This window comes from Specibacter sp. NPDC078692 (genome assembly GCF_040686835.1).
GTDB lineage: Bacteria > Actinomycetota > Actinomycetes > Actinomycetales > Micrococcaceae > Specibacter.
In genome coordinates, this window is the sequence record NZ_JBFBLV010000007.1 from 56986 (window position 1) to 160920 (window position 103935).

At 59.4% G+C, this 103935-nt stretch carries 84 protein-coding genes and 1 pseudogene; 21 read left to right on the forward strand and 64 right to left on the reverse strand.

All coding sequences use genetic code 11. The features are described from left to right. Positions 1-108: 108 nt before the first annotated feature. The 14 genes and pseudogenes from AB0O97_RS07225 to AB0O97_RS07290 form a co-directional block, all read right to left on the reverse strand. Entirely contained in the window at positions 109-1392 is a 1284-nt protein-coding gene (locus AB0O97_RS07225; protein WP_363881324.1) for a glycoside hydrolase family 3 N-terminal domain-containing protein, read from the reverse strand. Between the two features lie 112 nt (positions 1393-1504). Continuing rightward, positions 1505-1981, reverse strand: coding sequence for an SsrA-binding protein SmpB (gene smpB, locus AB0O97_RS07230; RefSeq protein ID WP_363838416.1), 477 nt, complete (start codon positions 1979-1981; stop codon positions 1505-1507). Between the two features lie 186 nt (positions 1982-2167). Beyond that, positions 2168-3586 (reverse strand): peptidoglycan DD-metalloendopeptidase family protein, encoded by a 1419-nt coding sequence (locus tag AB0O97_RS07235; RefSeq protein ID WP_363881462.1) that lies wholly within the window; start codon positions 3584-3586, stop codon positions 2168-2170. A 136-nt stretch (positions 3587-3722) separates the two neighbouring features. After that, positions 3723-4637, reverse strand: a complete 915-nt coding sequence (ftsX, locus tag AB0O97_RS07240) for a permease-like cell division protein FtsX (protein WP_363881326.1) — start codon at positions 4635-4637, stop codon at positions 3723-3725. Continuing rightward, a complete protein-coding gene (gene ftsE, locus AB0O97_RS07245) occupies positions 4634-5545 on the reverse strand; it encodes a cell division ATP-binding protein FtsE (RefSeq protein ID WP_363881328.1) in 912 nt (303 codons plus the stop codon). Before ftsE ends, ftsX begins: the two co-directional genes overlap by 4 nt. Before the next feature lie 394 nt (positions 5546-5939). Next, complete coding sequence (locus AB0O97_RS07250) at positions 5940-6386, reverse strand: hypothetical protein (protein WP_363881470.1); 447 nt, start codon at positions 6384-6386, stop codon at positions 5940-5942. 36 nt (positions 6387-6422) lie between these two features. Then, positions 6423-6632 (reverse strand): annotated as a pseudogene (locus tag AB0O97_RS07255) (Fic family protein); the annotation flags it as partial. Between the two features lie 60 nt (positions 6633-6692). Beyond that, a complete protein-coding gene (gene prfB, locus AB0O97_RS07260) occupies positions 6693-7811 on the reverse strand; it encodes a peptide chain release factor 2 (protein ID WP_363881330.1) in 1119 nt (372 codons plus the stop codon). A 56-nt stretch (positions 7812-7867) separates the two neighbouring features. Continuing rightward, entirely contained in the window at positions 7868-8308 is a 441-nt protein-coding gene (locus AB0O97_RS07265; RefSeq protein ID WP_363881332.1) for a pilus assembly protein TadG-related protein, read from the reverse strand. Beyond that, on the reverse strand, positions 8305-8790 hold the full coding sequence (locus AB0O97_RS07270) for a hypothetical protein (RefSeq protein WP_363881334.1): 486 nt from the start codon (positions 8788-8790) through the stop codon (positions 8305-8307). The genes AB0O97_RS07265 and AB0O97_RS07270 overlap by 4 nt, the downstream gene beginning before the upstream one ends. Then, on the reverse strand, positions 8771-9205 hold the full coding sequence (locus tag AB0O97_RS07275; RefSeq protein WP_363881336.1) for a TadE/TadG family type IV pilus assembly protein: 435 nt from the start codon (positions 9203-9205) through the stop codon (positions 8771-8773). Before AB0O97_RS07275 ends, AB0O97_RS07270 begins: the two co-directional genes overlap by 20 nt. A gap of 408 nt (positions 9206-9613) precedes the next feature. Further along, positions 9614-10552 carry a type II secretion system F family protein gene (locus AB0O97_RS07280; protein ID WP_363881338.1) on the reverse strand — a complete coding sequence of 313 codons (939 nt, stop codon included), beginning with the start codon at positions 10550-10552 and terminating at the stop codon, positions 9614-9616. Continuing rightward, positions 10549-11403: a type II secretion system F family protein gene (locus AB0O97_RS07285; protein WP_363881340.1), complete on the reverse strand. Its 855-nt coding sequence runs from the start codon at positions 11401-11403 to the stop codon at positions 10549-10551. Before AB0O97_RS07285 ends, AB0O97_RS07280 begins: the two co-directional genes overlap by 4 nt. Then, on the reverse strand, positions 11403-12626 hold the full coding sequence (locus AB0O97_RS07290; RefSeq protein WP_363881342.1) for an ATPase, T2SS/T4P/T4SS family: 1224 nt from the start codon (positions 12624-12626) through the stop codon (positions 11403-11405). The genes AB0O97_RS07285 and AB0O97_RS07290 overlap by 1 nt, the downstream gene beginning before the upstream one ends. A 584-nt stretch (positions 12627-13210) precedes the next feature. On the opposite strand from AB0O97_RS07290, the gene AB0O97_RS07295 reads away from it, so the two are divergent. Then, complete coding sequence (locus tag AB0O97_RS07295) at positions 13211-14545, forward strand: hypothetical protein (RefSeq protein ID WP_363881344.1); 1335 nt, start codon at positions 13211-13213, stop codon at positions 14543-14545. 261 nt (positions 14546-14806) lie between these two features. Here AB0O97_RS07295 and AB0O97_RS07300 read toward each other — a convergent pair whose 3' ends face one another. The 3 genes from AB0O97_RS07300 to AB0O97_RS07310 form a co-directional block, all read right to left on the reverse strand. Then, positions 14807-15280, reverse strand: a complete 474-nt coding sequence (locus tag AB0O97_RS07300) for an SGNH hydrolase domain-containing protein (RefSeq protein WP_363881464.1) — start codon at positions 15278-15280, stop codon at positions 14807-14809. A gap of 748 nt (positions 15281-16028) precedes the next feature. Beyond that, positions 16029-16334, reverse strand: coding sequence for a hypothetical protein (locus AB0O97_RS07305; protein WP_363881346.1), 306 nt, complete (start codon positions 16332-16334; stop codon positions 16029-16031). 165 nt (positions 16335-16499) lie between these two features. Beyond that, complete coding sequence (locus AB0O97_RS07310) at positions 16500-17645, reverse strand: D-alanyl-D-alanine carboxypeptidase family protein (RefSeq protein ID WP_363881347.1); 1146 nt, start codon at positions 17643-17645, stop codon at positions 16500-16502. A 377-nt stretch (positions 17646-18022) separates the two neighbouring features. Here AB0O97_RS07310 and AB0O97_RS07315 point away from each other — a divergent pair, with 377 nt between their 5' ends. Beyond that, a complete protein-coding gene (locus AB0O97_RS07315) occupies positions 18023-20026 on the forward strand; it encodes a DUF6541 family protein (RefSeq protein ID WP_363881349.1) in 2004 nt (667 codons plus the stop codon). Between the two features lie 60 nt (positions 20027-20086). Here the strand turns inward: AB0O97_RS07315 and galE are convergent, their stop codons facing one another. The 13 genes from galE to AB0O97_RS07380 form a co-directional block, all read right to left on the reverse strand. Next, positions 20087-21103, reverse strand: a complete 1017-nt coding sequence (galE, locus tag AB0O97_RS07320; protein ID WP_363881351.1) for a UDP-glucose 4-epimerase GalE — start codon at positions 21101-21103, stop codon at positions 20087-20089. A 186-nt stretch (positions 21104-21289) separates the two neighbouring features. After that, a complete protein-coding gene (locus AB0O97_RS07325; RefSeq protein WP_363881353.1) occupies positions 21290-24169 on the reverse strand; it encodes a GH25 family lysozyme in 2880 nt (959 codons plus the stop codon). A gap of 496 nt (positions 24170-24665) precedes the next feature. Continuing rightward, positions 24666-25754 carry a glycosyltransferase gene (locus AB0O97_RS07330; RefSeq protein ID WP_363881355.1) on the reverse strand — a complete coding sequence of 363 codons (1089 nt, stop codon included), beginning with the start codon at positions 25752-25754 and terminating at the stop codon, positions 24666-24668. Between the two features lie 32 nt (positions 25755-25786). Continuing rightward, positions 25787-26917 carry a glycosyltransferase gene (locus AB0O97_RS07335; RefSeq protein WP_363881357.1) on the reverse strand — a complete coding sequence of 377 codons (1131 nt, stop codon included), beginning with the start codon at positions 26915-26917 and terminating at the stop codon, positions 25787-25789. A gap of 13 nt (positions 26918-26930) precedes the next feature. Then, positions 26931-28100, reverse strand: a complete 1170-nt coding sequence (locus AB0O97_RS07340) for a hypothetical protein (protein WP_363881358.1) — start codon at positions 28098-28100, stop codon at positions 26931-26933. A gap of 60 nt (positions 28101-28160) precedes the next feature. Then, positions 28161-29615 (reverse strand): lipopolysaccharide biosynthesis protein, encoded by a 1455-nt coding sequence (locus tag AB0O97_RS07345; protein WP_363881360.1) that lies wholly within the window; start codon positions 29613-29615, stop codon positions 28161-28163. Positions 29616-29760: 145 nt separating this feature from the next. After that, positions 29761-30111 (reverse strand): DUF2304 domain-containing protein, encoded by a 351-nt coding sequence (locus AB0O97_RS07350; RefSeq protein WP_363881361.1) that lies wholly within the window; start codon positions 30109-30111, stop codon positions 29761-29763. A 4-nt stretch (positions 30112-30115) separates the two neighbouring features. Beyond that, a complete protein-coding gene (locus AB0O97_RS07355; protein WP_363881363.1) occupies positions 30116-30754 on the reverse strand; it encodes a glycosyltransferase family 2 protein in 639 nt (212 codons plus the stop codon). A 92-nt stretch (positions 30755-30846) separates the two neighbouring features. Further along, a complete protein-coding gene (locus tag AB0O97_RS07360) occupies positions 30847-31986 on the reverse strand; it encodes a glycosyltransferase (RefSeq protein ID WP_363881364.1) in 1140 nt (379 codons plus the stop codon). A gap of 20 nt (positions 31987-32006) precedes the next feature. Next, on the reverse strand, positions 32007-33002 hold the full coding sequence (locus AB0O97_RS07365) for a Gfo/Idh/MocA family oxidoreductase (protein ID WP_363881366.1): 996 nt from the start codon (positions 33000-33002) through the stop codon (positions 32007-32009). Positions 33003-33004: 2 nt separating this feature from the next. After that, positions 33005-34096 carry a DegT/DnrJ/EryC1/StrS family aminotransferase gene (locus tag AB0O97_RS07370; protein WP_363881368.1) on the reverse strand — a complete coding sequence of 364 codons (1092 nt, stop codon included), beginning with the start codon at positions 34094-34096 and terminating at the stop codon, positions 33005-33007. Then, positions 34093-34689 carry an acyltransferase gene (locus AB0O97_RS07375; protein ID WP_363881369.1) on the reverse strand — a complete coding sequence of 199 codons (597 nt, stop codon included), beginning with the start codon at positions 34687-34689 and terminating at the stop codon, positions 34093-34095. The genes AB0O97_RS07370 and AB0O97_RS07375 overlap by 4 nt, the downstream gene beginning before the upstream one ends. A 46-nt stretch (positions 34690-34735) precedes the next feature. Beyond that, entirely contained in the window at positions 34736-36025 is a 1290-nt protein-coding gene (locus tag AB0O97_RS07380; protein ID WP_363881371.1) for a nucleotide sugar dehydrogenase, read from the reverse strand. 321 nt (positions 36026-36346) lie between these two features. Between AB0O97_RS07380 and AB0O97_RS07385 the strand changes: the two genes are divergently transcribed. Continuing rightward, positions 36347-38347, forward strand: a complete 2001-nt coding sequence (locus AB0O97_RS07385; protein ID WP_363881373.1) for a DUF6541 family protein — start codon at positions 36347-36349, stop codon at positions 38345-38347. Positions 38348-38594: 247 nt separating this feature from the next. Here the strand turns inward: AB0O97_RS07385 and AB0O97_RS07390 are convergent, their stop codons facing one another. The 5 genes from AB0O97_RS07390 to glf all read right to left on the reverse strand — a co-directional run bounded on the left by AB0O97_RS07390 (position 38595) and on the right by glf (position 45481). Continuing rightward, on the reverse strand, positions 38595-40673 hold the full coding sequence (locus AB0O97_RS07390; protein ID WP_363881375.1) for an acyltransferase family protein: 2079 nt from the start codon (positions 40671-40673) through the stop codon (positions 38595-38597). Then, entirely contained in the window at positions 40670-41398 is a 729-nt protein-coding gene (locus AB0O97_RS07395; protein ID WP_363881376.1) for an ABC transporter ATP-binding protein, read from the reverse strand. The genes AB0O97_RS07390 and AB0O97_RS07395 overlap by 4 nt, the downstream gene beginning before the upstream one ends. A gap of 1 nt (position 41399) precedes the next feature. Then, positions 41400-42278 (reverse strand): ABC transporter permease, encoded by an 879-nt coding sequence (locus AB0O97_RS07400; protein WP_363881378.1) that lies wholly within the window; start codon positions 42276-42278, stop codon positions 41400-41402. A 6-nt stretch (positions 42279-42284) separates the two neighbouring features. Then, positions 42285-44204, reverse strand: coding sequence for a glycosyltransferase (locus tag AB0O97_RS07405; protein WP_363881466.1), 1920 nt, complete (start codon positions 44202-44204; stop codon positions 42285-42287). Positions 44205-44296: 92 nt separating this feature from the next. Continuing rightward, the gene (gene glf, locus AB0O97_RS07410) at positions 44297-45481 is read right to left on the reverse strand and encodes a UDP-galactopyranose mutase (protein WP_363881380.1); all 1185 of its coding nucleotides are present in this window, start codon (positions 45479-45481) and stop codon (positions 44297-44299) included. Positions 45482-45757: 276 nt separating this feature from the next. On the opposite strand from glf, the gene AB0O97_RS07415 reads away from it, so the two are divergent. Then, complete coding sequence (locus AB0O97_RS07415) at positions 45758-50017, forward strand: FtsK/SpoIIIE domain-containing protein (protein ID WP_363881382.1); 4260 nt, start codon at positions 45758-45760, stop codon at positions 50015-50017. Between the two features lie 59 nt (positions 50018-50076). Here AB0O97_RS07415 and AB0O97_RS07420 read toward each other — a convergent pair whose 3' ends face one another. Continuing rightward, the gene (locus AB0O97_RS07420; protein ID WP_363881384.1) at positions 50077-50586 is read right to left on the reverse strand and encodes a hypothetical protein; all 510 of its coding nucleotides are present in this window, start codon (positions 50584-50586) and stop codon (positions 50077-50079) included. A 233-nt stretch (positions 50587-50819) separates the two neighbouring features. Between AB0O97_RS07420 and AB0O97_RS07425 the strand changes: the two genes are divergently transcribed. Beyond that, positions 50820-51068 carry a WhiB family transcriptional regulator gene (locus AB0O97_RS07425; RefSeq protein WP_038469266.1) on the forward strand — a complete coding sequence of 83 codons (249 nt, stop codon included), beginning with the start codon at positions 50820-50822 and terminating at the stop codon, positions 51066-51068. A 241-nt stretch (positions 51069-51309) separates the two neighbouring features. Here the strand turns inward: AB0O97_RS07425 and AB0O97_RS07430 are convergent, their stop codons facing one another. From AB0O97_RS07430 to AB0O97_RS07445, 4 genes are all read right to left on the reverse strand, one after another. Then, positions 51310-52788: a histidine kinase N-terminal domain-containing protein gene (locus AB0O97_RS07430; protein ID WP_363881386.1), complete on the reverse strand. Its 1479-nt coding sequence runs from the start codon at positions 52786-52788 to the stop codon at positions 51310-51312. A gap of 118 nt (positions 52789-52906) precedes the next feature. Continuing rightward, positions 52907-57778 carry an NAD-glutamate dehydrogenase gene (locus AB0O97_RS07435; protein WP_363881388.1) on the reverse strand — a complete coding sequence of 1624 codons (4872 nt, stop codon included), beginning with the start codon at positions 57776-57778 and terminating at the stop codon, positions 52907-52909. A 68-nt stretch (positions 57779-57846) separates the two neighbouring features. Continuing rightward, the gene (locus AB0O97_RS07440; protein WP_363881390.1) at positions 57847-59439 is read right to left on the reverse strand and encodes a chromosome partitioning protein; all 1593 of its coding nucleotides are present in this window, start codon (positions 59437-59439) and stop codon (positions 57847-57849) included. Between the two features lie 29 nt (positions 59440-59468). Beyond that, positions 59469-60110 carry an SAF domain-containing protein gene (locus tag AB0O97_RS07445; protein WP_363881392.1) on the reverse strand — a complete coding sequence of 214 codons (642 nt, stop codon included), beginning with the start codon at positions 60108-60110 and terminating at the stop codon, positions 59469-59471. A 196-nt stretch (positions 60111-60306) separates the two neighbouring features. Between AB0O97_RS07445 and AB0O97_RS07450 the strand changes: the two genes are divergently transcribed. Beyond that, complete coding sequence (locus tag AB0O97_RS07450; RefSeq protein ID WP_363838304.1) at positions 60307-60525, forward strand: helix-turn-helix domain-containing protein; 219 nt, start codon at positions 60307-60309, stop codon at positions 60523-60525. A gap of 59 nt (positions 60526-60584) precedes the next feature. On the opposite strand, the gene AB0O97_RS07455 is transcribed toward AB0O97_RS07450, so the two are convergent. Then, positions 60585-61160, reverse strand: coding sequence for a hypothetical protein (locus AB0O97_RS07455; protein WP_363881394.1), 576 nt, complete (start codon positions 61158-61160; stop codon positions 60585-60587). Between the two features lie 174 nt (positions 61161-61334). Here AB0O97_RS07455 and AB0O97_RS07460 point away from each other — a divergent pair, with 174 nt between their 5' ends. Together AB0O97_RS07460 and AB0O97_RS07465 are read left to right on the forward strand one after the other, a co-directional pair. Beyond that, positions 61335-62123 carry a LysM domain-containing protein gene (locus AB0O97_RS07460; protein WP_363881396.1) on the forward strand — a complete coding sequence of 263 codons (789 nt, stop codon included), beginning with the start codon at positions 61335-61337 and terminating at the stop codon, positions 62121-62123. 91 nt (positions 62124-62214) lie between these two features. After that, a complete protein-coding gene (locus AB0O97_RS07465) occupies positions 62215-62871 on the forward strand; it encodes an Rv3235 family protein (RefSeq protein ID WP_363881398.1) in 657 nt (218 codons plus the stop codon). A gap of 151 nt (positions 62872-63022) precedes the next feature. On the opposite strand, the gene secA is transcribed toward AB0O97_RS07465, so the two are convergent. The 7 genes from secA to mtrA all read right to left on the reverse strand — a co-directional run bounded on the left by secA (position 63023) and on the right by mtrA (position 73547). Beyond that, positions 63023-65815, reverse strand: a complete 2793-nt coding sequence (gene secA, locus AB0O97_RS07470; RefSeq protein ID WP_363881400.1) for a preprotein translocase subunit SecA — start codon at positions 65813-65815, stop codon at positions 63023-63025. Positions 65816-65891: 76 nt separating this feature from the next. Next, positions 65892-67118, reverse strand: a complete 1227-nt coding sequence (locus AB0O97_RS07475) for a crosslink repair DNA glycosylase YcaQ family protein (RefSeq protein ID WP_363881402.1) — start codon at positions 67116-67118, stop codon at positions 65892-65894. Between the two features lie 49 nt (positions 67119-67167). After that, a complete protein-coding gene (raiA, locus tag AB0O97_RS07480) occupies positions 67168-67863 on the reverse strand; it encodes a ribosome-associated translation inhibitor RaiA (RefSeq protein WP_363881404.1) in 696 nt (231 codons plus the stop codon). Between the two features lie 128 nt (positions 67864-67991). After that, positions 67992-68885: a ComF family protein gene (locus AB0O97_RS07485; RefSeq protein ID WP_363881406.1), complete on the reverse strand. Its 894-nt coding sequence runs from the start codon at positions 68883-68885 to the stop codon at positions 67992-67994. Between the two features lie 162 nt (positions 68886-69047). After that, the gene (locus tag AB0O97_RS07490) at positions 69048-70829 is read right to left on the reverse strand and encodes an LpqB family beta-propeller domain-containing protein (RefSeq protein WP_363881408.1); all 1782 of its coding nucleotides are present in this window, start codon (positions 70827-70829) and stop codon (positions 69048-69050) included. After that, positions 70829-72838: an MtrAB system histidine kinase MtrB gene (gene mtrB, locus AB0O97_RS07495; protein ID WP_363881410.1), complete on the reverse strand. Its 2010-nt coding sequence runs from the start codon at positions 72836-72838 to the stop codon at positions 70829-70831. Before mtrB ends, AB0O97_RS07490 begins: the two co-directional genes overlap by 1 nt. Before the next feature lie 34 nt (positions 72839-72872). Continuing rightward, entirely contained in the window at positions 72873-73547 is a 675-nt protein-coding gene (gene mtrA, locus AB0O97_RS07500; RefSeq protein WP_062286912.1) for an MtrAB system response regulator MtrA, read from the reverse strand. Positions 73548-73795: 248 nt separating this feature from the next. Here mtrA and AB0O97_RS07505 point away from each other — a divergent pair, with 248 nt between their 5' ends. The 5 genes from AB0O97_RS07505 (at position 73796) to AB0O97_RS07525 (ending at position 79805) form a co-directional block, all read left to right on the forward strand. Further along, a complete protein-coding gene (locus tag AB0O97_RS07505; RefSeq protein ID WP_363881412.1) occupies positions 73796-75340 on the forward strand; it encodes a hypothetical protein in 1545 nt (514 codons plus the stop codon). 15 nt (positions 75341-75355) lie between these two features. Then, the gene (locus AB0O97_RS07510; protein ID WP_363881414.1) at positions 75356-76030 is read left to right on the forward strand and encodes a DUF4129 domain-containing protein; all 675 of its coding nucleotides are present in this window, start codon (positions 75356-75358) and stop codon (positions 76028-76030) included. Between the two features lie 29 nt (positions 76031-76059). Beyond that, positions 76060-77346: a DUF4350 domain-containing protein gene (locus tag AB0O97_RS07515; RefSeq protein ID WP_363881416.1), complete on the forward strand. Its 1287-nt coding sequence runs from the start codon at positions 76060-76062 to the stop codon at positions 77344-77346. A gap of 188 nt (positions 77347-77534) precedes the next feature. Continuing rightward, positions 77535-78497, forward strand: coding sequence for a MoxR family ATPase (locus tag AB0O97_RS07520; protein ID WP_363881468.1), 963 nt, complete (start codon positions 77535-77537; stop codon positions 78495-78497). A gap of 15 nt (positions 78498-78512) precedes the next feature. Next, positions 78513-79805 carry a DUF58 domain-containing protein gene (locus tag AB0O97_RS07525; RefSeq protein WP_363881418.1) on the forward strand — a complete coding sequence of 431 codons (1293 nt, stop codon included), beginning with the start codon at positions 78513-78515 and terminating at the stop codon, positions 79803-79805. 26 nt (positions 79806-79831) lie between these two features. Here the strand turns inward: AB0O97_RS07525 and AB0O97_RS07530 are convergent, their stop codons facing one another. The 11 genes from AB0O97_RS07530 to AB0O97_RS07580 all read right to left on the reverse strand — a co-directional run bounded on the left by AB0O97_RS07530 (position 79832) and on the right by AB0O97_RS07580 (position 91684). Beyond that, a complete protein-coding gene (locus AB0O97_RS07530; protein ID WP_363881420.1) occupies positions 79832-80029 on the reverse strand; it encodes a hypothetical protein in 198 nt (65 codons plus the stop codon). Between the two features lie 96 nt (positions 80030-80125). Beyond that, positions 80126-80761 carry an SGNH/GDSL hydrolase family protein gene (locus AB0O97_RS07535; RefSeq protein WP_363881422.1) on the reverse strand — a complete coding sequence of 212 codons (636 nt, stop codon included), beginning with the start codon at positions 80759-80761 and terminating at the stop codon, positions 80126-80128. 119 nt (positions 80762-80880) lie between these two features. Further along, positions 80881-82041: a hypothetical protein gene (locus tag AB0O97_RS07540; protein WP_363881423.1), complete on the reverse strand. Its 1161-nt coding sequence runs from the start codon at positions 82039-82041 to the stop codon at positions 80881-80883. After that, complete coding sequence (locus AB0O97_RS07545; protein ID WP_363881425.1) at positions 82038-82523, reverse strand: chorismate mutase; 486 nt, start codon at positions 82521-82523, stop codon at positions 82038-82040. The genes AB0O97_RS07540 and AB0O97_RS07545 overlap by 4 nt, the downstream gene beginning before the upstream one ends. 112 nt (positions 82524-82635) lie before the next feature. Further along, positions 82636-84345: an ABC transporter ATP-binding protein gene (locus AB0O97_RS07550; RefSeq protein ID WP_363881427.1), complete on the reverse strand. Its 1710-nt coding sequence runs from the start codon at positions 84343-84345 to the stop codon at positions 82636-82638. Continuing rightward, positions 84342-85292 (reverse strand): ABC transporter permease, encoded by a 951-nt coding sequence (locus AB0O97_RS07555; RefSeq protein WP_363881429.1) that lies wholly within the window; start codon positions 85290-85292, stop codon positions 84342-84344. The genes AB0O97_RS07550 and AB0O97_RS07555 overlap by 4 nt, the downstream gene beginning before the upstream one ends. Positions 85293-85295: 3 nt before the next feature. Further along, positions 85296-86387, reverse strand: a complete 1092-nt coding sequence (locus AB0O97_RS07560) for an ABC transporter permease (protein WP_363881431.1) — start codon at positions 86385-86387, stop codon at positions 85296-85298. A 122-nt stretch (positions 86388-86509) separates the two neighbouring features. Beyond that, the gene (locus tag AB0O97_RS07565; RefSeq protein WP_363881433.1) at positions 86510-88138 is read right to left on the reverse strand and encodes an ABC transporter substrate-binding protein; all 1629 of its coding nucleotides are present in this window, start codon (positions 88136-88138) and stop codon (positions 86510-86512) included. A gap of 260 nt (positions 88139-88398) precedes the next feature. Then, a complete protein-coding gene (locus AB0O97_RS07570; protein ID WP_363881435.1) occupies positions 88399-89022 on the reverse strand; it encodes a TIGR03086 family metal-binding protein in 624 nt (207 codons plus the stop codon). 218 nt (positions 89023-89240) lie between these two features. Further along, positions 89241-90380 (reverse strand): tRNA 2-thiouridine(34) synthase MnmA, encoded by a 1140-nt coding sequence (gene mnmA, locus AB0O97_RS07575; RefSeq protein WP_363881437.1) that lies wholly within the window; start codon positions 90378-90380, stop codon positions 89241-89243. Between the two features lie 74 nt (positions 90381-90454). After that, positions 90455-91684 carry a cysteine desulfurase family protein gene (locus AB0O97_RS07580; RefSeq protein WP_363881439.1) on the reverse strand — a complete coding sequence of 410 codons (1230 nt, stop codon included), beginning with the start codon at positions 91682-91684 and terminating at the stop codon, positions 90455-90457. A gap of 178 nt (positions 91685-91862) precedes the next feature. Here AB0O97_RS07580 and AB0O97_RS07585 point away from each other — a divergent pair, with 178 nt between their 5' ends. Next, on the forward strand, positions 91863-93377 hold the full coding sequence (locus AB0O97_RS07585; protein ID WP_363881441.1) for a S8 family serine peptidase: 1515 nt from the start codon (positions 91863-91865) through the stop codon (positions 93375-93377). A gap of 77 nt (positions 93378-93454) precedes the next feature. Here the strand turns inward: AB0O97_RS07585 and AB0O97_RS07590 are convergent, their stop codons facing one another. Continuing rightward, on the reverse strand, positions 93455-94198 hold the full coding sequence (locus AB0O97_RS07590; RefSeq protein ID WP_363881443.1) for a helix-turn-helix domain-containing protein: 744 nt from the start codon (positions 94196-94198) through the stop codon (positions 93455-93457). Positions 94199-94339: 141 nt separating this feature from the next. Here AB0O97_RS07590 and folE point away from each other — a divergent pair, with 141 nt between their 5' ends. The 4 genes from folE (at position 94340) to AB0O97_RS07610 (ending at position 98136) form a co-directional block, all read left to right on the forward strand. Continuing rightward, positions 94340-94945, forward strand: coding sequence for a GTP cyclohydrolase I (gene folE, locus AB0O97_RS07595; protein ID WP_363881445.1), 606 nt, complete (start codon positions 94340-94342; stop codon positions 94943-94945). A gap of 106 nt (positions 94946-95051) precedes the next feature. Next, on the forward strand, positions 95052-96323 hold the full coding sequence (locus AB0O97_RS07600) for an FAD-dependent oxidoreductase (protein WP_363881447.1): 1272 nt from the start codon (positions 95052-95054) through the stop codon (positions 96321-96323). Positions 96324-96331: 8 nt separating this feature from the next. Beyond that, positions 96332-97321: a dihydropteroate synthase gene (gene folP / locus AB0O97_RS07605; RefSeq protein WP_363881449.1), complete on the forward strand. Its 990-nt coding sequence runs from the start codon at positions 96332-96334 to the stop codon at positions 97319-97321. Next, positions 97318-98136, forward strand: a complete 819-nt coding sequence (locus AB0O97_RS07610; protein WP_363838216.1) for a pyrimidine reductase family protein — start codon at positions 97318-97320, stop codon at positions 98134-98136. Before folP ends, AB0O97_RS07610 begins: the two co-directional genes overlap by 4 nt. Before the next feature lie 54 nt (positions 98137-98190). On the opposite strand, the gene AB0O97_RS07615 is transcribed toward AB0O97_RS07610, so the two are convergent. Further along, positions 98191-98904, reverse strand: a complete 714-nt coding sequence (locus tag AB0O97_RS07615; protein ID WP_363838214.1) for a hypothetical protein — start codon at positions 98902-98904, stop codon at positions 98191-98193. A 95-nt stretch (positions 98905-98999) separates the two neighbouring features. Continuing rightward, complete coding sequence (locus tag AB0O97_RS07620; protein ID WP_363838211.1) at positions 99000-99941, reverse strand: diacylglycerol kinase family protein; 942 nt, start codon at positions 99939-99941, stop codon at positions 99000-99002. A 175-nt stretch (positions 99942-100116) separates the two neighbouring features. On the opposite strand from AB0O97_RS07620, the gene AB0O97_RS07625 reads away from it, so the two are divergent. From AB0O97_RS07625 to AB0O97_RS07635, 3 genes are all read left to right on the forward strand, one after another. Beyond that, positions 100117-101148 carry a J domain-containing protein gene (locus tag AB0O97_RS07625; RefSeq protein WP_363881450.1) on the forward strand — a complete coding sequence of 344 codons (1032 nt, stop codon included), beginning with the start codon at positions 100117-100119 and terminating at the stop codon, positions 101146-101148. Between the two features lie 72 nt (positions 101149-101220). Continuing rightward, a complete protein-coding gene (locus tag AB0O97_RS07630) occupies positions 101221-101694 on the forward strand; it encodes a tRNA (cytidine(34)-2'-O)-methyltransferase (protein WP_363881452.1) in 474 nt (157 codons plus the stop codon). Positions 101695-101766: 72 nt separating this feature from the next. Next, entirely contained in the window at positions 101767-102573 is an 807-nt protein-coding gene (locus AB0O97_RS07635; RefSeq protein WP_363881454.1) for a class I SAM-dependent methyltransferase, read from the forward strand. Between the two features lie 73 nt (positions 102574-102646). On the opposite strand, the gene AB0O97_RS07640 is transcribed toward AB0O97_RS07635, so the two are convergent. Next, on the reverse strand, positions 102647-103693 hold the full coding sequence (locus AB0O97_RS07640; protein WP_363881456.1) for a type IV toxin-antitoxin system AbiEi family antitoxin domain-containing protein: 1047 nt from the start codon (positions 103691-103693) through the stop codon (positions 102647-102649). Continuing rightward, positions 103690-103935: hypothetical protein (locus tag AB0O97_RS07645; protein ID WP_363881458.1), on the reverse strand; the 246-nt coding region annotated here is incomplete at its 5' end. The genes AB0O97_RS07640 and AB0O97_RS07645, both read right to left, overlap by 4 nt.

Sequence of the window (103935 nt, forward strand, 5' to 3'; positions counted from 1 at the left end):
TTTTTTCAACTCCACTCACTGATGCCCGAGAGCAACTGTTCGTGGACTACCCATAATAGCGCATAGTGGCATAGATATATTCCCGCGAAGACCCGCGGCTACCCCTGGCTAGTCGATGAGCCCCTTGGCTTCTTTAGCCTGCAGCACTAGCAGGGCTGCGGCGTCGACCTTCTCAGCAAAGCCAGGGTCGGTTTGGGCCCGCTCAAGCAGCCCGGAATACATTTGCGGCAGCAGAGCCTGGTTCGTACACAAGGCCATGGTTCCACCAGCCGCAATGAACTCCACGCCGCGCTGCGCCACGGGAAGCGCCGAGACTTGAACGGCGTCGCAAATATCGTCACTGACAATGACGCCCTTGAAGCCTAAGTCGCCACGCACCATGTCATGAACCATCACCTTGGAGAACGGTGCCATCGCTGACGGGTCGATTTTGGGATACCAGGCGTTGGACATCATGAGCCACGGCACTCCGGCCTGCACGGCGTCACGGAACGGGGCCACGTAGGGGTCATTGCGCACCGTGATGTCATCCGTGACACCGTCGGCGACATCGGTGTTCAGAGTGACCCGGCCGAGCCCCGGAAAGTGTTTGATGGTCGGCTCAACACCGGAGGCCATCATGCCTTGAGCAAACGCCAGCCCGTGACTCGAGACGGCGGCTGGCGTGTAGCCATATTCCCGGCCGAAGGTGCCAATAGGTGCATTCTGCGGGGCAAACTCCGCACTAGGCACGGTGTCCAGCACCGGAGCTAGGTTGACGTTGACGCCCACGGACGCCAGTTGCTGCCCCCAGCGGGTCGACTCACTGAGCAAGGCTGCTGGTGAAAGCTGCCCCTGTTCAATGGCCTGAGGCATTTCATCGAACCCGGGTCCACGCATGATCTGTACAAAGCCGCCCTCTTGATCGGTCGCCACAAACGGTCTCACCCCCACGGTGCGCGATCCGGAAATGTGGGCCGTAATTGCAGCCACTTCTGCCCCGATCCCGGCCTGGCCGGCGGTGCTACGCCCCTTCATGAAGACATTTCCGACAAAGAGGGTGTCCAGCGCGTACAGCGAATTCTGATCCGCTCCGGTCACGGCTGAGGAGACCATCAGTACCTGGCCCACTCTTTGTTCTAGGGTCATGGCGGCCAGTTTTTCCGCAGCCAATCCCTTCACTCCAGAGGAAGGTGACGCACTGGAAGACGCTGACGCGGACGACGTCGGAGCCGAGGTGGCGCTGGAAGGCGGTGCCGACGTCGTGCTTGAAGATGGAGACGAGGGCGCCGAAGAGGAGCCAGCTAGGGGCGCATTGCCGCCGAAAATCTGCACCATGGCGACGGCGATCAGTGCCGCCGCTGCCAAGCAGGCTCCCACGATCCACCAGCGTTTACCACTCACCGCAGCCACGATCCGCCTTTCAGCCTTCAATTTCTCGGCTTCCCTTGCTTTAGCTGCCAGCTTAGGACACAGCTCTGACAAAGTGACAGGGACAGAGCTAAAAGGTACAAGAGAAGAAAATCTAGGCGGTGCCGCGGTTCTTTTCACGCATGGCACGCAGCGCCTCGCGGTTGTCCTGCTGCTCACGCAGTGTGTGGCGTTTGTCGTAATCCTTCTTACCGCGGGCAATGGCGATCTCTACCTTGGCGCGGCTGTCCTTGAAGTACAGCTGCAAGGGCACAATGGTGAAACCGGATTCGCGGGTCTTACGCTCAATTTTTTCCAGCTCTTCGCGGTGCAGCAGGAGCTTGCGGCGGCGGCGGGCCGTATGGTTGGTCCAGCTGCCGTTGAGGTATTCGGGGATGTAGACGCCTTCGAGCCACAGCTCATCGTTGTAGAACGTGGCGAAGCCGTCCACCAATGAGGCGCGGCCTTCACGCAGCGATTTCACTTCGGTTCCCATCAAGACCAGACCGGCCTCAAAGGTATCCATGATGTGGTAATCATGCCGGGCCTTGCGATTGGTGGCCACTACCTTCAGGCCACTTTCCTTAGGCACAGCAGGCTCCTTCTCGGATGGTTGGACGCACCAGCGGTGGCGCGAGGTTCAAGTCTAGCAACGTTCAGTCGCTAGCAAGGTTCTAGCAAGGTTAGAGTCTAGCAACGACAGGCCCGGCAACGGTCTTAGAACCGTCGGCCGAGCCTGGCGTGTGGTGCGGTAAGTAGTACTGAAAACAGATTCTAGCTAGAGCAGCGTCATGGGATCCACGGCTACGCCGTTGAGCCACGTTTCAAAGTGAGCGTGGCAGCCGGTGGAGTTACCCGTGCCGCCGGAGATCGCGATCAACTGGCCGCGGGTGACCTGCTGGCCTTGGGAGACCTGAACACTGGTGTTGTGATAGTACGCCGTCAACAAGGCGTTGCCCTGGATGACGCCGTGGCTGATCTTCACGCCGTTACCGCCGCCCCATACATCCCAGCCGGCGAAAATTACGGTGCCGGAGGCCGCCGCGTAAACGGGGGTGCCACACCAGGCGCCGAAGTCGATCCCGGTGTGAACGTAGCCGCCGGTGCCGTTGAAGTCGATGGTACCGGCAGGGGTCTGCCGCCAGCCGAAGCCGGAGGTGATGGGAACGTTGACGGCGAACGGGTGCTGCAAACCAAATGCGGACGGGTTTCCCGGCGCCGGCGGCACATAAGCCGGTGGTACATAGGGCGGCGGCACATAGTTACTGCCATTGTTCTTGGCAGCCTCAGCCGCGGCGGCTGCGGCGGCGGCAGCCTGTTCCCGGGCAATCCGTTCAGCCTCGGCCTTTGCCGCGGCTGCAGCAGCCTCGCGTTCCTTACGCTGAATCTCTGCGATTTCGGCGGCAACAGCAGACTTTTGCGCCTGTACTTCCTTGAGCTTGGCCTGGATCCGCGGCTTTTCAGCTTCGAGTTTGGCGTTCAAGGTTGCAGAATCGCTGATGAGCTTATCAACGGTGGCTTTTTGCGTGGCGGCAGCATCGCGCGCCGCTTGCTCAGCGGCCAGCGCAGCCTCCGCCTGAGTCTTCAGGTCCGTGATCTCAGCTTCCACAGCCACCAGCCGCGCCTGAGCGTTTTGGTTAGTAGCTTTTTGTGCCGTTAGCTGTTCCAGCGCAGCGGTCTGGCTGCGCAGGGCCTGCTCGGCCAAATCAATGGAGCTGGCCAAGTCTGTGCCGGAGTCTGTGCCGAGGATCAAAGTCAGGCTCGGCGACAGTCCGCCGGCCTTGTAGGACTGGGCGGCAATCTGGCCGATCATTTCCTTGGTCTCGGTGGCTTTTTTGGCATCAGCAGCAATTTGGGTGGTGATCTTGTCTTTGTTCTGCTGGGCGATGTCGATCCGGGCTGCAAGCGAATTGACCGTGGCGGTTGCAGCGCTGACGCGACCTTGGGCCTCGGTCAACGCTTGCTGAGCTCCGGGTAGTTGCCCCTGATACAGCACCAGGTCTGCGGCTGACTTTGCCAGGCCGGAATCCACAAACTCCAACGACGCCTGAACGTCATGGGCCTGCTGCTCCAAGGCGTTGGCCTTGTCATTGAGATCGTCTGCCTGGGCTGGCGGCACAAGGCCCAACAGTCCCACGGCAAGGAGGCCAACCACAACAGCACCGACGCGGTGACGCAGTTGACGGACGCCGGGCATGCTACGCCCAAGCCGGGGGGATTTCACGGTTCCAATTCCCCCGCTTGATTTCGAATTCATGCCTCGAGCTCCTTGAAGATTGACATCAATAACACCAGTCACATAGGCATCTTGAGTAACAAGACCCCTACCTACCTTACACTTTCAGGTTTTTGCGCAGGGAAACGGCCGATGATACTCCGGCCAACACCACACCGAGCAGGATCAGCACGGGGTAAATCACAAAGGCATCGCCCGTGGAGATAAAAGGAGTTCCCGTGTTGGAGGACGCCAGATAACCGTTGAAGACGAAGAGCACAATGGAGAAGACCGCCCCCGACGCCAACAGCGCACCGATCGTGGCGGCAATGACACCTTCAAGCACGAACGGCAGCTGAATCACGGTTCGAGACGCGCCCACCAGTCGCATGATTTCAATCTCCCGAGTGCGCGATTGGGCCGAGAGTCTGATGGTGGTCGCAATGAGCAACGCTGCGCAGACAATCATGAGGCCGGCAACACCCACCGCAACAAAGGTGGCTATGTTCATGTAGGAGAACAGTTTGTCCAGCACCTTGCGTTGATCCACCACCGAGTCCACTCCCGGGGTTGCCGCAAAGGTCTCATTGATGATCTGGTATTTCGTCGGATCCGTCAGCTTGATGCGGTACGAGGACGGCAGGTTGGCAGCCTCGACCGAATCCACCATGGGCGAGTTCGCGAACTGTTCCTTGAAGTGCCCCAGCGCATCGTCCTGGGATTCAAAAGTCCACGTCTCCACATAGGGCTTCACGGCCGGTGATGACAGTAGGCCCTCGATAGCCACCTTTTGCTCATCCGTGACGGGCCCGGAAACACAGTTGGTGTTGGCGGGGACATCGGTACACAGGTAGATGGTGACCTGAACCTTGTCATACCAAAATCCCTTGAGCTGGCCGATCTGCATCTGCAACAGCCCGGCGGTGCCCACAAATGTCAGGGACACAAAGGTCACCAGAATAACTGAAATGACCATCGTCAGGTTGCGGCGCAGGCCGCTTCCCAACTCGCTCATAATGAAGGCAAGTCTCACTTTTTGTTCCCGTCGTGCTGGTCTTCGCCCTTGGTTGCGGCCGCATCCCCCAGCGGCATCCCCAATTTGCGTTCAAGTCTTGGCGGCATGGCATCCTCCGCAGCGGAGTCGTCACCTGCCGTGGTGGCACTGGCTGCACGACGGCGGCGGGTCATGGGTTCGGCGTCGTCCGTCTTGGGAAGAACGACGGCGGGGAGCGCACCTGCCGCCGACACCACGGGGATCGCAGAGGTGTACAGCGCGGTGGCCTCATCACGAACCACTTGGCCGTGGCGCAGCTCGATGACGCGCTTGCGCATGGTGTTGACGATGTCGTCGTCGTGCGTGGCCATGACCACCGTGGTGCCGTTTTGGTTGATCCGGTCGAGGATGTCCATGATGCCGGCACTGGTGATGGGGTCAAGGTTTCCCGTGGGCTCATCGGCCAGCAGGATACCGGGCTGGTTCACAATGGCGCGGGCAATAGCCACACGCTGCTGCTCACCGCCGGAAAGTTCTGTGGGGGTACGGTGGCCCTTGTCTTCCAGGCCCACCAGTTCCAATACGCGCGGGACCTCGGACTTGATGGCCGCACGGTTCTTGCCCAGCACCTGCATGGCGTAGGCGACGTTGGCGAAAACCGTCTTGGTCTGAATGAGGCGGAAGTCCTGGAACACCACGCCAATGCCGCGCCGGAATTTGGGCACGCGCCAGCTAGGCACATTGGCCACGTTCTGACCGGCGACGTAGATCTGCCCGTGCGGGGTCCGGTATTCGCGCAGGATCAAGCGCAGCAGCGTTGACTTGCCCGAGCCGGAGGAACCTACGAGGAACACGAATTCGCCGCGTTCAACATCAAAGGAGACGTCGTCGAGCGCAGGCTTGTCCTTGCGATCGTAAGCAATGCTCACATTTTCAAAACGAATCATGACTTTTCGTTGCCCGGCCAGCGGATTCCACTGGCATGCTGACGGCCGGGCAGTTGTTTGGGGGAAGAAACCGCCAGCTTAATGACTATAGGCGGGCTGCAGGGTGAAAGCTGGTTCCGCCCCGGTGTGTCGGTGTGGGTGCTTGCTGTGAATGTGCCGGATTGGTAGCGGTTTGCTTGCGGGCCTGCTTGTTTGCGGGCTGTTTGATTGCTAGGCGTTGGGCTGTTGCGGGTTTGCTCGGCGTTGGGCTGCGGGCTTTTCGGGCCCGGCGGTACCGGGCAGCGAGAACTTGGGCTGACGTTAGCCCCGAGATCGGTAGTTACACCGCACAATTGGTGGCTAAGTACCGATCTCGGCGCACCGTGACGGCCAATGACGGCCAATGGACAGATGCTTAGGATTTCTGCCGATGGCCAGCGCGCTTGGCAAACTGATCGGTTGCTCCCAGAATTTCATCGCTACGCCAGAACGGCCGAAGGTTGTGTTCGGCCTTGGAGCTCAGGATTCCGGCGTCCACTAAGGCTTTCAGCGGAGGGTAAACGTTGGGTTGCTTCACCCCAAGCTCGAGAGCTGCCGTAGCCGAATCGATCACCGGGCGCTGAGCAGTGAGATCCAGAATTCGCCAAGCATTACTGCTCTTGCGCGCCATGAGCTTGTGGTTCCACGACTCCACCATGGTTTCAATTTCCTCGACCAGTTGCCGGGTGTTGGATACAGCACGTAGCGCAGCGTTCGCAAACGCCCTAACAATTGGGCTGACGTCCCCGGCCCTGTATGCCGTGAGTGCAGCGCAGTAGCCGTCGATGTCTGCCAGCAATCCTGCAGATACCGGCACTGCCACATTTCTCGTCACTCCTCGGAAACGGAGGATCGATTGTGCCAGAGCACGGCCTGTTCGTCCGTTCCCGTCTGCAAAAGGATGGATCGTCTTAAACTGGGCATGAGCTACCGCCACAAATACCAGAGACGGCACATCATACCGGGATGCGAAAGTCACAAGATCGTCAACCAGTGCAGGTACTCGGCTGTGGTGTGGTGCCGCGAAATCCGCGCCGTCGGGGCTAACACCTCGGGTGCCGATCCACACCGGCAGCTGACCGAGGCGGTGGAGACGTAACGCCTCCGCAAGCCAGAAAGCCCGTAGCGCTTAGTGCTTCTCGGCGTTCCGGATGTCGGCACGCCAGCGGATACCGGCGTCGATGAAGTCATCAATTTCGCCATCCAGCACGGCACCGGCATTGCCAACTTCGTGTTCGGTGCGCAGATCCTTGACCATTTGGTACGGGTTGAGCACGTAGGAGCGCATCTGGTCACCCCACGATGCCTTGACATCTCCTGCCATGGCCTTCTTCTGCGCGTTCTCCTCAGCCTGCTTGAGCAACAGCAGGCGCGATTGCAGCACGCGCATGGCCGCTGCCCGGTTTTGAATCTGCGACTTCTCGTTCTGCATCGACACCACAGTGCCGGTAGGAAGGTGAGTCATGCGCACGGCTGAGTCGGTAGTGTTCACGGACTGTCCGCCGGGGCCCGATGAGCGGAACACGTCGACGCGGATGTCATTGTCCGGGATGTCGATGCTGTCCGTGGACTCAATGAGCGGGATGACTTCCACGGCAGCAAAGGAGGTTTGGCGGCGGCCCTGGTTATCGAAGGGGCTGATGCGCACCAGGCGGTGAGTGCCAGCCTCAACGCTCAGTGTGCCGAAGGCGTAAGGTGCTTTGACTTCAAAGGTGGCGGACTTCAGCCCGGCTTCTTCCGCGTAAGAGGTGTCCAGAACCGCTGTCGGGTAACCGTGACGTTCGGCCCAGCGCAGGTACATGCGCAACAACATTTCGGCGAAGTCGGCAGCATCCACTCCCCCTGCACCGGAGCGAATGGTGATGACGGCTTCACGCTCATCGTATTCACCGGCCAGCAGCGTCACGATTTCCAGGTCAGCCAACGACTTCTGCAGCGCTGTCAGGTCCTTGGCCGCTTCGGCGAGGGAATCGGCGTCGCCCTCGTCTTGGGCCAACTCCACCAAGACCTCAAGGTCATCGATCCGGGCTTCCAACGTCCGCAGCTTTTCCAGCTTGGATTGGGCGTGGCTGAGCTTGGAAGTGACCTTCTGCGCGGCGGCGGGATCGTCCCATAGATTGGGTGAACCTGCCTGATCCGACAAATCCTCAATGTCCTCCAAAAGCTTCTCCACTTCGGAGACCTGCTCGATGGAGGTGTAGGTCGCGCGTAGCGCCTTGAGTTCTGCGGGAAAGTCAATCTCTGCCATGATATTCAAGCCTACGGCATTTACGGCCATGCGTGGATCGGCCGCGTGCGGGGCCGTTACAGCGCTAGGTTGGCGCGCGCCGTGCTCCTCACGCTGATACTGATGCCCTCGGGCACCAGAAAGTTGATGAACAGTGGATGTACGACGGCGCTCATCCCGACCACCGCGCTCCTCCCGTCCCCGGCGCCCGTGGCCGAGTCCAGGACAATGTTGCCCAGTCCCTCCGGCGCCTTAATTCCCGCCAAATAGTTTTCCGCGGCGCTTTGGACACCTTGGGCGGTCAGCAGCGTTCCCGGATCGCTGGAGGCGCTGCCGCCGCTGAGTTCAAAGGTATCCGCGGCTGCGAGCGCGGCACCGTCGGCAAGGGACAGCAACTTCTTGTGCCCTAAGTAAATGCTGCCTGCCGCTGCCACAACGGTGATGACCAACAGGGTGATCAACACATAACCGATCAGCAGAACCATGACGTGGCCGGTCTCCTCGTCGTGCGTTTTCATTTGAAGCGACCCACTTTTTGCATGGCGCTGGAATCCACGGTTGCTGCCGTGAGGTTGACTCCTGGCACCGCGCCCACCACAGGGAGCTCTACTCTGAGCTGAACACGTGCGCGGACTATGGCACCGGCGGTGGAGCATCCGGGGTCGCAGCTGATGGACAGGGTGGCGGCGTCAGGGTCAAAGCCCATGTCCTGAACCGCCAGCCGCACGGCCTGCTCGGCTGACTGTTGCGCGGAGGGGAGATCCTTGTGCAGTACGAACACCTTCGCTGCCTGATCCGCCGCGCCCACGGCCGCGTACGCTCCCCCTTGAACTTGGCCAACGGTGAGGATCAGGTAGATCACCGGGACCATCAGCAACACCGCTAGAAAAATGAACTCCACAATGGCGCTACCCTCCTCAGAGCCGCCCGTCGTGAGGCCGTCGGTGGCTGTCAGTCCACCGACACTCCGGGGTGGGTGTTCATCGGGTGATGACGGCATGACCGCTCATCTCCAACGACCGCGCAGGGCCAAACAGTCCAATGAGTGGCATCGGGGCATTGATGGAGACTTCCAAAATGTCCAAACCGTCCTGCGTTTGAACGCTGACGGAGACGTCTTGAATGTAGTCCGGTCCCAGCGCCGCATCCACGAGGAAGATGGCCCGATCCCGAGCGTCGTCGGCGGACCTATCCCCCAATGCTCCATACCGGGCAGCTGAGGATGCGGCATCAGCCACGGTGTTGCGCACGTGCAGCACTAACGCCAACTGAAGCAGCGCCACAAAGATCACCGTCACCAACGCGCCCACGAGAACAAAGTCGACGACGGCAGCTCCTGCCTCACGAGGCTGGCCCCGGCGAGCTGACCGAGGCTGCGGCAGACCAGTGGCCTGCACCCGCAGAGAAGCGCGCAACCGTCCTACGGCTGGACTTGTTCCATGGCTTGATTGAATAGCCCTTGTAGCGCGGGTCCGGCGATGGCCAGCAGCCCGGCCACCAGGACGGCACTCATCAATGTGATTAAAACCCAGCCAGGGACATCTGCTCGGCTTCGCCCCGTTGCCGGCCGCCAGTTCATGAATGGTCGTCGGTGTGGCCCCACCTCCTGCAGTTCTCCGCTCTGCTGGCCTCTGGGAACTCCCTGAGCTCCCTGATACCGCTGATACCTCTGATCCAGCCGGTGCATCCACTCTGTGAACAGCACCGTTGCCGTTCCCACCGCTTTGTCGATGACGCGCATGATGATTCCTTTTCTTTTGTTGCTTCTCTTGTCCGCGTGAAGTTCCCTGCGAAGTCCTGCGTGCTGTTCCGTATCTGCCCATTTAGAAGCCCAACTGCAGCAGGGCCAGGCCGGGGAACACGGCGAAGACAACCGTCAGCGGCAACACGCCAAAAATTAAGGGCACCATCATGCCAATTTCCTTGCGGCCCGCCGATTCCATGAGTTCACGCTTGGCAACGTCTCGCACGTCCTGAGCTTGGGCACGCAGAACATCAGCCAGCGGCGTGCCTCGGTTAATGGCCACACTGATGCCATCAACGAATCGGGCCAGGGCCGGCACATTCACCCTGGCCGAGAATTGGTTCAGGGCCTCTACCAACGGCATTCCCGTACGAGTTTGTGCCAGCACGGTGCCAAATTCGGCAGAGAGCACCCCGGAGGACGACCGCGCTACCCGGTCCAAGGCACCCGCTGCGCTCTCCCCCGCACCCACAGCCAAGGCCATGAGTTCAGCAAGAGCCGGGAATTCGGCAAGCATCCGTGCCTGCCGGCGTTGGATTCTGGCGCTGAGCAGGTAGTCGTACAGCAGGTAGCCACCCAGCATGGGGCCCAACGTCAGGAACACAGCACCCATGAGGTTGAGGTTCCCTTGCCACAACAGAAACAGGGAGAGCAGCACCCCGGCCACCAGCCCGGCCCCGGCAAAGAGCAGTTGGGCTGCCCGAAACTCCAAAGCCGTCTCGTGCCGGCCAGCCTGGGCTAGGCGGGCACTGAGCCCGTGGACACTGATATTGATACGACCCAGCCGCTGCACGGCGTCCTTCATGACCAGCCGTGCTATGCGTTCCAGAGGCCCAAAGAGTGGACCAGGGCCCTCGTTGTCCAGAAGTCTGGAGTGGCTTGCGGCCGTGAGTAGTTGGGGTTCTACGCGTTGGGTGAAGCTTGGCTGTCGCATGGCTGGAAGTCTCACCAGGATCAGCCAGAGCCCAGCCCCCAAGACAAGTCCGACGCCGGCCACCATCAGCAGGTGCCCCGTCATTGCAGCACCCTCTGTTCTTCCGGCAGCGCTCCAATGCGCAGCATGATGCGGTAACAGAAGACGGAGAGCGCCAAGCCGCCACCCAGCACGGCCCAGCCTGCCGCTGAGTTGTAGGCAGCAATGGCTTCCGGCCGGGTAGCCATGAGCATCAGGACAATCCAGGGAGCCGCAACGGCCAGCCGGGCAGCATTGACAGTCCACGATTGCCGGGCTTCCAATTCGCTGCGAGTTCTGGCATGGTCACGCAGGAATTCTGAGAGGGTGCCCAGCAGCTTGCCCAAGTCTGAGCCGCCCACATCACGCGTGAGCCGCAACGCCTCAATAATTCGGTCAGCAACCGGATCAGCCAATGTTGTTTTGAGTTTTTGCAGCGCGCCTTCGAAGTGGCCGGTGGCCCGGTAGTCGGCCGCAAATATCTTGAATTCCTCGCGGAGTTCAACAGGACCTTTGCTGCCCAACTGAACCAGGGCTTCCGGCAGTGAGAGCCCGGCCCTGATGGCGGAGCGCAAGTGGTCCACCACATCAGGCCAGAGATCGCGCATGACGGCCGCCCGGCGTCGTGCTCTCATCTGTAAAAGCGCAAATGGGAGGTAGGCGCTGAACAAGCCAAAGCACACGGCTATGGCCGGCGCCCCTGTCAGCGCAAAGACTAGGAGCACCACCAGCACGGCAAGCACCGCGGTGCTGGTGATCAGGGAGGCGGGGCTGACTTGGGGAACTCCGGCTTGGTGGAGTAAACGGGCCACCCTTTTGCGCTGGCCGGGCATGGAGCCGCGGGCGGGGGTGCTCCAACAGGCGGTCCAGATCAGGAACATGCCCAGTCCGGCGAGCAAGCCCAGTACGGCGGACATCAGTGCTCACCCATCAAGGAGGCCACGTTGTAACCGGAGGCCGCGAATTTTTCTGGGGAGGGCATGGCGGTTTCTGATGCTTGTAGCTGCCCGTTGACGGTGTCGAAGACCAAGCTGGATTCGATGATGCCGTTTTCCACGCGGCGGCCCAAGGCGAGAATTTGGCCCACGGAGCGGCGGCCGTTGGGGGCACGGACGCAGTGCACCACCAGGTCGATGCAGGCAGCCACTGTGGGCAGCACGAAGGCCGCAGTAATATTTTCTCCTGCGAGAAGTGGGAGCGTGCAGATCTTGACGACGGCGTCGTGGGCAGAGTTGGCGTGGACCGATGCCATTCCAGGAAGGCCGCTATTGAGTGCGATGAGCATGTCCAGGCTTTCGGCCTCGCGCACCTCCCCCACAATGAGCCGGTCCGGGCGCATACGCAGTGCTTCCTTGACGAGGCGGCGCAGCGGGATCTCACCCATGCCTTCGAGGTTGGGTTGGCGGCATTGCAGGCCCACGACGTCTTTCAGCGGCAGTTTCAGCTCGAAGATCTCCTCCACGGTCACTACCCGTTCGCGGGAGCCGATGCCGGCGGCGAGGCAGTTGAGCATGGTGGTCTTGCCGGCCTGTGTGGCGCCGGAGACCAGAATGTTCAGCCCGCTACTGACGGCTGCGCCCAGAAACCGTGCCGCCTGTGGCGTGAGGGAGCCCAGTTCTACCAGATGGTCTAGGCGGCTGGCGCGGGCCGTGAACTTGCGGATGTTCACGGCCCAGTGAGTCTGGGTGATGTCAGGAATCACCACGTGCAGACGGCTGCCGTCAGGGAGTGCGGCATCCACAAAGGGGCTACTCAAATCCAGACGCCGGCCCGAACTCTTGAGCATGCGCTCCACCAGATCGCTCACTTGCTGGGCGGTGAAACGCAGATCGGTCAGTTCCGATTCACCGTGCCTAGCCACAAACACTTGGTGGGGCGCGTTGATCCAGATTTCTTCAATGTCCGGATCATCAAGGAGCGGCTGCAGGGCACCGAAACCGGCGACGGCGTTGAACACGGTTCGTTTGGCGTCGGCAGCTTGAGTGAGGGCCGGGACTGCACCGAGGAGGGATCGTTCGCCGTAGTCGTTGACGGCTGCGTCCACCAAGGCGCGGACCTCAGTGCCTTGGCGCTGCGGGTCAAGGCCTTTGCGGCGGATGAGTTCACGGACTTCATCCTCAACTTGCGCCAGCGCATCCACTCAGACCACTCCCGCCCCTTACGAGTAGCCCCCCAGCCGCTTCTAGTTCAGGAGCATAGCCCCGGATTCTATCGCCGCGCCAGAGGCAGTTTCAGGGTTGTGGACAAGTGAAGGTGTTGCTACTTCACGTCCCTACCGGTGGATGCGGCGATGCGTTCGCCAAGCATCTACCGAGGAGGAACCGATTTCATGTTCCTAAACGATCAAATCACCTTCGGATAATTCAGTGGCAATAAAGGTGCCATCCGGAAGAAACTAAACATCTCTGTCGCCGCACAAATGACACCATGTATTGCCGGACGGCCCTCCCCCGCATATATTTAGCAAGTCTTTGTAGCATCCAACTGGGGGAAACCATGAATCGTCGAACTATCTCGCTAATTGCAGCTGTCAGCCTAGTCATCACAGGATGGGTGGTTTCGCCAGCTGCAGCAGAGAACGACGGTTCGCCTACTCCATCGCCAACGATTGCAGTTGAATCAGCGTTACCCTCCGCCCCAACGCGGTCCCCTGTGCCCGTGCTAGCAACGACTGAGCCTACTCAATCCCCAGTTGCCGAGTTAGCTACTCCGCTAGCAGTCCCCATGATGGTGCCAACCGTGTACGCCAAAATGATCGAGGAAAAGTGGCAGAAAATGGGTGGCCTCCTTGGTGTCCTGGGCAAGGCCACAACAGAAGCCACCTGCGCGTCAGGTCCCTGCCAGCGGGAGTTTGAAGGTGGCACAATCTTCGTCGTGAGAGGGACAACGGCAACTGTTGTACTCAGAGCCCAGGGCCACGTTGGACCCCAATGGTTTGAGGCTGGGGGGCTGAAAGCAGGACTAGGTTTTCCCGTTACCGATGAAATCATTACTTCACAAGGCTCATACCAAGAGTTCGACCCCTCCGATGGGCAAGGGACCACCATTCGCACTTGGCGAGCACAAACTGGCGTTATCGCGATCAGCGCAGGAACTGCCATCGGAGCACACTTCGTTTGGCTTGGTGGAATTCAAGCTGTCGGGTATCCAATGGGTCCGGTAAATTGCGGTTTGAAGAACGCTGGTTGCAGCCAAAGCTTCGAAGGCGGCACCCTAGTGACGAGTTCCGGATCTCCCGCCACCCTCATCAAAGGTGGCATAAAGTCCAAATGGGTGAGTGCCGCTGCACAAAACGGCAGTCTCGGATATCCGACGTTCGAAGAAGAATGCTTTGGTTCGACGCCTTCGTGTGTTCAGTCGTTTCAGGGCGGTCAGATTATCTGGTCAAAGAAGACAGGCGCCACAATAGTTCAGGGCGGCATCCGATCGGTCTACTCGAACTCAGGATTCATGGCGGGACCTCTGGGCCTTCCAATCAGTGATGAAAAGTGTAGATTGCGCGATAAGGGTTGTGTTCAAGACTTCCAGAATGGGCGAATAGCATGGTCTTCAAAGACCGGAGCAAAGACCCTGCGTGGAGCCATTGCGTCACGTTACAAAAACGCCGGTTCCCAGAACAGCTACCTTGGTTATCCGACGACGGAAGAGTTGTGTGGGATCCCCCGGGGCGGATGCAAACAAGGATTCCAAGGCGGGACAGTTGTTTGGTCACCGGTATCCGGTGCCCGCATCATGCGTGGGGCCATAGGTGCAGCACATTCAGGCATTCTCACTGGATGGATAGGGCCGGAGGGTTACCCCTTAGGCGATGAGAACTGTGGACTCGCCCAAAACGGTTGCTTTCAGCAATTCCAAACCGGTCGTTACTACTGGTCGCCAAACACCCGCAAAGCCGTCTTCGTCAAAAACGGAATATTGTCCCGTTGGAACCAGCTTGGTGGGTCAGGCGGACGCATGGGCTATCCGACGTGGAACGAAGTCTGCGCCAATGGTTACTGCAAACAGCAATTTCAGCATGGTGTTGTGACTTGGTCAGCACCAGGGGCACGGCCCTGGTGAACAATTCTCTTCCGTGGACCTGAGCCGGAACAACCGTTTCCGCTCAATCATCCGAGACCTCCGTGGTAACCGCCCTGTGGCACTGTCAAGGGTGCGTGTTTTCTGCCCATCATGGACCAGCTACTTCACATCCCAACCGGTGGAGGCGGCAATGCGTTCTCCCAGAGCTGGTTCCATGGTGCGGGCGTAATCCCAAGTGAGATGGTTATCGTCCAAATACACCATCACATTTCCGACAACTGCAGGGCAGGTTCCATCTTTTCAATATTGATCTGTCAGGTCGATCATGTGGGCGGCCGGACTCTCATTCAAAGATTCTGCTGGATTGCTACCCGCAAGGTAAGCAGACTGCTGGAACAAAGATTCATCAGCGCCCGACTTGGCGACACAGCTCGCTTTGTTCGTCAAAAAAGCTGGGGTTGTCGCGGACGCCGAGACCTCGATATTGGCTTCAGTGAACGCCTGAACGGCTTGCTCGTATCCAGGGATGATTGTTTCCTCCGGTGAATCAGGCACCGCATCGGTCGCTACCGTGAAAACCGCATCTGGCTTAAGGTTCAGAATGTAGTCCATGGCTGCCTTGTTGAAGTCCCGGCACTTAGCACCGTTTCCCGTGCCGCTGCCGAAGTCCCAGCCCCCTAAAAGCAGTGAAACGGGCTGCCAGTTGTTCTCTTGCGCCAGCGGTATGAGTGCCCCTGAAAATTGTTCTGGATGGGAATCCCCAACAATCACAATGGTTTTTGCGCGCTTACTCGAGACCTTCGTCTATCCGCAACCTTCTTGTAAGACACCGACCGAGGTCGCAAAATCACCTTCACAGGCATTGCCGAGGCTGACCCATTGTTTATCCAAGACAGTCATGGCAGGTTTGATAGGCAATCCTGGATCGGCTGCGTTTACAAAGCCCGATTACAAGGCACGAGCGCCGGGATAGTTCCTGACGATCGCAGCCATGGACATCTGCTCTTGAGCTTGTATGGCCGCCTCTTCGGCACGGATGTGACCCTGCCAAGCACTCAGCGAAGCACCAACCACAGCAACACAAATAGCTATGGCCAGAACAGCCCTTCGACGCTTTTTTCAATCCATTTACTGCGTCGGAGGGGGGTCGATCCACTTCGTGGCAAGGATGGCGCTCACGATCGAAACGAGAATGTTGACAGTGTCGGCCACTAGCCAGGCCTGTTCCCGGTGGAGAACACCAGCGAGACGACGAAGACCGCGCCGAAGATGTAAATGAGTAGGGGGCGAATCCGCAGCATTGCAACGCGAGAGAGGAAAGCTGCACCTGCGAAGATCAGAGGCCACAGGATAAAGATCTGTCCTGCATGGACAAGGACCAGAAATGCTGGATCGGGCTGGCCACGCTGTGATCGGTGGCGTAATAGTCAACTGCTTCCGAGGCCAGAAACCAGTTTTGATAGTACAAAAGTGATACCCATGTCTGCCCAAGCATGCTAAACCAACAGCAGCGTGACGGCGATCAAGGGCAACGCCGTTTGAACAGGTATGTCCAGTATTTGAAGAGCTCAAGTGCCCTGCCAGTTTCGAGCTTGCGAGTGAACTGCCCTGTCAACAGAAAGGCAGATATCAGCAAGAAGATGTCCACGCCGCCAGAGATCCGGCCAAACCATACATGGTAGGAGACCATCATCAGCACGGCAACACCCCGGAGCCCCTGGACTTCGGGCCGGAACTTGCGCGTACCGTTATTTTGCTGCGATTTCGAGCGGGCTGCGGAACGGCGTCTGCCCCGGGCCAGAGGAGTTTCCTCGGCTATAAGCGACATGTAATTCGTACCTCTAAATGGTTACCGTCAAGCAGTGCACTTACATCACACCTCAAATTTTCCCCTCTTCGTGCCTACCGTCTCTCACCAAACCAGTAATGAAGACAAGGCAGCTACGGCTTTCATGATTTGCGAACCGGAGTTGGTTGCGCGCTTGGGAGGACGTCAATACTTAGGTGCCGCGGGGAGTCCGAAATACTGCTCGAGAGTCTTGAATCCACGATTGTGCATATCGGTAGCTGCCCGGACCCCGACGTAGCGCAGATGCCACGGCTCGAAAGTGTATCCGGTTATGGAGTCGTAGCCCTGCGGGTATCGCACAATGAAGCCATAGCGCCAAGCATTAGCTGCGGCAAATTGTCCGGCTGGTGTGTTGACGAAGCAGGCTTGTAGGGCGCAGGCCCCGTTCGGGGTTCCAATATCCATGACCAACCCCGTTTGGTGTTCGCTAAACCCTGGCCGTGCGGAGATAGTATCCGCAAGAGCCTGTCCGTACTGCCACACGTAATTGTTGTAGAGCCTTGCTTGAGTGGCATAGGAGCGGAACCCGCTGACCAAGGTGATAGGGACGCCTTCCGCAGATGCACCGGAAATGAGCTGAGCCATTTGGGTGGCAGCTTCTCGGCGCATGAGTTGGGATCCGGCCCAGACCAAGTCAGGAGGTGTGCGGTTGATAGGTGTATTGGGACGGCGCTTGTTGACCACTGTCCCGAAACTGCCAGCATTTGGATTTACGCTGACACCGACGCCTGCCTTCCACGCGATTGTTCCTCCCAGAAAGGACTGGATGCAGCTCACCGGTGCCCCGGCGCAATTCTCCTCTCCAACCGGAAAGCCAAGAGGGCTTCGTTCGTACCCCATCTGGCCCCACTTTGAGCCAATACCACCGTGTATGCTGTGGGCTCCGACAGAGGACTGCCAGTAAATATTGCCGCCTTGATATTGCTGAACGCACCCCCTCGAGATGAGTGTGCAATTTTCGTCACTGATGGGGTAACCAAGAAGCCCACGTTCCCATTTAGATTTAGCCCAGCGTGCCGCGATGGCACCGAGAACAATATGAGCGCCCGAGGCCGGAGACCAGTAGATACTCCCCTTCTGATAATCGCGGTAACAACCGCCTTGCAGCAAAGAGCAGCGCAGTGATTTTGTGGCGTTGCCTAGCCGGACAGCATTGCCATTCGAAACGTACTTTGCCGCGATGGCACCATTGTCTGGCGTTTGTGCGACTGCTTGAACTGCCCCTGCCAGGGCCATGCCCACCACAGCTACTACCGCAATCAACAGTGACATCAATTGCTGGGCCTTCATCAGGTAAGTACCTCCCGTCGAATGATGTTATTTGCGACACTATGGCGATTTTCATTCACAGACAAGGTTTGATTCACTTTTGGCTGGCGATCCGGATCCGCCCGAGTTCGTGGGAATTAATGGTTTAGCCGGCCATATATTTGCCTCGAACACCGAAACCACGGCGGGGTCGAATAGCCTGTTGGTCCTGTTGCCTGTCGGCTAAGCCGGCAGAAAGTATCTTTAAAGGCCCAATGACGGGCTCTGGGCCTCATGAGAAAGTGCTAAGGAACCTGCGGGCTGCAGGCTCACGGACATCACCTTCAGCGAACTGTCCAAGTACCCACACGTCCAGTTGTTAGAATCATCTCTGACTCCTCGACGAATGGAATATGTTAATGACGTGGTGGCAAGCGCTACCGGCAGTATGTACCGCCGCCGCACTACTTTTCATTCCCGGCTTCATTTTGTCTCGGGGCCTGGGAGCTAAGGCATACTCCAGCCTCGCCTTTGCCCCATTGGCATCCTGTGGCTTGATCGGCGTTGCCGGAATAATTGGTGGAATTACTGGGATCCCGTGGTCCGTTTGGCTGCTGGGTGGCGTTACACTCCTTGCCACGGCCGTAGGGTGGGGCCTGCACCGTCTGCTGCGTCCCCGCCTGGCACCCATGACAATTTCCTCTGAGCACAAGGTTCTGTCGTGGGTCACAACACCGGTAGTTTTGCTGGTATCGGCAATGATGGTCGCCAAGAGGCTCACGTCTGCGATGGGATCCCCCGATTCATTCGCACAGGTCTACGACAATATATTCCACCTCAACGCCATCCGATTCATAATGGAAACCGGCAACGCATCAACGTTGACAATGGGCAACATGCTCACCGGAAATTCAGGACTGAGCCTCTACCCGTCCGTGTGGCATTCACTTGCTGCCTTGACTGCAGAGCTCACGTCGGTGAATGTATTTGTCGCAGAAAACGCGCTGACCATTGCTGTCTCGGCTCTGGTTTGGCCTTTTGCCTGTATCGCATTGGTGCGGGGTCTTCTAGGACCAAGAATCGTGCCAATGGCGATAGCAGGAGTTTTATCTACCAGCTTTTGGATATTTCCCTACCAAACCATCCAATGGGGGCCGTTGTTTCCCAACACTCTGGCCTATAGCATCCTCCCAGTTGCCATTCTGACTGTGGCTGGGCTGTTTGGTCTGACCAAGGAACGGATGGCCAATCACTTCACACTAATCGCGATGTTGTTGGTGGGAATCGCTGCCATGTTCCTGACACAGCCAAACGGGTTCAGCGCACTCCTGGCGTTCACTCTTCCCATGGCTGTCGGGCTTACTATAAAAACCATTCGGCGGGCATGGCGCAGTGACCGTCGTCTACGAAATTTGCTAGTAACCGTCTCGTGGATTGTCGGCGTCGCGCTTGTTTTTGTGACTATCTGGACAGCATTGCTTCTCGGATACGACGATTGGAAGCCATCAAGAACTTTCGTCGAAGCCGTCAAGGATGTTCTCACTGGGGGTCTCCTCGGCAAGAATTTCACTTGGCTAGCGTCCCTGCTGGCAGCGGTAGGTTTTGTAACCATCCTCATGCGCCGCCGGGGCTGGTGGCTGCTTGGCTGCATGACGGTGGCAGGATTCCTCTATGTTGTGGCCGCCTGGGCACAACCGGGCTCCTTGCGCCATGTCGTCACAGGAAGCTGGTATCAGGATCCCTATCGGTTGGCCGCACTAGTACCACTCTTTACCATCGTTCTGGCAGCCACCGGAGCCGACGGCGTGGTATCTGCGATCAAACGAGCGGTTGATTGGCTCACAAAAGGGAACCAGGTTTGGTCTAGACGACTACTCATTTCACCGTCAGCTCGTAGTCGAGCCGTTGGAGGACTCCTTGTTCTTACTCTAGTGTTGACTGCCTTCGTTCCCTTAGCTCTGCACGCCAACAGCAAGGGAATGAAAATGGTTACGAAAAAGATCTCTCAATCATGGTCGTACGACCCAGGCTGGATCGTTTCGTCCCCTGAATATGAGCTCATGTCCCGGCTGGATGAAGACGTCCCGGCAGATGCTGTCATTGCCGTGGACCCTTTCAATGGCGGCTCGCTTGCCTATGCCATTTCGGGCCGAAAGGTGACCCAGTTTCACCTTAACCCAGCCCCAAGTAAGGATTTGGCAGAAATCGCACAAGGTCTTGATACTGCTACAGCCGGTTCCGAGGTATGCCGTTTAGTCACCAAGGAGAACATCCATTTCGTACTGGATTTCGGTTCCTTTTACATGCTTGATACACCAGCAGCAAAGAAGTATCCTGCGTTCGTTGAGATTAGGGACTCTCCCACGCTGAAATTGGTCGACCAGCAGGATCATGCGAAGTTGTATGAAATAGTGGGCTGCTAAACAGAGGGAGGGCACTGTACCCACGGCGCCCTCCCCCTCGTACTACCGCTCGAGTGGTTCTTACTTCGCGTCGTATCCCTGAGGATTGTTGAACTGCCAGCGCCAATGGTCTTCGCACATCTGTGCAAGACTGCGGTGAGCAGACCAGCCCAGATCGGCCAGCGCAGCAGACGGATCCGCATAACTCACGGCGGCATCACCGGGACGGCGGGGAGCGAACTCGAACGGTACGGGCTTTCCCGCTGCGTCACCAAACGCTTGGATAACTTCCAAAACTGAGGACCCGTTCCCGGTACCGAGATTCCATCGGAAGACTCCCTGATGTTCGGGGAGGTAGTCGAGTGCGGCCAGGTGCCCAGCTGCCAAGTCCATGACATGGATGTAATCACGCACGCCCGTGCCATCGGGGGTGTGGTAGTCGTTGCCAAATACCATGACCTTTTCACGGCGTCCAACGGCAACTTGAGCTACGAAGGGCAGCAAGTTGTTGGGTATGCCCCGAGGGTCTTCACCTATGAGGCCTGATTCGTGGGCACCCACCGGGTTGAAGTAACGCAGCAACGCAACTCGCCACGTGGAATCAGCAGCTCCGAGGTCCGTAAGGATGTCCTCGATCTGCTCTTTGGTGCGACCGTAGGGATTAGTGGCATCCAGCGGCATCTTCTCGATGAGCGGGACCTCCTCGCTGGCACCATACACGGTAGCCGAGGAGCTAAAGACGATGGTACGCACACCATACTTGTCCATGGATGCCAGTAGGTTCAAGGTGCTGACAATGTTGTTTTGGTAGTAGCGCAGCGGTTCTGCCACTGATTCCCCCACTGCCTTGAGACCTGCAAAATGGATTACGGCATCAAAATTTCCGATGGCAAACAGTGAGTCAACCCCTGCAGCATCCAACAAGTCGAGTTCTTGGAACACCGGGTGCTTGCCGGCAAGCTCCTCAACGCGATTAAGGGACTCAATGGAAGAATTCGCAAGATTGTCTAGAACGACAACATCATGCCCTGCTTCCAAGAGACAAAGAACAGTATGTGAACCTATATAGCCGGCACCGCCGGTAACCAAAACCTTCATGATTCCACTTTATATGGCTTCCATCCCCTGACGTATTTTCTCATGAACGGTGGCCATGGCACAAAGTCACGGTGAAGAAAGTTTCGAGGGAACCTGCCGATCAACTGTGAGCTCGTATGTACGTCCGCAGGCCGATGTCCGGAGGTGAGTCTTGGACATCAGCTTTACCAATCCACAACCGGCTGCTCACCGGATGGACCCCTTCTTCACTCCAGCAGTGATGCCATCAGCTCGCATTGCCGTCCCGGAATAGTACCAAAGCGTCCCATTCTTGTTTACACCGATCATGTCTGGCATGCCGTCGTGGTTGCTATCGCCAACACCTGCAAGAAAGGAATACGCATTCCAACCCGATTTGCCGATCATTTGGGCCGTACTGAAACTGCCGCTTGGGGCAAGGCGGCCCGAACCTGGGTAGAACCACAATGAACCGTCCTTTTGGGTAGCCACAAGGTCGTTGTTTCCATCTGCGTTGAAGTCAAAGACTGACGTGACAGTCTTTGCGCCCTTCAAAATCACCGGATTTGCCAGCACTGCTGGCGAGTAGCCCTCTGATGTAGAACCAACTTTGCCGTTGCCGGCATATAGCCATACAGACCCATCGGGCTTCATGCCCACCAAGTCGACAAACTTGTCACCGGAGATATCACCTGGGCCAATGACTTGTGCAAACGAATTCCATCCGGAACGACCTACCTTGAACGCTCGCGCATAGCCTTGGTCCGTCCCGCCGATACGCCCGGTTCCGGCATAGAACCACAGCGTTCCATCTGGGCGAACGGCCAAAAGATCTCCGGTGCCGTCGTTGTTGTAGTCGCCAACTCCGTAAACGCCAGAGTAGATATTCCAGCCGCGTCCGATCACTTTAGCTGCTCTGTAGCCCCCGGCACCATCTCCTCCGTAGAAATACAGTTGTCCATCGCTACGAACCCCAAGCAGGTCTGGATTTCCGTCACCATTGAAGTCGCCAACGGAGACAACCTGCTTGAATTGTTCCCACCCGGAATTGCCTATTTTCTTAGCTGGACGATATCCGTCATTTCCAGCCAAACTACCCGCATACAACAAGTAGGTTGAATCTCGGTTCCTACCAATTAGATCCGGCTGACTATCACCATTGAGGTCGCCGGTGCCAATGACAGCCGCGAATTTATTCCAGCCGGAATTACCCCATTTAACTCGGGCCATATAGCCGGAACTGGCGGACGAGACCTTTCCAGATCCTGGATATAGCCACAGTGTCCCGTCATTGCCAACGGCAGCAAAATCGGCCGTCCCGTTCCGGTCGGCATCACCGACGCGGATAAGTGATGAGTAAGCGTTCCAGCCGCTGTTGCCTATTTTCCTAGCTGCACCTAGGCCAGAACTATTAGCACTGACCATACCGGTTCCAGGAAGAAGCCACAAAGTACCATCTGCTTTGATTCCCGCCACGTCGGCTAATCCGTCCCCGGTCAGGTCACCAATTCCAGTGACAGTGGCGAAGCTATTCGATTGGGTGGGAGTTCGCACGGCAGGTTTGTACCCGGTACTGGCGGAATTCGCCACCCCAGTTCCAGCATAAAACCACCAGCTGCCGTCTTTTCGAATCCCAGCGAAGTCCGGACGTCCGTCTTTATTGAAGTCACCTAAAGCCGTGAGGGTGGTGTAGACGCCGAACCCTGTTCCAATCTTTATGGGTGTTCCAAACGTTCCATTTCCTTTGCCCGGATTGAACCAGAGTGTTCCGTCTTCTCGAGACTGTAAGACGTCGTTGGCGCCATCAGAATTGTAGTCTCCGATCCCAAGTGAGTGGGGATGAAAATTATTCGCCACAGGAGGGGTCACGGCAACGCCACCCTTGATGGCAAACTCTTGAAGCTGGGCGTACGTTCCTCGCCACACATTGCTATCCCCGGCAAGATTCCACGAGTCAGAAAATTGCCAGAAATCATATTTGCTCCATGAGGAGGGCAGCACACCGGGTCCAAGCTTGAATCCATTGGCTAGGTCCAGAGGATACGCCGCAATATGCAGTGGGTGATTGGGGAACGCCGCGCTGTTACCCGTGCAGGTACTCCACCAGTCACTTGTTGTATAAATCATTGGAAGCCGCTTGGTTAGCGTCAGCATACGATTCGAGAAATCTTTGATCCATGTGACCATCTGACTTACGCTCATATTGAAGCAACTGTTCCCATAGCTGGAGTACGGGTTATATTCAATATCCAGCAAAGGCGGAAGAGTCTTCCCATCGGATGACCACCCACCGCCATTTTGAAAGAAATAGTCTGCTTGGGCGGCCCCGCTAGATTCGTTTGGCAAGGCGAAATGATAGGCACCCCGAATCAATCCCGCATTGTACGCACCCGAGTATTGAGATGAGAATGACTGACTTTTAAATTCAATTCCCTCGGTAGCTTTGACGTACGCAAATTTTGCTCCCAGTCGAGTTTGTTGATTCCAATCAACATTTGGTTGATGCCCACTAACATCGAGGCCTAGCACACCTGATGGTCCCCCGCTCGTCGCTGAATAGGACACCGCACCACCGCTTCCGCCAGGTCCTGTACCCTGCTTCGCCGATGAATCGCCCTGGGACACTCCTTGCCCCATGCGAGCACCAGCAAGGCCACGCTGCTCCCGTACACTGGCTTGCAGGGTGGGAGTCGCCGCTTCTTTCCCAGTCTTGGTCGACGTAGTTGTTTCTACTTCATCAGGGGGTGTAAGACCCGTCGGCTCAGCAGTGGTCTCCTGCGGCGGAGCGGTCCCAGATTCAAGAGCTGGCTCCGTGAAAGGAACTGCCTCGGGCTCTAGGCTCGCTTCAATACTGGGAAGCGGTGTTGCCTGCTTCTGGCTTGCCGTTGCACTGGCTTCTGGGATCGTTGGTTCGGAGGGGCTTGCTAAAGCAGGCACGACGGGTCCAGAGATTAGCGCCAAGGAGATGACCAGGCCTGTGGCGAGTTGCATCGTCCGTTTGATCCATGGGCCGGTTGTTCGACTGTTCTGGCTCAACATACTTTCATCAACACCTTGGCTCTTCACTTGTACTTTCCTGTAGTAGTGCTGGCAAATACCCAATGTCACGAATAATGATTGTCTGGCAGTGGGCGTTGGCGCCAGCCTGTCGGTTGGTCCAGCAGTCAGAGCTCGCGTGTACAACCGTTAAAGCGATGCTAACCCCTTGAGAACGGAGAAAACTCGGCATGTTCGTGTCCGCTGTCCAGATACTGGCTTCGTGTTTGTTGACAGGTGGTGCACACGAATTTGCGCCAGTCGATCCCCGGAAATGATTACCGGAACTCGGGACGTGACTCCCCAACTGAGTTACCTGACGGACTCATGGCCCTCGTCGGTTGGGAAATATAGTATGGCACTCCGTCATCCTACGTGATTTCCAAATGGATACCGTGGAGCTCCAGCAGAGAGTGAGGCTTAGCAGACGGGGCAGTGGGAATCAATATCTCAGCCACTGAGAGTCTGGTGCATCGATTGCGGGGTCAAGAGGTGATAATTAGCGGCCAGTATCAAGACACCGAGTGACGCTCAAGCCCCTGGCCGCGGTATGCGCAACGCTAGTATATTACTTTCTCCGGTCCAAGGTGGCTCGAATGATTTGCCTGAATGTACTGTCGGGATCCACATTGGCTAAAGCACCTCTGCAGAGAGTACGTACAATCAGGCCAGCGTCTTCGTAGGCTCGAACGGCTGATAAGAAAGTGTCAGGCTCTGTTGCGGCCAACGAACTTCCCATGATCAGCTCGTTCTCGGCCGTTGACAGCGGCTTGCGGAAATTCGGTGCCAGCTCTGTAAGGAATTCGACAAGTTGCTGCACAGCGGCTCTGTCATCAACCCCCCAATTTGATGTAGATCCTCTGCGCTTGATGGCACTGATCAAGCTTGTACGGGCCAGTTTGACTGCAATCCCTTTTCGAGCAGCAGGGGAAAGCTCTTGCAGCCATTTTTCGGGCAGGCGAAAAATGGCCGAGAACTCCTGCGGTAGAGGCAGTAGATCGTGAGTCACCCGGTCATCAGATTCATTTCCTAGTACATATGCTGGTCCCTTCGCCGGGTACAGAAATCGCCCACCCGAGAAATAGAGCTCCAGGCTGGGAGCAAGATCTTCAGCTGTGCGCAACCCTTCAACATAGCGAAATTCCCGCAACGGACCAAGATTGGTCCGCCACAAGCCCCGCATGGCCGTCGCATAGGCTAAACGGTCCTTTACCGGGTCCAAGTTCTCTACCCGTCCCAGACGCACTCTGGGAGTCTTAATGATGGAGCCTGATTCGTGCCGCACCGGCGCAATAACTGCATCAGCGTTCTTTTCGTTGACGAGTTGGTACCAGTGGCCCAATGCGCCTGTCTCAAGAAAGTCGTCGGAGTCTAGGACACAGACAAATGGTGCAGTCGTGCTGACGAGCCCTGCGTTCTTCGGTCCGGCAGGCGAATTTTTCCCATCGCTGAGTTCCAAATACCGCACAGAATTTGCGTACTGGATATCAATGCTGCTGCATATCTCTTTGCTAGAAATATTGTGGCAGACAACAGTAATCCGAATCCTAGGTCCCTGCGAACCGCTCAGACATGAGGCAATGGCCCGCGACAGCGGCCGCGTAGTTGTGTGAACGGCGATAACCACATCAATGTCTGGATTCTGTGCTTCGCTCATGTCCGCAGAGCTAGCTAGAGCAAGTGGGTCGATCATGACTTGCCAACTTCCAGGTAGTGCTCACTCAGTTCTTCCACACTTCGCCTTAAGCTCCTCTGAGAAAGAACGTATTCACGCGCTGAAATCTTCATTGCCGAATAAGACGCACTGTCGAGTTCCAAGATGCTACGGATGGAGTTACCTAGCCCTTCCACATCGTCTTCGGTCACAAGACGACCACTGTCGGGCCCGACCATCTCCGGAGTCCCACCGCTCCGGTAAGCCACCACTGGTGTACCACTTGCTTGAGCTTCCAACAGGACCAGCCCGGCAGCTTCGCGTGCTCCATTGTGCAACCGGCTTGGCGCTACCAAGAGCGTGGCGGTTTGTAGTTGTTTCAGGACCTCGGCACGACTCAACTGCCCCAGCATCTTAATATGCGGATGCGTCTGGGACATGTGACGGAGTTCTTCCTGGTGCACACCCTGACCAACCACCACGAGATCATGCTCGATGTATCTGAACAGATCCGTCGATGCTCGGGCCAGGTGCAAGATGCCCTTCTGGTCATTGAGTGCTCCTACAAAGAGCACAATTGGCCGCGAGGAGGAGTTACCCGAGCTCTCCTGCATAGGATCCAGAGGGCGGAAGACGTCAGTGTCTATCCCTTGATAATGGACGGCAATCTTCCTACTGGAGAACCCATTGCGAATGGCCTGACTGGCCAGATACTCGCTTACAGCCAAGATCTTGCTACTGTGCTTCTGAACGAGGTTAATGTTGTGATGGTGCCACTTGGCCATGGCTGTGTTGGCTTGGCTCTCGGCCATGACGACATCGGAACCATGGAGCGTGGTTATCAGAGGAGCATGACCCGCTCTAGCCGCTCGAACAGCTGGCCATGACCATGTGGCAAAATGCTGGTGAATCACAAATGGATCAAAGCGCCTAATGGAACGTGACATGGCAGGCATGACCAAGGGAAGAAAGCGTTCCCTGCTGGCAAAGGGCTTGTCTCGGAATGGGACAAAATCCTCAATCGGAACCGAAATCCCTGAATCTCGGATCTCCGCTGCCATCGTGAAGAATCGAAAATCGAAGTCACTGCGCATTTTCTGTGCGTGAGCAACTGCGAAATACGTCGGGGGAATCAACAATGAACTTTTTGTCAGGGCGACTCTCACGCTAACCGGTCCTTCAGCTCTGGTCGGTTGACTGGAGTCCCAAGCATCGTTGCAGGATGCCTCGTTCTGTGTTTTCGTCTTGCTCAGAGCTAAGCGCTTGTGCAGCCCGATGCGAATTTTCTTTGTAAAGGCGAATGTCTTGACGCGAAAGAGACCGCACTGCGGCCGCCAGTGATTCTGGCGAAAAGTCCTCCGTGACAGCACCGAGATTGTGTGCTTCGATCAGCGAACTCGTCTCGGGAGACGGACTAAAAACTATTGCGAGGCGTGCCTGCACAAAGTCAAAGAATTTGTTAGGCAACATGAGCCTGTGATTAGTTGTTTTGGGGGGAAGACTAAAAATACCGACATCATATTGGTTCAATGTCGCCGCAAGGTCACCAGGGGCAACCGCATCATGGAAGATGACCTGAGTTGAACCGGCAGCCTTGCCCTTGAGGAATTCCCAGTACTTTCCTCCGTCGCGTCCCTTAACCAGATAAAGATCCAATGAGTAACCGGGGCCTAACATCAGAGCCGCTTCAATCATTCCTTCAAGGTTTCTACCTGGAATTGCTGCACCGCTGTGGACCAAGCGAATTGTGTCCGGAACCATCTCGCTCGGGCTCAGGTCCTGGAAACGAGCGGCGTTGCGAACAACCTCAGATTTGCAGCCAAATTTCTCATCGTAGAGTTTGCCGATGGAGCCATTGACTGCCGTCACGGCGTAGGACTTCGTCAGGTACTTCTCGCACACATAGGTCATGAAGGGCTTGACCAGAATTCTCCAGGAAAGAACGTGGGCACGCTCTTCCGGCGCCCATTCATGCATGTCCCCCCAGACAGGCGTTTCTGGGCTCGTTAGCTCTGCCAGTCGATGGGCCAGCGGCAAAGCTCTGGCCTCATTGGCCACAATTAGATCATAGGTTTTTGCACCAGCGAGCATAAAGGCTTGGTGTACTGCAGGGGCCTGGAACATGACAGATTCGAATCTGTGCAGCGCTAAGTTGACTACGCCGGGAATCGTCTGCGGGAGCGAAGGCAGCGACGAGTCGATCTCTAAATGGTGCGCCGCCGCGGTTGGCATCGAACCGTAGGAAAGAGTTGTGACGTCGCCAAATTCGGCCAGAATTTGCAGTTGCCGCAGCACCCTGGAATCCGCATTGATATCCGAAAATGATATGCACAGAATTTTGGGTTTCATTGAAGTCCTTCGAGTCCATTCCATTGGTGCCCCAATTACTTGGGTTGGGCGCAATCTGGCCTAGCCCGTCGCCGTTGCGCGGCTTGACCTTAGCTTCTGGATGTCTCCAAGAGAAATCCAAATCCACAACCCGGTGAAAATGACGGCCATGAGAAGACCAACCCAAAGGTCAGGATTGGTCACCCAAGTATAAGCCAGTCCTACTGCAACGATGCTGACGCCGGCGCCCATGCGCAGGAACAAACCGGCCCACTTCTGCCTATCAATTGCCCAGCTCTTTGCGATTGGCAGAACTGAGGTGCACACGGTTGTAGTCAAATATCCCACAGCAATGGCCATAAGGCCCATCGAGGGTGCCAGCAATAGCCACAGCAGAACCGACAGCAGCAAACCCATGGCCGCAACGACAGAGACAAACCGAGCACCAGTTATGCCCTTTGCATTTAACCGGTTCACACCGCCTACCGGAAGTGTAGTGAACATCACCGCCATAAGGAGAACGGGCAGCAGCTGCCCGGCATCGGCAAACTTCGAGCCATATAGAACTCTCAGCAGCAGCGGGCTCGCTAGGGCCAAGGCGCCAAAAACGGGAATCATGGTCACCACCAGCCCTCGGGTAACGAGGTCGGTTTGACGGCGTAAGGAAGAATCGTCGTCACGTCCTCCGGCTTCAGCCAGTGTCGGGAAGAGCACTTGGCTCAGGGTTCGAGCCATCATAGTTGCCGGTGTGGCTAGGCTAAGCGCCGCCGCGTAGAGCCCTGCATCGTGCGGTGTACCAACTATCTTGGCGGCAATCATCGACAGTTGGAGCAATCCGGTACTCGAGACGGTGCCCAATACCCCATACAAGACAAACTTGTTCATTTCCTTTACGAACAGTTTGTCCAAATTTGCTGCACCCTTTTTGGGCCAGCAAACCACGCCATATACGCCGTATGACAATGCTAGTGGAATGAGAAGAATCGGGTGCCACTGAAACCCCAACACAAGGATGAGCATGACAATTGAGGCGATGGAGCTGAACACGTCCCACACGGCGGCATGTGCAATCTGACCTGCTCCATATTGGACACCGCGTGTGAACGACCACGCCGCATACCCAAGAAGAAGGAATCCAGCACTCAGTGCGGTTCCCAATTCCGTGTGGAGCACTGTAAGACAAACACCCACTGTCGCCATGGCCAACACAACAGCACTACCGAGCATTCTGCGGCCCAAATAATTTGCAACCGCTTGAGCCTGATCCAGGTTGCCCTGCCCACGTTTCTGGGCCACATAACGTGTGGCCGCTTGGCCGGCAGATGTGGGCCAGAGCAGACTCAGTAGTAAGGCCACCGACATGGCGGAATTCACAGTACCGAGCGCAACCGGCCCCAGCACCCGTCCCAACAAGATGTTGTAAAGGAATCTCACCAAACCTTGGGAAAGGGTTCCCATGAGGGCGAATCCCCATTTTTTGGAAAGACCATCCACACTCGTTTTGCTCACGTCGGTGCGTCGTACGAGCTTTACCATTGGCAGTTAGCCGTCCTTAAGTAGCCCTTCTGGGCGAATCTATGGCCAGAAAGGCTTGAAAATTTACGTTTCACCATTGTCGGCGAAAGTGTTTCACACAATGCTTCACCCAGATAGGTGCCACTGTCTGAGGCTTCTTGCGAGCCTAGTCTTTCTCTTCCCATGGCCTGACGGCCTCATCGAGGGCAATTCGTCGCGATAGTAAAGTCAAGGACGTCTCCAACCCGCGAAAGCGCTGGTAAGTGGTGGCCATGAAGACCAGGAAAGTCACGATGAGTGCATAAAGCACAAGGTCTGTTCCTCGGCCAATGCCGAAGACATTAGCCACGCTCGTGAGAATACTTGGGAAGAAGACCGAAAATGCTGCCACCAACGCGAACAGCACTAACAAAATGCGACGTATCGCAAGATGCCGGGCGTTGGATCCGCCACGCATCAAAGCGAGGGACACCAAAACTACGGCAAGGATGAGAACGATCTGAACAATTATCTGCACTTGCTTACCTAAGGAAGAGATCCGCGAGGATATTGACTGAGTTGAGCAAAGATTGCCCCTTGGACCGAGAGTAATCTGTGTAGATGATTTCTACAGGATGCTCTACCCAAACCGGCTTGATCACAGACAGCTGATTAACTAACTCTGACGCGTGGGCCATGCGATTCTGGGTCAGGCGGATTTTCTTGGCCAAGTCTGGGCTAAACACACGCAACCCATTGTGAGCATCGGTCAGCGCCATGCCGGTCGCCCACCGCGATTGAACAGCAGCAACCTTCAACACTAGCCGTTTGGTCTTGGACACAACTGTTCTGTCGTCAAGAAATCTCGAGCCGAGAACAACTTCAGCTTCACCCGAGAGGATCCTAGCTACCATTTCCTTGGCGTCTTCAACCCGATGCTGACCATCGGCATCGAAGGTGACAATGGCGTCGACTTCCGGGTCTGACAATGCAAACTCGAGCCCGGTTTGCAGGGCAGCACCCTGACCAAGATTGACGGGGTGCTGAACAACAACCGCCCCAGCGTCTCTTGCAACCCTCTGTGATCCGTCAGAACTGCCATCGTCGATGCAAACGACGTTGGGGAAATCCGGAAGGAGACCTTCGATGACTTTGCCAACGACTGTAGCTTCGTTGTACATCGGTATGACTATCCAAGTGCGACTCACAAAATCAGTATCCCATAGTGACTAGTTCGAGCGACATCGTCTCCGCCAGTGCGAAAACGAGGTCCTTAGGTGTTTTTTGCGGCAATGACAATTTGTGCAGCTGACGCGGCCACTGCTGACAGCGAGTGGTTCTGTTCCACCCATGCAGAAAGCTCAGCTCTACGCCCCGCTGAAACGGGGTTCTCAATGGTTCGGCTCATTGCCTGAGCCACCTGCTCCACATCCCAGTCACAGCCTATGCCAAGGTTGTTCTCCATGATGATCTCCTTCAGAGGACCAACACCAGCGTAGATTGAGGGAGTCCCTGCAGCCAGACCCGCAAGCGCCTTAGTAGCAAAGGCGAAATCGTATCCTTTTCCTGGCCGAACAGATGCCAAGTTTGCCAAAGAACTACGCGACCATTGGGCAACAACCGCTCCAGCAACAGGATCTTTGAAAAGGATTTGCTCACCGAGATGTGCTGCTTTTTCTTTCAGTTTCGGTAGTTCGATTCCCTGTCCAAACATCACCAGCCGCACATCCGGATTCTTCTCAGCTACGGAGATGAATGCGTCAACAAAAACTCCTGCTCCTTGAATCTCGGACATCGTGCCCGCATAGACAAAATACTTTCCTTCCTCAGATTTGTTGTCTCCTTGGAATGAGAAGGTACTAGTATCCACACCCGTGCCGACGTTGAATATATCGCCGGACTTCCCGATCAGAGCGGCAACTTCTTGTTTCACGCCATCCGATACGGCCAAGATGGATTTGGCACGCCGGAGTACGTAACGTTCCAGGCCGGTGAGAACTCTCAGAACAACCCCACCTACTCCGATACCCTTTGCAGCTGATGAAGAAACATCGGCTGAAAAGTAGACGAATGGAGTTCTCCTCAATGCCGTCACAATTGAGACCATGAGTCCAGTGGTGGGCGGCGGCTCAACCACCACGACATCAGCCTTCCTGCTAAACAGCAGTCTGAAGAACACCGGGATATCAAAGCTCATGTATTGCACGTAACCACGTACATTGCCCCCAGCGTCCCGCAGCACCGGCCAGCGGCGCACGGGATACAGGGTGGACTGCAATTCCATCCCTTTGGGCGGCTTGGACGAGAGCACTTCAACCTCGGCGCCAGTAGCTGTCAAAGCCTCTGCCAACGCTTTTAGTCGGTAGGCGGCTGCTCCGACTTCAGGTGCGAAAAGCCTCGATACGATAACCACCCGGGGGGAATTCGACGAAATCACAGTGCAGCAATTCTCACATTCTGACCGGTGCGTGAGGACTCAAGGACAGCCTCAGCAACCACCAAGGTATCTTGGCCCTCGGCCATGGTGACGACGTCGTTGCGCAGTCCCAACACGGCGTCGCGGAACGCTTCGTGTTCGGTGCGCAGCGGTTCCGGCTTGGCGATAGCCAACCGGGTCATATTGCCTTCGGAGACGCCGCGGAACGCGGCCATGGACTCCCATTCGGTGGCAACTGTCCCGTTCTCGTAGAACGTCAGGTCTGCTGTCACCGTATCGGCCACAAAAGCGCCCTTTTCACCGGTGACAATGGTCAGCCGTTCCTTCATGGGGGAAAGCCAGTTCACCAGGTGGTTGGTGATGACACCGTTCTCCAGCTTGCCGGTTGCGGCGACCATGTCCTCGTGGGGACGGCCGCTGCGGGTGGTGGTTTGGGCGAACATCGACTCGAAGCGACTCTGGGCAAGCCAGGCAGTCAGATCGATGTCGTGCGTGCCCAAATCCTTGACAACTCCGACGTCGGCAATGCGGGCCGGGAACGGTCCCTGGCGGCGGGTAGCGATCTGGTAGACCTCACCGAGCTCGCCGTCGGCAATGCGCTTGCGCAAAGACTGCAGAGCGGGGTTGAACCGTTCGATATGCCCCACGGCGCCAACGAGCCCCTTGGCCGCGAAGGCGTCCACGAGGCGCTGGCCTGCTGGCGCGCTGGCTGCAATGGGCTTCTCAACCAGTGTGTGGATGCCGGCCTCAGCTAGGGCCAAACCGACTTCCTCGTGCATGCCGGTGGGCACGGCCGCAACGGCCATGTCGATGCCTGCGGCAATGAGTTCCTCAACGCTGCTCAGGACGGTCAATTCCTTGGCGACACCGTGAGGGTCACCGTAGGCGTCGGCCACGGCAACGAGGTCCACGCCCTCGACTTCACGAATGACCCGCGCGTGGTGGCGGCCCATCATGCCCAGACCAATAAGGCCTACTCGCAAATTAGCCATGCTTAGGCACCAGCCTTCACGATAGTGTTCACGGCCGCGACGATGCGCTCGAGGTCGTTCTGCGACAGCGACGGGTGGACCGGCAGTGAAAGTACTTCCTTGGCGGCGATCTCCGTGTTGGGCAGGTCCTCGGTGCGGTTGAACGAGGGCAGGCGGTGGTTCGGCACGGGGTAGTACACACCGGATCCAATGTTGAACTCTGAACGCAGGCGGGCATGCAGCTCGTCGCGGCCCTGGGGAACCCGAATGGTGTACTGGTGGTAGACATGTTCAGCACCCTCGGCAACCTTAGGTGTTCCCACACCTTCAAGGTTGGCTGTCAGGAATGCGGCGTTGTCTTGGCGCTGTTTGGTCCAGCCCATGACCTTGGTCAGCTGGACGCGGCCAATGGCGGCGTGCAGATCGGTCATGCGGTTGTTGAAGCCAACCAGTTCGTTCTCGTACTGCTTGTCCATGCCCTGGTTGCGCAGCAGGCGAAGGTTGCGCTCCACCGTCGCGTCCGAGGTAGAGACCATGCCACCCTCGCCGGAAGTCATGTTCTTCGTGGGGTAGAGGCTGAACATGCCGAACTTGCCGAACGTGCCCACCTTCTTGCCATTAACGGACGCACCGTGGGCCTGGGCGGCATCCTCATAAAGATCGATCCCATGCTTATCGGCCAGCGCCGCAAACGCCTCGGCAGCAAACGGGTGCCCGTACAAGTGAACAGGCATGATGCCCTTGGTGTTCTCCGTGATGAGTGACTCCACATGAGCCACATCCAGCGTGTAGTAATCCAGTTCAATGTCAGCAAACACCGGGGTTGCGCCGGTCAAAGCGACAGAGTTGCCAGTGGCAGCGAACGTGAAAGACGGGACGATTACTTCGTCGCCTGCACCCACACCGGAGGCCAGCAGACCAAGGTGCAGTCCGGAGGTGCCAGAGTTCACGGCAACGCTGGCACGGCCGTCCAACAAGACCTCAGAGAACTCGCCCTCAAAACTGGCCACCTCCTTGCCCTGCGCCAACATGCCTGAGAGCATGACGGCGTCGACAGCTGCACGTTCCTCGTCACCGATGATGGGTTTTGCTGCGGGAATAAAGTCCTGGCTCATGAGTTTTCCTCTGCCTCTTTCAGGGTATTTCCATCTTCAACATACTTTGCTCCGGTTTCCGGGCACACCCAGAAACCACCCTCTGCGTTGAGAGGGAAACCTGCCTTGCCAACCCAACCCAAACGGCGGGCGGGAACTCCCACCATCAGTGCGAAAGCCGGAACATCCTTGGCCACCACGGCACCGGCCGCGATCGTGGCCCACCGGCCAATGGTTACTGGCGCCACGCAAACGGCCCGGGCACCAATGGACGCGCCTTCCTCGACGGTCACGCCCACCGGCGTCCAGTCATGGGCGCTCTTCAGTGAACCGTCCGGGCTGATGGAGCGGGGGTAGGTGTCGTTCGTCAACACCACGGCAGGGCCAATGAAAACACCCTTGCCCAACACAGCCGGTTCGTAAACCAGTGCGTAGTTTTGGATCTTGGTATTGTCACCGATCCTCACGCCGGTGCCAACGTAGGCGCCACGGCCAACGATGCAGTTCTCCCCGAGAACAGCATCCTCACGTACCTGGGCAAGGTGCCAGATCTTAGTGCCTGCACCTAGAACAGCCTGTTCTGAAACGTCTGCGCTGGGGGCTACATAGCTCATGCTGTTTTCTCCGTATCCGTAGTCCATGCGTCGCGGGGCATGGTGATTAGGCTTTGCCGATGACGCGGTACGTGACGCCGTCCCACTTCTCGGCTGAGCTGACGCGCCGACCGTCGATAAACGTCTTGACTCCGGGCAGGTCTGCGGGTGTCAGATCCTTGTACTCAGAGTGGTCGGCTTGGACGACGGCGGCGTCAACAGCCTCACCAAAGTGGTATGGGAGGAACCCGAGCTTCTCCAGCTCAGCATCCGTGTACATCGGGTCATGAACCAGGGCTGTGCCACCACGGCGGTTGATGGCTTCAACAGCGTCGAACACTCCGGAGAACGCAGTCTCCTTAACCCCGCCACGGTAGGCAGCACCGAGGACGACGACGCGTGCCCCGGTCAGGTCCCCATAGGCACCTTCAAGAAGACCAACGGTGTAATCAGGCATGTCGGCATTTGCTGCGCGGGCGGCTCGTACAACAGTTGCATCCGGATCGTTCCACAGGTACAGGCGCGGGTAAACAGGGATGCAGTGTCCACCAACGGCGATGCCGGGCTGGTGGATGTGACTAAAAGGCTGCGAGTTCGAAGCCGCAATGACCTGGTAGATGTCGATGCCTGTCTTTGCTGCGAAACGGGCAAACTGGTTGGCCAGGCCAATGTTCACGTCACGGTAGGTAGTCTCAGCGAGCTTGGCGAGCTCTGAAGCTTCTGCCGAACCCAAGTCCCAGACGCCGTTGGCGCGGTTCAGATCGGGGCGCCCATCGAAGTCCAGGACAGACTCGTAGAATTCCACGGCCTTGGCAGCACCGGCTTCAGAAAGTCCACCAATCAACTTGGGGTACTTGCGCAGATCTTCAAAAACACGGCCTGTGAGAACTCGCTCAGGAGAAAATACCAAGTGGAAGTCCGTACCTTCAACCAGACCGGAGCCAGCCTCAAGGGCCGGCTTCCATCGTGAACGTGTAGTTCCGACAGGGAGGGTGGTCTCGTAGGCAACCAGGGTGTTTGGGGTGAGGTGGCGGGCCAGCTCAGCAGTGGCTGTATCCATCCAGCCGAAGTCTGGATTGGCATCTTTGTCAACGAACAACGGCACCACAAGGACCACGGCGTCGGCACCCGGAACAGCTTGGGCATAGTCGGTGGTGGCGCGCAGCGCTCCCGCTGGCACAAGTTCAGAAAGTTTCTCCTGTAAGTGTGCTTCACCGGGGAATGGCTCCTGGCCTGCGTTGACCAGGTCCACTACGGTCTGGTTGACGTCGACACCCACAACCTCGTGGCCTTTGGAAGCAAACTGAACAGCCAGGGGGAGGCCGATTTTACCGAGGGCGATGACAGCGATCTTCACGTTTTTTTAGCCTTCTTCTTTCGCGCATTGACGACCTCGAGCTGGACAGTCGAAGTCAGGGCTTAGGTACTAGATTATAGGGATTTGTTGTTCGGCACTTTCATATGTGATCTAAACCGCCGACCTGATCGCAGACTTTGCCTGTTCCTGAACTCACCCCACCAACCCATATCCCCACCCATAGCCCCGAATGCGCCACTTTGCACCAGCGCTCGCTCAGGCTATGAGACTAGGGAGCAAGATCACACGCCATCTTAGGCAAATAACTGCCACGGAGTGGGTACTCTATTCCTTTGGGCTAGTACGGAGCGAGACTTTCTTATGAACTGGTGGCAGACACTGCCCTCCATCTTCGTTGCCCTCGCATTACTACTATTACCCGGTTTGCTGCTCTGCTGGGCCCTCGGCCTTCGTCGCTTTTCCCTCGTAGCCATGGCTCCTGTTGCGTCTACGGGACTTGTAGGTGCTGCTGGAATAGTCGGCGGACTGTTAAACCTTCATTGGAACATCTGGATCCTGGCGGTATTCACCGGAACGGCTTCAGCGCTGGTTTGGGTCATTCGATCCCAGCTTCCTACAAATCTAGTGTCCACACCTTTGTCGCAACCTCAGCGGCTGCAAGAAATCCTGGTCTACGTGCCGGCTTTACTTGTGCCTCTGTCCCTCATCGGACGGTGGTTCATTCGTGACGTTGGTACGCCAGATAGCTTTATCCAAGCCTATGACAACGCTTTTCACCTCAATGCCATCCAATACATCATTCAGACCGGCAACGCCTCGTCGTTGACTCTTGGGCAAATGATTAACCCCGATAGCGCTTGGGCCATCTATCCAGCAGCTTGGCATTCCATAGCTGCACTGATTGCGCAACTATGCCAAGTCAATGTGTTTGTGGCCGAAAACGTCTTGACCCTCGTAGTTAGTTCCGTACTTTGGCCCTTTGCCTGTATTGCCCTGGTACGCAGCATTCTGGGAAGCAGAACAGTCGTTCTCGTGGGGGCTGGAATTCTTTCTGCGACATTTTGGGTATTCCCCTTCCAAGCAATCCAACGTGGTCCGTTGCTTCCAAATCTGCTGTCGTACTGCCTGTTACCCCTAGTCCTCATAGCACTAGCGGGTGTGTTCCGGCTACTGCACTCGAAGATGATGAGCCACTACGCATCGGTCATGATGTTGACGATTGGCAGTACTGCTCTGTTCACATCGCAGCCCAACGGATTTGCGGCATTGATGGTTTTCTCAGTGCCAATGCTTATCGGTGTTGGTGCCCGGCATCTTCGGCGATTTTATGAGGAAAAGCACCGCTTTGCAGTTCCATTCCAATGCCTTGCACTCGCAGTTCCTGTGGTCATGTCCTACTGCGTCGTCTGGAGTCTTTTAGTCCTCTCCTACGACCAATGGCAGCCGGGCGGAAGCGCATGGGAGGCACTCGCGAACGTTGCCACCGGCCGACTGACAAATAACAGTCTCAACTGGCCCGCCTCCGTGTTGGCTTTAGTCGGAATTATTTTCATTGTCATACGCCGAAAAGGGTACTGGATGGCTGGAGCCTTCGCGCTCTCCGCTGGTCTCTACGTGGTGGCTGCCGCTGCTCCAAGTGGTCCTTTGCGAAATATTCTGGTGGGTATTTGGTATGAAGACACCCCCCGATTAGCTGCGCTGATTCCGATCTTCATGGTGGTACTGGCTTCGGCCGGAATTGCCGGAATTGCCGATATCCTCACTCAACGAGTGGCCATGGCTCTGGAAGGACTGAGGCGTTTTCCCTCCTTTGACTTTGACCGGTTGGAAACTACCACTGTCCAGACTGTCGCTGGCAGCTTGGTCATCGGGGCCTTGATTCTTACGGCAGTGCATCCAAGCAGAGTAAGTCTGCCAATTTCATTGACTCCACCTATTTCATCTGCGTTGCGTGCCAACGCTGAACCGTGGGTTTCAACTGATGAACTAGTCCTGATGGAAAGACTTTCTGAAACGGTCCCCGCTGATGCAGTTATCGCTGTAAATCCTTTCAATGGTGGTTCCTTTGCCTTTGCCGTTTCCGGACGTAAAGTGACGCAATACGGTTTGCAGGCGTCGGGACCGGGTCGTCACATTGCTGACATGGCCACCAATCTTGCTTACGCATTGCCTGGATCCGCAAGTTGCGAACAGGCCACGGCTTTGAACGTTCAGTATATTTTGGATTTTGGCCCAAGCTACCTCGGGTTCTACGAAGGATCTTTGCTGTACCCGGGATTCGTCAATGTGGGTGGATCTCCGCGAGTTGTTCTAGTAGATAGACAGGGAACGGCCAAACTCTATGAGCTCATCTCCTGCTAGCTGCTCTCTCCTGGATCTTTTTCGTGGATGCCTGGCATTCTCGTCGATCCAAGGCAATAATTTGGAAGATCCAGGGAGTTGATTCCGACCCAATCGGCGCGTTTTACCTAAAGTGTGAGCAACCTGAGCGGGGGTGTATCCCGGATTCGTGGCTAAGTCGTCGCGTTTCAAGTCTTCCGTGCACAAAGAATAGGCAACCGTCCAACCGGCGTGGATGAAATCGTCTCAGCCCTTGGCATCCAAGAAATTACAGCAGACCGAGTGCCTCTGCCAGTGGTTCTTCCAATGTCTTCGCAAAGGTTGTGGTCATGTGATTGTCTCGGAATACCAGGACGTTGCCGATCACCGGCGGGCAAGAGTCGGTCTTGCAAAGATGAGAAGTCAGGTCAATAGTCTGGACGTTTCCCACTTTCAATGCAGCGGTCAGTAAAGGATCTTTGAGGTGGTTCCGGGTGGTCACGCACTCCGCTGCGCCAGCGCCTTGCTGCACCACACAATCGGGAATTGATCGTTCTGGGTAAGGCATGTCTGCTACGACACTGACTGTGATCCCGGCAGCCTGAAGCGGCCGGAGCATCTTGACATAGCCTTCAACCAGAACAGCGTCACTGGCCCACCCCCATTTCAGCGATTTCTTGTATCCGTAAGGCGTCATGCCAGAGATCACGACCCGGTCAGGTTTTTGTTTGAGAATTTTTTTCAGTGAAACTGCATTCTGGCTCGAACAGTTCGTGTACGTGGCAGTGGCACTTGAGGCAGGTGCCGCACTAAACGGGCAGCCGTCACGAACCATGGCACGGACCTTCCAACCATTCCTGCTGCCAATAGCTGCCAGAGGGTCCAGATACTGGCCGGCATGCGAGTCGCCTACCAGGACCAAGGATTTGGATCCCCCGATATCTCCATACTGGCACTGCGAATCTGATATCTTTGCAGGGTCGTAAACCGCGCAACCGTCCTTGTAAGTTCGGGACATATCCTTCATGGCAATTGCGGGATCCGGGCTAATAGGGATTCCTGATGGAACCTTGGCCGGCTTGATTGCATCGAAAGCCATCGCACCCGGATAGTCAGCAGACGCCGTTTCTGGGACAGCCTGAACCGATTTCAACTGGACCACAGACCACGGCCAGGCAGCACTCAGACAGCTCACCACAATGAGGCACGCCGCCAAACCGTAGGCTGAATGGTTCCTTACTCTGGGACGGAACCTTCGTCCTCCAGCTTGAACTGATGGCTTGCCGGAGCGGAAGCGTTGTTCAATCAGGTGGTAGCTAAGCGATGCGAGCACAAGGCTGAGCGTCAGAATACCTGCACCGCCGCCAACGCCCGGATGGTGACCTTTGAGCAAGATATAGAAAACAATGACGGGCCAATGCCAGAGGTACAACGAGTAGGAAATGTCTCCAAGATAGGTCACAGGCCGCAAGCTCAGAACACGGGAGAAGCCAAATCGGTTAAGTTCGTAGCCACTCTTTGCAGGAGCCCCTGCGAGGATGATCAGCACAGTACCAATAACTGGCAGGAGGGCAATGTATCCGGGGAAGGCCATCGTTGTCTGGAAGGACACTGCGCTGACAAGCACCATCGCCAATCCCATCCACCCGGCTACCAACTGGGCAAGGGAGCTGAGCCGAAGCGAGGAAAAAACTAACGCCGTAAGTCCACCCAGCACCAATTCCCACATACGTGTTGTGGTGGCAAAGTACGCGATGTCGTGATTCTGGAACGAGAACACAACTGAATGAACAAAGGATGCCGCTGAAAGAATGACGAGAAACCACAGAGCAGAGCTCTTGGCGTCTAGTCTTACTTTGCGTCCACACAGAACGGCCAAAAGCAGCATTAACGGAATGATCAGATAGAACTGTTCTTCCACCGCCAGAGACCAAAAATGCTGCACGGGAGAGACGAGCTCTCCGGCAGACTCATAACTGGTTGACCCAAAGGCCTGGTTCCAGTTCTGAATTTGCAAGGCCGAGGCAACTACATCGCGTGCTACCTCTTGCCAACGGCTTTGCGGCAGCACGAGGACAGAGGCCACCATGACGCTGAGCAACACCACTGTACTGGCCGGAAGTAGGCGCCGAATCCTTCGAGCGTAAAAAGTCGCTAGCTTCACGGTCCCAGTATTGGCTAATTCCCGCACCAGCGATCCTACGATCAGGTACCCGGATATGACCAAGAAAATGTCAACACCAATAAAGCCCCCTGATAACTTACCTGGGAACAGGTGGTAAACGATGACGAGCCCAACTGCCAGGGTTCGGAGCCCTTGAAGGTCAAGGCGTTTATTGCGGGCTTGAGTCGATGACCCCTGCTTCACTGACCGCGCATCTTTGCAACAGCCTCGTGAATGGGCCCATCAAAACGTACTTCACCGTGATCCAGCAATACTCCACGACTACAGATTCGTGAGACGAGGTCCAGATCATGACTGACAACAACAAGCGTTTTACCTTCAGCGGCCAGCTCTTGAATCTTGGCGATGCACTTCTTCTGGAATGGCTCATCTCCCACGGCCAGGATCTCATCCACGAGGAAGACTTCGGGATCTGTGTGGACAGCAACGGAGAACGCCAGACGGAGGTACATGCCTGAGGAGTAGAACTTCACTTCCGTGTCGATGAACTGGCCGATCTCGGCAAAGTCCACAATCGATTGGAAGCGTTCGTTGATCTGGTCCTCTGTCATGCCCAGGATGGCACCGTTGAGGTAAACGTTGTCACGGCCGGAAAGGTCGTGGTGGAACCCGGCACCAACCTCGATAAGGCCGGCAACCCGTCCGCGTGTGCGGACGGTTCCGCTGTCTGGGATCATCACCCCCGAAATGTGCTTGAGCAAGGTGGATTTACCGGAGCCGTTGAAACCCAGCAGTGCAACAGTTTCTCCCTGCTTCACATCCAGGTCCACACCCTTCAAGGCATGGAACTTCTCGGAGAGATCGCCCTTGCGTCCTTTGATCAACCAAACAAATGCCTCTTTGATTGAGCGGGAATGCCGCAGCACAAACTGCTTGTCAATGCCTTTTACTTCGATGGCTATTGTCATCTTAAAGCTCCTGCGCGAATCGGCCTTCAAGCCTGCGGAAGGTCAGCTGTCCCCACAAAAGGACAACTGCTGACGTTACCAATGCCACCGGAACCCATAAGGACAACAAGTTGGGTGGGATGCTGGCGCTCTCGTCAGTTGTGGGCAGCCAGAACGCATAGTGGAAGGTTTCCACGGCCACGGTGATGGGGTTCAGCTGATAAATAAAGAACCAAAAATCACCCAATTTACCCTGCACCATGGTCCATGAGTACATCACCGGTGAAGCCCATGTAGCAACCATGAGGAGCATGTCCACGAAGTTTTCCGAGTCCCTGAAGTACACGTTGGCCGCACCGAAGAGCAGGCCCAGTCCCGTAGCCAGCAGAGCAACAATGATGAACCCCATCACCGCTGCAGCCACTTGCAATAGCGACGGGTGCCAGCCACTAAACAGACAGGCCACGAGCAGGATCAATAGCTGCGGGAAGAAGTGAACGGCTGAGACCCATACCGAGGCAACTGGGAACAGCTGCCGCGGAAGGTAGATTTTCTTGATTAACCCGCCATTTCCCACGATAGAGCGGGACGCGTTTCCCAGGGCTTCGGTGAAGAAGTTGATCAGAACAATGCCCGAGAACAAGTAGATCGCATAGTTGGGCAACCCCGACTTGTTCGCCGGACTTTGTTCCAACCCCATGAAAACACCGAGCGCCACGTAGAACACCACAAACTGAACACCGGGCTTTACATAAGACCACAACAGGCCCAAGACAGAACCGCGGTAACGGACTTTCAGCTCCTTGCGGACCAAAAGCTTCAAGAGGAAGCGTGCTCGCACCACATCTGCCAGTCCGCCACTGACACCGGGGCGTACTAGCTCACTGTTCGATTGCGTCATGTGTGGCTATTTCCCGCTTTTTTCACTATGGGCAGCAAAGGTCTTTTCCCACGCCTCAATAGAGGTGATCTCGCGCAGGGCATTCTTGTACTGCGTGCTCAGCTTGTGCCAGTCCCGCAACAGGGCAGCATGCAGCTTGGCACTTTCCGCCATCATCTTGCGCAACTGCTTGGGGTCGCGCTTGTACCAGGAGGCACCAGTTCCTTCGGCGTTGGACACCACTGCCGAATCGTACTGGGACATACGCCACCAGCGGTTGTCCTGGTGGGCCACGTTGGTCTGGGGGCGTTCCTTGCTTGAGCCGGACACCGGCAGCGACAGCTGGCGGATCACGGTCTTGGCAGCCCAGGGCAACAGGCCAACGTATGACGGCGGGGTGACACCCTGTCCGCGCTTGGGCGGCTTGTCCATCTTCGGTGCCGGGTAGGAGTCGGGGTCGGCGGAGAACTGTGAGTCGGTAAAGCCGCTCATCATGGAGCGGATTTCCGGCAGTTTGCCCGGCAGCAGGCTGTGCAGCTGGTCTGGGCCATTCAGCAGGTCGCGCAGTGCCATGATGCGGCCCTGGGCAGTGGCATACTGCATGGACACCAGGTGCTTCACGTCGAAGGCGTACGACTGGCGCACCACCTTGCCGCCAAACTCGTAGGGACTGTGGATCAGGGCTGCAATGAAACGGTTGCGGGCATGGAAGTACGCCTGCCAGCCAACTAGGTCGTCCTTGTCGATCCAGGAAACGTGCCACACTGCTGCACCAGGCATGGACACCGTGGGGTAACCTGCGGCCTTGGCACGCAGGCCGTATTCGGCGTCGTCCCACTTGATGAAGACGGGCAGCGACAGGCCGATTTCGCGGATCACCTGGGTGGGGATCATGCACATCCACCAGCCGTTGTAGTCCACGTCTACGCGGCGGTGCATCCAGCCGGTGTGGCGCAGGTTTGAGCCCACGAAGTCGTGGCCCAGGGTCATCTCACCGCTGGGTAGGTCGGGCTGGAAGGCGTACGGGTTGACGACCTCGCCGAAGGTGTGAAGAACGGTGCGGTTGTAGAGGTCGAACATGTGCCCGCCCACGATGGTGGGCGTCTTGCACAGATCGGCGAACGTCAGCAGCCGAATGATGCTCTCCGGTTCAACCACGACGTCATCATCCATCAAAAGGGCGTAGTCGCTACCGTTTTGAACGGCCTCGTACATGCCGCGAGCAAAGCCGCCCGAGCCGCCCAGGTTGTCCTGGTTGATGATGCGCAGCTTGCCGGCGAGGGCTTGTGCCACCTCGGCAAACCCTTCGGCATCTGCGACCTTCTGGGTTCCCTGGTCCACCAGGATCAGTTCCTTGACGTGTTCCAGTGCCTGCGGGTCCTCCGAGAGGAGGCGCAGGTTGTTGATGCAGAAGTCAGTCTTGTTGAGCGTGGTGATTTCCAGCGTGATGGTGCCGGGTGTCCGCGCCTCGCCTTCGGACTGCCATTCGGCGCCCTTGAGTACCAGCGGCGCAGATCCCGCAACGAGATCAAACCAGTACCATCCACCGTCGCCAAACGGTTTCAGTGAAAGGTCAAAGTTGCTGACTGCATCGCCTTCAACGCGGACGGAGTCTACGCGCTGCAGCGCGCCGCGGGCGTTCGACTTGTAGACGATCACCGCGCCGACTCCAGATGTGGCTACGGTGAGCCGGACGCTGTCCACAGTGGTCCAGCGGCGCCAGTAGCTTGCCGGGAAGGCATTGAAGTACGTTCCAAAGGAAACTCGCTCGCCGGGGCGGACCGAGGTTGAATAACGAGACAGGAAGTCTTCAACGTGGACTTCCTTGCTGGGGGCGCTCACTGTCTGGGACGTCTGAGCATCTCGCATGGTGTTGCCGGCTCCCACGGTAGGGATCTGCACCCCCATGGCACTTCCGGTGTCCATGTAAAGAGGCGCCGTGTCCATCTGACTCTGCTCCGGCAGTATTACCCGCTGGAGTGTGCGCCACTGCTGGGCCTCGGGTGCCGCCGTCGTACTTTCCAAACTCTCAGTTACGCTCACGCGTCAACTCCTCCGCTTTGCAGCTTCGCACCGCCGGTGAAGTGCGGCTTGATCTTGTTGTCGTACATGTTCAGGGCCGAACCGATGGCCATGTGCATGTCGAGGTACTTGTAGGTGCCCAGGCGTCCGCCGAAGAGGACGTCCTTTTCGCCGCGGGCCAGGTCGCGGTAGGCCAGCAGCTTACTGCGGTCATCGCTTGTGTTCACGGGGTAGTACGGCTCGTCGCCCTTCTCGGCGAAGCGGGAGAACTCGCGCATGATGACCGTGGCGTCCTTGGTGTAGGAGCGCTCCGGGTGGAAGTGCCGGAACTCGTGGATGCGCGTGAACTTCTGCTCCTCATCCGGGTAGTTCATGACCGAGCAGCCCTGGAAGTCCTCAATGGGGAGAACTTCCTGCTCCAGATCAATGGTGCGCCAGGACAGATCGCCCTCCGCGTAGTCAAAGTAGCGGTCCACGGCGCCGGTGTAGATGACCGGGACCTGGCCGGTGACAGCCTTGCGGCCGTACACGCCGTCGTCAAAGAAGTCAGTGTTCAGCACGACTTCAATGTTCGGGTGGTCCGCCATACGCTCGATCCACGCAGTGTAGCCGTCTACCGGCAGGCCCTCGTGGGTGTCGGAGAAGTAGCGGTTGTCATAGTTGTAACGGACAGGCAGTCGGGAGATGATCTCGGCCGGCAGGTCCTTGGGGTCCGTCTGCCACTGCTTGCCCGTGTAGTGCTTGATGAACGCCTCATACAGGGGGCGGCCAATCAGTTGGATGCCCTTGTCGTTCAGGTTCGTGGGATCCGTGCCGGCAAGCTCGCCAGCCTGCTCCTGGATCAGCGCACGCGCCTCACCCGGGCCCATGGACGAACGGAAAAACTGGTTGATGGTGCCCAAGTTGATGGGCATCTGGTAGACCTCACCCTTGTGGGAGGTGTACACCTTGTGCTGGTAGTTGGTGAACGCGGTGAAGCGGTTCACGTACTCCCACACGCGCTCGTTGGAGGTGTGGAACAGGTGCGCGCCGTAGCGGTGCACCTCAATGCCGGTCTGCGCCTCGTTCTCACTGTAGGCGTTGCCGCCAATGTGGTGGCGGCGGTCCAGGACGGCAACCTTCAGGCCCAACTCGGTGGCGGCACGTTCTGCAATGGTCAGGCCAAAGAAACCCGAACCGACGACGACTAGGTCAGCGTTCACAAACTCTCCCGTAATGCTTGGTGGCGATGTATTGGGCACAGCAGTGCCATGGTCTACCTCCCTAGGTTACCTGACCGTTATCTATGGGCCCTGCATACGTGGCAACGGTCACAGGCGCCGCCGTTTCTTCCCCCACAGCTGGCGTGTCCGCTTTCCGTCCTCACAAAGCACCATGTCCGGCCCCACCACCGCGCACCACTCTTCTAGGCTCGGAGTGAGAAGGCGGTTACGGACCGGGCTGGCAGCCCTGGCGAGTTGGCCTGGCAGGGAGGAGCGATGAGGCTGGAGATCACACTGGTGGCAGGGGCTTCTGCGGAAGATACGGGTTTTTCGGCGCAGGAGCTCAGTATCTTGTGGCCGCCCGGTGCTGCTGGGGCAGGATGCTCCGGCGTCTCTCTACGGCAGGGATTGGAATTGCAATGGCCAGGCTGTGTCTTCACAGTGGCCGGACAGTCGCTTGACACGCTGACTCCCGGAACCGCACCTTTGTGCGACGGGGCAGTGGTCGTTGCGTGGCCTGCCGGCACGGTGCCCGTAGGGGTTGAAACGCACGACGCGGCAGAATCTTCAGGCGCTGGGGCTTTGGCACTTTTGGTTGTTTGTTCAGGTCCTGCCGCTGGAACTGTCTTTGCTCTGCATCGAGGGACGTACAGTCTGGGCCGAGGGAAGTGCCGGCTGCATCTGCCGGATCCTGCTCTGTCCCGGCACCACGGAACCTTGGTGGTGGGCTCCGCACGTATCACCTTGACGGCGGCTCACGGCTCCTCGGGATTCTTACTTCATCGGCTCGCAGACGGGCCTACGGCGAGCGCCCAAGCCATCAATGACGCAGTAACTCTGGAGACCGGGCACCGCGTCAGCTGCGGGAACTCCCTTGTGGAGCTCCGACTTCCCCCACAACATCCCACCGATGCTTCACCGCTGAGCTCCTCGGTGTCCGCGCCTAATGCCTGTTCTTCTTCTGGTGCTGCTGCTAGCGGCGTGTCGACTCGAGGAGCATCCGTGACTGCAACGACCGCTGCTGCCGGCCTACTGAATCTTTCAGCCACGGAGACTATTGCCTTACCCCATCTTTCCGGGTCTTCCCGCGCTTCATTAACGATGCTGCTGACGGGGCTGCTTCCACTGTTGTTGGGCACAGCGTTGGCAGTATTTACGGGGTCACCGATGTTTCTGGCCTTCGCTGCCATGGGAGCGGTGACCGTGCTTGTCCCGCTACTTGGCGGAGGCAGACGCCGCAAGGCGTTCCGCGTCGAGGTCTCACACGCCGTTGACCGCGACACCGAGCGGGCCGAGCGGACATTTCCTGACGCCGCAACTCTCGTGTTGGAGCTCCCAAGCAGCCAACCCACCCCCACAGTTGCGGGGCCAGATTCCTCATCTCCGCTTGAGCTTGCCATTCGGGTGGGGGTTGCATCCCGTGCCGCACAAATCGCCCCGGAACCTCACGATCCGGGGTTTACTGCTCCTCGCCTGCATGCGCAGCCCTTCACCGTTCCTTTAAGCGTGGAGCCCACGACCATCGGCGGTCCCGGGGGACCAGTTCTGGCGCTGCTGAACTTCGTTTTGATGCAACTTGATGCGGCCGCTATCCCAGTGGTTTTGTGGGGTCCGGCGGACAGCCTTCCATGGGCTGCCCGATTCCTGCCCCACACCCGAGTCACCCTTTCCGCAGCTGCCACGCAGCAGGCGCTCGCCAGCACATCCCGGCCTGTTGGCGACGGCTCCTATGCGGCGCCTTGTGTGCTCCTCATGGTGGGGAATGTTGATAGTGCTGGAATGGCTTGGGGTTCCTGCGTCCGTACTCTCCACTTCACTGTGAACGATACCGATACTGGTCCGGCAGCTTCCTCGGAGCGAAACCTGATCATGCTCCGTGCGGATGGACCAGGTCTTGCTGCTTCGTGGGCTGGACAGGATTTCATTCCCGACGGTGTGCCGCCAAAAGTATTTGCTGGTCATGCCCGGCGTCGTGCCTGGATGGCGGCTACACAGAGGCAAGAAGCCGACGGTTCCCTCGCCGCAAATTATCTTCCATTATCCGAGGAGTGCAATGCCGCTTCCTTGACTACGGCATGGGCGCGGTCAGCGGGTGGCCCGTTGCTGCCGGTGCCCATCGGTAGGTCGTTGGCCGGACTCACATTGTTCAATTTTCAGCAGGACGGCCCGCACCTGCTTGTGGGTGGGACTACTGGTTCGGGAAAGTCGGAGTTTCTACGGACCCTGGTGGGTAGTCTTGCCGGCGCCCACTCCCCTGCTGACCTGCAGTTTGTCTTCGTTGATTTCAAGGGTGGTGCTGGGCTGGGCACCTTAGGGAAGCTGCCGCACACCAGTTCGCTGGTCACCGATCTGGGTGGCCACGGGCTGGATCGAACCTTGGCGTCGCTGCGGGCGGAGTTGCGCCGGCGCGAAGCCGCACTGTCGACAGTCGATACTGCTGACAGTGACGCCTACCGCACCCACGCTCACCTGCTGGGAAACGGCGCTTCCGGTTATGGCATGGCACACCTGGTGATAGTGATTGATGAATTCCGTGTGTTGGTGGACCAGTTCCCTGAGGCTATGGCCGAGCTCATGCGGATTGCTGCGGTGGGACGGTCTTTGGGTATTCACCTAGTTATGGCCACGCAACGGCCTCAAGGTGCGGTGAACGCCGATATTCGCGCTAACGTCACCAGTTCCATTTGTTTGCGGGTGCAATCCGGCTTTGATTCGGTCGACGTTATTGGCAGCACGGTAGCGGCAGACATCGCCGTCGCCACTCCAGGTCGTGCCTATATCAGCCGGGCGGGTGGTGGTGCTGAAGAGTTTCAAAGCGCTGTTCTGGGCTTGCCGCTCTCTGGCGCGGGACTTGTGCCGCGGGTGAAGCGCGCGGACGAAGCGGAGCTGGACAGTGGCGCTTCGGGATCATGGGCGGGATCTGCAGGTACAGCGACCGCCAGTGGAGTTGATGGAGTGGCGGAGCTGATGACGCAGGCGTGGCGCCAGGCTTGCGCGGACGACTCTGCCCTAGTTGCTGCTCCGGCCGTGGTGGCTCCCGAATTACCGAGCGAAGTGTCCCTTGCCGACGAGGGAAAGTTCATGCTCAATGACCTTTCCGAGCACCTGTCGGTGGCGGAGGCTGCGAGCGGCCCAGGAACAGTGTTACTGGGGCTGATGGATTTACCGGAACAGCAGCGCCTGAAGCCCCTAGTGTGGCTGCCTCTGCAGCATTCCCATGTGGCGTGTTTCGGGACGGCTTCGGAAACCTCCCGTGCCGTGGCTCTATTGGTGGACAGAGTTTTGTATTCCGCGGCCGACTTACCGGAGCCCACGGACGCACCGGAGTCAGATTCCTCCACGGTTCCTTTGCTGTACCTCCTCGATGCCGATGGTTCGCTTCAGGAATTCGCCACCAATTCTTGGGTGGGTAGTTATTTGACGCCTCAGCATCTGCGGGCAGCGGCGCATTTGGTCAAGCGGTTGAGGGATTCTGCCGGAACCAGCACACACCCGCTGCTGCTGTGCATCACCGATTGGGGCCGTTGGGCCTCTGCCTTCAGATCTAGCCCGTGGCACGAGGCCGAAGATGTCATTGCTGAGTTGGTCCGCTTCGGAGGAAAGAATCTGATCGTGGTGGTTGGCGGTGGACGGGAGCTGCTCACCGCTGGATTCATGGCCGCCATTCCCAACAGAATGTATTTGAGCAACGGGAGCCCTGCGGAATCCACAATGCTGTGGCCGCGCATTCCACAGTTTGCTCCGCTGCCCGGGCGGGCCGCGGTGGACGGACCCATCAACTCTGTCAATGCCGATCCGCTCACGAATAGCATGCACGTAGCGCAGCTGGGTGTGTCCACGGCGACAATGTCGGTTTCCAGAAAACCACGGCAGCTTAGAGCACACTCTTTTACGGGGCGAGCCCTGCGAGTCAGCCCCTTGCCGGAGTCCGTCTCCCCGGCACAACTCATCAAACTCGCCGAACTGAGCGGCCTTGCGGCGCTCCCTCAGACCTCTTCTGGCACTGGTGCTGGCATGTCGCTGATAATGGGGATCGGCGGGGACGGAGAAGATCCCGTGAGCGTCCGACTCGAACCTGGCACCGTACTTCCCGTGCTGGGCGGTCCACAAACAGGAAAGAGCAGCTTCCTGCGGATGCTTGCACACCTTGCCACCGCAACCTGGCTGAGCGATGTCTCGGCCGACACGTCCTTTGACACGACCAGCAAAGTGCTGCTCGCAGACAACCCCCTAACTCTGGCAGCGGAGCAGCTTCAGATCGCCAACCAATACTTAGCTGCAGGAGGTGTACTGGTAGTAGCTCTGCCCTATCCTGGGCCTGCGATGTCGCGCCTACCGCTTGAATGGGGCTTGAGGACCGCCCAACAGGGGGTGGTCCTGCGGCCGCAGCGAGCCACAGATGGGGAACTCTTCGGCGTTCGGCTAGACACTGCCGGATCAGAACCTCCCGGACGCGCCGTCTTGATCGATGCCCTACGCAGGGAGTGGTTCCAGTTCCCCTTCAGCGGGGGTTCACCAACGGCCAGCTCTGGCTAGCGTGCCTGGGTCTCTTCCTGGCGTGCCTGTGTCCAAGGTTGAGAACAGGACCAGGAAAGCTAGAGGACTTTGCCTTCGCCTTCTTGGGAGTCTTCGGCTGTTGTCCGCAGCGAGAACTCCACCACTTTGGGTGTGAACAAGAAGTAGGCAACAGCTAATGGCGGCAGTAAAAGCACCAAACCCAGGAGCACTTGGCCTTCCAAGAGTGCTGGCACGGCGATGGCCACCATGAGTAATTGCCAGACAAAGGCGGCTGACCGGGTCCAGCGAAGTCCCTTGAAAGCGTTGATCGCCACAGCTGCTAAGCCGGCGGCCAACCCCAAAAGGAGCACCGTCAAAAAGATTGAGCTCGCCAAAGAATAGCTGGGCTGTGTCAGCAGGGAGAAGATTGACCAAACACCCAGAACTCCAAGCGCCAACGCTTCCAGTCCCACCACCACGGTGACGACAAAGACTCCCAGCGGGCGGGTTACTGGGCCATTGTTGGGACTGCCATCTAGGGCTGAATCCACCGGGTCGTGGTCCTCTGGGAGGGGCAGGTCAGCTGGGGTTTGAGGATCGTTGCGCACAACAGCACCCTATCGGAGATAGCAGTAAAGTGGCCGCGAAACCCTGAGTCATTGTGACGCATCGCTCACGCTTATAGGCTACTATTTCCCCCTCAACCCCTTGTTTACCCAGAGTTAACATGACAGTCTTAAGTCAATGACCTAAAGGGGCCCAGATAGGGCCCTTTCTTATGTGGCCTAACGTGAAATTTTTCACAAGTAGCCTCCCATTCTAAAAGGAGTGATTGATCAGCATGGACTGGCGTAGTCGCGCAGCCTGCCTCGACAAGGACCCGGAGCTGTTTTTCCCAGTGGGAAACACCGGACCGGCTTTGCTGCAGATCGAGGAAGCAAAAAGCGTTTGCCGTCGCTGCCCCGTGATTGACACCTGCTTGAAGTGGGCTATCGAATCCGGACAGGACGCAGGCGTCTGGGGTGGCCTGAGTGAAGACGAGCGTCGCGCTATGAAGCGCCGCGCAGCTCGCGCCCGTCGCGCCAGCTAGTAATCGCTCCAACTGACCCGCAGCAATCTTTTGATTGCTGCGGGTCAGTTTTTTAACTCCGGATTTGGATTAGCGGAGTTCTAGCCCCGGGTTTGGACCTACTGCCGCTAAACCCGCCAGGCCGCGCCGCGATCCCAGTTCAAACTGCAGCAGATGCGACAATTACCCGATTTTTATCGCCTCAGCTGCAATCTCAACCCCGCAAATCGCATCAGCTGCAGTCTCAACCAAGACCGGCAAATCAATGCCTGCTGATCAGCGCCATCTGTAGCTCCACCACCGTGCCGCCGCCTTCGCGCGGTGCCCAATCAATGGTGCCGCCGAGTTCACTGGTGACAAGGGTCCGCACAATTTGCAGCCCCAAGCCCTCGGCGATGTTCCCTTCAGGCAACCCCACGCCGTCGTCCGCAATTTTCACGGTCAGCGCGTCATCCCCTGCACCATTCTTAAACCTGTTGGCCATCAACCAGACAGTGCCCCCACGCTCCTGCAGTCCGTGTTCAACGGCATTGGTCACCAGTTCGTTAATTACCAGCGCCAATGGGGTCGCGAAATCGCTGGGCAACTCTCCAAAAGCGCCTTCACGTTCGGTCAGCACCCGCTGCGCCGGTGAGGCCACCTCGGCGGACAGCCGGAACTGCCGGTCAATCAGCTCGTCGAAGTCAACGTTTTGCGCCAGCCCTTGGGACAGCGTTTCATGCACCAAAGCAATCGTGGCTACTCGACGCATGGCCTGCTCCAAGCCCTGCTTGCCTTCCTCGCTGTGCATCCGGCGGGATTGCATGCGCAGCAACGCGGCCACGGTCTGCAGGTTGTTCTTTACGCGGTGGTGGATCTCGCGGATGGTAGCGTCCTTGGTCACCAGCTCCTGTTCCCTCCGGCGCAGCTCCGAGACATCACGGCACAACACCAAGGCACCAAAACGTTCTGAGCCATCACGCAAGGGAATGGCCCGCAGCGACAGGCTGACGCCACGGGATTCAATTTCAGTGCGCCAGGGCATCCGCCCGGTCACCACCAGCGGCAATGATTCATCCACCATGCGCCGGTCCTTGAGCAACCCGGTGGTGACTTCCGCAAGTGAGCGGCCTTCGAGGGACTCACCATCGCCCAAGCGGCGGAACGCCGAGACACCGTTGGGGCTGGCATATTGCACAATGCCATCCACATCGAGGCGGAGCAAACCATCTCCCACACGCGGGGCTCCACGGCGGGAACCGGTGGGAGAAGCAAAATCGGGCCACAGCCCTAGGGTGCCCATCTTCAAAAGATCGTAAGCGCACTGCCGGTAAGTGAGTTCCAGCCGGGACGGCATCCGTGAGCTGGAAAGATCCATGTGCGAGGTGATGACAGCCAGAGTTCGGCCGTTGCGCACCATGGGAATGGCCTCCACCCGCATAGCCATTTCAGGACTCCAAATTTTGGTTTCCTGAGAACGCTCAATATTTTGACTCTTCCACGCTGCCTGGACCAGCGGCTCGAGTTCGGGTTGGATCCGCTCCCCCACAAAGTCTGCGTGGAACATGGTGTGGGAGGTGGAAGGGCGCACATGGGCCAGCGCCACATGACCCTCGCCCGTTTTAGCCGGGAACCACAAAACGAGGTCGGCGAAGGAGAGATCGGCAATCATCTGCCAGTCCCCCACCAAAAGGTGCAGCCATTCGGCGTCGCCCGGGCCCAACCCGGGATTCTCCCTGATCATGTCGGCAAAGATTGCCATGCGGGCTCCTTTAAACGTGGGTGGCGACGCCCGCTGCGAACAGCGGGCGCCGCACTAACTAATGCATCTGTACGGCTACATCCACAAGGGACGCAATGCACTGATGAGGTGCGGCAGACTAACGCCGCACAATTGAACGCAAGAGCCTCAATGCTACCGACAACGAAGCCATATCATCCTCTTCCAGCTCGTTGACCTCGGCAAACATCCTAATGGCCCGCTCCAACTGCTCCGCATTCTGCGCTTCCCAGGCCTCAATTCGAGCCATGGTGGCGGCCTCAGGCTCGGTGCTGCTCATGACGTTGCGCGTCATATCAGCCGTGGTCGCGTAGAGGTCATCGCGCAGAGCGGCACGGGCCAAAGCCTGCCACCGATCATTACGCGGCAGCGCAGTGATGCGTTCCAGCAAGGCATCCACACCGTAGCGGTTGTAGATGGCGTAGTAAACGCTGGCGACGGTGTCCTGGGGTTCACCCAGAGCCTCGCTAACCTTGGCCACATCCAACAGCGGGAAGGTCTCAAAGAGCTCCGCCCAGCGGCGCCCCAACGCCTCCGGCATCTCAAAGGAGGTGGCACGGTTGTACCAATTCTCCACACGATCCACGTCAACGCCTTGGAAGAAGTCACCCATGCGGGGTGCCAAACTGCTCACCACCGGTTGGAAGCGGTTCACCACTTCCTGAATGCTCTGCTGCCCGATCCCGTCGTTGACCAGCCAGCGCACCGCACGGTCCAGCAGTCGGCGCATGTCCAGGTGCACTGTGCTCCACTGTTCCGTGGGGAAGCTGGGCGGCAGCTCCCGCAGCATGGTGGCCATGGTCTTGAAATCAAAAATCTCGTGCAGGGCCACAAAAGCCTTGGCAACCACCACTTCGCTGGCAGAGGATTCCTCCATGGCCCGGAAGGCAAAGGTGATGCCGCCCACGTTCACCATGTCATTGGCCACTACCGTGGCAATGATTTCCCGGCGCAGAGGGTGCGTATCCAGCTCCTCATCAAAGCGTTGGGCCAACTCTGTAGGGAAGTAGCTGCGCAGGGTTGACTTGAACCACGGGTCATCCGCCAGGTCGCTACTGCTCAGGGCCTTGGCCAGCTCCATCTTGGCGTACGCCAGCAGCACGGCAAGTTCCGGGGAAGTCAGCCCCTGCCCGGAGGCGAGCCGTTCCTGCAGCTCCGCATTGCTGGGGAGCGCTTCAAGCTCACGGTCGAGGTCGGCGTGCTCTTCCAGCCAGTTCATGAACCGTTCGTAGCTGGGGCTCCACTGAACCACCTTGGTTCGATCATTGAGCAGCAGAATGTTCTGCTCAATGTTGTCCTCGAGGACCAACTGCCCAATTTCATCCGTCATGGACATCAGGAAACCTGTGCGGTCTGCCGGGTCCAGCTTGCCGGCGACCACCATGCGATCCACGAAGATCTTGATATTCACTTCATGATCGGAGCAATCCACACCCGCCGAGTTATCAATGGCGTCCGTGTTCAAGATGACCCCGTGCAAGGCTGCCTCCACCCGGCCACGCTGGGTCATGCCCAGGTTTCCACCCTCGCCGATGATCTTTACGCGCAGATCAGCACCGTCGACACGAATGGGATCGTTGGCTTTGTCTCCTACCGAGGCATTAGTTTCGGTGCTGGCCTTGATGTAGGTGCCGATGCCGCCGTTGTAGAGCAGATCGGTGGGCGCCAACAACACAGCCTGCAGTAGTTCTGGCGGGCTGAGCTTCACGGTTCCTGCGGGCAGACCCAACGCCACGGCTACTTCCGGGGAGATCGGGATGGATTTCAGTGAGCGTGAGAACACGCCGCCACCGGCGCTGATGAGGTCCTTGTTGTAGTCCTGCCAGGACGATCTCGGCAGATCGTACAGGCGCTGGCGCTCATCAAAGGCCGCCCCTGCGTCAGGGGTGGGGTCAAGGAAGATGTCGCGGTGGTCAAAGGCCGCCACGAGGCGCACGTGGCGGGTGCGCAGCATGCCGTTGCCGAACACGTCTCCGGACATATCGCCCACGCCCACGGCTGTGAACTCTTGGGTCTGGGTGTCCACGCCGAACTCGCTGAAGTGCCGCTTGACGGACTCCCACGCACCGCGGGCGGTGATGCCCATGGCCTTGTGGTCGTAGCCCACCGAGCCGCCCGAGGCGAAGGCGTCGCCCAGCCAGAAGCCGTACTCGGCGGAGATGGCGTTAGCCGTGTCGGAGAAGGACGCGGTGCCCTTGTCGGCGGCGACCACCATGTAGGTGTCGTCGGCGTCGTGGCGGACCACGTTCTCCGGCGGCACCACCACCTCGCCGTCGGGGGTTGCCACCAGGTTGTCGGTGACATCCAGCAGGCCCCGGATGAAGGTCTTGTAGCTTTCGCGGCCTTCCTCGATCCAGGCGCCGCGGTCAACGGCCGGGTTGGGGAGCTGTTTGGCGAAGAAGCCGCCCTTGGCGCCGGTGGGCACAATGACGGCGTTCTTGACCGTTTGTGCCTTGACCAGGCCCAGCACCTCGGTGCGGAAATCCTCACGACGATCGGACCAGCGCAGTCCGCCACGGGCCACCTTGCCAAAGCGCAGATGCGTGCCTTCCACGCGGGGGGAATATACCCAGATCTCGAACATGGGCTTCGGTGCGGGTAGGCCAGCGATGGCTCCCGGATCCAGCTTCAGGCTCAGGTATTCACGCTCCCGGTAGTGGTTGGTGCGCAGCGTGGCATCAACCAAGTTGGTGAAGGTGCGCAGGACCCTATCGGCGTCCAGGGTCGGCACGTTTTCCAGCGCTTCGTTGAGCTTGGCGTGGATCGCCTCCTGCAGGGCCGGACGCGCCAGCTCATCAACAGCGGGATCGAAACGAGCCTCAAACAGCTCCACCAGGCCGCGCGTCACCGCAACGTTGTGCAGGAGAGTGTTGGCAATGAAGCCAAAGGAGTTGGTGTTACCCATCTGGCGCATGTACTTGGCATAGGCGCGCAGAATGACGATCTGGCGCGAGTGCATGCCCTCGGTCAGGACCAGCTGGTCAAAGTTATCCGACTCGCTCAGGCCCGTAATTGCGGCACCAAACGCCTCGGTGAGTAGATCCGCCGTCGTCAATGGGTTTACACCCTTGGGATACCGCAGGCCCAGATCGTAGAGGAAGAAGTCACGTTTGTCGGCGGTTTCAATTTCGAAGGGCCGTTCATCGAGCACCTCCAGCCCCAGGTTGTGGAAGTACGGGAGGATCTTGCTCAGGCTTTGCGGGTGTGCCATGTACAGCTTGACGCGAGCGTCCTCTTCCAGCTCGTCGATACCGGCGGGCAGGTAGACGTGCATGCCGGGAGCGCACTGATCCGGGCCCTTCCCGGCCGCAATGACAGCCTTGTAAGCGGCGTCAAATTCCTCAAAGCGGGCAATGTCCGCCTGGGCATCCTCCACCTCAAAATCAACCCGGTAACTGTTCGGGAACGCGTCGGACCACTTGGGCACTAACCGCTCCGCTACGTCCCGCGGTTGGGATTCGCGCAGCACCTGGGCAACACCTTCGGGCCATGACCGGGCCGCCCGTACCAGCCGCTGCTCCAGCTCAGCGGTCTGCAGATCGGCCGGGACCATGTAGGCCTTAGGCAGGCGGATGCGGAAGAACAGACGGGCCAGCGAGGACTCGCTCATGCGCGCCTCAAAATCGATGGACACGCCGCTGAAGGTGTCCATGAGCTCTTGCTCGATGCGGTGCCGCACGGCGGTGGTGTAGCGGTCACGCGGAATGTAGATCAGCGCCGACATGAAGCGGCCGTAGATGTCCGGGCGCAGGAACAACCGTGTCCGACGGCGTTCGGCCAGCCTCAGGATTCCTTCCGAGATCTCGATCAGATCTGAGACTTCCATTTGGAACAGTTCATCGCGAGGGTAGGTCTCCAGGACAGCAAACAGGTCCTTGCCCGAGTGCGAATTCGGCGGGAAGCCAAAGTGCCGCAGTACGGCTTCAACCTTCTCCCGGACCACCGGGATATTGCGCACAGAACCGGTGTAAACGGCGGAGGAGAACAGCCCGATGAAGCGCTGTTCGCCATTGACGTTGCCCTGAGAGTCAAAGGACTTGACGCCAATGTAATCGAGGTAGGCACCGCGGTGAACGGTGGAGCGGGAGTTGGCCTTGGTGATGACCAGAACACGCTTCTCGCGGGCTTTGCGCCGACCGGTGGTGGTCAGATGTTGCACGGTGGGGTGGCTGGAACCGTCCCGCAACAGGCCCAAGCCGCTGCCTTCACGGTTGACCAGCACGTCCTCACCGTCACGCTTTTCAAGATCGTATTCGCGGTAGCCCAGGAAGGTGAAGTTGTCCGCTTCCATCCAGTGCAGCAGGTCCTCTGCTTCACGCAGGTCCACTAAATCTTCGCCGGCCAACACGGTGGCCAGAATTTCTGCCCGGCTCAGCGCCTTCTCGCGCATGGCGGACCAGTCTTCCACGGCGGCGCGCACGTTGCCGAGTACCTTGGCAAGGCCGGCGTAGAGCGCCAACTTGGCGTCGTCGTCGATCTTGGGGATTTCAATGGCGATCCACGACTCAAGGAAGGAGGTGTTGTCCCCGTCGCCGAGCAGGTGGGCGATGTTGGGCATGGCGGAGGTGTCGCCGCTGGCGATGCCTGCGTGGGAGGGGACCTTGGTGACGGCGGTCAGCGTGTGGGTTTTCTTATCCCGGGAGATCACAAATACGGGGTGTGTCACCAAGTGGATGGCCAGTTTTTGGCGCACAAGTTCAGCGCTGACGGAGTCAACCAAAAACGGCATGTCATCGGAAACGATGTACACCACGCTGGCGTCGCGTTCATCGCGGATGTCCACAGTGGACTGTCCGGGGGTTCGAATAGCCGCCACCTGCTGGTGGAGCAGGGCCCGGGCTTTGAGCACAGCAGGACCGTAGAGATCTGCGTCCTCGACCGACAGTTGCACAAAGTAGTCATCAAAGAATGACTGCCCGCCGAACCGTGGTTGCTCCTGCACGGGATCGTGAGTGAATGTGTGCGATGACATGTATTAGCGCCTCCGTCAAAGAGATAAGACCGCTTCTTTGCAGTCCTGAACTGAGCCTATCCCCGATTTTAGAGCTCTGCTGTGGCGCTTGCTACAGCAACTTGTGGCTTCTGTTGGACAGCTGCACAATCGATCTCGCGGATGGCCTTGCGCAGCGGTGCGTCCGGGGCGATCTCCAAGAGGAGCCGCCCTTCCAATAGCGCACGGTCACATAAGTCCGGGTCCCACGGCAGGAAGTGACGGATGGGCAGGGACGGCCCAAACCGTTCCCACGCCTGAGCCAAAGCCTTCTCCGGAGCCCGGCCCGCGGCTTTGCGGCGCACTTTGTTCACCACCACTTCTACCCGGGTGACCGGAAAGGCCTCCTGGAGTTCATTCATGCCGCGGATCAGCCGCGGAATACCCACCGGGTCCCCACTGCCCACCGCATAAATAATGTCGGCCTCGGCTAGTACGGCCAGCGTTGCTGCATTGCGTCTCGGGGCGATGGTGTCGTAGCTGAGCTCTTCATCGTTCTCGAGTGAGAAGCCACAATCGACCACCACCAGCTGGGCCGATTCCCGCGCCCGCTGTAGCACCCTGGCTACGGCCGCCGCCCGCAGCTCCGGCCAGCGGTCGGCCCTGGTCAGACCTGTCAGCAGCGAGAAGGATCCGCCCGAAAACACCACCTTCGTGGTGATGGCCGCGAATTGGGCCGCCGACAAAGACCCCTGATCGGCGGCCCGGCAAGCCTGTGCGAACGACGCCGACTCTTCCAGCAACCCCAATGCAGCAGCAATGCTGGCACCGTAGCTATCGGCGTCAATCACCATCACACTCATGCCGGTCGCGGCCTGTTCCGCCGCCAGATTGATGGCCACGGTAGTACGTCCGGGTGATCCGATGGGACCCCATACTGCCACCAGTGTGCTGCTGCCAGGGAGTGCATCTTTGTCAGTTATGGGCGCCGGGGATTTTGCTTGCGAGGGTTCCCTAGCTGCTCTGGCTGCTTTGGCTGCTGGTTTCTGGCCCTCCGCTGCCTTAGCTTGGTGATGAAAACGCTGCCGGGTCCGAGCCCACAAACTTGCAGGGGCACCCGCCGCTGCCAGCTCGGGTCTGCTGCGCGGCGGCCTGTCTTGGATGTCATCCGACTGACCGTCAACTCCAGCGGTCGGACCGCTGGTGCCGTCCGGAGCGGCACCCTGCTCGGAGCCGCCGGAGCTTGCGGCAGTCGGGGACACGTCGTCGTACGGGTCTTGGCGGAAGTTTCCACCGGATGCGACACGGCCATCGGGCACAGTGGGCACAGCGTATCCGGCGGCATCCAGCCACCTGCGGGACTGCACTGCGGACACAACAACCTGGCTCAGCAGCTCCGGCGTAGCCTGCTCCGACACAGGGACCGCTCCCAAGCCTCGCAGACGCTGCGCTTCGGTCTCCGTAGCGGCAATGGCCACGACACTGACGCCGACAGCAGCCAACCGATCCACCAAAGTGGCGCTCAATTCATCGGCGCCGCCAGCCACTACGGCTGCCTGAGCCAGCCCGTTCTGACAAGCGGCCAGCAGTTCGGCAAGCTCTGGGCAACGGCGCACAATCCGTAAAGTGCCGGTCCTCTTGGCCAGTTCCGCAATCACGCCGGACGGGGTGTCTCCCACGGCAACCACCGTCACTGGATTCACAGGACTAGTGGGGCCGCCCGCCGCTGAGCTCATTGGGCTGCCCCGGGATTCCACACCACCGAGACCTTGGCTTTGTTGGCCACGGCACCGAGGAACTTGGGCATCTGGGCGTCAGTCACCAGCACCATGAGCGCCATATTCTTGCTGGCACCCAAGGTCCCGGACGCCGCACTCAGGGAAGCTACTTCGGCTCCGGGCAGCATCAGGACTGGCTCAACAAAACCATTACGATCATCCGGCAGCGCCACCCAGACATCGACATAGGCGCCCACCACCACTTCTTTGGGGAGCGGCTCAGTAATAGTGATCGGGGCCGGTTTGCGATCCAGTGCGTCGATCCGGCCAATGCTAGTGCGGGAGACGAGCTCGCCCTTGGGGACCATGCGAACAGCGACGGCATTTACATCCAATTCATCGGTGGGATCAAGATACTTTCCATCCACGTCTCCGAGCTGGACCTGCACCACGGTGAAGGACTCCGCGGTGATCTTCTGGCCCACCACGAGCGCATCTTTGGCCGCATACATGGGGACTGTGCTGTCGGCGTTGCCCACCAAGGCAACCACCCCGGCCACCGATGCCAGTACCAGCAAAATGCCAATGAGCAGCCGTGGGTCCTTCCACGACGGCTTGCTCAACCGTGGCGCCGGTCCCGACGTCTCCATCGCCATAGCTCCGCCCCCTTCAGGACCGTGCCAGCAGCTGTGCGAGCCGCGCTGCCGTCTTTCATTTGTACCGTTGATTGACCAAGGTTGAAAGGGGTCTTTGAGAAAACGACCAAATCTGTGGAGAACTCCGGCGCTAACGACACTGTGGATAACGTGGTCCAACCTCGCTAAAGGGACCTAACGGGGGGATAATGAAGGTATGCCTAGATTCTTGACGTTGGCCGATGTGGCCGAACAACTGCAGATCTCAGCCGCCGCCTGCTACGCGCTGGTGCACAGCGGTGAACTGCCGGCCTTCCAAATTGGTGGCCGGGGGCAATGGCGGGTGGACGAAGCGAAGTTTGAACAGTTTATTGACGATCGGCACGCGGCAGCCCGGGCCATGCTGGCCGCCGAAAACCCCGCTAGCGCTAGCTGACTGTACGCTAGCTGACTGCGCGCTTTCGGACGGGTGGTCGGCGCGCTAGCTGGCCTGATTCAGAATTCATTCTCCGGTGAAGAGGCAATGGATACCAGCCGTCCGATCGGAACCACCACGGAGCCTTGCCGGTTTCCAGAGTCCCGCCCCACTCCGTCGGCCAATTGCATGAGCTGAATATAGTCCGCTCCCACCTGGTCCAGAACTCCCCTAATGCGCACCGCGCTGGAGCCCGCCTGAGCTGCGGCGTCGAGCTCCAGGACCACCACCGACCTGTTCCTTGCCAACAGCCGCAAGGCAGCTGCTAGCGAATAGTTCAACGTGCTGGCGGACTCTCGACGAGCCAGCCCTAAGCCGTGAATCCGCACAATTTTTGCCAGCGGCACGATGACCGAGTTGTTCCCCTCCCGCAGCAGCGCCCAGGTCCCTTCCACCCTCAGAAGCTCACCGTGGATGGCCGAACCTGTACACATAACCACGGAAAGTTGCTGTCCACAGGCTCCCCGCAGCGCCTCTGTAAGAGTCAATTGGGATGCTTCAATGCGGGCCAGTTCATTGACGTACTGCTCGAAATCCTGCTGCGTCGAGGCGTGCCACTGCGCTTCCATGTCACCGAAAAGAAGTTCCCACCGCATGCGGACACGCTAGGCGTAGCCCGCAGGGCAGTCAACCCCGACCATCCACAAGCTCTGCGCAGACTCTGGACAGCGAAGCATTTAGGGTTCAAAATGAGTTGAACAACGTCATTCGATGTTAAACGATGTCTAAAAATATCAAATACGGTCAGAAGTACTCAAAGGAGAGTTCTCGTGAAATCACAAACACGGGCCGATGTGGCTATGACAGCCGCGATCGTTTTCCTGGGATCAGCATTGATCTTCAGTGGTTTTTCCTTGCTTCGGCTGCATTGGAGCGGAAGGTCTCAGGCGTTGATGCTTGACCTGCCCGAACTGCTGGGCGTAGCCGGGGCAGGCATCGGCATTGCACTGCTGTGCTGGTGGTGCTTCGCTCTCTTCTGCGCCTGCCTATCCGCCGTTGCGCACCAGCTCGGAGCCCACCGCCTCTCAGCCGTCACCGCCGGACTATCACCGGCTTTCATGCGCCGAGTAGTCGCCGCAGTGGTGGGCATCAACCTACTCACGGCACCACTAGCAGGAGCAGCACAAGGCCCCGGGGTAGATCCGCTCTGGCAGGCACAGACCGTCGCCACAGCTCCGGTCACACCCAGTGGAACCACAGCTGCCGCCAGCGCCGCCGCGCAGGATCTGCTGGCGCCAGCGCCTCCAGTGGACCCCAAGTGGGTGCCCAACGCCCCAGAGACTGAACCCGATCTGTTGATCCGCCAACCTCCTCGAACCGATCAGGGCGACCCCGAGTCTGGAACTGCCGAGTCCTTTGACCCCGAGACTGGCGACGTTGTCGTCAAAAGTGGTGACACACTCTGGGGGATTGTGGCCGAGGCCTTGGGCCCATACTCCAGCGACGTGGATGTCGCCCTCGCCTGGCCACAGTGGTACAGCACCAACCGCACCACCATCGGTGCCGATCCGAACCTCATTCTTCCGGGCCAAGTTTTACATGCGCCGGGCAATTACTGATTCCCTATCCAACGAACAATCAGGGTAGAAAAGCTGCCGGCAGCTAACCCCCCAGCACGGCCGGCACCAACATAGTGCAAAGGAGCACACCGTGAGTACAGCAGCCATCTCTGAAACGACCGCACCCGCCACCTTGCTTGCAGTCAAAGCAGTTGCCGCCACCAACGGCATCACCGCAGCGCCCGACAATCTGGTGAAACTCTTTCCTCAGGGCACCCGTGGAGACCGGCTCCGAACGAACGCTCGGGATGCAGCCACGCCAGGCAAACCCACGGGAAATACGGCGGGCCGGCCCGGCAAGAGTGGCGCGGCTGACAAGACTGGCACTGCGGACAACACTGGCACGGTGGCGAGCCTGGACCCGGAGGCGGCAGAACGCGCAGTGGTCAGCAATATGTCCTGCAAGGTTGCCCAAAGTGCCTTGGAAATCATCAACGGGGTCCGCTCGGTGCAGCAACTTGCACGCTGGCTCGATGTCCGCTGCTTGAGCGCCCTGACAACCCGGGCACGTCTCTATGCCCAAGCCTGCCGGGAACAGGACCGCCACCGCAGCCGCGAGGTGCACCCTGACAACGTCCGCCTTCTGCACAGACAGCCACGGGTCCACTCGGTTCACTGCTTCGCCGTAGAGCCTGGCATCTTTGAGACTGCCGTGGTGGTTGCCGACAGAACCAGATTCCGCGCCATCGCCATGCGCCTAGAACTATCCAAGGGCATGTGGAAGGTCACGGCACTGCGTATCGGTTGACTAGACCTGGTCAAGGAGTGCCGTGGCTGGGGAGGAATTGGATGGCCAGAAAAAACCGCCGCCTGCCGGAACGGTCGCAGAATTCTCTGCAACCATTCCGCCAGACGGCGGCATTCTCATAAAATCGAATCAGCGTGGATCCAAAGATGAATCAGCGCTTTTTCTTCTTCTTATTCTTCGTGGCCGGACGCTTGGCCGATGGCGGAAGCCCGCCGGTGCTACGTCGCTCAACATGGGTTTCAGCAACACCTTGAGCATCCGGAGCCGTGAACTGCAGTTGAGCCGGGCGTGCCGGAGCTTCTAGGCCCGGAGCGGTGATGCGAGGGGCCGCATGGCCGTGGTCATGGGCATGGTCGTGATCTGCATCTGCGGCGCCGCCCTCGACTCGTTTCATGAGGTTGGCAGGGGCGTCGGCAACCACGCCCACGGCCGTAGCCGGAGCGTTCTCAACCTGAACTTCCAAGTTGAACAGGAATCCGATGCTTTCCTCGCGGATGGAGGCCATCATCGACTGGAACATCTCGTAGCCTTCGCGCTGGTACTCCACGAGGGGGTCGCGCTGGGCCATGGCCCGCAGACCAATGCCTTCCTTGAGGTAGTCCATCTCGTAGAGGTGTTCTTGCCATTTCCGGCCCACTACGGAAAGCACAACACGGCGTTCGAGCTCACGCATGGTTTCTGAGCCAAGAGCAGCTTCGCGTTCCTGGTAGGCAACCCGGGCATCTGAGAGCAGCTCGGTCTTGAGCTGTTCAGCGGTAATCCGGCCTTCGCCGCCCACTTCCTGCGCAATTTCATCCACCGTGACGGTGACCGGGTAGATGGTGCGCAGGTTGCTCCAGAGAGTGGTGAAGTCGTAGTCACCGGCTTGTCCGGAGCTCAGCGAAGCGTCGATGATCTCGTTGACGGTGTCTTCCAAGAAGTGCTGGACCTTTTCGTGCAGGTCTCCACCTTCAAGAATCCGGCGGCGGTCACCATAGATGGCTTCACGCTGACGGTTCAGGACGTCGTCGTACTTCAAAACGTTCTTGCGCTGCTCAGCGTTGCGGCCTTCAACCTGGCCCTGGGCAGAAGCAATAGCCTTGGACACAAGCTTGGATTCCAACGCCACATCATCAGGCATGGAGGATCGTGACATCAGCTGCTCGGCTGCACCGGAGTTGAACAGGCGCATCAAGTCATCGGTCAGTGACAGGTAGAAGCGTGACTCACCGGGATCGCCCTGACGGCCCGAACGGCCTCGCAGCTGGTTGTCGATACGGCGTGATTCGTGGCGTTCGGTACCCAGAACGTACAGGCCACCAGCTTCCAAAACAGCTTCGTGCTCGTCTTTGACAGCCAGCTTGGCTTCCTCAAACGCCTCGTCCCAGGCCGCCTCGTACTCTTCGGCGTTTTCTTCCGGGTCGAGTCCACGCGCAGCCAACTCAGCCACAGCATTGAATTCTGCGTTACCGCCGAGCATGATGTCAGTGCCTCGACCGGCCATGTTGGTGGCAACGGTGACGGCGCCACGGCGGCCGGCTTGGGCCACGATCGCGGCTTCACGGGCGTGGTTCTTAGCGTTCAAGACCTCGTGCTTGACGCCTGCCTCAGCCAATTTCTTAGAAAGGTACTCACTCTTCTCAACGCTGGTGGTACCGACTAGGACAGGCTGACCGGTTTCGTGGCGTTCAACAATGTCGGCCACCACGGCGTCGAACTTTACAACCTCGTTCTTGTAGACCAGGTCAGCCTGGTCCACGCGCTTCATGGACTTGTTCGTGGGAATCGGGACGACACCCAGCGAATAGGTGCCCATGAACTCGGACGCTTCGGTCTCGGCAGTACCGGTCATGCCGGAGAGCTTCTCGTACAGACGGAAGTAGTTCTGCAAGGTCACAGTGGCCAAGGTCTGGTTCTCAGCCTTGATCTCCACACCTTCTTTGGCTTCAATGGCCTGGTGCATGCCTTCGTTGTAGCGGCGGCCGGCAAGGATACGGCCGGTGTGCTCATCAACGATCAGGACTTCGCCGTCCATAATGACGTAGTCCTTGTCGCGCTTGAAGAGTTCCTTGGCCTTGATGGCGTTGTTGAGGAACCCGATCAGGGGCGTGTTGGCGGACTCGTACAGGTTGCTGATGCCGAGGTAGTCCTCGACTTTTTCAATGCCATCTTCGAGAACACCGACGGTGCGCTTCTTCTCGTCAACCTCGTAATCGTCCTCAATCTTCAGACGCTGAACTACCTTGGCGAACTCGCCGTACCAGCGGTTGGCGTCGCCTGAGGCCGGACCGGAAATAATCAACGGCGTACGAGCCTCATCGATGAGAATCGAGTCAACTTCATCGACGATGGCGAAGTTATGGCCGCGCTGGACCAATTCTTCTTGGCTCCACGCCATGTTGTCGCGCAGGTAGTCAAAACCAAACTCGTTGTTGGTGCCGTAGGTGATGTCGGCAGCGTACTGGGCACGTCGCACCGAGGGGTCCTGATTGGACACAATGCAACCGCTAGTCTGACCCAAGAACCTAAAGACACGGCCCATCAAGTCCGACTGGTACTGCGCCAAGTAATCGTTCACCGTGACCACGTGCACGCCCTTGCCGGTGAGCGCGTTCAGGTAGGCGGGGGCCGTAGCCACCAGGGTCTTACCTTCACCGGTCTTCATTTCAGCAATGTTGCCCAGGTGTAGGGCGGCACCGCCCATGAGCTGGACACGGAAATGGCGCAGGCCCAGTGTGCGTGACGAGGCTTCGCGCACTGCGGCGAAGGCTTCCGGCAGCAGATCATCGAGCGATTCGCCATCTTCGTGGCGGAGCTTGAGCTTGTCTGTTTCCTCGCGCAGCTCAGCATCGGTGAAAGTCTGGAATGAATCCTCCAGCGAATCAATGGCGTCTGCGAGGACATTGAGTCGTTTAAGCGTCTTGCGATCGCCTGTGCGAAGAACTCGCTCAAGAAGTGATGGCACGAAATTGCTCCCAATCTATTGCTGCCTAAAAGTGGCGTGTTCAGTCTACGTGAGAAGACGCACAGCCCACCGCCAATTATGGCAGTACGGCCTGCAGTTTCCCTGAGAGGTCCCCATTCTCATGTACGACGACGGTCCCCAGCCCTAGCCATTTCGCCATAGCTTCCAGCTCAGTTGCCAAATGTAGTGCGGTATCCTTGGGCGCTTCGGCTTCAGCATAGGCGCCGCGCACTCGCAGAACGCCGGCTTGCCTGTCGGCTTTCAAATCAACCCTAGCTACAATGTTCTCGCCTAGCAGAAACGGCAACACGTAATATCCATATTTTCGGCGCGGCTCAGGCGTGTAGATCTCCAGCCGGTAGTGGAAATTGAAAAGCCTTTCGAGCCGTCGGCGTTCAAAGACCAGCGAATCGAAGGGACTCAGCAGCGCGCTGGCTACCGCCGCGCGTGGGACGGTGGCGCTGGCGTGCAAATATGTTTGTTCCGACCAACCATTCACCGTCACCGGTTCCAGTTCCCCGGAATCCACTAGCCGTCCGATCCCCTGAGCCACTGCCTTGGCCGGAAGTCTGAAGTAGTCGGCAAAGCATCTGAGGGTGCCGATACCGTGAGCACTGGCCGCCGCGGAGATCAGCCGGAGTAAGGCTGCATTCTTATCGACTTCCGGCATCTTCTCCCCCGGCGCCAAGATTCCGCGCTCAGTGGGTGGCAAGACCTTTTCAATCAAGGCGTAGCGGCGTTCGAACTGATCATTGCGTGAGGCCGCCCCGACTACCCCACGCTCAAAAAGTCCCTCCACAGTGCGTTTGACGGCGTTCCAGTTCCATCCCCAGTGGCTGCGGTCGGTGACTTCTTGGTGGCCAATTCGTTCCCCAATTTCCCGGGCAGTCAGTGCTCTGCTGCGCGTCAACACGGAAATAATGCTCTCTTCGAGCGCATCGCGTACGGCTGGATCCATATCGCCCGAGCCTGCCCAGCGCCGGTGCTGGAATTGCCGAAGGTCATGAAAATGTGAGGGGCGAATAAAACTGGCCTCATGAGCCCAATACTCCATGAGCTTGCGGGGCGCCGTCCCGGCCAGTCCGTCAACGACGGACTGAGGATAGGGGCCCAGCCTGGAAAAGAACGGTAGGTAGTGGCTGCGTGAGAGGACGTTAACGGAGTCGATCTGCACAAGCTGTATTTGGGCAAAAGTCCGGCCCACCATCCGCGCTGTGACGGGTTGGGTGGGCCGGACGGTTGCAAGTCCTTGAGCTTTAAGTGCGATGCGCCGGGCCTGAGAAAGGCTCAGGCTTGCACTCATCGACACAGCTCCTTGGACTCAGTGCGGGACGTTGACAATCCGGTCTGGTTTAGACGCGGACCGGCTCATCCGGCGAACGGTAAGCAGAAATTTCTTCGACCATATCGGCATTGTCATCCAATGAGATAACTCCGTAGGTCCATCCCTTGCGACGGTAAACAACCGAGGGGATGCCGGTTGCGGAATCGATGAAGAGGTAGAAGTCGTGTCCCACCATCTCCATGTTGTCAACGGCGTCGTCCAGGGACAGTGCCGTGGCCGGGAAAACCTTGCGCCGGATCAGCACAGGTGAATCGCCGGCGGGGATGTCATTCTCGATGTCGTAGGGCGACTTCTCCTCAACAACCTCCGGTGCGCTCTGGGCATAGATCGGCTCAGAGCTGCTGACGGGAGGCAATGACCCGGTGGCTTCGTTCACTGCAACAGGAGCGTGACGACCGTGGTGGACTTTTTTCTTGTCCTTGGCACGTCGGAGACGCTCGAGCAGTTTCCCGTAGGCCAGATCAAAAGCAGCGAACTTGTCCGATGCGGCAGCTTCCGCGCGGATGACCGGACCACGACCCAGAACCGTCAACTCAACTGTGAGTGGGGTCTCTGCTGTGCGGGCCTTGCTCTCCTTGGAAACCTTCACATCGACCCTCTGGACCTTGGTGGCCAGCTGTTCGATCTTCGTGAGCTTTTCGCCTGCGTATTCGCGGAATCGGTCCGAAACACTCAAGTTGCGACCGGTGATCATGAACTCCATGGTGCCCTCCAAATATCTTCGGTGACACGGCGGCCGGCTAGCATATTTGGTGCTGTCTCCAGACCGCCGACGGGCGGTTTCCCCTCGAAAGAGGTACCCGTTTACTCACGTTAGTTCACTGCATGGCTTTATTCATCTTTTGGACACAAATTGTTTTCCGCGCGTCCTTCTTCGTGACCATCGGCTGAGGTCCCGGACGGGGCTCGAGCCGCTGCCAGCACCACCGCGGCCCGGACTCGAAACCCTGATAATTCCAGTGTTTTGGCCGCTTCGCGGAGAGTGGAACCGGTAGTCAGGACGTCATCAGCCAAGACAACTTCGATAACATTTTGGCCGGATGGCTTCGCTTTCAGCCGAAAACTGCGCACAAATTTTTGTTTGATTTTCATAGTGTTACGGATATTTCGCCTTCGGGCTGCTCGGCCCAATCCCTTCTGGTGCCGGCGGTGCCACGGCAGCCTGGTTTTGATCCGCAGCAAGGGCACCACCTCCATACCGAAGGGTAGACGCCCTTCCCTCACCAGAGTCCTCAGGAGCAGGGCCACGGGGTCGTAGCCGCGGCGCCGCCAACCGCTGCCGGTGCTGGGAATGGGAACTAAAAGAACAGTGGGCATACTGGCCCGTGGGGTTGCTGGGGGTGGCGCTGCCGTAGTGTCCAGCGCTCGTGCCAGACAGCGGGATAACTGCGGACCCAATTCCGTTCGGCCATGGTTTTTGAACGCCAGAATGGATTGTGACAGGGCGTCCCGGTACTCCCCCGACGCGACAACGCGCAACAGCGGATGGCCGGCAACGCTCATCAACGCATCGGCACTGTGTTCGGCCCGGAACGGCGCTGCTGTTTGTTTGCGCAGGACAGCAGCGCATTCGGGGCACAACGATTGGTCTTCGGCCCCACACACCACGCAGTCGGCAGGCAGCACCAAGTAGAGGAAGTCTCGCCACGCCGCCTCGCACCACAACCAAATCCTCAGCCACAGCGTGCGGGCAGGGCCTCTGTGCCGGTGAGCTGTTGCATCCATGCCCCCAGCATGGGCCCACACCCGAGCAGCGCGCTGGCCTCGGACGGTGTTTGTGGACAGGGCAACGACTACTCAGGCTGTGGAGGACGCAACCACGAACCGCAGACCATCCAGATCGCCAGCTATCCAGCCCTCAATCTAGCCAGCCCACCAATCCTCTTGCTATCCAGCGAATGACGCCTGTTGAAGTTCCTTGGCGTCGACTTCCCAGTAGTTACCCGCGTTGGTGTAGAACTCAGAAGCAGTTTGGGCGTGCACGTTCCGTACTCCCGATCCAGCGCTCAGCCACTGCACCCCCTTGAGCTCATCCATCTGCACTGCAGGGACGGCGAGGTCCAGGACCTCAATGACCACCGGTTCTGTGGCTGACGGGTTCATGACCGCCACGCTGGAATCGCCAGCCCACACACCAAGGCTCGGCGTTCCAGAATGGAGCAGCCGGATGGGTGCGGTGAGCTCCTTGGGCAGCTCCCCTGTTTTGAAAATTCCTGTGATGCTGACCTTACTCACCCCGTTGGCCTCTGAAATCACCAAGGCTCTTGTCCCGTCACGGGACACCCGGAAGGTGTGTACTTGCTGCCCGACCAGCCACGGAACAGTCAGCAGGACAGGTGTCCCCAGCTTGCCGCCGTCGTCCGGGTCAATGGCCATCACCAGCCCAGAGCCATCCCCGGCAGCCGACCACAGCCAGCCATTAGGGGCAAAGGAGGGCGGCGTGAGCGCAACTCCCGCCAGGGTCAGCAGCGGCGCCTCATTGGCTTGGACAGTAAAAATCTGGTTACCCACGCCTGACAGGAAGGCGAAGTTCTTCCCCGAATAGGAAATCGCGGGAGCCGACGGCTCCAGATTGGCCACCGGCGAGACACCTGGGATGGGACCAATTTTGGTCCCATCGAAGGTGACCAGATCGCCCTGAGCGAGCGCAATCTGAGTAGGCGGAACGGGGTTGTCAACGATCATATGACTGACGTCGTCGCCGGTGCCGCCCATGTCTACGGACCTGTCGTCGGCCAAAAACTGGACCTCAGTGATGGTGTTTAGGCTCTTCTGGAACGTTGTCAGTAGCTGCGCGTTCATTTGTTGGCGCTGCTCAATGCTCGTTGCCAGCAACTGCTGGGCCGTCAAACCAACCTTGGCCTGACCGTTATTGACGGGCACTGAGTCGCGGTCAAGGGCCATCCCGCTAGGAAAGGCGCTAACCACGGCACCTTGCAGATACGGCGCCGGTCCCTGCAAAATCGCCTTGACAATGGAGGTGGCTGTACGCGAGGTCCGCCCGGCCAACCACCTGACATCAGGGACCCCGTAGGTAAAGGTGGGGTCGTAGAAGAACAGTGATACCGGCGCATACAGCGTCTGGAAGTTCGCCTCCGCGATGACCACGCCGTCGGGCACTTCAGAGATCCGCCACTGCCCATCCACTTGGACCAACTTCATGCTCAGCATCTCCGTGGATTCGGCCTTGGCAGGGGTTAGCACACCCGTGGCGTCCACGGAGGAGACTGCGTTAAGGGTCAGGTCAAAGACGCCGCTTTGCGCAGCTGGTGCCACGGCGAACGTGTCCTGATACACCAAGGTGCGTTTGTCCGGTGCCCAGGATTGAGCCAGCGCCGGGGTGAGATACTGCCGGGCAACTTGAAAATCGTCCGAAATACCTGTTCCAGAATCGATAAATCCGCGAATGATGCTCTCGGGCGCAGCCCCGTCCACGGGCGAAAACTGTTGCAAGCTGACGTTGACGGAGTTGTTCCGCGGAGCCAGCGGATCACTTTTTCCTACAGAACCGTGCATCGGAATGGCGGAGCACCCGGTGGCCACCAGAAGAACGACGACGACCATCGCCCACAGCGTCATGGCCCGGTTCCGCTGTGCGCGTGTGCCAGGACGGTGCTGGATTGAACGTTGGGTAAGAAGCTGCCGGTTCAGCTGTTCCATGCGGTTCATCAGTGGTTCACCTTCTCAGAGCTGTTCATGCCCGGATCGTCGCCCTCAGGGCCGCGCTTATCCACACCATTGTCACTATTGTGTTCAGCACTCTTAGCCATTTCGGTGACGGGTTTCATGCGGCCCAGCGCACCGACTACCCCTATCGATCCGGTGTGGGTCATCACTGGTCCGGTGTTCAAGGTGCTGGCACTGCTGGCCTGTCCGCCGTCGGGAGGGAGCGGAACCGGGGAATGAGTCAGAACTATTCCGCGCTTGCGGGGCAGGGTCAACCGGAAGCAAGATCCTTCTCCCGGGATTCCCCAAGCATCCAGCCAGCCATCGTGCAGCCGGGCATCTTCCATAGCGATCGAAAGGCCCAGGCCGCTGCCACCGGTGGTCCGGGCACGAGCAGAATCGGCCCGCCAAAACCTGTCAAAGACGTGGCCGACGGCGTCGGGAGACATGCCGATGCCATAGTCACGCACAGCAACCGCCACGGCACTCTCATCTGCCGAGACGTAAATCTTTACTGGGTTTCCTTCGCTGTGCTCAAGGGCGTTGAGCACCAGGTTACGAAGAATCCTATCCACCCGGCGCGAGTCCATCTCCACAATGCACTTGTGGTTGCGCAGCCGGGTCACCACCGAAAGCTCGGCCTTGTTCGCCTCGGCCACGGGCATGGCCCCGTCAATCACCGAATGGATGACGGAGAAGATATCCAACTGTTCCGCGTCAAGATCTGCCACACCCGCGTCAAAGCGGGAGATTTCCAAGAGATCCGCGAGCAAAAGCTCGAAGCGTTCAACCTGGTGAAAGAGCAGCTCCGAGGACCGCTTGTTGATGGGGTCAAAGTTTTCGCGGGCATCGTAGAGGACCTCGGCGGCCATCCGCACAGTCGTCAGAGGTGTGCGGAGTTCATGGGAGACGTCCGAAACGAATCGCTGTTGCATCTCCGAGAGCGTGCCCAGCGCCGTGATCTGGTCCTGCAACGAAGTGGCCATCTTGTTAAAGGACGTGGCCAATCTGGCCATCTCATCCTCACCGCTGACTTCCATGCGTTCTTCGAGTTCGCCGGCCGCCAACTTTTCCGAGACGGCAGCGGCTTCACTGACAGGCTTGACCACTGTCCGGGTGACATACCAGGCAATGGCGCCAATGAGCACGAGCAAGATTCCGCCAGCCACCCACAACACTGACTGGATGTAGTTCAGCGTCACTTGGGCGGTGTTCAAGTCATAGATCATGTAGAGCTCGTAGTTGGTTCGCAGCAGCTCCACTTGGCTGCCCACCACTACGGCAGGGCTGAATCCGGATTCGCCGGTGGGCAGTGCGATGGACTGCCAAAACTGGCTATCGGGATCTGCTTGAACTGCTTGACGCAGCTCGTCCGGAATGATGGCTGTGGTGACACCGCCGGAGTCCGAGGAGCTCACAGCCAACCGGCTGTTCTGGCCAGGGATCTTGACCATCAGGTACTTGCGGGTGTCATCGGCGCCGCCGAGTTCCAGCAGGCGCAGGGTGTCCCCCACAAAGGTAGACATGCGCGGCTGATCGCTCAAGCTGGCGTTAGAAAAGCTCTCCTGCACTTGGGTAGCGCCACGAGCCGAATCCTGTTGAGCCTGGGCCAACCGTTCCTTGAATAGCCCGTTGGAAATCTGTCCTGCTAGGTAGCCACCAACACCTACCACTGCTATGGAGGCAATCAGCAAGGTGGTGACAACGGTGCGGAACTGCAAGGAGGTGCGCCAGCGGCGCATCCACGAAGCCCGAATCCAAGCGAACAGCCGAGCCGTAGCCCTACCAACAGCAAAGAATATGCTGGCGAACTGGGCGAGGAGAGTGCGCCAAAAACCAGTCTCTGATTCGTCGAGATCGCCCGCAGTATCCCTAACGCCTGGGGTGGTCACCTCATCTGGGGTGACCACATCATCTGTGGTGGGCACAGCTTCTCCAGTATGCACAGCGGCAGCCGGAGTGGCCGCCGAAGGTGCGTGTCCGCTGTCGTGCTGGTCTTGATCTGCACTCATTCTGGGCTCACCCGCCGCACATGATAATCAGCGCTTACTGCCCGGCCTTGTAGCCGACGCCGCGAACCGTGAGAACCACTTCCGGGGCCTCGGGATCACGTTCAATCTTGGAGCGCAGACGCTGGACGTGGACGTTGACCAGGCGGGTGTCGGCGGCGTGGCGGTAGCCCCACACCTGCTCCAGCAACAGCTCGCGGGAGAAGACCTGCCAGGGTTTGCGGGCCAGCGCCACCAGGAGATCGAACTCCAACGGGGTCAGCGAAATGCGCTCACCGGCGCGGCGAACGGCATGGCCAGCGACGTCAATGCTGATCTCGCCAATGACAAGAGTTTCGGGGGCCTTGACGTCACCGGGACGCAGGCGGGCACGGACCCGGGCCACCAGCTCGGCGGGCTTGAACGGCTTGGCCACGTAATCGTCGGCTCCGGATTCCAGCCCGCGCACCACATCAGAGGTGTCGGACTTGGCTGTCAGCATCACAATGGGTACATCGGATTCAGCACGGATCAGGCGGCAGATTTCAATGCCGTCAATTCCGGGCAGCATCAAATCCAGCAGGACCAGATCGGGCTTGCTGGACTGGAATGTCTCCAAGGCTTTGGCGCCGTCCGCACAGAATACCGGGTCAAACCCGTCATTGCGCAGCACAATACCAATCATCTCGGCCAGTGCTTCGTCATCGTCAACAACTAAAATACGTGCCTTCATACCTCTATATTTGCCTATAACCCGCACAATGTCCCTATCGACGCTCCACAGGCGCTCCCAATAGTTTCCGCAATGCCCGGCTTGTTCACAGGGAAAAGGTGCATCTTCCCGATAGGGTTTGATGATGGACGCAGCAACAGCATAGGTCCGCCGCGGATTTTGACGCTACTTTGTGGCTTCCGTTGCGGGGTATCTGGCCGTTGTTGCTGCCGTACACGTTTTTCACGGGGGAACTTTCAGGGAGCATCATGACGCAGGAACCACAGGACCCGAATCAGCCGGCTCACGGCGAGCAGCAGGGGCAGCCGGGCCACGGCGAGCAGCCGCAGGGTCAGCCGGGTCACGGCGAGCAGCAGGGACAGGCGGTGTCAAGTCAGCAGCAGGGCCAGCCGGACTGGCAGGCGCAGGGTTGGCAAGGTCAACCGCCATTGCCTCCCCAACAGCCAGCTCAACCCCAGCAACCGACTCAGCCGCAGTGGGGTCAATACGGCCAGCAACCTCAGTGGGGTCAATACGGCCAGCAACCTCCGGCCCAGCCGGCTCAGCCTCAGCAACCCCAGTGGGGTCAGTATGCTCAGCAGCCTCAGCAACCGCAGCAGCCGCAGCAACCTCAGTGGGGTCAGTACGGACAGCAGCAGGCCCCTCAGTACCCCGGTCAGCCGCAGTATCCAGGCCAGCCCCAGACCGGCTACAACAACTACATGGCACCTCCGAAGCCTGGCGTCATCCCGTTGCGGCCCCTAGGTCTGGGTGAAATCCTCGACGGCGCTTTCCAAGCCGCCCGACGCAACGGCAAGGCCATGTTCGGCTCCGCTCTGATCTTCCAACTGATCACGGTGGCCGCCACTCTTCTGGTCATGTTTTTGACCTTGGGCCAGTTCATGGTCGGGCTCCTGGACGGCACCATGCTCATCGATGGCAACAACGCCACCGATACCGACGCCTTCCTTGGCAGCATCCTCGGATTCACCGTTGCCATTGTGGTGACGGTTTTCATCTCCACACTGCTACAAATGGTCCTACAAGGCGCCCTAGTGGTTCCCGTGGTGCGGTCCGTACTCAACCGCAAAACCACTTTTGGCCAAATGTGGCAACTGACGAAACCACGCATTGGCAGCCTGCTCCTACTCGCGGTGCTGTATGCCGTGGCCGCCCTGATCGCGATCTTTGTGTACATTGCTGTGGTCGTATTACTGGTCCTGAGTCTGGGCTCCATGGACTCGGATTCAGCGGCACTGGCAGGCGTTGGCCTGTCCCTGCTGCTGAGCCTGCCGTTCCTGGCCGTAGGCCTCTGGATCGGCACCAAACTGCTCGTGGCTCCGGCGTCGATAGTGGTGGAAAACATTGGCGCTTTTGCAGCCATCAAACGTTCTTGGCAACTCACCAAGCGCAATTGGTGGCGGACGTTTGGAACGTACCTGCTGGCCGCGATCATCGCCGCTGTTATTACCGGGGTGATCACTACACCTGTGAGCTTCATCGTGGGCATGATCATGGGCATGATGAGCATCGAGTCCACCCCTGAACAGGCGCTCACCCAAACCATCATCGCTCAAATCATTTCAAGTGCCATCGGCGCATTGGTGGGTGCTATCACCCTCGCGTTCCAGACCGGCGTCATGTCCTTGATCTATGTTGACTTGCGGATGCGCCGCGACGGTTTCGACCTCACCTTGCTCAAGGAGTCCGAAAGCGGCAAGGACGACGGCGGGATCCCCGGCTCCTCTGCGCGCGCAGACTTGGTGCCGGGCCCCTATACGCCGGGCAGCCCGCAACCTCCCAGCGCCTACTGATAGCAGCCTTGCCCCATGGTCTCTTCACTGGTGTTGCCCGCCCTGCGCTACCTCGAGGTCCCCGTTGTCCCGGGGGCCGATGAGGCGCGCCGTTGGGCGGCTGAAGAACTGGCCAAGCAGGCCTATCAAGATGCCAAGCCCGGCCTGGCGCGGCAGATCTTGGACCTGTTGGGCCGGGCCCTGTCGGAGCTCTTGGGAAACATGGGATCGGCAGATGGAAACATTGGGCTAGGCGTTGTCATTGGGCTGGTGGTGGTTGCCATAGTGGTCATCATCTTGATCGTCAGGCCGCGGCTGAACCGCAGAAGGGCCGTAGACAAAGCGGTTTTTGCCCCTGATATGACGTTGTCGGCCGAACAGCACCGCAAACTTGCCAAGGCTGCCGCACAGGCCGGCGACTGGCACACCGCTATCAACGAACAGTTCCGGGCACTGGCCCGGGCCGGTGAAGAGCGCGATGTCACCGCCAGGACACTCGGGCGCACAGCCGTGGAAATTGCCAGGGAACTGGAGCTGGCTTTCCCCAGCGCCAGTTCCGATATCCGCCACGCGGCGGAGCTTTTCAACGCTGTCCGCTACGGAAAAGTCCCGCCCACCCAGTCCATGTACGAAGAGCTGGTAGCCACGGACACGGCCGTGGTACGAAGCTCACCGGTGTATGCCGATGATTTCACGGCGGTGTCCCTGTGACCATGCCTACCTCCCCTACCCCGGTGCCCATGAGCACGGACTCACCTGAGGCAGCCGTTGCGCCCGATGGCACCGGCGAGCAGGTATTTCACGCCGACGGCACCACTCTTGGCCAGCGTTTGGCCGCCCGGTGGCGGAAGTATCGATTCTGGATCATCGGCGCGGCAGTGTTTGTGCTGTTGTCGCTGCTTGCCTTTCTGCTCAACGACTCAGGCAATCGCAGCATTGACGCGCTGGCTATTAACAACCCGGCCCCGGCCGGCGCCCAAGCCGCAGCATCGGTCCTGGAAAACCAAGGCGTGGATGTCACCGCCACCAAGTCACTGGCCGAGACCACCAATGCGCTGGCCCACAACCCCTACGGCAGCAGCACAGTGCTGTTTTATGATCCGAGAAACATCCTCAGTCCCCAGCAGGTTTCGGAGCTTGCCGCCGCCGTGGCGGAAAACGGTGCCAAGCTGCTGGCGATCACGCCCGGTCCGCTCACCGTGAAAAGCCTCAGCCCCGAACTCAGCTCGGCCGGCACCACCGCCGGCATCCAGCAAGTAGCTGCCCAGTGCGATCATCCAGATGCCGCGGCCGCTGGTTCCATCAGCGGCGGCGCTCCCGACCCAGCACTGGATGCGGGACCCGCCAAGGGTCCGCTGATGTTGTTCAAGGGTGCGCAGACGTGCTTCAGCCCCGAAGCAAAAGCAGGCACCTCTTCGGGGGGACTGTTGGCGAGCAACAGCGCCGGTGACATCACCGCATTGGGGTATTCCGGCGTCGTCAATAACCACAATCTGGCCCAGGCCGGGAATGCTGCGCTGACGTTTAGGCTATTGGGCAGCAAACCCAATCTGCTCTGGTACACCTCCTCTGTCAGTGACATCCCGCCGGCGCAAAACCCGCCTAGTATGGCCGAACTGACCCCGGCGTGGATGTTCCCGGCCGCTGCATGGCTGATGCTGGTGGCCGTGGTGGGGGTGCTGTGGCGCGGGCGCAGGAACGGCCCGTTGGTGGCCGAGCCGCTCCCGGTCATTGTGAAGGCCTCCGAAACCATGGCTGGCCGGGCCCGGCTTTATCAAGATGCCCGGGCCGTGGATACTGCCACCCGAACGCTCCGGCATGCCTCGCTCACTCGGCTGGCGCGCGCCCTTCGATTGGGGCACGCGGCTGATCCGTCCGCCGTCGTCGAAGCTGTTGCCGGGGCAAGTTCTCGCTCCAGCGCGCAGGTTCATGCCATTTTGCTGGGCGAGGCCCCCACGACTGAAAAAGACATGTTGAGAATCGCCGCCGATCTTGCGGCACTAGAGGAAGAAGTGGCACGTCGATGACCATGCCCCACCCGGAGACGAACCCGGAATCCTACCCGCAGCCTGGCTACCCCGGCTCCCCCGCGCCGCAGCACTATCGGGAGCAGTATCAGGAACAGGCGCAGCATCAGCAGCAAGCGCAGCAGTATCAGGAGCAGCCGCCAGCGCAGCCGGCGCAGCCGGCGCAGCAGTATCAGCCGCCGCAGCAGATGCGGGCCGCACCGAGTGCCTCAGCCCAAGCTCTTTTGGCGGTCCGCACCGAGGTGGCCAAGGCCGTGGTGGGCCAGGATGACACCGTGACGGGCCTGCTTATTGCCCTGCTGGCCGGCGGTCATGTGCTGCTCGAAGGGGTGCCAGGTGTTGCCAAGACCCTCCTGGTCAGGGCGCTGTCCACGGCGCTGAGTTTGGACACCAAACGCGTGCAATTTACACCTGACCTGATGCCCGGCGATGTGACCGGATCGTTGATTTATGACGCCAGTACCTCCGCATTTACCTTCCGCGAAGGCCCCGTTTTCACCAACATCCTGCTGGCCGATGAAATCAACAGGACACCACCGAAGACGCAGGCATCCCTGCTGGAAGCCATGGAAGAGCACCAAGTTTCCGTGGACGGCGTCTCACGCAAACTGCCGGCCCCGTTCATGGTGGCCGCCACCCAAAACCCGGTCGAGTACGAGGGCACCTACCCGCTGCCTGAGGCACAATTGGACCGTTTCCTCCTCAAACTCACCATGGATCTGCCCGGTCGGGACGATGAGATTGAGGTGATCCGCCGGCACAGCTTGGGCTTTGACCCCCAGGATCTGCACGCGGCGGGAGTGCGCCCCGTGGCCGGTGCAACAGAGTTGGCCCAGGCCCGAGAAGAAGTTGCCCAGGTCAATGTGGCCGGGGAAATCCTCGCCTATGTGGTGGATCTGGTGCGGGCCACCCGCACGGCGCCGTCATTCCAGCTGGGTGTCTCACCCCGTGGTGCAACCGCCATCCTGAAATCTGCCCGCGCCTATGCCTGGTTGTCAGGCAGAACCTTTGTGACCCCCGACGACATCAAGGCGCTGGCCTTGCCCACCCTCCGTCACCGTGTGGCACTGCGCCCCGAAGCCGAGATGGACGGAGTCGCCGTGGACGGCATTCTGCTCTCCATCTTGGCCACCGTGCCGGTTCCGCGCTGATCCGGGCCTAGAACTATGGCGATTTCGGGCAGGTTTTTCTGGGTGGCATTGGCGGCCCTGATTCCGATTGTCCTTTTTCCTGGACTGCTGACCTGGGTAGTGGCCGTATCCGTGCTGCTTCTGCTGTTGGTGGTGGATCTGGTTTTTGCAGCCTCGCCACGGACGGTGTCTGTCCGCCGGACCATCCCTTCCGGGGTCCGGCTGGGCGAACCGGCCACGGCTGTTGTGCGGCTCTCCAACAATTCCTCCATGGTGTTGCGGGCCCAGGTGAAGGACGGTTGGCAGCCTTCCGCCGGTGCCCGCAATGCCCTGCAGCAGCTCCGTATCCGGGCCGGTGAACGGGCGGCCATGAGTGTTGAACTACTCCCGTCCCGGCGCGGGGATTTGGCGACCCACCACCTCACCATCCGCTCCTTTGGGCCGCTGGGCATGGCCGCCCGGCAACACACCATCACGGCTCCCGGCGTGTTGCGGGTGCTACCACCGTTCCACTCCAAACGGCATCTGCCCTCCAAGCTTCGCAAGCTGCGTGAGCTTGACGGCAAGGCCGCTGTACAAATTCGTGGAGCCGGCACCGAATTCGATTCACTGCGCGACTACGTCCGCGGCGATGACGTCCGCTCCATTGACTGGCGTGCCACGGCCCGCCGCCAGGACGTGGTGGTGCGTACGTGGCGCCCCGAGCGCGATCGCCGAGTGGTCATTGTCTTGGACACTTCGCGGACCTCGGCCACCCGTATTGAGGATGAAACGGCTCTCGACACCGGCATCGAGGCCTCCCTCTTGCTGGCCGTTTTGGCCGAACGTGGTGGGGACCGGGTCAGTCTCGTGGCCTACGACCGCCGGGTGCGAGCCAAAGTTTCCTCCACCGGCAAGGGCAATATGCTCAATGCCATGGTGCAGGGCCTGGCCCCTCTGGAACCAGAACTGATTGAGTTCAATGCCCAAGGAATTGCCGGGCAGGTCAGGGATGTCACAGCCCACCGCGCATTGGTGGTCTTGGTGACTTCGCTCGACGCCGGAGCTGCCGAAGAGGGCCTGATTCCGCTGGTCACCACGCTCTCCCAAAAACACTTGGTGGTGGTGGCTGCCGTACGCGATCCAGCCCTGGAACGTGCGCGGCTGGAACGCTCAACCAGCACCTTGGCCTACCGCGCGGCCGCGGCCGAGCACACCCTCAACCGGCGTGAAGCCATCACGGCGTATCTCCAGCAGGCTGGTGTTGAAGTGGTCGACGCCGCACCCCAGGAACTGCCCCCGAAACTGGCAGATCTCTATATCAAACTCAAAGCTGCTGGCCGGCTCTAGGCAGCCCCGCACATTCGCCAGGCGACTCAGCCGCGCGCAGGTCCTTGAAGATTCATATCCTTCAGCCGAGCCGAGAGAACCTTGGACAAGGCCCCGTGCCCGTCCGCGGTGAGGTGGACGCCGTCGGCCATCTTGTTCCCGACTCCGTAGCGGGTGATCCAATCACCGGTGCTGACAAAGGGCACACCGTTACGCTTGGCGAAACCGGCCAGCAGTGTGTCCACCTGGGTGCGCCGACCACCGTCCTTGCCGCCCCGGGCCAGCGTGCCGATGAGCAGGAAATTTGCCTGCGGGTAGCTTGCCTTGAGCTCACGCAGCAGCTACTCGGCATTCGCCAGAATCTGGGCGTCACTGGCACCCCTTGCAGCGTCGTTGCCGCCACCTTGAATCACTACTAGCGCGGGAGTTCCGTAGGGAAGGAGCATTTGGCCGCTGTCCAGCGCGTCAAGGTAGTTACCCCTGATACCGGAAGCGGCCGTGAAACCGGTGCCGCCGCCACCCACAAAGTCGACCGTGTAGCCTCGCTCCGCCAGCCCGCGCACTACCCACGATTGCTCAGATTTGACGCCCGCAGCTCCAGAGGACTGCGAGTCCCCAATCAGCACCGCAGTTCGCCAAACAGCCGGATCAAGGATTTCGCGCCGACCAGAGACAGGGTTGAGCACCAGTGAACCGGGCGGCAAATCCCAGACGGTGGCAACTTCGTCCCTGGCCGCTGGGGCCGTGGCCCGGCCGCCGTCGGGCACGGTATTACGTTCCGGATAGCTCAGAAGAAGAGGCTGCAGAGGCTGCAGGGACTCGGGCGCGTCGACCGGGACAGCATCACTCGCGGCAGCCCTGCCCGTCTCCCCCGTCGGGACCACCGAGCCAGGCCCCAGCCCCACCAGCACCATGGAGACCACCAACAGCACACCGGCGCCTTGGCGCGCCCTTCTGAATATTCGTCCCCCGGTCACGAACTGATTCTCCCCCACGTCTGATGCGCTTGGTACCGAATTACTTTCGACACTCCGGCGCCACTCTCCTCCCTACGCGACTTTCTGGAAAGGATCGTTATGGGCGCACGATGTGCCGCTTAGGCGTTGCGGATGTCGCCAAGCGCTTGGGCCACATCCAGCGACCTGCCCAGCACCGCCCGCGCCTCCTGAGGTGTGAGCACGGCAAGGCTGGATTCCTCCGTGATGCGCAGCTGATTCAGCCCCGACTCAGCCAGTCCCAGCTTCCGCCACGGGCGCATGATCCGCTCCACCAAGGCAGCGTACGACGGCGGTGCCTGGCCTGCGCTGACCGGCACCGTCCCAGCCCACACTCCCACACCAGATTCCAGGGCGCCTGCCAGCATCTCCCAGTGCCCTCCATCGAGCCTATTCAGAGGTACGGCCACTGCATCGATGCCTGCTTCCAGTGCGATTTCCAGAGCTTGTCGCCACATGGTGGCTTCGATCGCGGACGCGCCGTCAGCGGCATCGCTTGGCGACCTCTCGGCAGGCGCCTTCGCGGCCAGAGCCTGCTCCGCAGGTGCCAGATTGATCGCGATCTGGCTGAAACCAGCCTCGCGTGCCGCTGCCACCAGATCACTCCATGTTTGACGCAACTCCGAACGCGGAATGGCGCGCAGGGTCCTATAACCCGAGGCTGTGGGGATGCTCCCGGCAAGGACCGCGGCAATGTGCGGTTCATCAATTTGCAAGGTCAGGGCAGTACCGGGAACAGCGCTCTGGACTTTCAGCGCGTGGACCTGCAGCCCGGCTGCCAAGGACTGCCCAATGTCTCGCCGTGCACCGTAATCGCGCACGGCCCGTTCACCGTAGTGCAGATGAATGGAAGCGGCCAAAGAAAACGGCCCCGCAACGTGAACCTTGAACGCTGCTGGCGAGAGTTCCCCAGCACCCACCACATCGGCGAGCACATTGATGTCGGTGGACAAAGCGGATTCCGCGCGCCGAAAGTCCAGGCCGGCCCTATCCACGAAGCGCCAACCGTAGGGCTGGACGTCTACCGGCAGTTCGGGAAGTAGCACAGCTGTGCGGCCAATGCTGTCCGAGCCCACACCGCGGGCCGGAAGTTGCGGCAAAAACGGCAGGTTTGGGCCGGGAAAAATGCCGACTGAGACTTTGGCGGCCTCGACAGGATCGGTGCCGGGCCAGGGACCCAAAGCCGTGGCGGTGGCACTGTCAACAAACGCACTGGCCGGCTCCGCTACGGGACTAGGGCTGTGCTGCGGTGAGGGAATCACGGAAGCGGTGTGCCGGCGTCGTCCGTCACGGCTGCAGTCTGTGCCTGTGTATCCGCCACGAAGCCAAGACCGTCGTGGCTGACCACGGGAACACCACCGGTGGCGGCTGCGGCGGAGTGGCTTTGGGAAATGGCCTGATGGTGGTGGATGACCTCGCTGATGATGAAGTTCAGGAACTTCTCGGCGAAGGCGGGGTCCAGGTGGGCGGACTCGGCGAGGGCACGCAGGCGGTGGATCTGGGCCTTCTCCCGGCCCGGATCGCCCGCGGGAAGCTGGTGCTTGGCCTTGAGGATGCCCACGCGTTGGGTCGCCTTGAAGCGTTCGGCCAGCAGGTACACGAGGGTGGCATCGAAGTTGTCGATGCTGGAGCGGATGGACAGCAGCTCCGCCATGATGGCCGGGTCCACGGCTCCGCTCAGGGAGCTGGCGGCCGGGTCAAAATCTTCGACGGACAAGTGCTCTGCGTGGCTCGATTCGGTCATGGAAACAGTTTAGGCGGTGCCCGGCGGGGACAAAAACACTGTCCATGCCGGGCACCGCCTAAACGCGCACTTTAAGGGTGCAGCTCAGCAACGTCAGCTGCGCAGAGCTACATTACTTTGCCGCCAACAGTGCCTGATGGGCGGCGCGACGTTTGGCCTGCTCCGCCGGGTTGGGCACGGGCAGCGAGGCAATCAGGCGCTTGGTGTAGTCGGCCTGCGGATTGCCCATCACCTGGTTGCCAATTCCCTGCTCCACCATTTTGCCCTTGTAGAGCACGCCGACCCATTCGGCCAGAATGTCCACGACGGCGAGGTCGTGGCTGATGAACAGGGCCGCGAAACCCATTTCAGCTTGGATTTCACGGAACAGCTCCAGCACCTTTGCCTGGACTGACACGTCCAGTGCCGAGGTGGGCTCATCGGCGATCAACAGCTTGGGCTTGAGCGCCAGGCCACGAGCCAGTGATGCTCGCTGACGCTGCCCACCGGAGAGCTCATGCGGGAAACGTTTGGCGTAGGCTGCGGGCAACTGCACCGACTCCAGCAACTCGCCAACACGTTTGGTGACGGCGTGGCCGGAGAGCTCGGTGTGGATGAGCAACGGCTCGGCAACACATTCGCCAATGCTCAGGTACGGGTTGAAGGAAGCGGCCGGGTCCTGGAAGACAAAGCCGATGTCCTTGCGCAGGGGCCGGAACGAGCGCTCCTTGTAATTGAGCATCTCGTAGCCGAGCACGTTCAGCGAACCACCCGTGGTGCGGTTCAACCCGGCAATGGCACGGCCAATGGTGGTCTTGCCCGAACCGGACTCGCCCACCAAGCCGAACACTTCGCCAGCGCTGATGGTGAAGGAGACCTTGTCCACGGCCCTGAACGCGGGGCTGCCCAAGCGGCCCGGGTACTCAATTTCCAGATCCGAGGCACGGACCAGCACTTCCTTGTCTTGGAAGGCCCGCTCCGTGAAACCTTCCGACGCCGAGTTGCGGCCCAGGTGCGGCACAGCGGCCAGCAACGCCTTCGTGTAGTCCTGCTTGGGTGCGTCAAAGAGCACGGCCGAGCTGGCTTCCTCTACGACGTCGCCCTGGAACATGACCACCACGCGGTCGGCGAGGTCTGCCACCACACCCATGTTGTGGGTGATCAGCACAATGGAGGTGCCGTAGCGATCGCGTAGATCCCGCAACAACTCAAGAATCTCCGCCTGTACCGTCACATCGAGTGCCGTGGTGGGCTCATCGGCCACGATCAGGCCCGGGTTCAGGGCCAGCGCTGCGGCGATCACCACGCGCTGCTTCTGACCTCCGGAGAACTGGTGCGGGTAGTAGTCAACCCGCTTCTCCGGCTCCGGAATACCCACCTTGGCCAAAGCCTCGATGGCCAGCTTGCGAGCTTCCTTCTTGCCCACACGCTTTCCCTCAGGACGGTGGGCACGCAGGCCCTCGGCAATCTGCCAGCCCACCGTGTACACGGGGTTCAGTGCCGTGGATGGTTCCTGGAACACCATGGCCACATCCCGGCCACGAATCTGACGCATCTCCTGGGCGCTGACACTCAACACGTCGTTACCCGTGATGATCACGGCGCCGCTGCTCTGGGCAGTCTCCGGCAGCAGACCCAAGATGGTCTTAGCCGTGACGGTCTTGCCCGATCCGGACTCCCCCACGATGGCAACAATTTCACCCGGTGCCACGGTGAACGAGACGTCCTTGACGGCCGGAACATCGCCCTGATCCGTGGCAAAAGTGACCTTGAGATCGGAAATGTCCAACACGGACCGCGGCGACTCTTCACCGTGGGGTGCATTTTCTGTGGAGCGACTCATGCTTCCACCAACTCCTCTTGCTTCGTGGCTGCGTTCTTTTTCGTCTTCTTACGTCCACGCAGACGAGGGTCATTGAGGTCATTCATGGACTCGCCCAACAAGGTCAGGCCGAGAACGGTCAGCACAATGGCCGCACCCGGGAACACCCCGGTCCACCAAATACCGGCGGTAGCATCCGACTGCGCATGGTTGAGGTCATAGCCCCATTCCGCCGCCGATGAGGGCTCAATACCGAAGCCCAAGAAGCCAAGTCCGGCCAGAGTCAGAATCGCCTCGGAAGCGTTCAGTGTGAAGATCAGTGGCAGCGTCCGGGTGGCGTTCTTGAAAATGTGCCGGGCCATGATGCGCACGGTGGAGGCGCCCACCACGATGGCCGATTCCACAAACGGTTCGGCTTTGAGGCGGATAGTTTCGGCACGGATCACACGGAAGTACTGCGGGATGAACACGACGGTGATGGAGATGGCGGCGGCAAAAATACCCGCCCACATATCCGAGCTTCCCTGCGTGAGAGCAATGGACATGACCATGGCCAGCAGCAGCGTGGGGAACGCGTAAATGGCATCGGCCACCACCACTAAAATGCGGTCCAGCCAGCCACCCAGGTAACCGGAGAGCAAGCCCAAGATCACGCCAATGAAAATGGACAGCGCAACAGCAATCACAATCACGAAGACCGCAGTCTGGGCCCCCCAAATGGTGCGGGACAGGACATCGTAACCTCCCGCCGTCGTACCCCAAAGGTGAACGGACGACGGCGGTGCCTGAGTTGCGTCGAATCGCTGGGTGGGGCCGTAGGGAGAAATCAATGGTGCCAACGCGGCGGTCAATAAGAAGATGAGCGTCAGGACGATGCCCGCGACGAGCATGCCACGCTGGAGTCCCATACTCTTTTTGAGCTGAGAGATCACGGGCAAGCGGCTGAAAAGCGACTTTTTGGTCTCCATGGCCTAGTACCTCACCCTCGGGTCGATCAGCGCGGCGATGACATCCACGATGAAGTTGGTGACGGCCACGATCACGGCCAGCAGAACCACAATGCCTTGCACTGCCACGAAGTCGCGCGCGGTGAGGTATTGAGCCAGCTGGAAGCCGAGTCCCTTCCATTCGAAGGTGGTCTCGGTCAGGACTGCCCCGCCAAGGAGGAGTGCGATCTGCAGACCCATGACGGTGATGATGGGGATCAGTGCCGGCTTGTACGCGTGCTTGGTGATGAGGCGGAATTCGCTGACACCGCGGGATCGGCCGGCCTCAACGTAGTCTCGGCTCAGGGTGCCGATCATGTTGGTGCGCACCAATCGCAAGAAGATGCCGGCGGTGAGTAGCCCGAGGGCCACAGCTGGCAGAACGGCGTGCTGGGCGACGTCCCAAAACACGGTCATGTTGCCGCTGCGCAGGGCATCGAGCCAGTAAATGCCTGAGGGCGATTCCAGCTGGGCCATGAAAATTTCCGTGCTGGTGGTGCCGCGGCCTGCTACGGGGAACCAGCCGAGCCAGATGGAGAAGATGAGCTTCAGGATCAGGCCTGCGAAGAACACCGGGGTGGCGTAAAAGGCGATGGCCGCTACGCGGGCGATGGCGTCCTGCCACTTGTCGCGCTTGTAGGCGGCGAGCATGCCCAACGGGATACCGATCAGCAGGGCCACGACGAGTGAGTTGATAGCCAGTTCCAGTGTTGCTGTGCCGTAGGTGGCCAGCATGTCCGAGATCAGCAGGTTATCGGAGATGGTGCGGCCAAAGTTTCCAGTGGCGACCTGTCCCAAGTACTCGATGTATTGGACGAAGAGGGGCCTGTCGTAGCCGGCCTCGTGAATGCGTATTGCCAGTTGCTCCGCGGGGAGTCGACCACCGAGGGCTGCTGTGATGGGATCGCCGGTGAGTCTCATGAGGAAGAACACCATGGAGACGAGGATGAAGATGGTGGGGAAGATCAGAACAAAGCGGATGGCCAGGTATTTGCCTAGGCTGCCGCCCGCTTTCCTTTTACTCTTGGGGGCCTGCAGTGCGGGTTCTTCCGCCGGCAGGTCAATCATTGCGGTCATGTGCGCCTGTTTCTTTTGATGCTGTGCAAAAAGTGTGATCAGTGCAAAAGGGCGGGGGCATCCGTTTCAGATGTCCCCGCCCCATACACTGTGGAGTTTATCCAGTGGCTACCGAAGCGGCCTTACTTAGATAGAACGCCCAGACGGAACTTGAATGAAGCATCCAAGGTGTCCTTGGTGCCGTTGACGTTGACACCGGAGACTGCAACCTGTGCACCCTGCAACAGCGGCAGAGTAGAGAGGTCCTTGGACTCAGCGGCCTGAATCTCTTCGATCAGCTTGGTGCGCTTGGCCGGATCGTTCGTGGTCACCTGTTCGGTGATCATCTTCTGAACTTCCGGGTTGCTGTAGTGATTGCCCAAGAAGTTGTTCTCGCTGAAGAACGGGGTCAGGTAGTTATCAGCATCGGAGTAGTCCGGGAACCAACCCAGCTGGTACATCGGGTAAACGTCCTCGGTGCGCTGCTTGGCGTAGGAAACCCACTCAGTCGACTGAAGGTTGACGGTGAAGAGCTTGGTGGCTTCTAGCTGCGACTTAATGGCCGCGTACTCATCGCCTGAGGAGGAACCGTAGTGATCCGGGTTGTACTGCAAGTCCAACTTCACGGGTGTCTCTACACCGGCGTCAGCGAGTGCCTTAGTGGCCTTGTCAACATCCGGGCCGCCGTTGCCATCGCCGTATTCTGACTTCAACGGTTCAATCGCTCCGGTAAATCCGGCGGGAACCGGTGAGTACAGGGGCAGGTAGGTGCCCTTGTAAACCTGATCAGCTAGTTTGGCGCGATCAATGGAGTCAGCCATAGCCTGGCGCACGGCCAGTGCCTTCTTAGCATCAGCATCAGCTGTCTTGGCACCGAACGGCATGGTGTCGAAGTTGAACACGATGTAGCGAATTTCGCCACCGGGGCCAACATCAACCTTGACGTTCTTATCGCCCTTCAGGCTTTCAATATCGGTTGCCGTGAGGGAGCGCCAGGCAACGTCGATGCTGCCCTTCTGGACTTCCAGCTTCAAGTTGTTGGAGTCGGCGAAGTACTTGATCGTCACCGTTTCAGACTTGGCCGGGCCCAGCAGGCCCTTGTAGTCAGGGTTCTTCTTGAAGGAGATCAGCTGATTCTTCTTGAAGGAGTCAATGGTGAACTGTCCGGCGTAGGACTTGCCAGCAATGATGTCCTCGTCGGGGGTGATGGCATCTGCACTGAAGACGCTGTCATCCACAATGGGACCGGCCGGGCTGGTCAGCACCTGGGGGAAGGTCTGGTCGTTGCCCACCTTGAGCTTGAACACCACGGTGGTGGCGTCCGGAGCTTCAACACTGGCCAAGTTGCCCAACAGGGATGCCGGTCCGTTGACGTCGTTGATCTTTACCTGGCGGTCGAAGGAGAACTTCACGTCCTTGGAATCCAGTTCGGTGCCGTTGGCCCACTTGAGCCCAGCTTTTAGCTTCACCGTGAATTCAGTGGGTGAGGTGAACTCTGCCGATTCGGCAATATCCGGCTTGGGGTCTGCACTGCCGGCTTCGGAGTTCATGACAAACGGGTAGATCTGGTTCATGACCATGAACGAGCCGTTGTCGTAGGACCCTGCCGGGTCCAAGAAAGTGGTCTTGTCGGTGGTGCCGACAACGACCGGTCCACCTGTGGAACCACCGGTGCTTTCTCCACCTGCGGGGCCCGTACATGCCGTCATGGCGAGGACGGAGACGCCTGCAACGACGATCACCGAACTAAATCCGAACTTGTTCTTAGCCATCAGAAAACTTTCTCTTGTGCTTCGCATGGAGAGCCGCCACACACCTTTGTGTGACGGCGCCCACGTATTTGATACTTAATGAATACCAGACTTGCGCGCGCGACCCTGCATCGATCGCGAAGTTGCAACCAGAAGGTTACCAAAGGGTAGAAGCGCCAAAGAAGCGCCAAAAAGCCCCAGAGGGAGCGGCGGCGCGGCGCGCGGACTTCGAATCGGGGCGTTACCAGGGGTGGGCGCTAGGGCTGGCTTCTAGCGCTGGGCTACGGCTGGCTGAGAGAATCCACGCGTGGTCCCGCGCGGAAGTAGGGGCTGCGCCCGAACCAGCCGGCAAGCTGGGTGTAAGGGTCCGAGGCTATGGGAACCCGGACCTCCAAGCCGATTCCTCGGTCTGCTCCGCGGTGTTCCATCTTCAGCATGCGCTGGGACCAGGCCAAGGATTGTTCGGCCAATACGGGATCTAAGATGATGGGGACGCTCGTGGCTTTGACCAGATCCCAGGCGTGAACGGTAAATTCGGTAATCTGCAAGCCGATCCGGCTGCGTAGAGGGGCTTCGCCGCCTCCAGGCAGTGCCACCTGGGTACTGAGATCAGCTGATGCCCAGGCCCTCATGAGTAAGGCAGCACCGTCGGTAAAACGTGTTGACCAGTCTGCTCCAACCGTAGCGTCGGCTGCCAACGGATCAACGTTGTTCCCCCTGGCCATGAGGGTGTATTTGTGCAGGTCATGAACTACCAGGTGGTGCAGGAGGTCCTGTACATTCCAGTCGGCGCATGGTGTAGGCCATTCCGCCTGATTTGCCGAGATGGCGCTAATAACTTCAGCGCATTGATTGAGAGCGCTTTCTAAGTGTTGCAGCGGGTTGGGAATTGCATGCGGGGGCATTTTATAAACCTTCCGTGGGCTAAGTCACCTTAAAGGAAGTTTACGCCAGTACCGCAAGAGCCACGCCGGTAAATCAACCTTCCCCCGCTCAAACGCCGCATCACTTTACGGCCATAAAACGCAAACGCCGCATCACCTAACGGCGGGATGGTTAGTCGCGATCCCGGGAAGTGATGCGGCGTTTGGAAAAAACGGCCGGAAAGTGATGCGGCGTTGGCCTAGGGGAGGTCGGGGCGGGCCAGTGAGCGGGCCGTGTCGATGGTGGCCTGACCCAACACACGCGAGCCCTGGTACAGCACGATGGTCTGTCCGGGGGCCACGCCGCGCAGCGGCTCGACCAAGGTGACGTTCAGGTGCTGGCGAGTGCCGGCGTCGTCCGTCTCTTCGGTGACAAAAGCACGGGCCGGGACTGGATCGCCGTGCGCGCGGACCTGAGCGTAGCAATCGAATTCTTCGCCCGTGGCGACCTCGGCGATGGGCAAGCCAGCCCAGGAAACCTTGATGCCTTGGATCGAATCGATAGCCAGCAGCGCGTGCGGACCAACGATGACCTTGTTCTCCTTGGGCCGGATTTCCAGCACAAACCGGGGCTTTCCATCGGCAGCCGGGGTGCCCAGCTTCAGGCCGCGGCGCTGACCCACGGTGAACTGGTTGGAGCCGGTGTGACCGCCCACCTTTGCGCCGGTTTCGTCGACGATCTCACCGTCGGTCATCTCAATCTTCTCGGCCAACCAGCCGGCGGTGTCGCCGTCGGGGATGAAGCAAATATCGTGGCTGTCGGGCTTCTTGGCGACGGACAGGCCGCGGGCCTCAGCCTCGGCGCGAACCTCGGCCTTGGACGGGGTATCGGCCAGCGGGAACATGGAGTGCTTGAGCTGCTCATGGGTCAGCACGCCGAGCACATAGCTCTGGTCCTTGGCCCAATCCGCGGCACGGTGCAGCTCCGGGTTGCCGTCGGCGTCGGTGATGACCTTGGCGTAGTGTCCCGTGCAGACGGCGTCGAAGCCTAGGGCGATGGCCTTCTCCAGCAGCGCAGCGAACTTGATCCGCTCGTTGCAGCGCATGCAGGGATTGGGGGTGCGGCCGGCGGCGTATTCGTCGATGAAGTCCTGGACCACATCTTCTTTAAACCGCTCGGAGAAGTCCCAGACGTAGTACGGAATGCCGAGCAGATCGCAGGCCCGCCAAGCGTCATTTGAATCCTCCACGGTGCAGCAGCCGCGGCTGCCGGTGCGCAGGGTTCCGGGCATGCGGGACAGCGCCAGGTGAACGCCGACGACGTCGTGCCCAGCATCTACTGCTCGTGCTGCGGCGACGGCGGAGTCAACTCCACCACTCATGGCGGCCAATACTCGCATTACGTACCTTTCAATTCATTACTGTTTTGTGTTGCTGTGTTGCTGTGTGGTGCAGGTGCCGGATCTTGACCGGGTCAGCCTGCGGCCCGTGTGCTTGCCGTTTCAATACTTGATTTATGCCCGGCCATGCCCGCCTGTTTTGCGCGTGCGTGAGCATTGGGCAACGCGGCCACGAAAGCGTCAACGTCTTCTTGGCCCGATGTATGCCCCAAACTAAAGCGTTGTGCGCCACGTGCGGTGTCCTCATCCAGACCCATGGCCAACAAAACGTGCGAGGGACGGGGCACTCCAGCCGTGCAGGCCGAGCCTGTGGAGGATTCAATTCCCGCCATGTCCAGCAGGAACAGCAGGGAATCGCCCTCGCAGCCGGGGAAGGTGAAGTGCGCGTTGCCGGGCAGCCGACCAGCAGGATTTTCGGCCGGGTCCACGCCGCGCAGCACCGCTTCCGGGACAGCTTGGCGGACTGCGGCAATGATCTGATCGCGCAGGCCTGACAGGCGAGGGTTCTCGACGGTCAAGTTGGCCGTGACATCTGCGGCGGCCGCGGCGAAGGCAGCGATGCCTGCCGTATCCAAGGTGCCGGAGCGAACACTGCGTTCTTGTCCCCCACCGTGCTGGACGGGCATGAGTTTCACAGCGCGGCCCAACAACAGCGCCCCCACCCCAACGGGGCCGCCGATCTTGTGGCCGCTGATGGACATGGCCGCGAGGCCAGATTCCTTGAAGTTGATGGGGACCGATCCGAAAGCCTGAACGGCGTCCGAATGTACGGGGATGCCGTAGTTGTCGGCGAGCGCAACGATCTCGGCGATGGGCTCGATGGTGCCCACCTCATTGTTGGCCCACATGCAGGTCACCAGCGCCACGGAGTCTGCTCCGCCGTCGTCCAGTTCCTTTTTCAGGGCAGAAAGACTCACCACGCCGTCCTCATCGACGGGCAGCCAAACCACTTCGGCGCCCTCGTGCTGTTCGAGCCATTCGACGGTGTCCTGGATGGCGGCGTGTTCAACGCTGGAGACCAGAATCCGCTTGCGGGCAGGCTCGGCGGCGTTGCGGGACCAAAACAGGCCCTTCACGGCGAGGTTGTCCGCCTCGGTGCCGCCGGAGGTAAAAATGACCTCGGTGGGGTGGGCGCCGGCAGCCTTGGCGATGGTTTCGCGGGACGCTTCCACGGTGGCTCGGGCGCGACGGCCCGATCCGTGCAGGGAGGACGGATTGCCGCTACGGGCGATAACGGAAGTGAGTGCGGCGAGGGCCGGGGCCGAAATTGGCGTGGTCGCCGCGTGATCTAGATACACGGGCACGGTCTCAATTCTACGGCACGGACTGCGCTGGCCACGCACTTCAACTACAAGGTGGAATCGGCACTAACCTTTCGGATTGTCCTTGGCGGGACCCTGCATTTCGTCTTGTCATGATTCGCAAGCCAGTGGCAGGATCGTGGTGTTTCACATCACACAATGATCTTGAAGGATTGAATCCATGCAAAAAGTCCCCTTCCGTCGTGCCGCGGCTACCGCCGTCTGCGCCGTGACCATGGCAGCAACAACCTTTATCGGAGGCAGTGCCGTAGCTGCTCCGCCGCAAACGCCATCAACACCCATCGAATTCCCCGCAGCGGACGGCCAACTCATGAGCTACGTCGTCAACGCAAAGGCGGCCAACCGCGGCCAGACTAAGCAGGCCTCGAGGGCCGTTCAGGCTGCTGGCGGCGTCACCGTCCAAGAGTGGCCGGAAATTGGGGTGGTGATAGCCCAGTCTGACCGCGCCAGCTTCCGTGCTGACGTCCTGAAACAAGGAAAATCCCATGTGGTCTCGGTTGGCGCAACCCGCACCATCACCGTTGCCGAGGGCACACCTGCTGGCATTGACACCCCGTGGCAGACGGCCCAGCAACCACAGTTGCCGCAATTGCGCAGCAAGCAGCTGGCCAACACGGACCTCCTCTATGGCGATGCCACGTTCGACGGCGTCACTGCCGATCCGCGTGAAAACGAACAGTGGGATAAGGCGCAGATCAAGGCCAACCAAGCTCATCAGATGACCGATGGTTCCCGGGATGTTTTGGTCGGCGTCTTGGACAGCGGGATCGACCCGGTCCACCCCGATCTGCAGGCCAATATTGATGTGACCGCCTCAGTGAACTGCACCGACGCCGGACGGCCGGATACCTCGCCTACCGGCTGGTTCCCCACCACCTCGTCCCACGGAACCCACGTGGCTGGCATCATTGGTGCACCCCGTAACGGGATTGGCATTACAGGTGTGGCCCCGAACGTACGCATGGCCTCCGTCAAGGTGGTCAACGACGCCGGATCTATCTACCCCGAATACGCCATCTGCGGTTTCATGTGGGCAGGGATGAAGGGCATGGACGTCACCAACAACAGCTACTACGTTGACCCGATGCAGTTCTGGTGTGGTGACCAGCCCGATCAAAAGGCTGTCCTAGACGCCGTGGAGAAAGCCGTTGCGTGGTCCACGAAGCAAGGCGTGGTTCATGCGGCAGCTGCTGGCAATGCCTCTTACGATCTGGCTAACAAGACCACCGACGATGTGAGCCCCAATGACATTTCCGGCACTCACCGGCAGATCAATAATGACTGCAAAGACATTCCCACTGAACTCGACGGGGTGGTGACCGTGGCCTCCACGGATCAGGCAGCAAAGCTCTCATCCTTCTCGAACCGTGGCCTGAACGTTATTGATGTTGCAGCTCCCGGCTCACGCATCCTCTCCACGTTGCCGGACAATAAGTACGGCCTCTTGAGCGGCACCTCCATGGCCTCACCCCAGGTTGCCGGCGTCCTGGCCCTGATGAAGTCCGAGCACCCGGGATGGACGCCGAGTAAGATGATCGCTGCGCTGCGCTCGCAGGCACAAGATCAGTCCTGTAAGCCGTCCGCGACACCCACCGGCGCAGAATGTGTGGGTCCGGCAGCCAACAACAGCTACTACGGCGAAGGCATCGTGGACGCTTTGCGAGCAGTCCGCTAACAGCACCAGTCCCAGTACGCATCCTTCAGCCTTGGCGGTCATCCTAGGGGTGGCCGCCAAAGCTGTTTCGGTCTTACTTAAGGTGTCTTCGGCACCAGCCGGGCGCAGCAGTGCGAGATCTCCTGATCAGGAGCTAGCGCATGGCGGTCATCGCCGCACCCCTCAAGGGCCCCACCGAGCAGCGCGCCATTGAGCGAGCACACCACCCCTTGATGATCCTGCGACAGCCGATGGAAAGGGCAGTTGGCCATGATGGTGCCGCCGTCGCCGTCGGGCTCGGGGCTGTAGCCGTTCTCCGCCAGCAGCGTGTGGATATTTCCTGCCTCCTGCCCCATACGTAACCCTTCTTCGCGGGCCACCTCGGCGAGGGATGCTTCAATTCCTCCTCCGGTGTCGATGGATCGCTGCACCCCGGCGGCCAGCAGACTCGCGGCAAGATCGTAGTGGCGTGGCGGGACGGAAGCGCTCACTTCGCGGCGGGCCACGGCATATAGCTTGCTGGGCCGGCCAGAACCGGGGCCGGTCCGCTCCCCCATCTTGCGGAATTCCACACGCAACAAGGACTCATCCACCAAGCGATCCAGATGGACGCGGATGGTGCTCTTAGGCAAGCCGAGCGCCTCCGCGCACTCGTCGCGACTCATCGGCGCGCCAGCATCACGGACCAGCTCAAAGAGTTTCTTACGCACCGGATCCCCCAGTGACGCCACAGCCCGTAGGCGCTGTTCCTGGCCCATGGGGAGTTCGGCGGCATCTGCTCGTTGCACAGACGCCGGAGACGCTGTCGATCCCACTAGCGATTCCTGCTCGGATGGATTCATGGCCGCTGGCCCTCTCCCCTCATGATCGTGCCGCCCTGCCCGCCCCCATAAGGCGGGCAGTTTGCGGAATATGTCGAATGGCTTGACGCTTTGAGTCTGCGCTTCTAAAGTCAATAATACAAGATTTAGAAAGGGTTGGATATGTCCATCACCAGTGCGTCCCTCCCGGACCTCCTCGCTTTTGAAGACCCAGAATTGTCTGCCGCAGCTGGCATTGATCTCCCTCGAGCGCAGGCCGCCATTGCCGAATTCCTGCGAGCGCTGGGCCGCGACGAGACCGAACCTCACCTGCTCGATACCCCCCGCCGGGTGGCCGCCGCCTATGCCGAAATGCTCACCCCACGCGAAACCACCTGGACCACGTTCCCCAACGACGAAGGCTACCAAGGCCTAGTTCTGGTCAAAGACATCCCCTTCCATTCCCTCTGTCAGCACCATTTACTGCCCTTCCGCGGCGTGGCCCACGTGGGCTATCTCCCCGGCGAGCGCCTGTTCGGCCTATCGAAACTGGCCCGCGGTGTGGAACTCTTCTCCCGCGATCTGCAAGTCCAAGAACGCCTCACCCAGCAGATCGCCGACTGGCTCGAGAACACCTTGGCCCCACGCGGGGTCGGCGTAGTCTTGGAAGCTGAACACATGTGCATGTCCCTGCGCGGCGTCCAGACGGCAGGAACCCTGACCCGCACCTCTGTCTTTACTGGCCTCTTGAACGACGACGGACCCTTGCGACTCCAGTTCCCGCACTGACATCTGACTCACCCAGTCGGCGAACACCTCCGCTGAATCAACCGCAGCCAGCCCCAGCCACCACAGCAGAAACATTAGGATTTTCCACCGGAAAAGAGTTTCGACCATGAGCCAGACCCCCAGCCCCGCCGTTCCCGCCGCATCCACCCAAGAGCAAGAGCCAGGCATAATCATCATCGGCGGCGGTCTCACGGCAGCCACCGCAGCAGAAACCTTGCGCAAGGAAGGCTGGGATGGGCCGGTCACCATCGTGGCCGACGAGGCGGAGATCCCTTACCAGCGCCCGCCGCTGTCCAAGGGATTTCTTGCTGGCAAAGAGGGTGAGGATGCTCTGCTGCCCTTGCCCGCCACCTGGTATCCCGAGAACAACGTGACCCTCATGACCGGGATTGCGGCAACGGCCCTGAGCCCGCAGTCCCACACTGTTACCTTGGCCAACGGAACCACGCTCCCGTATACCAAGGTGCTTTTAGCAACAGGTGCCGCCCCGCGCCGGATCCCTTTTCCCGGCGTCGACCTTGAAGGCGTGTACACGTTCCGGACCAAGGCCGACAGCGTTGCCCTGAAGGAGCTGTTCACCGGCGGCGGCAAGAACGTGGCGCTGATCGGATCGGGCTGGATTGGCATGGAAATTGCCGCCACGGCCACCGAGCTCGGCAACAAGGTGGCACTCATGGGGCTCGAGGAGGTGCCGCTGTCCGCGGCGATCGGCACGCAGCTGGGCACGGTGTTCACCGACCGGCACAAGGAAGCGGGCGTGCGTTTTGAGCTGCCAGCCAGCGCCGCCGAAATTCTGGGAACCGACGGGCATGTGAGCTCCGTGCTGACCACCACAGGCGTCACGATCCCGGCCGAAGTGGTGATTGTGGCCGTCGGCGTGGTCCCCAATATTGCCCTCGCACAGGATGCCGGACTCACCATCAACAACGGTATTGAGGTGGACTCCGCGCTGCGGACCTCCGCCCCGGACGTGTTTGCCGCCGGCGATGTGGCCAACGCCCTGCACCCCGTGACCGGTACGCACGCCCGATCCGAACACTGGGCCAACGCGATCGCCAGCGGCAAGGTGGCGGCGAAATCCATGCTGGGCAAGGACGCCGCACTCGATGACATCCCCTACTTCTACACTGACCAATTTGACCTGGGGATGGAGTATTCCGGCTTCGGCGCGCTCACCAAAGACGCCGAACTGGTAATCCGGGGCGATCTAGCGAAGCGCGAATTCATTGCCTTCTGGGTGCTCGACGGCCGTGTGGTGGCGGGCATGAACGTGAACATCTGGGATGTCCAAGATGCCATCAAGGACCTCATTTCCTCCCGGCGCACCGTCGACACGGCCGCACTGGCTGACCCACAAACCCCGTTCGAGAGGCTTTGATGGAGACTATGAGCACTCCTGCCACGTCCACTGCGCCCCTTGCCACCGCTGCGCCGTTTTACACTCCGCCGTTGCTGCATCCGATCCACCATTTTGGCCCTCAAGCCCTGGATTTCAGCAGGCAGGTTGCGCTCATGGCGATCGTGAACCGAACCCCGGATTCCTTTTACGACGGCGGAAGCACCTTCGCGCTGGAGGCGGCAGTCGCGGCCTCGCTCACTGCCGTGGACGACGGCGCCGATTGGGTTGATATTGGCGGTGTCCCCTTTGCCCCGGGGCCAGCGCTGAGCGCCGAAGAGGAAGCCGAACGCGTGGTTCCGGTGATAGCCGCCGTAACCGCAGCCAGCAACGTCATCATTTCCGTGGACACGTTCCTACCCGAGGTGGCCGCCCGCAGCATTGCCGCCGGGGCCCATGTCATCAACGACACTACGGGGCTGTCCAATCCCGATCTCGCCTCGGTGGTGGCGGAGTCCGGAGCACATCTGATCATCACCCATTCCTTGGCTGCCCCGCGTACTATCTATCCGCGCCCGCACTATGACGATGTGGTCACCGAGGTAGCTGCCTTCTTGTCCGAGAAAGTTGAACTGGCGTTGTCGTTGGGTGTTCCGGCGGAGAAAATCATCATTGATCCGGGGCACGATCTGAATAAGAACACGCTCCACACTCTGGCCATCACGCGCCGTTTCAATGAGATTGCGGCCCTGGGGTTCCCTACTCTGGCTGCCGTGTCCAACAAGGACTTCATTGGTGAATCACTGAACCAGAGAAAGGAAGACCGGTTGGAGGGCTCCATCGCCACCGGCGTGATCTGCATTCTGGGCGGAGCCCGGGTATTGCGCATGCACAACGTGGCCGCCGCCAACTCCGCCATCCGCATGACAGAGACCGTCATGGGGTGGCGGGAACCGGCGTACCTCAAGCACAATATGGGTGAGGTCAATGAACCCGCTCACCCAGAACGGAAAAGTCAGAACGGAAAAAGTAACCCATGATGGAGCGGATCTTCCCCGACGCCACCTTGCTCTCAGGTGCCGCCTTGGATCACGAGATTCTGGCCGCCCCACCGGAAAACCGGCTCAGCACCAAGCCTTGGGTCAGCTTCAACTTCATCGCCAGCATTGACGGCGCGGCATCCTTGGACGGAGTATCCGGGCAGCTCGGCAACGCCTGGGACCAGCGCGTATTCGCCCTGTTGCGGCAAACCGCCGACGTCATCTTGGTGGGCGCCCAAACCGTCCGCTCCGAAGGCTATGGCGGGGACCTGCTGAGCAAGGGCGCTCAGGCGTGGCGTGCCGAAAACTGGTTGTCGGAGCACCCACCGCTGGCGATCGTGTCCGGCTCGTTGAATCTGGAAGCCGAGCTCGAAGTGTTCACACAGGCCCCGGTGCGGCCGCTGATCTTCACCCTTGCCTCTGCACCGCAAGAGCGCCGGGAAGCGTTGTCTGAGGTGGCCGATGTGGTCAATGTTGGGGAAGACTCCCTGGATGTGGATCGGATCATTGCCGAACTTTCGGCCCGCGGATACAAAAATATTCGCTCAGAAGGCGGGCCCACGCTGCTGGGAAGTTTCGCCGCGGCTAACCGGGTGGATGAACTCAACCTGACGGTGTCCCCGCTGCTGGTGGGCGGGACGGCCGGGCGGATTGCCAAGGGCACACCTGACGCTGGCCCTGCGGCAGGCTCGGCCGGTGGCGTCCCTGCTGGTGGAGTCTCCGCCGCAGCCGATGTGGCCCGCACCATGGAACTGACCCGGATACTGAAAGCGGAATCCATGCTGTTCTTACGTTACGTTCGCCCCGTGGAATAACATTTCCGGGCCAAATCGAACAGTCCAAGCCCACCAGGACTAGTTCGCGCAGGTCTAGTTCGACGGCGGTGCCACCGACAATTTCGTCATGACCTTAGCTGTTGTGTCGGTCAGCAGCGCGTCGGTGGGACAGGCCAATGTCACCACTAAGCCGGTATCGGCGGTGCCCAGCATTCGAGCCCACATGATACTGGCTTTGACGTCTTTACTGGCCTTGCGGGTGAAGCTCAGGAAAGAGATGCTCTGCCCCTTCTTGCCAGCCTCTTCCACCCACGGCAGCGTAGCTTCGCTCAGCGCCGATTCCGTCACGGAGGGAATCAGGTACTTCATCAGATTGCTCGTGGAGCTCTTGTCATCGCCCTCGGCAATGAGCGGACCTTGGTTGGTGGTGGTCCAGTGCGCCAGCTGACAACCGGCGGCGTTGCTGTACTGCGTCTGCCCGGCCACGTTGTTCTTGAGCAATGTCCATTCGGGCGGACCAGGTGTGCCAAGCGTTCCTTCGCTCGGCTGGCCCAGGGCGTCACTGAAACCGACCGGAACACCAGCCTGAAGCGTGTTGCCGGCAGCAAAGGTCATGGGCGCAGCAGCCACGGCGGCCGCGTCGTGCCCAGCCACTACGGTTGGTGCCGCGTAGCTGGGCGGAGCCGAACTCACAGATTCGCTAGCTGGGGACGGTGCCTCGGGGATGGCAATCGTGCAGCCGCTCAAGGTAGCCGCCAGTACGGTGGCCACGGCAACCATCTTCCACGTTCCAACTCTAAAGTTCACAGCATCCACTGTACCGACCACGGCTCTTGCCGTGCGCTTGAAGGGACTGCGCTTGAAGGGACTGTGCCTGACACCTCCGTCCAGCTCAGCATTAATTACACCCACAGCTGCAATGCGCCCGGATCCACGCTCACCAGCGCCGGCAGCGCACCCATCCGCTCGCCGTCGGCATAGGCCACCAAAGTCGGTGCATTGAAAACCACCTCGCGCACCCGCTCGATCGAAACAGCGGGATGGTCCGTGTGCCGCCCGGAGAACACGAGCGGAAAAATACGCAAAAAAGTCCGCCGAGGCACAGGCGAGACAACAAACAAATCCAGCCATCCGTCGTCGTACTCGGCATCCGGGGTGATCTTCATGCCGCCGCCAAAAGAGATCCCGTTCGAGACCGCAATCAACAGGGCCGGCTGCTGGCGCACCACACCATCCACCCGCACCGCGTAGTTCAGCGGCTTCAGGAAGGCCAGTTCGCGCAGGATCGCCAGGTTGTAGCGCATGGGCCCGTGCGGCCAGCGCCAACCGTTGGCCCGCTCATTGACCAGCGCGTCGAACCCGGCCGAGAACGCGCCCATAAACCACACCGGATCCTGACCGTCACGACCGATCCGGCCCAGGTCCACGGTGCGCGGCGGCTGCTGGCATCGCTGGATGAAATGTTCCACGGCGGCGCTCGCGTCTTGGTGGTCAAGGCCCAGACCGCGGGCGGCGTCGTTGCCGGTGCCAGCGGGGATAATGCCCAGCGGGATGCTCGTGTGTGCCAGCGCGTTGGCGGCCAGATGGACCATACCGTCGCCACCGACCACCACGAGGGCGTGCGTGCCGGCTGCGATTTCGGCGTCAACCGCTTCCTGCAGGGCCGCGTAGTCCCGGCGACGCAAGACCGTCACGTGATGGCCGGCCTCCCGCAGCCGCGCCACGACCATGTCGCCCGTGTTGCCGGGGGACTTTTTGCGGTTGCCGCCAAAGGCTGCGCGCGGATTGACGGCCACAGTGATGTTCAGGACGGTGTACGCCGCGGGGGCTGGGAAAGTGGTCATGGCAAGAGTCAGTATGTCAGCGCCCGGCTCCGGCACAGAATTTATGTCGCGTGGCTATGTTGTTTGTTGATGTGGTCTATTTTGTACCATGGTTTGATTTTGGGTCCTGACTTTATCTCCAGCGCCTGCAGCTAGAATGATTCCTTGGCACAGCCGGGCTATCGAAAGGCCACCAGTGGGCGAGAAATTTCTCACGCATTACCAAGTCTTGGGACTCTCTCGCACCGCCACCGAACGCGAGGTAAAAATCGCCTACCGGAAAGCCGCGCGGATAGCCCACCCGGATCGCGGCGGTGACCCTGCCTTGTTCCGGCGAATCACAGAGGCGTACGAGATCTTGGCGGATCCTGCCAAACGGCAGAAGTACGACAAATCTTACGGCGCCGGTTCTCATGGGGCCTGGTCCTATGGGGCCGGACGTAGTCCATCCGGCGCCGGGTCTCGTCCAGATGCTGGTTCGGGCTCAGGTTCGGGCTCAGGTTCGGGCTCTGGTTCGGGATCTGGTTCGGGCTCAGACTCCGGCGGCTTCAGCGGATTCAGCACGCGCCGCACCCAAGAACAGCGCAACACTGCCGGCGATCCGGCCATTTATGTGCCCGCTTATGAAGATCTGGCACCGGGTGAATCCCCGTTGCTGCCACGTCCCACCGCTGCCCAGCCCGTTCATGGTGCACCCCGAAAGCGCGGCGTTTTTGGTGCCGCGTCACGTTTGGCCCGCGAGGCTCGGACCGCTCAGCTCATCATGCAACAGGTTCAGCCGAGCATTCCTGCAGCTCGGCTTGTCAACGGTTTGACGTCGCCGCGCAGCAACGGCTATTTAGACCACGTTCTGGTTTCCGGGTACCGGATCGCCATCATCGGTTCCATGCTGGTCCCTGATGGCGCCTTCCGCTGGGATGGCAACATGTTGGTCCACGGCAGCAAGGTAGCAGCGCCACCTCAGCTCATCCCCGCCACGCGCCACTTCCAAGAGCTGTTCCCGGAGTGCAATGTCACGGCCTGGGTCTGTGTACACAGCAACACGGGAAACCTCTTTGAACCGGTCATCGACTACGCACGCGGCACCGAGCCCGACGGCTCAAATACGGTCAACGCCGCCAATGCTGCCCGGTTTGTGCGCGAGGTCAAACAGTTTCTGGCCTCCGGACCGTCCCCTAATGTGGTGGACCTGAGCGTTCTGGACCGCCTCCTCGGCGGCATGTACTAGCTCGCAAACCCATCAACCCGGGTTGTTGCCGCGGGTCAGGGCACAGCTGCAGCGGGCGGTAGTATAAAAGACGTGTTTCGCATCCTATTCCTGACGCCCGAGATCCCCGGCAACACCGGCAACGCCATTCGATTGGCGGCCATCACAGGCGCCGAGCTGCACCTGGTGGAGCCTCTGGGCTTTGACTTTTCTGACGCCAAGCTGCGCCGGGCCGGGCTCGATTACCACGATCTAGCTGTGGTCACGGTCCACAAAACCCTTGAGGCGGCCTGGACAGCGCTGGCCCCGGAACGTGTCTTCGCCTTTACCTCGGACGGTGAAGCCGCCTACACGGACATCGCTTACCAGCCCGGTGACGTGCTGATGTTCGGCCGGGAATCCGACGGCCTACCCGAGGACGTCAAGGTTGATCCCCACATCACTGCCCGGGTCCGCCTGCCCATGCTGCCGGCGCTGCGATCCCTGAATCTGGCCAATGCAGCCTCCATTGCCGTCTTTGAGGCATGGCGCCAAAATGGCTTTGCCGGAGCGCAAATCCAGGCCTAGTCTTCTTGTTGCCGGTTCTGTGACGGCCACACATCATCTACTGCATCATCAACTGATCAACTGGAGGTATGCATGTCCGCTCGCGATCCTGGTCTGGCGTTCACTGACGGCGCCCTGCAATTTGAGGCCTGGGCGGACAAGCTCTGGGACCCCATGGGCCGCGACGTGGTTGAGGCCGCTGTGCTGCAGCCCGGCGAAAAGATTCTGGATGCCTGCTGTGGAACGGGTGCGGCAACTCTTCCCGCCGCCTTGGCTGTGGGCCCGTCCGGAACGGTCGACGGCGTGGACCTCTCCACCGGGTTGCTGCGCATCGCGGCGGCGAACCTCGGCGAACGCGGCATCCTCAACACCACCCTCACCGAAGCCGACGTCACGCAATGGCGCGGCCACCGCACCTTCGATGCCGTGCTGTGCTCCTACAGCATGTTCTTCTTCGCCGATATGGAAGCAGGGGTGGAACACCTCGTCTCCATGCTGCGCCCGGGCGGGCGAATCGTCATGAGCACCTGGGTTGACGGTGCGTTGGAACCCTTCGCCGGGCTTATTCTCGCTGCCGCTATCAAGGAACGCCCACGGTTGGCTGGTGTTGAACCGCTGCCAAACCAGAACATGGGCCGGGTAGATTCCGTTGAAAAGTTCACCGCATGGCTTGGCCAACGGGGTCTGGAAGACATCTCCGTCACGCAGCACCCCCTGACCCTCACCGTCGATGACGCTATGGCGTGGAACCTGGTCATGGGCAGTGGTTGGCGTACTTTGCTCCCCCGCGATCCGGAGGCGATCGCCCGCGTTCGGCGTGACTTTATGGCGTCCGTGGGCCCGGTTAGTGAGATGAACTCCAACGCACTGATCGCCACGGCTTCGGCGCCTCGGGCCTAATCCACGCAGTACTCCAACAAATGCCATGGTTTGACGTGGATGCCAGGGTTTGAGCTATGGCATCCACGTCAAACTATGGCATTTTTCGCGACTTACCCCAAGGCCCCGTCATTAGTCCGCTTTGCCGCAGCCCCGCTTGACGCAAAATGCTCGCAAACGTCTCCGTGTCCATGAGTTCCTGCCAGTCCCATCTGGCAAAGCCCACACCTTGAGCCCGGATCTGGTTTTCTCGCCGCTTTTCGGCAATGATCCGGTCAGGAAGGGAAAGCCCGCCGCTCCAGTTGGCTCGGAGGTATTTCCCCAGGCCGTCGAACTCCCCCACAATCCGTTTCTCCTTGAACCAGAAGTCGGTCTTTGCCTTCTTTCCATCTCGGAGCTCAAACGTCTCCTGCAAAACCGGTGCGGGGAATCCCAGCCGGAACATCTTCACCCGGCTCAGCGATTCCCCGGCCGATCCTGACAAGGCTGAGGAGAACTCAATGACCTTCAATGCCCGGACTTGTGCCGCCCTACTGGGCAGCGAAGCTGCTGCTGCCCGCAATTGAGCCACCGTCAACGGCAGGCCCTGCGGCACTTCGGGTTCCCACGCCGGCCAGTGCTGGAACGGGTCCGATTCCGGAGGCGTAAATAGGTTCCGATTCCATGAGTTTCCCGGCGCCCGAAGGCTCGAATCACACACGGCAACGGCATAGGGGAAGGCCAGGGTGTCGATGAGCTGCATTGTGGTGCTGAGCTTGTCAGTGACAAGGAAAGGGCCACAGCGTTGAACACTTTCCGTGTAGGAGCCAATATGTCTGGTGACCCCAGTCGAGCTTCGCCCGCTGGTTGTTACTTCGGTTCGGGTATGAATCCTTTGCGGCGTGCCGACAATCCACAATCCCCACAAAAGAGCCGCCGTGGCATGACAGAACACAGGCTCTTGCTCCGTCTGCTGCCCGAATGTCAGGACACGCAACCCGTACCGTTCTCGTCCGGAGAGCGTTCTCCATTCAGCGTCATCCATGTAAATGCCGCGCCGCACTCGAACCAGCAGGCCTTTCCGTTGCAAGGTAGCCAACTTGCGGCGGTCCTGGCCAAGATGGTCATACTCTGCTGACCGGATGAGCTTGGGCTTCTTCATGCGATCAAGGCTTCCACGCATTGACGGCGCAAAACAGTGGCATCTGGTGGCCTGTGGATAACTCCCGCGGCTGCGGCGGCAATGACCCCGCCACCGATACCGTCGCCGCCGGACCAAGGCAAAAACGTCGCCACTGCTGTGAGACAGCAAAAATGCCGCCGTTTGACGTAAATGCCACAGTTCAAACCCTGCGTCAGTCCCGTATTCCAGACACAAACTACCCCGCGGCCCTTGCGCAGCAC

Coding starts and splice junctions, on each gene's coding strand:
- AB0O97_RS07340 (WP_363881358.1), bottom strand. CDS start 28,100: ATGAAACCCAAAATTCTGTGCATATCATTTTCGGATATCAATGCGGAT.
- AB0O97_RS07620 (WP_363838211.1), bottom strand. CDS start 99,941: ATGACCACTTTCCCAGCCCCCGCGGCGTACACCGTCCTGAACATCACT.
- AB0O97_RS07430 (WP_363881386.1), bottom strand. CDS start 52,788: ATGGCAATCTTTGCCGACATGATCAGGGAGAATCCCGGGTTGGGCCCG.
- mtrA (WP_062286912.1), bottom strand. CDS start 73,547: ATGAAGGCACGTATTTTAGTTGTTGACGATGACGAAGCACTGGCCGAG.
- AB0O97_RS07600 (WP_363881447.1), top strand. CDS start 95,052: ATGAGCCAGACCCCCAGCCCCGCCGTTCCCGCCGCATCCACCCAAGAG.
- AB0O97_RS07560 (WP_363881431.1), bottom strand. CDS start 86,387: ATGACCGCAATGATTGACCTGCCGGCGGAAGAACCCGCACTGCAGGCC.
- AB0O97_RS07385 (WP_363881373.1), top strand. CDS start 36,347: ATGAACTGGTGGCAGACACTGCCCTCCATCTTCGTTGCCCTCGCATTA.
- AB0O97_RS07515 (WP_363881416.1), top strand. CDS start 76,060: ATGAGCACGGACTCACCTGAGGCAGCCGTTGCGCCCGATGGCACCGGC.
- AB0O97_RS07570 (WP_363881435.1), bottom strand. CDS start 89,022: ATGCCCCCGCATGCAATTCCCAACCCGCTGCAACACTTAGAAAGCGCT.
- AB0O97_RS07235 (WP_363881462.1), bottom strand. CDS start 3,586: ATGCCCGGCGTCCGTCAACTGCGTCACCGCGTCGGTGCTGTTGTGGTT.
- AB0O97_RS07565 (WP_363881433.1), bottom strand. CDS start 88,138: ATGGCTAAGAACAAGTTCGGATTTAGTTCGGTGATCGTCGTTGCAGGC.
- AB0O97_RS07525 (WP_363881418.1), top strand. CDS start 78,513: ATGGCGATTTCGGGCAGGTTTTTCTGGGTGGCATTGGCGGCCCTGATT.
- mtrB (WP_363881410.1), bottom strand. CDS start 72,838: ATGAGTGCAGATCAAGACCAGCACGACAGCGGACACGCACCTTCGGCG.
- AB0O97_RS07585 (WP_363881441.1), top strand. CDS start 91,863: ATGCAAAAAGTCCCCTTCCGTCGTGCCGCGGCTACCGCCGTCTGCGCC.
- raiA (WP_363881404.1), bottom strand. CDS start 67,863: ATGGAGTTCATGATCACCGGTCGCAACTTGAGTGTTTCGGACCGATTC.
- AB0O97_RS07295 (WP_363881344.1), top strand. CDS start 13,211: ATGATGGTGCCAACCGTGTACGCCAAAATGATCGAGGAAAAGTGGCAG.
- folE (WP_363881445.1), top strand. CDS start 94,340: ATGTCCATCACCAGTGCGTCCCTCCCGGACCTCCTCGCTTTTGAAGAC.
- folP (WP_363881449.1), top strand. CDS start 96,332: ATGAGCACTCCTGCCACGTCCACTGCGCCCCTTGCCACCGCTGCGCCG.
- ftsE (WP_363881328.1), bottom strand. CDS start 5,545: ATGATTCGTTTTGAAAATGTGAGCATTGCTTACGATCGCAAGGACAAG.
- AB0O97_RS07375 (WP_363881369.1), bottom strand. CDS start 34,689: ATGAGCTATGTAGCCCCCAGCGCAGACGTTTCAGAACAGGCTGTTCTA.
- AB0O97_RS07285 (WP_363881340.1), bottom strand. CDS start 11,403: ATGTCCGCCGTACTGGGCTTGCTCGCCGGACTGGGCATGTTCCTGATC.
- AB0O97_RS07545 (WP_363881425.1), bottom strand. CDS start 82,523: ATGACCGAATCGAGCCACGCAGAGCACTTGTCCGTCGAAGATTTTGAC.
- AB0O97_RS07365 (WP_363881366.1), bottom strand. CDS start 33,002: ATGGCTAATTTGCGAGTAGGCCTTATTGGTCTGGGCATGATGGGCCGC.
- AB0O97_RS07400 (WP_363881378.1), bottom strand. CDS start 42,278: ATGACGCAATCGAACAGTGAGCTAGTACGCCCCGGTGTCAGTGGCGGA.
- AB0O97_RS07370 (WP_363881368.1), bottom strand. CDS start 34,096: ATGAGCCAGGACTTTATTCCCGCAGCAAAACCCATCATCGGTGACGAG.
- AB0O97_RS07265 (WP_363881332.1), bottom strand. CDS start 8,308: ATGAAAACGCACGACGAGGAGACCGGCCACGTCATGGTTCTGCTGATC.
- AB0O97_RS07425 (WP_038469266.1), top strand. CDS start 50,820: ATGGACTGGCGTAGTCGCGCAGCCTGCCTCGACAAGGACCCGGAGCTG.
- AB0O97_RS07405 (WP_363881466.1), bottom strand. CDS start 44,204: ATGGACACGGCGCCTCTTTACATGGACACCGGAAGTGCCATGGGGGTG.
- prfB (WP_363881330.1), bottom strand. CDS start 7,811: ATGGCAGAGATTGACTTTCCCGCAGAACTCAAGGCGCTACGCGCGACC.
- mnmA (WP_363881437.1), bottom strand. CDS start 90,380: ATGCGAGTATTGGCCGCCATGAGTGGTGGAGTTGACTCCGCCGTCGCC.
- AB0O97_RS07610 (WP_363838216.1), top strand. CDS start 97,318: ATGATGGAGCGGATCTTCCCCGACGCCACCTTGCTCTCAGGTGCCGCC.
- AB0O97_RS07305 (WP_363881346.1), bottom strand. CDS start 16,334: ATGTCGCTTATAGCCGAGGAAACTCCTCTGGCCCGGGGCAGACGCCGT.
- galE (WP_363881351.1), bottom strand. CDS start 21,103: ATGAAGGTTTTGGTTACCGGCGGTGCCGGCTATATAGGTTCACATACT.
- AB0O97_RS07550 (WP_363881427.1), bottom strand. CDS start 84,345: ATGAGTCGCTCCACAGAAAATGCACCCCACGGTGAAGAGTCGCCGCGG.
- AB0O97_RS07270 (WP_363881334.1), bottom strand. CDS start 8,790: ATGCCGTCATCACCCGATGAACACCCACCCCGGAGTGTCGGTGGACTG.
- AB0O97_RS07505 (WP_363881412.1), top strand. CDS start 73,796: ATGACGCAGGAACCACAGGACCCGAATCAGCCGGCTCACGGCGAGCAG.
- AB0O97_RS07315 (WP_363881349.1), top strand. CDS start 18,023: ATGACGTGGTGGCAAGCGCTACCGGCAGTATGTACCGCCGCCGCACTA.
- AB0O97_RS07415 (WP_363881382.1), top strand. CDS start 45,758: ATGAGGCTGGAGATCACACTGGTGGCAGGGGCTTCTGCGGAAGATACG.
- AB0O97_RS07555 (WP_363881429.1), bottom strand. CDS start 85,292: ATGGAGACCAAAAAGTCGCTTTTCAGCCGCTTGCCCGTGATCTCTCAG.
- AB0O97_RS07450 (WP_363838304.1), top strand. CDS start 60,307: ATGCCTAGATTCTTGACGTTGGCCGATGTGGCCGAACAACTGCAGATC.
- AB0O97_RS07310 (WP_363881347.1), bottom strand. CDS start 17,645: ATGAAGGCCCAGCAATTGATGTCACTGTTGATTGCGGTAGTAGCTGTG.
- AB0O97_RS07445 (WP_363881392.1), bottom strand. CDS start 60,110: ATGGCGATGGAGACGTCGGGACCGGCGCCACGGTTGAGCAAGCCGTCG.
- AB0O97_RS07355 (WP_363881363.1), bottom strand. CDS start 30,754: ATGTACAACGAAGCTACAGTCGTTGGCAAAGTCATCGAAGGTCTCCTT.
- AB0O97_RS07455 (WP_363881394.1), bottom strand. CDS start 61,160: ATGCGGTGGGAACTTCTTTTCGGTGACATGGAAGCGCAGTGGCACGCC.
- AB0O97_RS07485 (WP_363881406.1), bottom strand. CDS start 68,885: ATGGATGCAACAGCTCACCGGCACAGAGGCCCTGCCCGCACGCTGTGG.
- AB0O97_RS07330 (WP_363881355.1), bottom strand. CDS start 25,754: ATGAGCGAAGCACAGAATCCAGACATTGATGTGGTTATCGCCGTTCAC.
- AB0O97_RS07510 (WP_363881414.1), top strand. CDS start 75,356: ATGGTCTCTTCACTGGTGTTGCCCGCCCTGCGCTACCTCGAGGTCCCC.
- AB0O97_RS07475 (WP_363881402.1), bottom strand. CDS start 67,118: ATGAGTGCAAGCCTGAGCCTTTCTCAGGCCCGGCGCATCGCACTTAAA.
- AB0O97_RS07395 (WP_363881376.1), bottom strand. CDS start 41,398: ATGACAATAGCCATCGAAGTAAAAGGCATTGACAAGCAGTTTGTGCTG.
- AB0O97_RS07280 (WP_363881338.1), bottom strand. CDS start 10,552: ATGACGGGGCACCTGCTGATGGTGGCCGGCGTCGGACTTGTCTTGGGG.
- AB0O97_RS07520 (WP_363881468.1), top strand. CDS start 77,535: ATGCGGGCCGCACCGAGTGCCTCAGCCCAAGCTCTTTTGGCGGTCCGC.
- AB0O97_RS07590 (WP_363881443.1), bottom strand. CDS start 94,198: ATGAATCCATCCGAGCAGGAATCGCTAGTGGGATCGACAGCGTCTCCG.
- AB0O97_RS07640 (WP_363881456.1), bottom strand. CDS start 103,693: ATGAAGAAGCCCAAGCTCATCCGGTCAGCAGAGTATGACCATCTTGGC.
- AB0O97_RS07345 (WP_363881360.1), bottom strand. CDS start 29,615: ATGGTAAAGCTCGTACGACGCACCGACGTGAGCAAAACGAGTGTGGAT.
- AB0O97_RS07490 (WP_363881408.1), bottom strand. CDS start 70,829: ATGAACCGCATGGAACAGCTGAACCGGCAGCTTCTTACCCAACGTTCA.
- AB0O97_RS07635 (WP_363881454.1), top strand. CDS start 101,767: ATGTCCGCTCGCGATCCTGGTCTGGCGTTCACTGACGGCGCCCTGCAA.
- AB0O97_RS07435 (WP_363881388.1), bottom strand. CDS start 57,778: ATGTCATCGCACACATTCACTCACGATCCCGTGCAGGAGCAACCACGG.